This window comes from Stygiolobus sp. CP859M (genome assembly GCF_037389975.1).
Lineage (GTDB): Archaea > Thermoproteota > Thermoprotei_A > Sulfolobales > Sulfolobaceae > Stygiolobus.
Genome location: NZ_JBBHKS010000007.1, coordinates 113,685 through 229,027 on the forward strand (window position 1 = coordinate 113,685; position 115,343 = coordinate 229,027).

125 protein-coding genes, 4 tRNA genes, 1 rRNA gene and 4 pseudogenes (2 of these 134 cut by a window edge) are annotated in these 115,343 nt (G+C 37.3%); 53 read left to right on the forward strand and 81 right to left on the reverse strand.

Annotated features, from left to right (window positions below; all coding sequences use genetic code 11):
- A protein-coding gene (locus WIW72_RS02175; RefSeq protein WP_337701467.1) for a UbiA family prenyltransferase crosses the window boundary here: on the forward strand, positions 1-30 show its final stretch. Its footprint begins 813 nt before the window's first position; only the last 30 of its 843 coding nucleotides appear in the window; the start codon falls outside the window, past its left edge; the stop codon is at positions 28-30.
- Between the two features lie 19 nt (positions 31-49).
- Here WIW72_RS02175 and WIW72_RS02180 read toward each other — a convergent pair whose 3' ends face one another.
- The gene (locus WIW72_RS02180; RefSeq protein ID WP_337701465.1) at positions 50-1,000 is read right to left on the reverse strand and encodes a hypothetical protein; all 951 of its coding nucleotides are present in this window, start codon (positions 998-1,000) and stop codon (positions 50-52) included.
- Between the two features lie 34 nt (positions 1,001-1,034).
- On the opposite strand from WIW72_RS02180, the gene WIW72_RS02185 reads away from it, so the two are divergent.
- The 6 genes from WIW72_RS02185 to hjc all read left to right on the forward strand — a co-directional run bounded on the left by WIW72_RS02185 (position 1,035) and on the right by hjc (position 6,042).
- Positions 1,035-1,841: a GTPase gene (locus WIW72_RS02185; RefSeq protein WP_337701463.1), complete on the forward strand. Its 807-nt coding sequence runs from the start codon at positions 1,035-1,037 to the stop codon at positions 1,839-1,841.
- Entirely contained in the window at positions 1,819-2,352 is a 534-nt protein-coding gene (locus tag WIW72_RS02190) for a magnesium-dependent phosphatase-1 (protein ID WP_337701462.1), read from the forward strand. Before WIW72_RS02185 ends, WIW72_RS02190 begins: the two co-directional genes overlap by 23 nt.
- Positions 2,353-2,517: 165 nt before the next feature.
- Positions 2,518-4,236, forward strand: a complete 1,719-nt coding sequence (locus WIW72_RS02195) for an acetolactate synthase large subunit (protein ID WP_337701461.1) — start codon at positions 2,518-2,520, stop codon at positions 4,234-4,236.
- Positions 4,214-4,609 (forward strand): ACT domain-containing protein, encoded by a 396-nt coding sequence (locus WIW72_RS02200; RefSeq protein ID WP_337701459.1) that lies wholly within the window; start codon positions 4,214-4,216, stop codon positions 4,607-4,609. The genes WIW72_RS02195 and WIW72_RS02200 overlap by 23 nt, the downstream gene beginning before the upstream one ends.
- On the forward strand, positions 4,590-5,588 hold the full coding sequence (gene ilvC / locus WIW72_RS02205) for a ketol-acid reductoisomerase (RefSeq protein ID WP_337701457.1): 999 nt from the start codon (positions 4,590-4,592) through the stop codon (positions 5,586-5,588). Before WIW72_RS02200 ends, ilvC begins: the two co-directional genes overlap by 20 nt.
- A gap of 19 nt (positions 5,589-5,607) precedes the next feature.
- Positions 5,608-6,042, forward strand: a complete 435-nt coding sequence (hjc, locus tag WIW72_RS02210) for a Holliday junction resolvase Hjc (RefSeq protein ID WP_337701455.1) — start codon at positions 5,608-5,610, stop codon at positions 6,040-6,042.
- Here the strand turns inward: hjc and WIW72_RS02215 are convergent, their stop codons facing one another.
- The 12 genes from WIW72_RS02215 to WIW72_RS02270 are packed head-to-tail and all read right to left on the reverse strand — an operon-like array spanning position 6,043 to position 16,285.
- A complete protein-coding gene (locus tag WIW72_RS02215) occupies positions 6,043-7,572 on the reverse strand; it encodes a PINc/VapC family ATPase (RefSeq protein ID WP_337701453.1) in 1,530 nt (509 codons plus the stop codon).
- A gap of 44 nt (positions 7,573-7,616) precedes the next feature.
- A complete protein-coding gene (gene pdxT / locus WIW72_RS02220; protein WP_337701451.1) occupies positions 7,617-8,219 on the reverse strand; it encodes a pyridoxal 5'-phosphate synthase glutaminase subunit PdxT in 603 nt (200 codons plus the stop codon).
- 2 nt (positions 8,220-8,221) lie between these two features.
- A complete protein-coding gene (gene pdxS, locus WIW72_RS02225) occupies positions 8,222-9,232 on the reverse strand; it encodes a pyridoxal 5'-phosphate synthase lyase subunit PdxS (protein ID WP_337701449.1) in 1,011 nt (336 codons plus the stop codon).
- A 57-nt stretch (positions 9,233-9,289) separates the two neighbouring features.
- A complete protein-coding gene (locus WIW72_RS02230) occupies positions 9,290-9,577 on the reverse strand; it encodes a 30S ribosomal protein S26e (protein WP_337701447.1) in 288 nt (95 codons plus the stop codon).
- Between the two features lie 35 nt (positions 9,578-9,612).
- On the reverse strand, positions 9,613-11,064 hold the full coding sequence (gene proS / locus WIW72_RS02235) for a proline--tRNA ligase (RefSeq protein ID WP_337701445.1): 1,452 nt from the start codon (positions 11,062-11,064) through the stop codon (positions 9,613-9,615).
- A 54-nt stretch (positions 11,065-11,118) separates the two neighbouring features.
- Entirely contained in the window at positions 11,119-11,415 is a 297-nt protein-coding gene (locus tag WIW72_RS02240) for a V-type ATP synthase subunit K (RefSeq protein ID WP_337701443.1), read from the reverse strand.
- Positions 11,416-11,434: 19 nt separating this feature from the next.
- Positions 11,435-11,593: an ATPase gene (locus WIW72_RS02245; RefSeq protein ID WP_337701441.1), complete on the reverse strand. Its 159-nt coding sequence runs from the start codon at positions 11,591-11,593 to the stop codon at positions 11,435-11,437.
- Positions 11,586-12,227 (reverse strand): V-type ATP synthase subunit D, encoded by a 642-nt coding sequence (locus tag WIW72_RS02250; RefSeq protein ID WP_156006183.1) that lies wholly within the window; start codon positions 12,225-12,227, stop codon positions 11,586-11,588. Before WIW72_RS02250 ends, WIW72_RS02245 begins: the two co-directional genes overlap by 8 nt.
- A complete protein-coding gene (locus WIW72_RS02255) occupies positions 12,224-13,621 on the reverse strand; it encodes a V-type ATP synthase subunit B (RefSeq protein WP_337701440.1) in 1,398 nt (465 codons plus the stop codon). Before WIW72_RS02255 ends, WIW72_RS02250 begins: the two co-directional genes overlap by 4 nt.
- Positions 13,621-15,402, reverse strand: coding sequence for an ATP synthase subunit A (locus tag WIW72_RS02260; protein ID WP_337701438.1), 1,782 nt, complete (start codon positions 15,400-15,402; stop codon positions 13,621-13,623). The genes WIW72_RS02255 and WIW72_RS02260 overlap by 1 nt, the downstream gene beginning before the upstream one ends.
- Position 15,403: 1 nt before the next feature.
- Positions 15,404-15,976 (reverse strand): V-type ATP synthase subunit E, encoded by a 573-nt coding sequence (locus WIW72_RS02265; protein WP_337701436.1) that lies wholly within the window; start codon positions 15,974-15,976, stop codon positions 15,404-15,406.
- A 6-nt stretch (positions 15,977-15,982) separates the two neighbouring features.
- Positions 15,983-16,285 carry a V-type ATP synthase subunit F gene (locus WIW72_RS02270; protein ID WP_337701434.1) on the reverse strand — a complete coding sequence of 101 codons (303 nt, stop codon included), beginning with the start codon at positions 16,283-16,285 and terminating at the stop codon, positions 15,983-15,985.
- A 69-nt stretch (positions 16,286-16,354) separates the two neighbouring features.
- Here WIW72_RS02270 and WIW72_RS02275 point away from each other — a divergent pair, with 69 nt between their 5' ends.
- On the forward strand, positions 16,355-18,472 hold the full coding sequence (locus WIW72_RS02275) for a V-type ATP synthase subunit I (protein ID WP_337701432.1): 2,118 nt from the start codon (positions 16,355-16,357) through the stop codon (positions 18,470-18,472).
- Here WIW72_RS02275 and metG read toward each other — a convergent pair.
- Positions 18,464-20,200: a methionine--tRNA ligase gene (gene metG, locus WIW72_RS02280; RefSeq protein ID WP_337701430.1), complete on the reverse strand. Its 1,737-nt coding sequence runs from the start codon at positions 20,198-20,200 to the stop codon at positions 18,464-18,466. The genes WIW72_RS02275 and metG overlap by 9 nt on opposite strands.
- 53 nt (positions 20,201-20,253) lie before the next feature.
- Between metG and WIW72_RS02285 the strand changes: the two genes are divergently transcribed.
- Complete coding sequence (locus WIW72_RS02285) at positions 20,254-21,177, forward strand: DNA primase regulatory subunit PriL (RefSeq protein ID WP_337701428.1); 924 nt, start codon at positions 20,254-20,256, stop codon at positions 21,175-21,177.
- Here WIW72_RS02285 and pgsA read toward each other — a convergent pair.
- The gene (gene pgsA / locus WIW72_RS02290) at positions 21,159-21,746 is read right to left on the reverse strand and encodes an archaetidylinositol phosphate synthase (RefSeq protein WP_337701426.1); all 588 of its coding nucleotides are present in this window, start codon (positions 21,744-21,746) and stop codon (positions 21,159-21,161) included. The genes WIW72_RS02285 and pgsA overlap by 19 nt on opposite strands.
- Before the next feature lie 35 nt (positions 21,747-21,781).
- Here pgsA and WIW72_RS02295 point away from each other — a divergent pair, with 35 nt between their 5' ends.
- Genes WIW72_RS02295 through WIW72_RS02305 form a run of 3 tightly spaced genes read left to right on the forward strand, consistent with a single transcriptional unit; the run spans position 21,782 to position 23,031 of the window.
- Positions 21,782-22,093, forward strand: a complete 312-nt coding sequence (locus tag WIW72_RS02295; RefSeq protein ID WP_337701425.1) for a hypothetical protein — start codon at positions 21,782-21,784, stop codon at positions 22,091-22,093.
- A gap of 24 nt (positions 22,094-22,117) precedes the next feature.
- On the forward strand, positions 22,118-22,600 hold the full coding sequence (locus WIW72_RS02300; protein WP_156006165.1) for a protein-lysine N-methyltransferase: 483 nt from the start codon (positions 22,118-22,120) through the stop codon (positions 22,598-22,600).
- Complete coding sequence (locus tag WIW72_RS02305; protein WP_337701423.1) at positions 22,600-23,031, forward strand: DUF2286 domain-containing protein; 432 nt, start codon at positions 22,600-22,602, stop codon at positions 23,029-23,031. Before WIW72_RS02300 ends, WIW72_RS02305 begins: the two co-directional genes overlap by 1 nt.
- Before the next feature lie 38 nt (positions 23,032-23,069).
- Here WIW72_RS02305 and WIW72_RS02310 read toward each other — a convergent pair whose 3' ends face one another.
- Positions 23,070-25,730: a DNA-directed DNA polymerase I gene (locus tag WIW72_RS02310; RefSeq protein ID WP_337701421.1), complete on the reverse strand. Its 2,661-nt coding sequence runs from the start codon at positions 25,728-25,730 to the stop codon at positions 23,070-23,072.
- Between the two features lie 41 nt (positions 25,731-25,771).
- On the opposite strand from WIW72_RS02310, the gene WIW72_RS02315 reads away from it, so the two are divergent.
- A tRNA-Arg gene (locus WIW72_RS02315) sits at positions 25,772-25,858 on the forward strand.
- A gap of 7 nt (positions 25,859-25,865) precedes the next feature.
- Here the strand turns inward: WIW72_RS02315 and WIW72_RS02320 are convergent.
- The 9 genes from WIW72_RS02320 to map form a co-directional block, all read right to left on the reverse strand.
- The gene (locus WIW72_RS02320; RefSeq protein ID WP_337701419.1) at positions 25,866-27,095 is read right to left on the reverse strand and encodes a glycosyltransferase family 4 protein; all 1,230 of its coding nucleotides are present in this window, start codon (positions 27,093-27,095) and stop codon (positions 25,866-25,868) included.
- An 11-nt stretch (positions 27,096-27,106) separates the two neighbouring features.
- Complete coding sequence (gene rpl7ae, locus WIW72_RS02325; protein ID WP_337701417.1) at positions 27,107-27,487, reverse strand: 50S ribosomal protein L7Ae; 381 nt, start codon at positions 27,485-27,487, stop codon at positions 27,107-27,109.
- 61 nt (positions 27,488-27,548) lie between these two features.
- Entirely contained in the window at positions 27,549-29,264 is a 1,716-nt protein-coding gene (locus tag WIW72_RS02330; protein ID WP_337701415.1) for a glutamate--tRNA ligase, read from the reverse strand.
- Complete coding sequence (locus tag WIW72_RS02335) at positions 29,230-29,934, reverse strand: phosphoglycolate phosphatase (RefSeq protein WP_337701412.1); 705 nt, start codon at positions 29,932-29,934, stop codon at positions 29,230-29,232. Before WIW72_RS02335 ends, WIW72_RS02330 begins: the two co-directional genes overlap by 35 nt.
- Positions 29,931-31,118, reverse strand: coding sequence for an HD domain-containing protein (locus WIW72_RS02340; RefSeq protein WP_337701410.1), 1,188 nt, complete (start codon positions 31,116-31,118; stop codon positions 29,931-29,933). The genes WIW72_RS02335 and WIW72_RS02340 overlap by 4 nt, the downstream gene beginning before the upstream one ends.
- A gap of 38 nt (positions 31,119-31,156) precedes the next feature.
- Positions 31,157-31,275: ribosomal RNA gene (rrf, locus tag WIW72_RS02345) — 5S ribosomal RNA — on the reverse strand.
- 53 nt (positions 31,276-31,328) lie between these two features.
- Positions 31,329-31,523, reverse strand: a complete 195-nt coding sequence (locus WIW72_RS02350) for a hypothetical protein (protein ID WP_156006149.1) — start codon at positions 31,521-31,523, stop codon at positions 31,329-31,331.
- Positions 31,520-32,653, reverse strand: coding sequence for a DUF1512 domain-containing protein (locus tag WIW72_RS02355; protein WP_337701703.1), 1,134 nt, complete (start codon positions 32,651-32,653; stop codon positions 31,520-31,522). Before WIW72_RS02355 ends, WIW72_RS02350 begins: the two co-directional genes overlap by 4 nt.
- Before the next feature lie 59 nt (positions 32,654-32,712).
- On the reverse strand, positions 32,713-33,606 hold the full coding sequence (gene map / locus WIW72_RS02360; RefSeq protein ID WP_337701408.1) for a type II methionyl aminopeptidase: 894 nt from the start codon (positions 33,604-33,606) through the stop codon (positions 32,713-32,715).
- A 52-nt stretch (positions 33,607-33,658) separates the two neighbouring features.
- Between map and WIW72_RS02365 the strand changes: the two genes are divergently transcribed.
- From WIW72_RS02365 to WIW72_RS02380, 4 genes are read left to right on the forward strand one after another with little or no spacing between them, the layout of a single operon-like run.
- Complete coding sequence (locus WIW72_RS02365; protein ID WP_337701406.1) at positions 33,659-34,342, forward strand: metal-dependent hydrolase; 684 nt, start codon at positions 33,659-33,661, stop codon at positions 34,340-34,342.
- Entirely contained in the window at positions 34,343-35,737 is a 1,395-nt protein-coding gene (pheS, locus tag WIW72_RS02370; RefSeq protein ID WP_337701404.1) for a phenylalanine--tRNA ligase subunit alpha, read from the forward strand. It begins immediately after the preceding gene.
- Positions 35,738-35,742: 5 nt separating this feature from the next.
- A complete protein-coding gene (gene pheT / locus WIW72_RS02375) occupies positions 35,743-37,374 on the forward strand; it encodes a phenylalanine--tRNA ligase subunit beta (protein ID WP_337701403.1) in 1,632 nt (543 codons plus the stop codon).
- Positions 37,371-38,153 carry an alpha/beta fold hydrolase gene (locus tag WIW72_RS02380; protein WP_337701401.1) on the forward strand — a complete coding sequence of 261 codons (783 nt, stop codon included), beginning with the start codon at positions 37,371-37,373 and terminating at the stop codon, positions 38,151-38,153. Before pheT ends, WIW72_RS02380 begins: the two co-directional genes overlap by 4 nt.
- On the opposite strand, the gene WIW72_RS02385 is transcribed toward WIW72_RS02380, so the two are convergent.
- Positions 38,127-38,918, reverse strand: coding sequence for a nicotinamide mononucleotide deamidase-related protein (locus tag WIW72_RS02385; RefSeq protein ID WP_337701399.1), 792 nt, complete (start codon positions 38,916-38,918; stop codon positions 38,127-38,129). The two genes, WIW72_RS02380 and WIW72_RS02385, sit on opposite strands and share 27 nt — an antisense overlap.
- A gap of 50 nt (positions 38,919-38,968) precedes the next feature.
- On the opposite strand from WIW72_RS02385, the gene WIW72_RS02390 reads away from it, so the two are divergent.
- Positions 38,969-40,168, forward strand: a complete 1,200-nt coding sequence (locus tag WIW72_RS02390) for an aminotransferase-like domain-containing protein (protein ID WP_337701397.1) — start codon at positions 38,969-38,971, stop codon at positions 40,166-40,168.
- On the opposite strand, the gene WIW72_RS02395 is transcribed toward WIW72_RS02390, so the two are convergent.
- Complete coding sequence (locus tag WIW72_RS02395; RefSeq protein ID WP_337701395.1) at positions 40,163-41,029, reverse strand: zinc-binding alcohol dehydrogenase family protein; 867 nt, start codon at positions 41,027-41,029, stop codon at positions 40,163-40,165. The genes WIW72_RS02390 and WIW72_RS02395 overlap by 6 nt on opposite strands.
- Before the next feature lie 54 nt (positions 41,030-41,083).
- Between WIW72_RS02395 and WIW72_RS02400 the strand changes: the two genes are divergently transcribed.
- Entirely contained in the window at positions 41,084-41,410 is a 327-nt protein-coding gene (locus WIW72_RS02400) for a helix-turn-helix domain-containing protein (protein ID WP_337701393.1), read from the forward strand.
- On the opposite strand, the gene WIW72_RS02405 is transcribed toward WIW72_RS02400, so the two are convergent.
- On the reverse strand, positions 41,397-41,789 hold the full coding sequence (locus tag WIW72_RS02405) for a hypothetical protein (protein WP_337701391.1): 393 nt from the start codon (positions 41,787-41,789) through the stop codon (positions 41,397-41,399). The two genes, WIW72_RS02400 and WIW72_RS02405, sit on opposite strands and share 14 nt — an antisense overlap.
- A gap of 53 nt (positions 41,790-41,842) precedes the next feature.
- Here WIW72_RS02405 and WIW72_RS02410 point away from each other — a divergent pair, with 53 nt between their 5' ends.
- The 3 genes from WIW72_RS02410 to WIW72_RS02420 are packed head-to-tail and all read left to right on the forward strand — an operon-like array spanning position 41,843 to position 43,791.
- A complete protein-coding gene (locus tag WIW72_RS02410; RefSeq protein ID WP_337701390.1) occupies positions 41,843-42,529 on the forward strand; it encodes a DUF2192 domain-containing protein in 687 nt (228 codons plus the stop codon).
- Between the two features lie 37 nt (positions 42,530-42,566).
- Complete coding sequence (locus WIW72_RS02415) at positions 42,567-43,469, forward strand: CBS domain-containing protein (RefSeq protein ID WP_337701388.1); 903 nt, start codon at positions 42,567-42,569, stop codon at positions 43,467-43,469.
- Positions 43,462-43,791: a hypothetical protein gene (locus WIW72_RS02420; RefSeq protein ID WP_337701386.1), complete on the forward strand. Its 330-nt coding sequence runs from the start codon at positions 43,462-43,464 to the stop codon at positions 43,789-43,791. Before WIW72_RS02415 ends, WIW72_RS02420 begins: the two co-directional genes overlap by 8 nt.
- On the opposite strand, the gene WIW72_RS02425 is transcribed toward WIW72_RS02420, so the two are convergent.
- The 10 genes from WIW72_RS02425 to WIW72_RS02470 form a co-directional block, all read right to left on the reverse strand.
- The gene (locus WIW72_RS02425; protein ID WP_337701384.1) at positions 43,702-46,326 is read right to left on the reverse strand and encodes an ATP-dependent helicase; all 2,625 of its coding nucleotides are present in this window, start codon (positions 46,324-46,326) and stop codon (positions 43,702-43,704) included. The two genes, WIW72_RS02420 and WIW72_RS02425, sit on opposite strands and share 90 nt — an antisense overlap.
- A gap of 42 nt (positions 46,327-46,368) precedes the next feature.
- Positions 46,369-47,754: a glycosyltransferase gene (locus WIW72_RS02430; RefSeq protein ID WP_337701382.1), complete on the reverse strand. Its 1,386-nt coding sequence runs from the start codon at positions 47,752-47,754 to the stop codon at positions 46,369-46,371.
- The gene (locus WIW72_RS02435) at positions 47,748-48,347 is read right to left on the reverse strand and encodes a ParB N-terminal domain-containing protein (RefSeq protein ID WP_337701380.1); all 600 of its coding nucleotides are present in this window, start codon (positions 48,345-48,347) and stop codon (positions 47,748-47,750) included. The genes WIW72_RS02430 and WIW72_RS02435 overlap by 7 nt, the downstream gene beginning before the upstream one ends.
- Complete coding sequence (locus WIW72_RS02440) at positions 48,298-48,984, reverse strand: endonuclease III domain-containing protein (RefSeq protein ID WP_337701378.1); 687 nt, start codon at positions 48,982-48,984, stop codon at positions 48,298-48,300. Before WIW72_RS02440 ends, WIW72_RS02435 begins: the two co-directional genes overlap by 50 nt.
- Positions 48,985-49,050: 66 nt before the next feature.
- Entirely contained in the window at positions 49,051-49,461 is a 411-nt protein-coding gene (gene upsB / locus WIW72_RS02445) for a pilin subunit UpsB (protein ID WP_337701377.1), read from the reverse strand.
- A gap of 5 nt (positions 49,462-49,466) precedes the next feature.
- Complete coding sequence (gene upsA, locus WIW72_RS02450) at positions 49,467-49,898, reverse strand: pilin subunit UpsA (protein WP_337701375.1); 432 nt, start codon at positions 49,896-49,898, stop codon at positions 49,467-49,469.
- A gap of 29 nt (positions 49,899-49,927) precedes the next feature.
- Positions 49,928-51,403 carry a membrane pilin protein UpsF gene (gene upsF / locus WIW72_RS02455; RefSeq protein WP_337701374.1) on the reverse strand — a complete coding sequence of 492 codons (1,476 nt, stop codon included), beginning with the start codon at positions 51,401-51,403 and terminating at the stop codon, positions 49,928-49,930.
- Positions 51,384-52,796, reverse strand: coding sequence for a type II/IV secretion system ATPase subunit (locus tag WIW72_RS02460; protein WP_337701372.1), 1,413 nt, complete (start codon positions 52,794-52,796; stop codon positions 51,384-51,386). The genes upsF and WIW72_RS02460 overlap by 20 nt, the downstream gene beginning before the upstream one ends.
- Positions 52,797-52,822: 26 nt before the next feature.
- Entirely contained in the window at positions 52,823-54,844 is a 2,022-nt protein-coding gene (gene upsX / locus WIW72_RS02465; RefSeq protein ID WP_337721221.1) for a protein UpsX, read from the reverse strand.
- A 254-nt stretch (positions 54,845-55,098) separates the two neighbouring features.
- The gene (locus WIW72_RS02470; protein WP_337701369.1) at positions 55,099-55,749 is read right to left on the reverse strand and encodes a hypothetical protein; all 651 of its coding nucleotides are present in this window, start codon (positions 55,747-55,749) and stop codon (positions 55,099-55,101) included.
- A gap of 48 nt (positions 55,750-55,797) precedes the next feature.
- On the opposite strand from WIW72_RS02470, the gene WIW72_RS02475 reads away from it, so the two are divergent.
- The 5 genes from WIW72_RS02475 (at position 55,798) to WIW72_RS02495 (ending at position 60,433) form a co-directional block, all read left to right on the forward strand.
- Positions 55,798-56,676: a pyridine nucleotide-disulfide oxidoreductase gene (locus WIW72_RS02475; RefSeq protein ID WP_337701367.1), complete on the forward strand. Its 879-nt coding sequence runs from the start codon at positions 55,798-55,800 to the stop codon at positions 56,674-56,676.
- A gap of 294 nt (positions 56,677-56,970) precedes the next feature.
- A complete protein-coding gene (locus WIW72_RS02480) occupies positions 56,971-57,720 on the forward strand; it encodes a hypothetical protein (RefSeq protein ID WP_337701365.1) in 750 nt (249 codons plus the stop codon).
- Between the two features lie 40 nt (positions 57,721-57,760).
- The gene (locus WIW72_RS02485) at positions 57,761-59,008 is read left to right on the forward strand and encodes a phosphoglycerate kinase (RefSeq protein ID WP_337701364.1); all 1,248 of its coding nucleotides are present in this window, start codon (positions 57,761-57,763) and stop codon (positions 59,006-59,008) included.
- Positions 58,995-60,029 (forward strand): phosphorylating glyceraldehyde-3-phosphate dehydrogenase, encoded by a 1,035-nt coding sequence (locus WIW72_RS02490; RefSeq protein ID WP_337701362.1) that lies wholly within the window; start codon positions 58,995-58,997, stop codon positions 60,027-60,029. The genes WIW72_RS02485 and WIW72_RS02490 overlap by 14 nt, the downstream gene beginning before the upstream one ends.
- A complete protein-coding gene (locus WIW72_RS02495; protein WP_337701360.1) occupies positions 60,026-60,433 on the forward strand; it encodes a universal stress protein in 408 nt (135 codons plus the stop codon). The genes WIW72_RS02490 and WIW72_RS02495 overlap by 4 nt, the downstream gene beginning before the upstream one ends.
- 50 nt (positions 60,434-60,483) lie before the next feature.
- On the opposite strand, the gene glyA is transcribed toward WIW72_RS02495, so the two are convergent.
- From glyA to speD, 6 genes are all read right to left on the reverse strand, one after another.
- Positions 60,484-61,785: a serine hydroxymethyltransferase gene (glyA, locus tag WIW72_RS02500; RefSeq protein WP_337701358.1), complete on the reverse strand. Its 1,302-nt coding sequence runs from the start codon at positions 61,783-61,785 to the stop codon at positions 60,484-60,486.
- Between the two features lie 25 nt (positions 61,786-61,810).
- The gene (hmgA, locus tag WIW72_RS02505) at positions 61,811-63,046 is read right to left on the reverse strand and encodes a hydroxymethylglutaryl-CoA reductase (NADPH) (protein ID WP_337701356.1); all 1,236 of its coding nucleotides are present in this window, start codon (positions 63,044-63,046) and stop codon (positions 61,811-61,813) included.
- Positions 63,030-63,443, reverse strand: coding sequence for a Zn-ribbon domain-containing OB-fold protein (locus WIW72_RS02510; RefSeq protein WP_337701353.1), 414 nt, complete (start codon positions 63,441-63,443; stop codon positions 63,030-63,032). The genes hmgA and WIW72_RS02510 overlap by 17 nt, the downstream gene beginning before the upstream one ends.
- Positions 63,444-63,448: 5 nt before the next feature.
- Entirely contained in the window at positions 63,449-64,546 is a 1,098-nt protein-coding gene (locus tag WIW72_RS02515) for a thiolase family protein (RefSeq protein WP_337701351.1), read from the reverse strand.
- Positions 64,546-65,592 carry a hydroxymethylglutaryl-CoA synthase gene (locus tag WIW72_RS02520; RefSeq protein WP_337701349.1) on the reverse strand — a complete coding sequence of 349 codons (1,047 nt, stop codon included), beginning with the start codon at positions 65,590-65,592 and terminating at the stop codon, positions 64,546-64,548. The genes WIW72_RS02515 and WIW72_RS02520 overlap by 1 nt, the downstream gene beginning before the upstream one ends.
- Before the next feature lie 160 nt (positions 65,593-65,752).
- Entirely contained in the window at positions 65,753-66,142 is a 390-nt protein-coding gene (gene speD, locus WIW72_RS02525; protein WP_156006082.1) for an adenosylmethionine decarboxylase, read from the reverse strand.
- Between the two features lie 113 nt (positions 66,143-66,255).
- Here speD and WIW72_RS02530 point away from each other — a divergent pair, with 113 nt between their 5' ends.
- Together WIW72_RS02530 and WIW72_RS13220 are read left to right on the forward strand one after the other, a co-directional pair.
- Positions 66,256-67,101 (forward strand): hypothetical protein, encoded by an 846-nt coding sequence (locus WIW72_RS02530; RefSeq protein ID WP_337701347.1) that lies wholly within the window; start codon positions 66,256-66,258, stop codon positions 67,099-67,101.
- 173 nt (positions 67,102-67,274) lie between these two features.
- Complete coding sequence (locus tag WIW72_RS13220) at positions 67,275-67,409, forward strand: DUF1953 domain-containing protein (RefSeq protein WP_443294780.1); 135 nt, start codon at positions 67,275-67,277, stop codon at positions 67,407-67,409.
- A 4-nt stretch (positions 67,410-67,413) separates the two neighbouring features.
- On the opposite strand, the gene WIW72_RS02535 is transcribed toward WIW72_RS13220, so the two are convergent.
- The 5 genes from WIW72_RS02535 to cdvA all read right to left on the reverse strand — a co-directional run bounded on the left by WIW72_RS02535 (position 67,414) and on the right by cdvA (position 70,969).
- Positions 67,414-67,508: transfer RNA gene (locus WIW72_RS02535), tRNA-Leu, on the reverse strand.
- Positions 67,509-67,564: 56 nt separating this feature from the next.
- The gene (gene rpiA, locus WIW72_RS02540; protein WP_337701345.1) at positions 67,565-68,239 is read right to left on the reverse strand and encodes a ribose 5-phosphate isomerase A; all 675 of its coding nucleotides are present in this window, start codon (positions 68,237-68,239) and stop codon (positions 67,565-67,567) included.
- Positions 68,240-68,328: 89 nt separating this feature from the next.
- Positions 68,329-69,450, reverse strand: coding sequence for a cell division protein CdvC (gene cdvC / locus WIW72_RS02545; RefSeq protein ID WP_337701343.1), 1,122 nt, complete (start codon positions 69,448-69,450; stop codon positions 68,329-68,331).
- A 4-nt stretch (positions 69,451-69,454) separates the two neighbouring features.
- A complete protein-coding gene (gene cdvB, locus WIW72_RS02550) occupies positions 69,455-70,234 on the reverse strand; it encodes a cell division protein CdvB (protein ID WP_337701341.1) in 780 nt (259 codons plus the stop codon).
- 18 nt (positions 70,235-70,252) lie between these two features.
- Positions 70,253-70,969 carry a cell division protein CdvA gene (cdvA, locus tag WIW72_RS02555; RefSeq protein WP_337701339.1) on the reverse strand — a complete coding sequence of 239 codons (717 nt, stop codon included), beginning with the start codon at positions 70,967-70,969 and terminating at the stop codon, positions 70,253-70,255.
- 169 nt (positions 70,970-71,138) lie between these two features.
- Here cdvA and WIW72_RS02560 point away from each other — a divergent pair, with 169 nt between their 5' ends.
- Entirely contained in the window at positions 71,139-71,387 is a 249-nt protein-coding gene (locus WIW72_RS02560; RefSeq protein WP_337701337.1) for a hypothetical protein, read from the forward strand.
- Positions 71,388-71,391: 4 nt separating this feature from the next.
- On the opposite strand, the gene eno is transcribed toward WIW72_RS02560, so the two are convergent.
- On the reverse strand, positions 71,392-72,636 hold the full coding sequence (eno, locus tag WIW72_RS02565) for a phosphopyruvate hydratase (RefSeq protein WP_337721222.1): 1,245 nt from the start codon (positions 72,634-72,636) through the stop codon (positions 71,392-71,394).
- 348 nt (positions 72,637-72,984) lie between these two features.
- Between eno and WIW72_RS02570 the strand changes: the two genes are divergently transcribed.
- The gene (locus WIW72_RS02570; RefSeq protein ID WP_337701333.1) at positions 72,985-73,314 is read left to right on the forward strand and encodes a chromatin protein Cren7; all 330 of its coding nucleotides are present in this window, start codon (positions 72,985-72,987) and stop codon (positions 73,312-73,314) included.
- Positions 73,295-73,720, forward strand: a complete 426-nt coding sequence (locus WIW72_RS02575; protein ID WP_337701331.1) for a signal peptidase I — start codon at positions 73,295-73,297, stop codon at positions 73,718-73,720. Before WIW72_RS02570 ends, WIW72_RS02575 begins: the two co-directional genes overlap by 20 nt.
- Here the strand turns inward: WIW72_RS02575 and gcvPB are convergent.
- Together gcvPB and gcvPA are read right to left on the reverse strand one after the other, a co-directional pair.
- Positions 73,712-75,226, reverse strand: a complete 1,515-nt coding sequence (gene gcvPB, locus WIW72_RS02580) for an aminomethyl-transferring glycine dehydrogenase subunit GcvPB (RefSeq protein WP_337701701.1) — start codon at positions 75,224-75,226, stop codon at positions 73,712-73,714. The genes WIW72_RS02575 and gcvPB overlap by 9 nt on opposite strands.
- The gene (gcvPA, locus tag WIW72_RS02585) at positions 75,210-76,580 is read right to left on the reverse strand and encodes an aminomethyl-transferring glycine dehydrogenase subunit GcvPA (RefSeq protein ID WP_337701329.1); all 1,371 of its coding nucleotides are present in this window, start codon (positions 76,578-76,580) and stop codon (positions 75,210-75,212) included. The genes gcvPB and gcvPA overlap by 17 nt, the downstream gene beginning before the upstream one ends.
- A gap of 37 nt (positions 76,581-76,617) precedes the next feature.
- Between gcvPA and gcvT the strand changes: the two genes are divergently transcribed.
- The 9 genes from gcvT (at position 76,618) to WIW72_RS02630 (ending at position 83,920) form a co-directional block, all read left to right on the forward strand.
- Positions 76,618-77,661, forward strand: a complete 1,044-nt coding sequence (gcvT, locus tag WIW72_RS02590; RefSeq protein ID WP_337701327.1) for a glycine cleavage system aminomethyltransferase GcvT — start codon at positions 76,618-76,620, stop codon at positions 77,659-77,661.
- Between the two features lie 5 nt (positions 77,662-77,666).
- Entirely contained in the window at positions 77,667-78,089 is a 423-nt protein-coding gene (gene gcvH / locus WIW72_RS02595) for a glycine cleavage system protein GcvH (protein WP_337701325.1), read from the forward strand.
- 1 nt (position 78,090) lies between these two features.
- Positions 78,091-78,831 (forward strand): proteasome assembly chaperone family protein, encoded by a 741-nt coding sequence (locus WIW72_RS02600; protein ID WP_337721223.1) that lies wholly within the window; start codon positions 78,091-78,093, stop codon positions 78,829-78,831.
- 6 nt (positions 78,832-78,837) lie between these two features.
- The gene (locus WIW72_RS02605) at positions 78,838-79,209 is read left to right on the forward strand and encodes an Hsp20/alpha crystallin family protein (protein WP_337701321.1); all 372 of its coding nucleotides are present in this window, start codon (positions 78,838-78,840) and stop codon (positions 79,207-79,209) included.
- A 73-nt stretch (positions 79,210-79,282) separates the two neighbouring features.
- Positions 79,283-80,284 carry an AbrB/MazE/SpoVT family DNA-binding domain-containing protein gene (locus WIW72_RS02610; protein WP_337701319.1) on the forward strand — a complete coding sequence of 334 codons (1,002 nt, stop codon included), beginning with the start codon at positions 79,283-79,285 and terminating at the stop codon, positions 80,282-80,284.
- 25 nt (positions 80,285-80,309) lie between these two features.
- Entirely contained in the window at positions 80,310-81,047 is a 738-nt protein-coding gene (sufC, locus tag WIW72_RS02615; protein WP_337701317.1) for a Fe-S cluster assembly ATPase SufC, read from the forward strand.
- A gap of 75 nt (positions 81,048-81,122) precedes the next feature.
- Positions 81,123-82,562: a Fe-S cluster assembly protein SufB gene (gene sufB / locus WIW72_RS02620; protein WP_337701315.1), complete on the forward strand. Its 1,440-nt coding sequence runs from the start codon at positions 81,123-81,125 to the stop codon at positions 82,560-82,562.
- Positions 82,562-83,704: a SufD family Fe-S cluster assembly protein gene (locus WIW72_RS02625; RefSeq protein WP_337701313.1), complete on the forward strand. Its 1,143-nt coding sequence runs from the start codon at positions 82,562-82,564 to the stop codon at positions 83,702-83,704. The genes sufB and WIW72_RS02625 overlap by 1 nt, the downstream gene beginning before the upstream one ends.
- Before the next feature lie 69 nt (positions 83,705-83,773).
- On the forward strand, positions 83,774-83,920 hold the full coding sequence (locus tag WIW72_RS02630) for a ribbon-helix-helix protein, CopG family (RefSeq protein ID WP_156007956.1): 147 nt from the start codon (positions 83,774-83,776) through the stop codon (positions 83,918-83,920).
- Here the strand turns inward: WIW72_RS02630 and WIW72_RS02635 are convergent.
- A tRNA-Thr gene (locus tag WIW72_RS02635) sits at positions 83,902-83,991 on the reverse strand. The genes WIW72_RS02630 and WIW72_RS02635 overlap by 19 nt on opposite strands.
- A 60-nt stretch (positions 83,992-84,051) precedes the next feature.
- Positions 84,052-85,026, reverse strand: coding sequence for an NAD(P)/FAD-dependent oxidoreductase (locus WIW72_RS02640; RefSeq protein ID WP_337701311.1), 975 nt, complete (start codon positions 85,024-85,026; stop codon positions 84,052-84,054).
- Between the two features lie 261 nt (positions 85,027-85,287).
- On the opposite strand from WIW72_RS02640, the gene WIW72_RS02645 reads away from it, so the two are divergent.
- The 5 genes and pseudogenes from WIW72_RS02645 (at position 85,288) to WIW72_RS02665 (ending at position 87,246) form a co-directional block, all read left to right on the forward strand.
- Positions 85,288-85,530, forward strand: coding sequence for a hypothetical protein (locus WIW72_RS02645; protein WP_337701309.1), 243 nt, complete (start codon positions 85,288-85,290; stop codon positions 85,528-85,530).
- 18 nt (positions 85,531-85,548) lie between these two features.
- Positions 85,549-85,707 (forward strand): hypothetical protein, encoded by a 159-nt coding sequence (locus tag WIW72_RS02650; RefSeq protein ID WP_337721224.1) that lies wholly within the window; start codon positions 85,549-85,551, stop codon positions 85,705-85,707.
- Positions 85,708-85,796: 89 nt separating this feature from the next.
- Positions 85,797-85,934 (forward strand): annotated as a pseudogene (locus WIW72_RS02655) (GNAT family N-acetyltransferase); the annotation flags it as partial.
- Positions 85,935-86,058: 124 nt separating this feature from the next.
- Positions 86,059-86,766, forward strand: a complete 708-nt coding sequence (locus WIW72_RS02660) for an IS6 family transposase (RefSeq protein ID WP_337701307.1) — start codon at positions 86,059-86,061, stop codon at positions 86,764-86,766.
- 392 nt (positions 86,767-87,158) lie between these two features.
- A tRNA-Met gene (locus tag WIW72_RS02665) sits at positions 87,159-87,246 on the forward strand.
- A 392-nt stretch (positions 87,247-87,638) separates the two neighbouring features.
- Here the strand turns inward: WIW72_RS02665 and WIW72_RS02670 are convergent.
- Both WIW72_RS02670 and WIW72_RS02675 read right to left on the reverse strand, forming a co-directional pair.
- A pseudogene (locus WIW72_RS02670) lies at positions 87,639-87,839 on the reverse strand (IS1/IS1595 family N-terminal zinc-binding domain-containing protein); the annotation flags it as partial.
- A 101-nt stretch (positions 87,840-87,940) separates the two neighbouring features.
- Positions 87,941-88,858 (reverse strand): hypothetical protein, encoded by a 918-nt coding sequence (locus WIW72_RS02675; RefSeq protein WP_337701305.1) that lies wholly within the window; start codon positions 88,856-88,858, stop codon positions 87,941-87,943.
- 17 nt (positions 88,859-88,875) lie between these two features.
- On the opposite strand from WIW72_RS02675, the gene WIW72_RS02680 reads away from it, so the two are divergent.
- The gene (locus WIW72_RS02680) at positions 88,876-89,979 is read left to right on the forward strand and encodes a transposase (protein ID WP_337721225.1); all 1,104 of its coding nucleotides are present in this window, start codon (positions 88,876-88,878) and stop codon (positions 89,977-89,979) included.
- On the opposite strand, the gene WIW72_RS02685 is transcribed toward WIW72_RS02680, so the two are convergent.
- From WIW72_RS02685 to WIW72_RS02710, 6 genes and pseudogenes are all read right to left on the reverse strand, one after another.
- Entirely contained in the window at positions 89,966-90,229 is a 264-nt protein-coding gene (locus WIW72_RS02685) for a hypothetical protein (protein ID WP_337700968.1), read from the reverse strand. The genes WIW72_RS02680 and WIW72_RS02685 overlap by 14 nt on opposite strands.
- A gap of 6 nt (positions 90,230-90,235) precedes the next feature.
- Positions 90,236-90,970: a 7-cyano-7-deazaguanine synthase gene (locus WIW72_RS02690; protein WP_337700970.1), complete on the reverse strand. Its 735-nt coding sequence runs from the start codon at positions 90,968-90,970 to the stop codon at positions 90,236-90,238.
- Positions 90,971-90,972: 2 nt separating this feature from the next.
- Positions 90,973-91,812, reverse strand: coding sequence for a hypothetical protein (locus WIW72_RS02695; protein ID WP_337700972.1), 840 nt, complete (start codon positions 91,810-91,812; stop codon positions 90,973-90,975).
- A 160-nt stretch (positions 91,813-91,972) separates the two neighbouring features.
- Positions 91,973-92,140, reverse strand: a pseudogene (locus tag WIW72_RS02700) (IS1 family transposase); the annotation flags it as partial.
- A gap of 139 nt (positions 92,141-92,279) precedes the next feature.
- Entirely contained in the window at positions 92,280-92,822 is a 543-nt protein-coding gene (locus WIW72_RS02705; RefSeq protein ID WP_337701238.1) for a hypothetical protein, read from the reverse strand.
- Positions 92,823-92,879: 57 nt separating this feature from the next.
- Entirely contained in the window at positions 92,880-93,062 is a 183-nt protein-coding gene (locus tag WIW72_RS02710; RefSeq protein ID WP_337700973.1) for a hypothetical protein, read from the reverse strand.
- Between the two features lie 160 nt (positions 93,063-93,222).
- Between WIW72_RS02710 and WIW72_RS02715 the strand changes: the two genes are divergently transcribed.
- Both WIW72_RS02715 and WIW72_RS02720 read left to right on the forward strand, forming a co-directional pair.
- Entirely contained in the window at positions 93,223-93,462 is a 240-nt protein-coding gene (locus WIW72_RS02715; RefSeq protein ID WP_337700975.1) for an AbrB/MazE/SpoVT family DNA-binding domain-containing protein, read from the forward strand.
- Positions 93,452-93,880 carry a PIN domain-containing protein gene (locus tag WIW72_RS02720; protein WP_337700976.1) on the forward strand — a complete coding sequence of 143 codons (429 nt, stop codon included), beginning with the start codon at positions 93,452-93,454 and terminating at the stop codon, positions 93,878-93,880. The genes WIW72_RS02715 and WIW72_RS02720 overlap by 11 nt, the downstream gene beginning before the upstream one ends.
- Positions 93,881-94,122: 242 nt before the next feature.
- Here WIW72_RS02720 and WIW72_RS02725 read toward each other — a convergent pair.
- The 6 genes and pseudogenes from WIW72_RS02725 to WIW72_RS02750 form a co-directional block, all read right to left on the reverse strand.
- A pseudogene (locus WIW72_RS02725) lies at positions 94,123-94,287 on the reverse strand (conjugal transfer protein); the annotation flags it as partial.
- A gap of 186 nt (positions 94,288-94,473) precedes the next feature.
- Positions 94,474-95,115: a hypothetical protein gene (locus WIW72_RS02730; RefSeq protein ID WP_337700978.1), complete on the reverse strand. Its 642-nt coding sequence runs from the start codon at positions 95,113-95,115 to the stop codon at positions 94,474-94,476.
- 20 nt (positions 95,116-95,135) lie between these two features.
- Positions 95,136-95,648: an ArsR/SmtB family transcription factor gene (locus WIW72_RS02735; RefSeq protein ID WP_337721226.1), complete on the reverse strand. Its 513-nt coding sequence runs from the start codon at positions 95,646-95,648 to the stop codon at positions 95,136-95,138.
- A gap of 641 nt (positions 95,649-96,289) precedes the next feature.
- Positions 96,290-97,384, reverse strand: coding sequence for a M28 family peptidase (locus tag WIW72_RS02740; RefSeq protein WP_337700983.1), 1,095 nt, complete (start codon positions 97,382-97,384; stop codon positions 96,290-96,292).
- 108 nt (positions 97,385-97,492) lie between these two features.
- Positions 97,493-97,744 carry a hypothetical protein gene (locus WIW72_RS02745; protein ID WP_337700984.1) on the reverse strand — a complete coding sequence of 84 codons (252 nt, stop codon included), beginning with the start codon at positions 97,742-97,744 and terminating at the stop codon, positions 97,493-97,495.
- A gap of 5 nt (positions 97,745-97,749) precedes the next feature.
- Positions 97,750-98,985: a YeeE/YedE thiosulfate transporter family protein gene (locus tag WIW72_RS02750; RefSeq protein ID WP_337700986.1), complete on the reverse strand. Its 1,236-nt coding sequence runs from the start codon at positions 98,983-98,985 to the stop codon at positions 97,750-97,752.
- 382 nt (positions 98,986-99,367) lie between these two features.
- On the opposite strand from WIW72_RS02750, the gene WIW72_RS02755 reads away from it, so the two are divergent.
- Entirely contained in the window at positions 99,368-100,090 is a 723-nt protein-coding gene (locus WIW72_RS02755; RefSeq protein WP_337700988.1) for a CoA-transferase subunit beta, read from the forward strand.
- On the opposite strand, the gene WIW72_RS02760 is transcribed toward WIW72_RS02755, so the two are convergent.
- The 8 genes from WIW72_RS02760 to WIW72_RS02795 form a co-directional block, all read right to left on the reverse strand.
- The gene (locus WIW72_RS02760; protein ID WP_337700990.1) at positions 100,091-100,846 is read right to left on the reverse strand and encodes a CoA transferase subunit A; all 756 of its coding nucleotides are present in this window, start codon (positions 100,844-100,846) and stop codon (positions 100,091-100,093) included. It lies immediately after the preceding gene.
- On the reverse strand, positions 100,843-102,726 hold the full coding sequence (locus tag WIW72_RS02765) for an AMP-binding protein (protein WP_337700992.1): 1,884 nt from the start codon (positions 102,724-102,726) through the stop codon (positions 100,843-100,845). Before WIW72_RS02765 ends, WIW72_RS02760 begins: the two co-directional genes overlap by 4 nt.
- A 206-nt stretch (positions 102,727-102,932) precedes the next feature.
- Positions 102,933-104,939 carry a DNA topoisomerase I gene (locus WIW72_RS02770; protein ID WP_443294789.1) on the reverse strand — a complete coding sequence of 669 codons (2,007 nt, stop codon included), beginning with the start codon at positions 104,937-104,939 and terminating at the stop codon, positions 102,933-102,935.
- A 2-nt stretch (positions 104,940-104,941) separates the two neighbouring features.
- A complete protein-coding gene (locus WIW72_RS02775) occupies positions 104,942-105,205 on the reverse strand; it encodes a DNA-directed RNA polymerase subunit K (protein WP_337700994.1) in 264 nt (87 codons plus the stop codon).
- A gap of 38 nt (positions 105,206-105,243) precedes the next feature.
- Positions 105,244-106,359 (reverse strand): pyridoxal-phosphate-dependent aminotransferase family protein, encoded by a 1,116-nt coding sequence (locus WIW72_RS02780; protein ID WP_337700996.1) that lies wholly within the window; start codon positions 106,357-106,359, stop codon positions 105,244-105,246.
- The gene (locus WIW72_RS02785) at positions 106,360-107,295 is read right to left on the reverse strand and encodes an NAD(P)-dependent oxidoreductase (protein WP_337700998.1); all 936 of its coding nucleotides are present in this window, start codon (positions 107,293-107,295) and stop codon (positions 106,360-106,362) included.
- Between the two features lie 201 nt (positions 107,296-107,496).
- A complete protein-coding gene (locus tag WIW72_RS02790; protein ID WP_337701000.1) occupies positions 107,497-108,120 on the reverse strand; it encodes an N-glycosylase/DNA lyase in 624 nt (207 codons plus the stop codon).
- Positions 108,062-108,610 (reverse strand): hypothetical protein, encoded by a 549-nt coding sequence (locus tag WIW72_RS02795; RefSeq protein WP_337701002.1) that lies wholly within the window; start codon positions 108,608-108,610, stop codon positions 108,062-108,064. The genes WIW72_RS02790 and WIW72_RS02795 overlap by 59 nt, the downstream gene beginning before the upstream one ends.
- 114 nt (positions 108,611-108,724) lie before the next feature.
- Between WIW72_RS02795 and WIW72_RS02800 the strand changes: the two genes are divergently transcribed.
- Together WIW72_RS02800 and WIW72_RS02805 are read left to right on the forward strand one after the other, a co-directional pair.
- Positions 108,725-108,943: a hypothetical protein gene (locus tag WIW72_RS02800; protein ID WP_156006008.1), complete on the forward strand. Its 219-nt coding sequence runs from the start codon at positions 108,725-108,727 to the stop codon at positions 108,941-108,943.
- Positions 108,927-109,247 (forward strand): hypothetical protein, encoded by a 321-nt coding sequence (locus WIW72_RS02805; RefSeq protein WP_337701004.1) that lies wholly within the window; start codon positions 108,927-108,929, stop codon positions 109,245-109,247. Before WIW72_RS02800 ends, WIW72_RS02805 begins: the two co-directional genes overlap by 17 nt.
- On the opposite strand, the gene WIW72_RS02810 is transcribed toward WIW72_RS02805, so the two are convergent.
- Genes WIW72_RS02810 through WIW72_RS02820 form a run of 3 tightly spaced genes read right to left on the reverse strand, consistent with a single transcriptional unit; the run spans position 109,205 to position 110,886 of the window.
- Positions 109,205-109,519, reverse strand: coding sequence for a hypothetical protein (locus tag WIW72_RS02810; RefSeq protein ID WP_337701006.1), 315 nt, complete (start codon positions 109,517-109,519; stop codon positions 109,205-109,207). The two genes, WIW72_RS02805 and WIW72_RS02810, sit on opposite strands and share 43 nt — an antisense overlap.
- Positions 109,520-109,532: 13 nt before the next feature.
- Positions 109,533-109,928, reverse strand: coding sequence for a hypothetical protein (locus WIW72_RS02815; protein WP_337701008.1), 396 nt, complete (start codon positions 109,926-109,928; stop codon positions 109,533-109,535).
- Positions 109,906-110,886 (reverse strand): NAD(P)/FAD-dependent oxidoreductase, encoded by a 981-nt coding sequence (locus WIW72_RS02820; protein ID WP_337701010.1) that lies wholly within the window; start codon positions 110,884-110,886, stop codon positions 109,906-109,908. Before WIW72_RS02820 ends, WIW72_RS02815 begins: the two co-directional genes overlap by 23 nt.
- A gap of 55 nt (positions 110,887-110,941) precedes the next feature.
- Between WIW72_RS02820 and WIW72_RS02825 the strand changes: the two genes are divergently transcribed.
- The gene (locus tag WIW72_RS02825) at positions 110,942-113,383 is read left to right on the forward strand and encodes a valine--tRNA ligase (protein ID WP_337701012.1); all 2,442 of its coding nucleotides are present in this window, start codon (positions 110,942-110,944) and stop codon (positions 113,381-113,383) included.
- A 140-nt stretch (positions 113,384-113,523) separates the two neighbouring features.
- Here WIW72_RS02825 and WIW72_RS02830 read toward each other — a convergent pair whose 3' ends face one another.
- Together WIW72_RS02830 and trpC are read right to left on the reverse strand one after the other, a co-directional pair.
- Entirely contained in the window at positions 113,524-114,732 is a 1,209-nt protein-coding gene (locus WIW72_RS02830) for a pyridoxal phosphate-dependent aminotransferase (RefSeq protein ID WP_337701014.1), read from the reverse strand.
- Between the two features lie 11 nt (positions 114,733-114,743).
- Positions 114,744-115,343, reverse strand: the 3' portion of a protein-coding gene (trpC, locus tag WIW72_RS02835) for an indole-3-glycerol phosphate synthase TrpC (protein WP_337701016.1). It continues 147 nt past the right edge of the window; only the last 600 of its 747 coding nucleotides appear in the window; the start codon falls outside the window, past its right edge; its stop codon occupies positions 114,744-114,746.

Below are 115,343 nucleotides of genomic sequence, written 5' to 3' on the forward strand. Positions count from 1 at the left end.
ATACTAGGAAGTTTGCCTGTTAGGCTCTAGTTCAACGTGCCAGATTCAATCAAATAGTTAAAGATTTGTCAAAGGTCTTCCTAAAACCACTTTTTATACCTACTGCCCTTATTACCAAATTACCTTTCTTGTTTAGAGGTAAACCTACTTTAATATCTAGCGTGTCTGAAATTTTTACGTCGTTAAACATTTTGTAACTAATAGAAAGCCCGTTGAAGAGAACGTTCACTATAACTTTATCTAGTTCTATCTCGCTTAAGTTAGTAATTATCACATCTAGAGAATCTTTATCTACTTTAGAGTCGACCTCAAGGACTATTCTAGGTATCTTATAGTTAATACTGTAAAAATTGTAAATATAAGCTAGGGATCTTGAGTTACTTTCAGACATATACCTAACGTAAATCTCTCCTTGTTTTCTCATAGTAATCTCTTCAACTTCGTTTTCGCTTGTTATCAGGTAGCTATCTACAAACAATCTAGCGTTCTTACCCACATTCTTAGCTATTAAGTGGCATTCTCCATCACAGTTAAACTTCATTTCCTCCCCGGGCTTCAAGACCAGAATTCCAGCCATCAGATCATATTTAGTTTCAAACTTTTCCGCTCTGTAGAACGTAACGTGACCTATACTATCCAGCGAAATCTCGTGGATACCTTTATACGTGATGAGAAATTCGTTCCTACCTGGTTTAACTAAAGGGGAAATGTCATAGATTATAGACGAAATTTTTCTACTTCCGTTCTCTACTTCTATGTTAGGTCTGAACTCCTTAGTTAATGAAAAATCGTTTAACCAGAGTCTCCACTTTGGCTCTACGTTTTTGTCCCGCTCTATGTTCAAGATTATATAAACCTTCTCTGGTTTGCTGTCGATATTTATAACGTATGTAAATTCTTTCAGGGCTGTGTTAAGTTTCGTAGGTGTAGTAAAGAAGTCATAATCAATAGTCCCGTCAAAGGAGCCCTTATCGAATGTTACCATATTTCCAATTGGCATATTATTAATACCTTAACCACCAAAAATAAAGTGAATGATAGGGAAAGTTCTTGCCCTCATCAATAGGTCCGACGTAGTAGTTGAAGTGTTAGACTCACGTGAACCTGACCTTACTAGATCAAGGAAAATAGAAGATGTATCGAGAAGAAAAGGTAAAAAACTTCTTATAGTTCTCAACAAAGGTGACTTAATTCCGTTAGACGTGTTACAGAAATGGAAAGAGTACATAGAAAGAAAGGATAAAATACCAACAGTTTACATATCCGCAACCGGTCACTTAGGTACTAAAATCCTTAGGGATAAAATCAAGGAACTTTTAGGGGGGAAACGAGAAGGGATCGCTGTACTCGTAGGATATCCTAAAACGGGTAAATCGTCTATGATAAACGCACTAAAAGGGAGACACTCGGCAACAACCTCAAAGTTTCCAATGAGCTATGGTTATACTAAATCCGTTCAACTCTTCCGAGTTGACTCAAGATTATACATATGGGATACGCCAGGTATAATTCCACCAGACGGGAATGAATTAGAGCGAATTATAAGGGGGATTAACGTGGACAAGCTAGAAGACCCGGTAAGAGCTGCGAAGCTTCTCTTTGACAGAATACAGCAATTTGACCCTAATGTGATTAAAAACGTTTACAAACTTGATTATTCCGACTATTACGATTTCTTAAACAAACTAGCACTAAAGCGTGGATGGATATACAAGACCACAAAAGAACCTAATATTGATGAAGCAGCAAAGGTACTTATTAGAGATTATCACGATGGCAAAATAATTTATTATACCTATCCACCAGATGTAAAGACAGATGATAAAAGTAGTAGTGTTTGACGCGGACAAGACCCTCTGGGATCACCCTAATATATCCGACCTTAAACCCCCTCTAAAATTAGTTAACGAGAATAGCTTAGAAGACTCAAGCGGAAGTAAGGTAACTTTATTCCCTGGCGTAAGAGAAACTCTTCAAGAACTAAAAGGCATGGGTTTTTATCTTGCATTAGCAACGTGGAACATTCCTGAAAAGACCGAAATTGTGTTGTCAACACTTAAGCTGAAGAACTATTTCGATCTGATCGTCTCAAGGGAGTATCCTTTCAAATTCATTTACATAAGCCATATAATCTCCTTGCTTAGACAGTCAAAGAAAGTTGAGATCAAGCCTGAGGAGATTTTGTTTGTTGATGATCGCAGAGTTCATTTCGGAAACACTTGGTTATATGTAGGTAATGTAAACTGTTTAGAGATGTGGGGGGATATTAATAATCACAAACAAATCATAGAAAAAATAAAAAGTATTTATAATTCAGAGAAGTTAAGTGAAAAGAATTACAGTAATATTTAAAAATTTAAAACTCATTCACTTCTGTCTGTGAAAAAGATGATAGGTGACTGTACCCTCCAAGTCGACTAAATTTTCTCCTAAATTCTCGATTAAAAGAGAAAATAGGAGAAAGAATGTATTTGAATATTCTATCATACAACCTACTTCTATTAGGGGTGCGTGATTATGCCAAGTGGTGCTAGAATTCTAGTCGATTCTTTAAAAAGAGAAGGTGTAAAGGTAATCTTCGGTATACCAGGGTTATCAAACATGCAAATATATGACGCCTTTGTCGAAGACATACAAAATGGAGAACTTAGACACGTTCTAATGAGACACGAACAAGCTGCAGCTCATGCTGCCGACGGTTACGCAAGAGCCTCCGGAGTACCCGGAGTATGCACAGCGACTTCAGGTCCCGGAGCTACAAACCTTGTAACTGGGTTAATAACTGCCTATTGGGACTCATCACCAGTAATAGCGATAACCGGACAAGTACCCAGATCCTCAATTGGAAAAATGGCATTCCAAGAAGCTGATGCAATGGGTGTATTTGAACACATTACAAAATACGTGGTGGAAGTAAAGAAAATCGAAGAAATTCCGTTATGGGTTAAAAATGCGTTTTATATAGCCACGACCGGAAGACCTGGCCCTGTTGTAGTGGATATTCCAAGAGATATATTCTATGAGAAAATGGACGAGGTTAAGTGGCCGGAGAAGCCTATCGTAAGGGGTTACAAAGAGTTCCCGACAATAATAGACAGACAGAAGCTAAAGAAAGCTGCCGAGATCCTGATAAACGCTGAAAGACCCATAATACTTGTTGGAACTGGAGTAGTCTGGTCTAACGCCACACAAGAAGTTTTGGAACTCGCAGAGCTACTTCATATGCCAATAATCTCAACATTTCCCGGTAAGTCAGCGATACCTCACGATCACCCATTATACTTTGGGCCTATGGGGTACTACGGAAGAGCTGAAGCGTCAATGGCAGCACTGGAATCAGATGCGATGTTAGTAGTAGGAGCCAGATTTAGTGATAGGACAATAACGTCATACGATGAAATGATCGAAACTAGGAAGAAGTTCATTATGATAAACATTGACCCTTCAGATGGAGAGAGGGCTATAAAGGTAGACGTAAACCTAGTGGGGAATGCTAAGATCTTACTGAAGGAACTGGCAAAAGCTGTAATTGAGTTAGGAATGAAGAATGATAATAGTGCGTGGCTAAAGAGATTGAAAGAGTACAAAGAATACTATGCCCAGTTCTACTATCACGATGAGCCGAATAAATTAAAACCTTGGAAAGTTCTAAAGACCATAAGGAATGTAATACCTAGGGATGCAATTGTTACGACCGGTGTGGGACAACATCAAATGTGGGCTGAAGTATTTTGGGAAGTACTAGAGCCAAGGACGTTTTTGTCTTCAACAGGAATGGGAACAATGGGATTCGGACTACCTGCTGCAATGGGCGCAAAACTGGCAAAACCTGATAAAGTGGTAGTAGACCTTGACGGAGACGGCTCATTCCTAATGACTGGAAATAATTTAGCAACGGCTGTTGACGAGCATATCCCAGTAATATCTGTAGTATTTGATAACAGAACATTAGGGCTGGTGAGACAAGTACAAGACTTGTTCTTTAACCGCCGAGTAGTAGGAGTAGACTACGGACCATCACCAGACTTCGTCAAGTTAGCAGAGGCTTTCGGAGCACTGGGTTATAATGCTACAAGTTATGAAGAAATAGAGAAATCGATAAAAGCTGCTATCAGGGAAGATATGCCAGCAGTGATAAGAGTGCCCATAGATAAAGACGAATTAGCCTTACCCACTTTACCTCCAGGTGGAAGACTAAAGCAGGTGATCCTACGTGACCCAAGAAAAGGTAGTTAGAGTAGTTGGTTACTATAGGGATCCAGGTTATATAGAGAGAGTAGCTGGTGCATTCAGAAAACTGCTAATGGATATTAACTGGATCCAGGGTAGGAAAGTTTCAGACGACGGACTATACGAGATTTATCTAGGAGTGCCCTACACTAACAATTTTGATATAGCAATACAAAACTTAAGCAAAACAGTAGACATAGAGAAAGTAGAGGTATTAGAAGATGCTGTAGTCACGACATATGTCATAAAACGAGATGGGTCTGTAGTTAGAGGAGAACCTTTTGAAGCGAAAGAATATGACATAGTAGTTTTTAAACCCTCATTCTCAAAAGTAACTACACTAAGTTGGGGGATTGTAAGTGGTAAAAATATATACTGATAAAGACGCAAGCTTAGAACCTATAAAAGACAAAACAATAGCAGTATTAGGTTACGGAAGCCAAGGTCATGCTTGGGCACTAAACCTTAGAGACTCTGGGCTAAAAGTCTTAGTAGGACTAGAAAGAGAAGGAAAATCATGGGAACAGGCTAAGAAAGATGGATTTAACCCAATGCATACTGAAGATGCTGTAAAGAACGCTGACGTAATAATATTCCTCTTGCCAGATATGGTTCAAAGGACAGTATACCTTGAAAGAGTAAAGCCACACCTAAGAAGCGGGAATGACTTAGTTTTCGCTCACGGATTTAACATACACTATAGGTTGATCGAACCACCTAAGGATGTGGATGTATATATGATAGCACCTAAAGGACCAGGTCCAATAGTAAGAGAATACTTCGTGAAAGGAGGAGGAGTCCCTGCATTAGTGGCAGTTCACCAGAACTATTCTGGTAAAGCGTTAGAGAAAGCATTAGCTATAGCTAAAGCTTTAGGAGCTACTAGAGCTGGTGTTATAGAGACTACCTTTAAAGAAGAGACTGAAACAGACCTCTTCGGTGAACAAGTAGACTTAGTAGGCGGAATAACACAACTAATGAGGTCAGCTTTTCAGGTCCTAGTAGAGGCGGGATACCAGCCTGAAATCGCATATTACGAGACTATAAACGAAATGAAGATGATTGTTGACTTAATCTATGAAAAAGGGTTCAGTGGGATGTTCAAAGCAGTGTCTGACACAGCAAAATACGGAGGTCTAACTGCTGGTAAATATGTCATAGACGAAAGCGTAAAGAAGAGGATGAAAGAGGTTTTAGATAAGATAAGATCTGGTGAGTTTGCTAATCAGTGGATAGAAGAATACGGAAAGGGGGCTCCAACCCTTGTTAAAGGGGTTCAAGAGCTAGAAAACAGCTTAGAAGAGAAAGTTGGAAGAGAAGTAAGGGAAATATCTCTGAGAGGAAAACCTAAATCCTAAATTTTTATTATATTCTTTTGTGGCTTCAAATAAAAGTAGGGGCACTTCTTTAGAGAGGTATATTGTTTCCAAACTTAGGGATAGGGGCTTTGCAGTTATTAGAGCACCTGCAAGCGGAGCTAAGAGAAAAGACCACGTACCTGATATAATAGCCATGAAATCCGGTGTCATAATTCTCATTGAAATGAAGAGTAGAAAAAACGGGAGTAGAATTTACATTGAACGGAAACAAGCTGAAGGAATAAAGGAATTTGCAAGGAAGAGCGGAGGCGAACTGTTCATCGGAGCTAAAATTGATAAAGAACTACGCTTTGTTAAATTCGACAGCCTTAGAAAGACTGAGATTGGCAATTACGTTGTTGATATAGAGACACTAAGCATAGGTCTTACTTTTGACGACTTAGTGAGATATGTAGACGCCAAATTGAGCAAAACCTTGGATTTCTTTATGTGATCATTCTGGGAATCTAATCCTAGTCTTTATACCATATTTCTTTTCATATTTCTTTAACTTAGTAACTACACGTTTATTAAACAGTCCTATTCCTTCCTTCGGTATCGTTATAACGTACTCCCCATTCTCATAGGTGACCGAGGCAGAGGGAATTATGTTGTTAATTAAGTTCTCTAATCTTCTTTGTATAGCATTTCCGGCTTTTGCTGTTATATTAGCCACGGGTACTATCATGGTCTGTTCACCGAACACGTAAATTTCGTACTCAACTCTATCCGTAAGTAAATCTTTGACCTCTACAACGGGTCTGGCTAGGTCAGCCTCCTTTAATCCAGTCGGGACTTTCACAGTCATGTCCAGACTATATACCTTGGCTACATTCCCCGAGTGGATGAAAACTATCGTATCCAGAATATTAGGAATTGTACCTATATCGACTCTATTAATAAACCTGTGAATTGCGTCGATCGGAGAAGTGGCGTGGACAACTCCTATCATCCCTATTCCTGCTAGTCTTAAATCGATGTAGAGTTTAAAGTCCTCATCATTTCTCATCTCGTCATAAACAGTATAATCGGGTCTACTAAGCAATAATATGTCGTGTAACTCACCTACTTCAGCGTAGTTCTTCGAATACTGTGTTATCTCGGGAGGTAAGTGCATATCACGCGGAGATTCTATTGTTTTAACTACTTTATTCATCCTCATGTAAAATTCCGCAAGTGCCTGGGCGAAAGTAGTCTTACCCATACCTGGTGAGCCGGCTATAAGTATCCCTTCAGCTCTATCTCTCAACCTCAATAATAACTTCTCATTAAGGTTGTAATCTTCTAACCTCTTTCTAGCTACAGGTCTGGTAATTGTAACCTCCCACCCATCGCTTAGAGGAGGTCTGATTATCACTATCCTATAATTACCTAACTGGATTATCGTCGAACCTTTTCTCTCAATTTCAATAAAAGAGTCTTTAACGTAATCAACAGCGGAAAGAATTTCATTGACGATCTTTTTGATCTCGTGACCAGAAAGAATATTAGGCGACAGTTCAACGAACTGCCAGTTACCGGGTTTACCCTTTTTGGCTTTTGGGGTTGTCCCCTCTTTTAAATGTACGCTCATAGTGTTTTCGTCAAATAACTTATCAATTGTAAGCGAAGTAACATCTGGGGTAAGTAAGATTACATCAATTCCTAGGCTTTCAGCCAACCTCTGTTGTATCACATCAGCCGTAACGATCGTACAACCTCTTCTTAAGCAATACTCACGTAAACCTTCATTCACAAAAGAGTATCTTCCTTCATCACCTACTATCTCGAAACTTACTAACAACTCTTCACTAAGTTCTTTTAACCTTGAAACTTCTTCTAAGGCTATTTCAGCCGTAACTAAACCTTCCCTTGCGTCTCTTTCTAGCTCGTTAAGTAATATTTTGTGAATTAGGATGTTACCATAAAGCCTCTGTTCCGCTACGTATTTTGATATACCATGAATTAGTGCGGACTTATCAGGTAATAGATCTTTCGGAGGCAACTAATAATACCCTACTTCAAATTAGTAAGTGGAAAAATAATAAATTATCTCTTGACGTGATTGAGAAAGTACTCATGAACGATTGTAGTATTCGATAATTCAGGATGGAAAGTAGTGGCAATCATATTTCTCTCCTCAGCCATTACCGTAACACCTTGTAGTGTTATTAAAGACTTAGCCTCTCCCCACGTCTTCACGATTGCTGGAGCCCTAATGAATACTACCCTACCTTTTCCGCCACCTATAACTGAGAAATCTAAAGTCGCCTCAAAGCTCTCCCTCTGTCTTCCGTAATAATTCCTTATAACTTGAATATTCATTTCCCCTATCAGGGGCTGTGACTTTTTGGAGACCTTTGCGTCTGTGACGTCCTTAGCTAATATTATAGCACCGGCACAAGTCCCTAACACCGGTGTACCTTCAGTGATCTTACTTTTTAAATCGTCTAGGACACCAAGCTTCTGAGCTATAATTCCGATAGTTGTACTCTCGCCGCCTGGTATAATCAATCCGTCAACTTGTTTCAGATCCCCTGCTTTTTTAACTGGAAGTATATCTCCACTAACGTTCAGTTTTGTCATTGCTCTCTTTAACTGTAATGCATGCTCCTCGAAACTACCTTGATAAGCAAGAATTCCTATTTTCATATTTAACTCCCTCTTACTTGCAGCAACTCCTCTGGCTTAAGCGACTTTATATCAATACCCATCATACTCTTGCTTTCGCTTATCATTTTTTGTGCCTCTAACACAATTTCAGGGTCCTCCCAGTTGGCAGTTGCTAAAACTACTGCTTTAGCCCTTATATCTGGGTCTGAACTCTTAAATATTCCAGAGCCTACGAAAACACCGTCAGCACCTAACCACATCATTAGGGCAGCATCAGCAGGTGTAGCTATTCCTCCAGCCGCAAAGTTAACAACCGGTAACCTCTTGAGCTTAACAGTTAGTTCTACTAATTGATAAGGAACTTGTAACTCCCTAGATTTCTTTAATCTGTCCTCTTCATTCATTGACACCAATTGGGCTATCTCATTGTTTATTATTTTCATGTGCTTTACAGCTTCACTTACGTTTCCAGTTCCAGCTTCACCTTTAGTTCTGATCATTGATGCTCCTTCATTAATTCTCCTCAAGGCTTCTCCTAAACTTCTCGCACCGTTGACGAAGGGTACTTTGAATTCCCATTTGTTTATGTGATGTTCCTCGTCAGCAGGTGTAAGGACTTCGCTCTCGTCTATCATATCTACTCCTAGTGCTTCTAGCACCCTAGCTTCATAATAATGTCCTATCCTTACCTTCGCCATAACGGGTATCGTAATAGAGTTCATTACTTCCTCAATAATTTTTGGATCAGCCATTCTCGCTACACCGCCACTTTTCCTCACGTCGTAAGGTAGCTTGTCTAAGACCATCACAGCAGTAGCTCCAGCATCTTCAGCTATTTGAGCCTGTGTGACGTTAGTTACATCCATTACTACTCCACCTTTCTGAAATATAGGAAAAGCGTGCCTTACCATTGATGTACCCTGAACTACATCACCTTTCTCAAGGATTGGAGATACTGTCAATAGATTTTCATCTTTAAGGATATCCCTGAGTTCAGCTAATTTATAGAAAAAACTCTCAATCTCATAAAAACTTAACTCGTAAAGTCTCATAAAAAGAGATGAGCAAAGTAAATTTAAAAAACTTTGTCAAAAGAGTACTTGGGGAGCTCAATAAAGTTTTGCCTTTTGTTTCCTTTCTTCTTCAGCTCTAATCTTTATAATACCTAAGTAAACCGCACAATTAACACAATAACACTTCGTTACCGGATATCTCATTATAATGGCTCCTTTCTTCTCTAGTTCAGCTGCTAAAGCAGGGTCTACTGGACTGTATGGTTTAGTTACACATATTGCTTTATCCTCTGGTACTCTAGCACCACATTGATCGCAAGAAATATAACCTACATGCCCCTTATCGCCTTTCCTTCTACCTCTATTCTCTCTTTTCTTAGGCAAAAATTAACACCCTTAATTTAACCATATCACTCCTTTTAATAAGTTTTTGCTAGCCTAAGGGTATCCTTAGCTGGTTTTTTACAAACCACACACGACTTATTTGAAACATCTCTTGATGAGTCGTATGGAGAACCTAACACCCTACTGTTAGTAAGCTCTTCAAGTTTCAAACCACAGTCGTTCTCCCCGCACCATGGTACTTCTACTATACCAGACCTATTTTCTAACGTCTTTTTAGCTTCATCTAGATCGTCTGTATATATTATTTTACTCTTCATCATTTCCCAAGCATTTTTCTTCAAATCTTCCGAGATCTTCATTAGGAGCTCGGAAACTTTTTTCACTAATTCACTTCTCTGTATCGAAATGCCTTGTAATGTATCTCTCCTTTTAATATATACCGTGTTATTGTTTACCTCTCTTTGCCCTATCTCTATCCTTAAGGGGACACCCTTTAATTCCCAGATATAAAACTTCTCGCCAGGTGTCTTCTCAGGGTTTTTATCAATAACTGCGTTTATTGAATTCTTATTTAATTCCTCCGCAATACCGTCGCAATAATCTGTGATTTTCTTATTAGTTTCATCATCTTTAGCGGGTATAGGAATTATTACTACTTTTATAGGTGCTATTTTAGGATTCAAGACCGGGCCGTGATCGTCTCCGTTAATGGCGATTAACGCAGCGACCACTCTGTCTGAAATCCCATAACTTGTTTGATGAGGATATTCTAATGAACCGTCTTTCTTTTGTATCTTGAAGTCGAACACTTTTGTAAAGTGTTGTCCTAGATGATGTACCGTACCTATTTGCATAACCCTTGAGTCTGGCATTATCGTATCGAACGCAATAGTGTAGACAGCACCTGCAAACTTATCCCAATCTGGCCTCTTCGATATAACATAAGGAATTCCTAGTTCGTCGAAAAACTTTTTGTAGATTTCCACTGCCTCTTTGACTTGTCTTTCGGCGTCTTCATAAGTCTCGTGTAGAGTATGCGCTTCTTTGAAAGTAGTTAGCTCCCTGAGCCTTATCATGGGTCTCGTAGCTTTGGTCTCGTATCGGAAAACACTCACTATTTGGTAATATTTCTTAGGTAGTTGCTTGTAACTACTTATCCACAGAGACTCCATGAAGGTAATTGAAGTCTCACTAGTAGGTCTCAACGCTAATTTAACGTCTAGATCATCCTTACCTCCCTTTGTTACCCAGTATACCTCACCCTCAAAACCCCTTATGTGCTCCGACTCCCTACGCAACAGATCTTCGGGGATAAGCATAGGGAATAGTACTTCCTCATGTCCCGTGGAATCAAGTAAGTTCCTAATTAAGTCAGTTACAGCCCTTCTTATTTTGAAACCGTAGGGTAACCAGACTCCTACTCCTTTGACTGGATATCTCCCATAATCGTAGAATTCGCCTTCTTTTAGTACCCACTCGAACCATTCAGAAAAGTTCGTCTGCCACTTTTCTCTTGTTATTTTCATAGTAAGAGGAAAGAAAACGAGGAACTAAAAAAGCATTTTTGTCTTTTAACACGTTCACACTTTTGCGAACAACATTAATATTGCGAACAGTATACCATATACTGCGATTCCTTCTCCGATAGCCACGAAGATAAGAACTGTACCGAACATGTCTCTCCTTTCCGTTAATACACCTATACCTGCAGCAGCTGCCATTCCAACAGCAACTCCAGCACCAACTGCAGCTAAACCTATTGCGAGACCTGCACCGATGTTAATTCCGGCAACCTCTGTACCTGAGCTAGTTTGAGCTGAAGCTAGCGTAGTTACTAATATTGGTATTAGTAGAGATGCGAGCAGGATTTTCCTCATAGTAGAACACTCCGTTAAACTATTTTTCTACTTCCTTTAAAATATTTCTTTTAATGTTTTCAAAGTCATCCATTCTTTGTTTAACTATCTTTTCAAACTCAGCATTTAATTGCGACATTGTTTCTTTTCTCTTTTCATCGAGTTTAATCTTTAACATATTCACGTATTGTTCAGCCACTTTCCATCCTCCTCCTCTGTAGAACTCTCCTAATCATTTTTAACCTACTAAACTCCTCTCTGGTTCTATCATCTAATACGCTCTTAATGTACTTAGCTGAAGAATTATAATAAGGAAGTATAGAAGTATCTATAGCATTTATAAGCCTTTGTGTCTTTCTCAGCTCAAGAGTAAGTGACCTTATAGCTGATTCCATCTCAACAAGAAGCAGTATTTTTTTGAAAGCCTCTGCAATCTCTTCCCTTGATTTTAGTATATAAGGTGATATTTCTACGTCACCGAAGGGCTGTTTTTGAATTGATTCCTCATTTAGCTCAACTATCGGAATTCTAACACCGAAGAGGAGCTTTGTATTACTCTTAACCTCAAGGCTGGAGGGTACAGAACTCGCAAACTGTTCTATAGTAGCTATACCCTCAGCCGAAACGCCTTTTAAATACGTAGAGTATACATCCGATAAAACTTTGCTGACCTCACCGTAGGTCTTTTCATACTCATCAGCATATTGACGTAAGTACAGTAACAAAACCTCTCTTTTATTTTCCAAAAGTCTCTTAATAGTTCTAGTTAATCTGATTTGTCGCCTAAGGTTTATCAGATTAATCTTTGTAGGTAAAATCTTCCTTGAGCTCATTTCTTACCCCTATAGTTGGGATGATACTTCTTTATGTATTCTTGCTTGATTAGACTTAACTCAGACTCTGGTAACACAGAGAGGACTTCCCATCCAATGTCTAGTGTTTGTTCTATAGTTCTATTCTCATTGAACCCTTGACTTATGAACTTTCTCTCGAACTGTTCTCCGAACAGTAAATACTTCCTATCAACTTCCGAAAGGCTATCCTCACCAATAATTGCAGCTAACCCTCTTACTTCCTGAGCCCTTGCATATGCCGCAAACAGTTGGTTAGATAAGTCCTTATGGTCATCTCTTGTTTTTCCTTCTCCTATACCGTCTCTCATAAGCCTTGAAATGCTCATGAGGACGTTAATCGGTGGATATATTCCTTTATTATATAATGATCTATCAAGGGTTATCTGACCTTCGGTTATGTAACCGGTCAAGTCCGGAATTGGATGTGTAATGTCATCATTAGGCATCGTTAAAATTGGCATCTGAGTAATTGAACCCTTTTTACCAACTACTTTACCTGCTCTCTCATAGATTGTCGCTAGATCAGTGTACATGTATCCAGGGTAGCCTCCTCTACCAGGGACCTCTTCTTTAGAAGCACTTAGTTCTCTAAGTGCTTCACAATAGTTTGTCATATCAATGAGTATTGCTAATACATGCATATCTTTTTCGAAAGCTAAATATTCAGCTAGAGTCAAAGCCGCTCTTGGTGTTAGAATCTTTAACGATGGTGGTTCATTAGCTAGACTGAAGAACATCGCAACCCTGTTTATAGCACCAGTCTCTTCGAAGAACTTCCTGAAGAATAATGCTTCGTCATATCTTATTCCTATTGCACCAAAGACTACAGCGAAATTACTCTCTTCACCTCTAACAGTAGCTTGTTTAGCGATTTGAGCAGCAATCATGTTACCAGGCATACCGCTCCCGCTAAATATAGGGAGCTTTTGTCCTCTCAGTAATGACAACATGCCGTCAATTGCAGATATTCCGGTTTGGATAAACTCTTCTGGATATTCTCTAACTGCTGGATTTAAGGGATCTCCGTTAATGTCCCTCTTCTCGCCTGATATGACTGGTGGACCGTTATCCAAAGGTTCACCTAACGGGTTGAATATACGCCCTAGCATCTCTTCGGAAACTTTTATCTCCAACCCTCTTCCTAAGAACCTTACCTTTGTACTTGTAGGTGAGATACCAGTGGTCCCTTCGAAAACTTGGACAAATGTAACTCCTAATTGCGAATCTACTACTAGCCCCCTTCTCTTGATACCGTCAGCCAATTCAATTTCTACTAACTCGTTATAAGAAGCGTCATTTACTCCTTGTACAGCCACTAGAGGACCTTTAATCATCGAGATGTTCGAATATTCTCTAAGGTTCATGCTTTCCATTATCCTGACACCTCCTTTAGTAATGAGTCATAAGCTGCCTTTAATTTATTCTCTATCTCATCTATTTTCGCTAGTTCATCATTCTTTACTGAGTATTTAATCCTTATAATTTCTGGTTCCAATGACCCAACTTTTTCTAATATCTTCTTCAAAGGTATTCCTTTACTGATTAAATCGTTAGCTTGAGTATAGAACGTATATAACACATGCATCATTTTAGCCTGCTTTTGCGGTGTAGCGAAAGCGTCTATCTCATCAAACGCATTCTGTTGCAAGAATCCTATTCTCACTAATTTTGCAGCCTCTAGAACTAGCTTGTCCTTATCTGACAGTGACTCGGGACCTACTAACCTCACTATTTGTTTGAGTTCATCCTCCCTTAAAAGGACTTTCACCAAAGTATTCCTCATATCATACCAATTCGGATCAACGTTTTTATGCCACCACGAAGCTACTAAATCTACGTAAGCAGAGAACCCTTGGATCCAGTTTATTGCTGGGAAGTGCCTAGCTTGAGCCAACGAGACATCTAAAGGCCAGAACACTCTCACAAATCTTAATGTATTACTGGTAACTGGCTCGGTAAAGTCACCTCCTGGAGGAGATACTGCTGAAGCTATCGTCACTGAGCCAGTCCTCTCTGGGTTCCCTATTGCCCTTACCCTTCCAGCCCTCTCATAATACTCTGCTAACCTTGAAGGTAAGTAACTTGGGAACCCTTCTTCTGCTGGCATCTCCTCCATTCTACCTCCTAAGTCTCTTAATGCTTCCGCCCACCTAGTGGTTGAGTCAGCTACTAATAATACGTCATAACCTTGATCCCTGAAATACTCAGCCATAGTAACTCCTACGTATATGCTTGACTCTCTCGCCGCTACAGGCATGTTGCTAGTGTTTGCAACTAATATTGTTCTCTGAAGTAATGGTTTTCCAGTCCATGGGTCCTTTAGCTTAGGGAACTGTCTTAGCTCGTCTGTCATTTCGTTACCCCTTTCTCCACATCCCACATAAATTACAATCTTAGCTGCCGACCATTTGGCTAAACTTTGTAATGTTACCGTCTTACCGCTTCCAAATGGACCTGGTATAGCTGCCGTTCCTCCTTTTGCCATAGGGAATATAGTATCAATTACTCTGGTACCCGTCAATAGAGGTTCTGTAGGCTCTAACTTTTCTTTGAAAGGTCTCGGAACTCTTACGGGCCATTTATGATACATTTTGAGCTCTTTCGTATCGCCGTTAACATCTAAAGTAGCTATAACATCCTCTACTGTGTAATCACCTTCAGTCACAACTTCTTTTACAACACCATGAACGTTAGGGGGGGCTAATATTTTATGTTGAATAAGCTCTGTCTCTTGGACTACACCGATTATATCCCCGCCTGACACCTTGTCTCCTTTCTTTATGGTAGGAGTGAAGTGCCATTTCTTGTTCTTGTCTAGTGCCGGTATCTTTACTCCTCTTTTAACGTAGGGTGATTTAGTGACATTTGCAATGTAGTCCAGTGGTCTCTGTAGACCATCAAATATCCTTCCTAGTAGTCCGGGACCTAATTCAACTGATAAGGGAGCGCCAGTTCTGTATACTTTGTCTCCGGGCTTAATGCCGTCAGTAGTCTCGTAAACCTGGATGAATGCCTTATCGCCCTCAATTCTGGTAATTTCTCCTATTAATCTGGGTTCTCCTACTTCTACTACTTCATACATTTGCGCTGATCTCATTCCGTCCGCTACTACTAGAGGTCCATTAACACGAATAACACGACCTTCTCCTGCCATCTTACTCACCGAAGAGAACTTTAGCTATTTCGTCTCTTAAATCATCGAACATCTGATTTAAAATTGTTTCAAGCGTAAAGTCTCTCACCAAACTTTGATCGGGATAGAAAATTTTAATCCCAGCCCTTATGTTCTTATCCTCCTCGACCTTAGCGTTTATCTTCTTAGATGATAGAATAGTTTTAACAGTTCCTAGATCACGTGAAGAACAATAAATCACGGAGCCGTTCTTAGCCTCTCTTGCTATTATACTTTCAAGCCCTTGCTTGTATCTAGTATCAGACACTAAGTCCGGTATTTTCTCCATTACCTTATAGTACACTTGGGAGATCCAATAGTCTTTCTCCTTACTGATAAGCCTTTTATTTTCTACTTCTAGTTTCGCTTGCTCGCCTTTTACCCTATCTTCATTCTTCCTGATATAATCCGTGATCTTTTGTGTATACTCCGAAAGAATAGCGTTGTATCTCTCATCTACAATCGTATTAGCTTCAACCATAGCTTTTTTTAGTTCTTCTTGGTTCTTCTTTTTCACGTCCTCTAATGATGAATTTAATAATTCCTCAAATTTCATCTATTCTCACCCAAATCCTAAAGCTCTAAGTATTAAGCCTTTCACATCGAGGGGCTGACCTTGACTAAAGGGAGTTGGAATAACAGTAATTAGTGGTTTTTTCTGGTCTATTACCAATGATTCAATTTTTTCCTTTACTGGATTATATAGGTCATTTGCGACCAATATTAAGTCTATGTCTTCTCTCTTTTTTAACTTAACCAATGTGTCCTCAAGATTGAGTGGATCATCAAGCACTAAGCCCTCAGTACCTATCATCCTGAAAAGGTTAACAGTATATCTGTCCCCTACTACTACTACTTTACCCATCGTTAATTATCATTTTAAAAGGAGATTAAATATTTTTAAGACATACCTGATTTATCATAGTGAATCACTGTGATTCTTCCTGAGACGATGGTTAGGGTTGAAATACTTACAGACAAACGAAACGTTAATAATGTGGTAACTAAGTTGCTGAATTTAAATGCATTTGAAGTTGACGACTCTAAAGCACCAATATCCCAATATAAATATGAGGAGGCTAGGAGGAATCTAGGAGAAACCAGTGAAAATATCAACAAAATAAAGATAATAATGGAACTTGGAGGAATTGAAATAGAACCTAAGGGTAAATTAAAGGTCTCCGACTGGTTTGAGACCGCGACCGAGGTTAACAAAGAATATTCCAAAATTGAAGAGAAATACAAGGAATTACTGGAAGAAATAGGGAAACTCAGGGCTGAGTTAGAATCCCTTAATACTCAGTTAAGTGAAATAGAGCCCTTCAAGGACATAGGAATAAGTCTAGATCTACTATACAAAACTGAATATTTTGAAGTAGCACTCGTTATATTATCTAACGAGCAGAGAAACAACTTAGAGAAAACCGAGAGAATTGCAGTATATTGTAATCCTTTTGCAGAGAATAAAAACGCCTGTATTATAACTGGACCGAAGGGGATAAACTTAGAGACTAAATTAAAGGAAATAGGTGTCAGAAGATTCGAGACTCCAGACATGATTTCACCTCAAGAGGCTTACAATAACGTTCAGGAAAAAATTAAGTACCTTCAGTCTATTCTTGGAGAAAGGAGGAAGGAACTAATTAGTAAGGTAGAACAAGATAGAGAATGGATAGCAGAGACCTATGGTAGGCTACTAACCGTAAGAGATGCGATGACAATTCTCTCCAAGGCTAGAGTGTCAGAATACTACGTACAAATAGAAGGTTTCCTCCGTGAAAAGAAACTTAAGAACCTCTTGGACGAACTAGGAGACTTAGCGTTTATCACATATGAATACCCTAAGAGATATGCAGAAAATGAAGGAGAGACTCCACCTACTTATGTTGAACTTCCAAAATCCATTAAACCTTTAGAATCGGTAATCGAACTTTATGGTGTTCCATCCTACTGGGAAATATCTCCTACAGTATTCTTAATAATTACCTTCCCGTTCCTCTTTGGTCTCATGTTCCCAGATTTTGGTAACGCTCTAGTTATTTTCATTTTCTCGCTGTGGTTCTACAACTACGGTAAAAAGAAGGGGAGTAATAACATTAAACAACTCTCTTTAGTTTTAATCTACGGCAGCATAATCGCAATGATCACTGGGATTTTGGCTCGAGAATTCTTCGGTCCGTTGGCCGTAGGAGGGCTCAGAGAGTTATTAAATAATCCGGCGTATCCAAATGGTCCACTTTATAACATATGGCCAGTTCCTCAGTCCGTTTACGAACAGATAAAATACATATTACCTACTGGTGGAGCTGAACAAGGTATAGTTAACTCAATAATACTGTCCTTATTGTTAGGTTCCATACTCTTGTTCGTGAGCTCCTTACTAGGAGTAATTAATGCAATAAAGAAGAAAGATCCTGAGTTCTTAGTGCTAGATAGATTGCCTATCTTATTAATCTACACAGTACCATTTATAATATTTACCTACGGTCTTACGAACTTATCGAATTATATAGGACAAGTTGAAACTTTGCTCGGAGGAATTGGTTACTTCTTGTTTAAGACCGGTTCACCAGCAGCTGGATCTACACAAACTCTTGCCGATATATTGGTGATCTGGGTAGAACTAGCGTTAATTTATAACTGGGCTGGAAAAGTTATAATTCTACGTAAACATGAGAAGATGTCTGCTGTAGGAGCTATAGTCTTCGGTTTCATAGAAGGAGGATTTGAAGCCGGCATTCTGTTACTGTCTAACACTATTTCCTTCATACGAGTGTTAGTATTTGCCGTAGCCCACTATTACATACTCTATGCATTCTCTTATATGGGGTATCTAGCAGCTGGACAACCATCGACGGTTATCGCGTTAATAACAAACCCCATAGCGTTGGTGATTATAATAATCGGAAACTTACTGGCGATAGCATTAGAAGGTTTAATAGTTTTTATACAAGACATGAGGCTTCACTTCTACGAAATGTTTAGCAAGTTCTATGAAGGAAAAGGAAGAAAGTTCGAACCGCAAGTAATTTACGTAGAAATTTTATCTTAATAATTCAGGTCTATTTTTTTCTACTTTCTTTCTTATTTCTTCTAATTTTCTATGAATTTCTTCATGAAGCCTGAATTCGTCCTCTATAGGTAAGTCTAATTTTTTAAACAATGGCTCTATATTCCCTATTTTTTGTCCGGGTTTGATGGTAAAGTCTCCAGCGTTATCCCACTTCTCGTTCTCAATTCCTGATAACCCTATTTGCGAGTACAGTTTAGATGCGTGATCGGGCATCAATGGGTATATCATAATGGCAATAGTTCTCAGCGAATTTGTAGCTATATATAACACGTTTGCCGCTTGCTGCTTGTCTGTTTTAATTAAATTCCACGGAGCCCTTAAGTTTAGGTAAGAATTTCCGTCTCTAGCGAGTTTTAACAGTTCTTCAGTACCAGCCTTTAGTTTACCTAACTCCATCATCTCTCCCATTTTTTTGGGTGCTTCTTTTATTTCACTGACAAACTTTCTATCATCATCATTATAAACGCTCTCGTCGTGAGTAGGTACCTCTCCTCCGAAGTACCTCTTGACCATAGACAAAACTCTGTTAGCATAATTCCCTATATCGTCGTTGAGCTCGGTGTTCACAATTCTTACCGCTTCTCTCCAAGTGAAATTAGTATCTCTTTCTTCTGGTCTAAGCCTTATTAAAACGAACCTCCAATATTCGATATCCATTAACTCCTTGGCTTCATCGATCCATATTCCTATCTTCCTACTTTTACTGAACTTCTGTCCCTCGTAAAGTAAATACTCGGTAGAGGCAATTACTGTAGGAAGAACGTAACCTTCCCCAGAAGCCATTAGCATTGCAGGTAATATAACCGCATGAAAGGGAATATTATCTTTACCTATAAAGTAGTAGCTCTTGACATCATTTCCGAACCAGAATTCCTTCCATTTTTCTTCATTACCTTCTTTCCTGAAATATTCAATAGTAGCAGATATATAACCTAACAAAGCCTCAAACCATACATACACAGTTTTGTTCTCAGCTCCTTCATACGGAGCGGGAATACCCCAAGCATTATCTCTGGTAATACTCCTTGGCTTTAACCCCTCTTTAACCCAACCTAAAGCTACTGATTTAACGTTGTCTGGCATGTAAGGAGATGAAGATATCCAATCCCTTATCTTATCGTTAAACTCAGATAAATCAAAGAACCAGTGTTTAGTCAGTTTAAGGACGGGTTTACTACCACATAAGGCACATTTCGGGTTAATCAGTAGCTTAGGAGTCAATAGCCTACCACAATTATCACATTGGTCACCCCTAGCATCTTCAAATCCACAGTAAGGACAAGTTCCCTTGATAAATCTATCTGGTAAGAAGAGCTTATCATGTTCACAATAAGGTATCTCGTCTTCCTCCACTTTTACGTACTTTCTCAGATTCAACAGGAAACTTCTAACGAATTCCTTATGAACTTCAGATTCTGTCCTAGTGTAATTGTTAAATGTTATCTTCCACGTTTCCAGAAACAATTTTTTATCGTATTCATGGGCTTGATCAGTTAGTAATTTCGGGTGAACTCCCCTTTTCTTAGCCTCAATTTCTATCGGAGTCCCATGTTCGTCGCTTCCGCTCACGAACACTACGTTTTCCTTACCGTACTTCATTCTAGCGTATCTAGCAAAGACGTCGGCTGACAAAATCGAACCTATTAAATTGCCTAAATGTGGAACCGAATTAACATAGGGCCAGGCTGAAGCTACGAATATTTTCATATATCACACTTTGCTCACGCGTGGAATATAAGTTTATAAAATTTCTTAATCAGATGAGTTTTGAATTGGCACTAATAGACTACTCTAAATACCCTTTCCTCAAAAGCCTCGAAGATGAACTCAAAAAGTACGGCAGTTCAATAACTATAAAAGACTTATTAATTACTAGTAAAGAAAAACTTGATGAAGCAAGGAGTAGAATAGAGAACGTTATGAAAGAAAAATTAAATGTACCATACTCACAGCTCCACGGCGACACGGTCTTAACCTTTTATTTATCCTTACTTATTTTGTCCGCGTTAGGAAGTAAAATCCTTACAGAGAAGTTCGTTGAGAATGAGGTAAATGTTTTTAAATCGCAATTAATGATGGAAAAACCAGACGTAGTAGTTGAAATAGCAAAAATATTAGGAATTAATGTTAACACTGATGAAATAGAATTACGTGAGTATCAGGGTAAAAAAATAAGGTCAATAAGACTCCCTTTTGCTATTAATTTTGTTGAGTACTTAAAGTATTCGAAAGAGTTAAGGAAAAGAGACGAAAAATTCTCATTACGTAAACACGTCTTACAAAAGGGTAATGTATATTTAGACAAGAATGAACTAGTCGACCTAATAACTGACAAAATCAGAGAGAGGATAATGAACATAATTAAACAGATCCAACTTACTGACATTCCAGAAGAAATAAAGAAATTAGCTGATGAAATTAAAGGAAGAAAAACTCCACCCTGCATTATGGAGTTAATGAAGAAAAAAGAAAATCTTACCCAAGAGGAAAAGAAGATACTCTTGACATATATTATCGACATAGGAGCTGATACCAGGGGCTTTGCTCCAGAGGAGATAGTGAAGGAAACTAAGAAGACTAGAGTTATAGTTTACTCTTGTGAAAGGCTAAAAGAGTTAGGTTTGTGTGTAAATGATTGCGGAGTCAAAAACCCATTACAATTGTATTATGGTAAGCTTCTGTAGACGTAATAGAATCTTTGCACTACAGTTACTGCGGATAAAAGACAGAAAATTGCTAGAATGAACGAAGCTACTTTAAACGAAAAGAAAGATACGAATAGGACGATTATCGTAAATATAATCCTTTCCCCTCTTTCTATTATACCCCTACCTTCGATCTTGGTTAAGCCTAAAGATTCTCCCTTAGCTCTAAGATAGGGGATAACTAATGACAGCCCTATAAGGAGAGATGTCAGGAATGACGAAAAACCAAGGATCACTAAACCTAGGAGGTAATTAACATCCTCAATTCTGTCCAAGCTACTATCAATGAAGCTGCCTTTTACTCCCGCAGCATTAGCCAACCTCGCTATTTCACCATCAAGTGCATCCATAAAAGCTGATATTGCTATAAGTAAAACCCCCAGAAGTGGATTTTTGAATATATACATAATTAGTAAGTACACAAAGGACAAGACTAGACCCAGTAGAGTTACAGTATTTGCAGTGAGACCCATTTTGATTAAACCTTTAGCAATAGGTTGAAGAATCTTCTTAGATTGATTCCTCACTCTGGTTATCATAACCAACACCGTTATTAACTACTTACCGAACTTTTAATGGGACTATGAAAGCTAAAAAACTGATCTTGGTAACATCCGAATCTCATCCTTCGCATAAAGCATTTTTAAAAGTTACTGAAGATTTGAGTAAGGAGTTAAATATAGAAAAGGAGATAAAAATAGAGGACTACAGCTTCCTAACAGATTACGGCGAGAAGGACGACTTTGGAATGCCATTCCTACCACAATTGCTGATACAAACAGAAGACGGAAAAATAGTACCAGTTCTAACCCAAATGCCATTTAACCAGAAATTACAGCCTGATCCCGAGAAGGGGAAGGAAGAAGCTCTTAACAAAATTAAAAATATTACCTGAATAGTTTTAGTATAAGTGAGAAACGTGAGTTACGTTCCACATGTGCCATATGTACCCACACCAGAGAAGGTAGTAAGAAAGATGCTGGAAATAGCAAAGGCTGGCCCAGAGGACATAGTTTATGACTTAGGATGCGGTGATGGCAGAATAATAGTAACAGCTGCTAAGGAGTTCCATGTTAAGAAAGCTGTCGGAGTAGAAATAAACGACGAAAGAATAAAAGAAGCAATCGAGAATATAAAGAGAAATGGAGTAGAGGGAATAGCCCATGTTGTAAAAGGAAACTTCTTTGAGGTAGATATTTCAGAAGCAACAGTCGTAACTATGTTCCTGCTAACAAATGTAAACGAAATGTTAATGCCTAAGCTCCAGAAAGAGCTGAAACCGGGAACAAGGATAGTATCTCACGAGTTCGAAATGAGAGGATGGAAGCCTAAAGAAGTCGTAAAAGTTGAGGACGGAAATATGACACACCTTGTTTATCTTTACGTAATTGGTGAAACTTAATGAAGGTTTTAATATTAAGAAGTGAGGACGGAAATATAACTAAAAAAGATATAGTCGAGGGAGAGTTTGACAAGGTATTAAGGGAGATAGCTTCTAGTGCCTTAAAGGAATGGAATGAGACCTCCTCAGACTTCACGATAATGAGGGACATGTACGAGGTTAAAATACCCCTGCCCCTAAAACCCAACGTTTACGAAATAATTAAGGGCTATTTAAAATCTAGGACAAAGACTGAAGCTATAGCAGAAATACCAGTATATATAATAAGTTTTGATAACAGATGGATGGACTCAGATTATCGTGATATGAAGGTTTACGTGGTGTCTCCCTATATCGATGAGAACGTAGAAAAGGAATTAACTGACTATGCTATTCAGGCTACTTCACAGAAACCAATGACTACTGAAGAAGAAGAGGAAGAAGAAGAGTAAATTGTTTGTTTGTGTGATTTTTGTCTAGGAGTAAAAAGTTATTTTGTATACTTATTATTGGCGAAGAACGAATCTATGGTTATAGTAGATACAATCTCATCCCAGCTAATGTTGAATGCTCTTAGTATTTGTTCAAACGTGCTTCTTAACGCATCAACATATTTATCCGCATCAATTTCACTTAGCTTCGCTAGCTGTACTGGCTTTACTCCATCTTTGTTCTTTACCTTCACAAACAATATTACATCTCTAGGAAGCACCATTACGCCGTAGGCAGCTAACTGCAATGCTGCTTTTACGTGTTGTGGGGTGTTCTTCTTGTATGCATCTAAAGGTTTTGAAAGCATAATCCTAAATGCTAGCTCGTCGAGATTATAACCTTTATTTTTCAACTTGTTGTATATATCTTTTATCTTGTTTTCTAGTGCTACCTTAATTTTAGGTATATCATCTGGGGAATTCATAGATGCTATTAGTGTCTTGACTTCATTGAACTCTTTCTTAATAAACTCCGGTGTGTTACGTTTCTTTGCTAACATTCCCTTAATGTCGGTCTTACCATCTGGGTATACGCCAAGATAATTCTTCTTAAGTCCCGAAAACGCTACAAACTTATAAACTTTATCGACTTCTAAGTCTAGACCGAACTTTTCTTTTACGAATTTAATTATCTCCTCTAGCTTATCCTTAGGAGGGTTATATATGAATAAAGAGTCTGTATCACCATATAACACTTGTAAACCCATAGACCTTGTAGTCTGTGAGGTCATAGTTATAACATATCTACCTATGGCAGTGACGCTTTCTGCTACTGCAGGTGCGTATAGAGGGAACGTTTCTGCACCGAATACCCCATAAGTAGCGTTGATGAATACTTTCATAGCTCTTTGAACTACATCATAAAGTGACCTTTGCTCCTCTGAAACGTCCTTCTGTTTAGCCTTCTTCTTATAAATTTTAACTCTGAAGTCCCTAAGTAATCCAGTTATAACTGCAGTTATACCCGGACGATCCATGCAAACAAAGTGTAGCTTTTGTCCTTGTTCATCTACTATCCATTCTTTTTTCTTACAATCCATGTTGTCTACCGTTTCATAACTTATGTTCCAGTTTCTGATTATTGAAGGATACAGTGAAGCAAAATCAAGAACTACAACATTGAAATAAACGCCAGCAGGTGGATCGATTACTACTGCACCCTTGTATCTTTTACCTTTAATTGTAGCTGCGGTCTTAATTTCGTTAGATCTAGCAAGTATATCCTCCTTTAATGGTATAAGCCAATTTAATTGCCTATGTTCCCAATAGTATAAGTTCTTTACCCACGTAGATACTTCAGTTCTCGTCAGTTCTTCTAAACCTAGTTTAGATATTCTAGCAAGTAATATTATTAATTTCCAAACTAGATTATTGCTATATGTAGTCAACTTTAACGTAATTTCCGCGTCTCTGAAGTTATACTCAACCAACTTGCTCAGGTCGAGAAAGCTGATAAATGTGTCAAGTTTAACCTTAGACATACCGAGTAAAGCACTTGCAACTGCATCTAAGTTATACTCACTATATTTACCTTCAAATGCATAATTTCTTACGGCTTTGTTAAAGAAGAACTTGTAGAGATCGATATGCAATCCTGGTAGGAATTTTCCTTCGTCATTAACGATATCGAAAGGTATCTCATCTTCCTTAAAATTAAGCCTTAAAGCCCTATAATATATGTAGGGAATATCGAATTCGTCTCCGTTAAAAGTTAGAATTAACGGATACTCAGCGACTATCTCAAAAAACCTTGCCAATAACTCCTTCTCTGTCTGGAAAGTTTCGACGCTAAAGTCCTTAGCAGTAATTTCAGTATTTACATCATGCCTTATTAAGACGAGTACCTTCTTCAAGCCATCGTTCCCAGCAAGCCCGATGCTTATAATCGGAAACTCGGCTCTTTCTGGAGAAGGTATTCTACCTTTAGAAGGTGTATAAACCTCTATATCTATTGCAACTCGCTTTACGTCTGGTACCTCGCTTTCAAATATTGGTATCCACTCCTCTACAGTCCTCTTTGTCATTTCATCTGAGTCAGCAAATGCTCTCTTTATCTCCTCAACCTCTTCTCCTTTCAGCTCGGGCTTAAGCGGTTCTAATTTACCTTTTCTCACTAAGTAAGGCAAACCTGGTATCAGACCTAAGTCATAAACGTAATTATTGAAGTACTTAATATGTGCCTCAAAAGCCTTAGGCACTGAATTCCTCATCCTCCTTACCGCTAGAGGATCCTTGGTTACAACCTTAGTGAGCTTAATGTATTTACCCGTATAAGGATCTATCTTCTGAACTAACTCTATGTGGTCAAAGGAAGGATCCCTGACTATCTTAGGGATCTTACTAACCTTATCTGGTTCAATATCGGTCAGAAAATAAGGCTTATGATTAGTGTTATCATATAAAGTGTAAATCTTACCCGTGATCTTATCGTAAAGTTTACAAACAGCTTTCCCCTTTTTGCCGTCATAATCCACCTGAAGTAAGAAATAGGTTTTACCCTCTTCCGCTTCAGATAACCATGACCCCCTCTTTTTTAAGGATTCTTTTCTAGGCTGTGTATAGGATATTTGTTCTTCTTTCTTAGGTTCCTCTCTAGGATTTTTCTCGTCTTCCTTCTTATTGTTGACGGTAAAATCAAAAAGCGTTACTTGTTTAGCCATATACAAATTTATTATTGTGTGGAATACGTTATAAGTTTGGAGGACCCGTAGCTCAGCCAGGATAGAGCGCCGGCCTTCGGAGATACGAGGAAAGCCGGCGGTCCCGGGTTCAAATCCCGGCGGGTCCGCTATACCTCATTTAACAAAACTTGAAAGAAAAATCTCAGTCTCCTTAGCAACATTCTCCCACTTTGAATGAAGGTCGAGAAATTGGCTTACCTTCTCGTCATTGTGTTCATCCTCGTAATCTTGTTCGTTCATTTCCTTAACCTTGTTAGCAACTGCAGCCATTCCTTTAACGTCGTACTCCCTTACAATCTTAACTGGCTTCAATCCTCCATAAACAAATCTTATCGCGGGAATATCATAAGCGACTACTGTAGTTCCTAAAGCCAGAGCGTCAAGAACTACAAGTGAAAAACCGTCCTGATGGGAGGGGTAGATGAGCACTTTAGCATTAGCCACAGTCCTATATAGCTCATCGTAGGGTAAATAGCCCTTATACTCAATACCTTTAACTTCAAGAAACTTCTTATCACTTTCGTTATATAACTTTCCACACACAACGAGTTTAGTACTTAGTTCACGAGCTATCTTAGGTAATTCATAAAGACCTTTTTGAGGAACAAGTCTTGCAAAAAACACTGCGAAATCGCTTTTGTTTCTGGTCTTTCTGTATTTAAAGAGAGTATCTTTATCGAATGCATTCCCAGGTTTGTATACTTTTGTCTTTACTCCGTATTTTCCAGAGACCTTATCTAAGCCTGAATAGTAAAATGCTGAAGGAGACACACTTGCAATCCCCCTCAAAACTCCGTCTCTCATTGCCCTTAAAAAAGCCCATTTATCAGCCTTATAAAAGAAATACATCATACTGTCATATACCCATCCTTTGAGGCCGAGGAAGTGTCTATACCCCCTTCCGAAGGAATTCCTAAAAGGTTCGTCATGTAATAACTTAACTAACGGCTTACCCAACTTCTTGGCAATATGATACGAAAGTCTTAGCGTAATCGCATCTTCATGCATATCATAGACTATATCTACTTTACTAGGTAGTTCGTCTAGTATTTTTTTGTCAAAGCCTAAATTACCCCAATTGAAATATACCATATGAGAATTAATAAAATACCGAAAAGTGCGAATTTGAGTGGTAACTCCGTTCTCTAAATAGAAGTAAACTAAGGGGTGAATCTCAACTCCTTTTAACTCTTCTACGACCTTCTTTCTTGAAGAATCTACGAGAAAAGAGGGAGTGTAGAGAGTTACCGAATGACCTAATTTAACAAGTTCTTCAGTCACGTTCTTAATGTGCGTATAAACTCCAGAAGTATTAAATATATTCCCTATAACAAAAATGTTCATTGTAAAAAATTTTAACTTGATTGTCCTTTTAATCCTTCTACTCTCTTTATTATCTCATCAACTAGTTCCTTTGCTTCACCTGGGTCTACTATAGCAGCTGAAGCAGCAGCTACTTGAAGGTTACAAGCCTCGCCTAGAGCTTTCTTTGAGGGAACGTAGACATACGGTATCTTCTTTTCCTCGCACAAAAGTGGTAAGTGTGCTACTATTTCTTCTGGCTGTACGTCTTCAGCTATTACCACAAGTTTTGCCTGACCTCTTTCGACAGCTTTAGTTGTCTCGTTAGTACCTTTCTTTACCTTTCCAGTCTCTCTAGCCTTCTTAACAGCTTCTAATACCTTATCGGCTAAATCTTGTGGAACTTCAAATTTTACATAAGACGGCTTAGACATGCGTTCATCCTCCTCCTAGCTCGTCACGCAATAACATATCACTTCTTGGAGATTAAAAAACTTACTCATGTGAAAATATAGCATGAATAACCACACTGTTATTCTTTACTTCCTTTTTATCAATTCTCACAAATCCGAACCTCACGAACTGGACTATATCGTCCTCTTTTAAATTACCAATCTCCTTCTCACCTACGCCGTGGATTTCACCAACTCCTGCGTTAGGGTCTGCAACATATACTATTACCGGTACGGCTTCGTCTTTCTTTACCCATTGAACGATTTTAGCGTTAATTTTTCTTGCTTCCTCGACACCTTTACTATGGTAGATTAACTTTCCTCCCTCAATCGTTACGTTACACAACTCCATTAATCTAAGGACTTTCTCTTTTGCATCGTTTTCGTCAATAAATATAGAGGAACCTGGTTTCACCATAATCTCACGATAATTTGATGGATTTGAAGGGTGATAAGGAATTCTCGCAATTATATCCTCTGGTATATCAATTACGTACTCCCTTGGATTCGGAATGAACATTAGCCTCTTAGCAATCTGGTCAAGTTTTTTTCTATTTACAGAAGCAATATTGTCAAAACTAATTGTCGCATCGGACACTTTAAGACCAACAGTAATTATGATCTCTCTGATAGTATCGGGAAGAATGCCTCTTCTTCTCAGCCCTGCTAATGTAGGAAGTCTCGGATCGTCAATACCGGCTCCTCTGTCAAGGGCTGTTCTGATCTTGGATTTGCTCATCATAAAACCTTCCAGTTTAAGCCTACCAAACTCATGGACTTCTGGATAAGACCATCCCATGTAATTATATATCCACTTCTGTTTCTCCGCATTCACTGCATGTTCTTTCCCCCTGAATATGTGTGTAACTGTTAAGTCATGATCATCCATAGCACTCGCGAAATTGTAAGTAGGCCATACCCAGTACTTGTCGCCCTCTAAAGGATGCGGATTAGCCTTTACGTCTATAATTCTCAGTAAAACCCAATCCCGTTGTGATGGATCTGGAAGATTCAGATCAGTCTTTAATCTAAGTACAGCCTCTCCTTCTTTAAATCCCCCATTCAACATTTTTTCGAATAGGTCGAGATTAAAAGAGGGTTCCTTATTCCTATTAGGGCAAGGCATCCCTTTATCTCTTTTCTCCTTGAATTCCTCTTCGCTGCAAGTATCTACATATGCATAACCTTTTTCAATGAGCACCTTTGCGTATTTATAGTACAGACACAAACGTGCTGAGGCCCTAACTTCTAAGTCCCACTTTATCCCCAACCATTTTAAGTCTTCTCTTATCCAATCGTAAGCTTCCTTAATCGGTTTTTTAACTTTAGGATCTGTGTCATCAAATCTCAGGATGAATTTTCCTTTATACATTGAGGCATATTCGTAAGAGATAATTGCTGCTCTCGCATTCCCTAAATGCAACGGACCGTCAGGATTAGGGGCAAAACGTGTAATGAGAGATCCCTTAACGGATATAGCAGGTAATGTTTTTTTACCACTCTCCTCCTTTTTCCTCTCTTCTAACATTTCTGGATATTTATCCTTAAGTTCCTTCATTTGATCTTCAACGCTCATAGAGTTTACTTTTTCTACGACTTTCTTAGCAAGGTCTACGATCTCCTTCGCCTTTGACCTTAAGTCAGGTCTATCCGAGAATATTTTGCTCACAACCGCATTTACGTTAGCTTTCCCGTTATGTTTAACAGCGTTTTGTAAAGCGTATTTATAAATCAGCTCCTCTATTTCTTCCATGTACATCACCTCTATTTGTGATTAGCATGTTTACAAATTCTGCTACTCCTTTTCCACTTTTCTCCTTAGTTATATAGTTTCCCAATTTCTTTACCTTCTCTTCACCGTTGCCTACTACTACTTTAAATCCCACTTCCTCTAAAAACTCTACGTCAGTGTCTGAATCACCTATGCCTATCACGTCATTCTTGCTTACTCCTAATAACGATAGGAGAAACCTAACTCCGTCAGCTTTCCCTTTTTTAGACTTCGAGATGTGAATAGCGTAACCACTAGTTTTAATGTATAATCCTTTTTCTCTAGCCCACTTAACCATTTCCTCTGTTAATTTTGGTGGGGTGAATGTTAAGTCACAACATTTGAAGGGATTTTGCCAACTACCCCTTACGCTGAACAGTTTCTCGAACTCAGTAATTAGACCTTTATCGATCTTCTCACAAACTTCATAGAGCCCTTCGTAATAGACTACGCACCCGTTCTCCGCTACTATTCCTCCATTAAGGCCTAAATACGTATATAGTGCTCTCAAAACTGGGTATGAATTTCCGCTTACAATACCTACTTTAAAGTCAAGTTTTTGGACTTCTCTTAAAGCTCTGATTGCGTCTAATTCAAGAATATAAGTATCTCTATTGACAGTTAAAGTCCCGTCAACATCGACTAGTATTAGCTTCAACTCAATATATCTCTTGCCCTATTCACAAATTTATAGTCAACGTAAATTCTCCCAATATTTATATATTCTGGTATTGATTTCAGCAGAGTGCTAGACAAATCTTTTAGAGATTTATATTTTCCCTTTGATAATACCTTAATCTTACTTTTATCGATAATTTTTATCTTTTCTTCAAACGGGAAGATTGCATCTCTAGGGATTCCATATCTCTCTAACTTGCTGACCAGCTCCTCTAAGGAAGTAGTAAGCTTGTCAAAAGTAACCTCTTCAAATACGACCTTTGGACCATTTCTATTTAAGAAATTCTTTATCTGTAGCTTAAGACTATCTGATGTATTATAATCTGATAAAGCCTCATATAATTTAGAAAAAACCCATTCGTCGTCCCAATATACCAAGGAACCTTCATTAACACTCTTCTTAATATAGTTTGTGTTAAACAATTCCGGACAACATGATTCTACCACTTGTTTAAATATGTGACGTAAATATATCTCGTATCCTAAAATGGTTTTATGATAATACACCGCCTGATACATATGCAGTCTGGATATATAAAAATTCTCTAGACTATATAGCCCTTTTTCTAAGACTATTATGTTACCATCTTCTCCGTAACTAATTGTATCTATTAACCTTTCCAGATCCAAGTTTCCTAATTGAACGCCGGTATGTCTAGAATCCCTTATTAAGTAGTCCATTCTGTCTACATCAACATCACTATCTATAATACTCGAGAAAGAGTTATCTCCATTATATATCTGGAGAATTTTCCCCACATCAACTGAATGCTCCTCAAATATTTCTTTAAGTTCAGCGTCATTACGTATAATTTCGTCCCTCAATACTTTATTACTGAGATTTGATTGAAGGTAAAGTGGTTCAATTGCGTGACTAAAAGGAAACTGACCTATATCGTGAAGGAGGGAGGATAAGCGAATAAGATTAAGTTCTTCTGAGGTTATAATACCGCTCTGTTGAAGCTTTTCACCTACTTTCTGCGAAAGATAAAAAGTGCCTAGGGAATGACTAAACCTAGTATGCATCGCGCCAGGGTAAACAAGATAGGCCAAACTGGTTTGTTTTATCCTTCTTAACCTTTGAAAAATGGGAGAATCTATTATCTTTGTTTCAAGATCATTTAAGGTTATGTAACCGTGAATCTCATCAAATACTTTCTTCATTGATATATGACTAAACTAGAAGTATTAAAAATGAATGCCCATCCCAGCTCAGAAGGGCTGCGGGTCCTCGCGGACCCCACGGCCCTTCTAACGTGGGCGGCTTAACTTCCGGGTTCGAGATGAGTCCGGGTGTTACCCGCCCACTATGGCCGGGTGGGCAATCTATTGTAATCTCTCAAAGCTTAAAAAAGTATCTGATTTAATACGCCGTTATTTGTTCTTTTGCTGTTGATTAGATTTAGCATATATACCCCATATAAAAAGAGGTGCACCGTCTTGGGGACAAGTCCCCTCAATCTTCGGAATAAAGTCGCCCTCTCTGAAAGGCCTCTCAGTAGTATATCCGCATTTAAGACATTTCAGTACAGTTACAATAGGTTTTTGCTGCTGTTGACTTTGGCTCATTGAGCTACACCTACTGTATTTCCTACTCCTATCATTAATACAGTATCGCCAGGTTTAGTTCTTTCTAGTATCAGCTTCTTAACTAATTCAACAACTTTGTCGGCAGCTTCATACACTTCTTGAGGCATGGATGTAATTGCCTCCTCCATACTCATCTTTACTATCACAGCATCTATTGGTATGTTATACTTTACAGCAACCCTTTCGATCGCAATCTTCTCTGGACCCGGATCTCCCATAGCAACTCCAGTTCCTTCAGCAATCTCACCTGTAGTTTCCCCTTCTAACTTTGCTGCTGCGTCAACTGTTATTATTCTTGCTACTTTTCCGTTTTCTTTCTCTACAATTTTCTCTACCGCCTCACCAGGAGTTCCAACTGTAGCCATAGGACCTTCAGCTTTAACTACTATAAGCTTTCTGCCTTCGAATAATGTTTCCCCAGCTATCACTTCTCTACTTGGAGACCATTTTTCTGGAATCGACATTAGAAATCTAGAGGCAACTAATGGACCTAGAGAGTCACCTACTGGAATACCTTGGATAAATGTATCTTGAGCCTTCTCATAGGCTTCAGCCATTTTTACCAGAATTGGAACTACACTCTGCAATTGCAACAGAATGAAATAACTGTTCAGTTTTTTACCCAATAAGAGATAATGTCTGATGACCTTGTGAAGGGTATTTAATGCATTTATAATCTCAGCGGAAACTTCTATCTTACTTCTAGTTACTGGGTCAACATTAGGTAATGTAGTCATTATTATACCTTTAATCCTGTCTTCACTTGTCCTAATTAGTAGCCTCATCCTACTAATTATATCCGTAGGCTCTACACTAACTGGGTCTATAGTAAACATATCTGCAAATCTCTTAGTTAGCTCTTCTGGATTCGGTGCACCTTGTTTTTCTAATAATTGTTTGGTTTTACTTTTAGCAGTATTCAAAGACTTCTCTATCTTAGCCAGACCATTTTCTATTTCCCTAGAAGCAAAGTAAATATACATCCTCTGTTGAAAACCAGGTAGCGACATCAAAGCAATGAGAGCGAAGAATACAATATATGCAAGGAAATAGTAAGCACCATTTAATTGATTAGCCGCACCTGATTGAGCTAAGGCTATTATATCTATTACGCCTAACATTCCTCCATCACATTTATATTATAAACACAAGAGATAATAATTTTTTATTAAGTTATTACTTCCACTTCATCCTTAGTAACTAAGACCGTATGTTCGAACTGTGACACAAAACCCTTCTTAACTTCCAACAGGATAGGATAACCTCTAAGGGCACCTTTCCTCATGAGGGTTCGTATCATCTGTTTTACGTATTCCGCCTCTCCCAGGTTAGCAAACCAACGTTCGCTGAAGGGATTCTTATTTACTTTTTCATAGATCTTCATGAGAAAGCCTTTTTCCTCATCTGTTAACCCCTTAACATCAGTAGACCTTACTGCAAAAATCGTAGTCTCCTTTCCCTCTACCACTTTTCCTCCACCGTCCGTAGCGAAGGGTTCGATAGCGTAAGTATTATCCTCGATTATCCTTCCCATTCCTCTCTCGTAAACGTTTGGAATAAATATCCCTGCATGAAGTTCATAACGCCTAATCAAGTGACCGCCGAGGTTCGCTATGGGTTTATATCCGTAGCTCTTAATAGTCCTCTCAATCGCCTTTCCGATTTCTCCGATATCTACTCCTGCCCTTATAGTCTCTACAGCCTTATCTAGGGCTTCCTTTGATGCCTCAGCTAATTTTTCATATTTAGGATCTAAGACTACTGTTACGGCAGTGTCCGTTATATAACCATCAATGTGAGCACCTAAATCTAATTTAACAACCGCATTTTCAGGGATCACTTTAGTGTCGTTGATCACGGGACTGTAATGAGCAGCTTCATTATTTATAGACAGATTGCATGGAAACGCAGGAAAGGCTCCACTCTCGATTATTATTTTCTCAACGGTTTCACAAATGCCTATAACCTTTACCCCAGGCTTAATTAACTTCGCCCCTTCTTCTCTCGCCTTAGCCGCAATTTTTCCAGCTTTTCTTAGTATTTCTATAACCTCTTCATTCATGAGGGTATATAAAGAAAGGAAGTTTTAATTTTTAGCTTAGAAATATTCTATTATGCCACAACTACGTTGGTTAGGTCATGCGGCTGTCGAACTTTATATAAACGGTAAACATATTATTATAGACCCATTAATAAAAGATAACCCCTTATCCCCCGTAAAGTTAAACTATTTTGAGAATAACCTAGACCTAATTGTAGTAACTCATGACCATTACGACCACTTAGGAGACACAGTTGAACTGATTAAGATGAACCCTAAAGCAAAGGTCTTCGCTACTTACGATTTAGAAGCCTATCTAGCTAATGAGTACAAGATTGATTGGGACAAATTCATACCGGCTAACGTAGGAGGATACGTAGATTTCAACGGTATCAAACTTGCGTTGACAAAAGCTGTTCATTCTAGTGAGCATAGTGATCCCACTGGTGTAACAATTAACGGAGACGGAATAACAATATATCATGCTGGGGACACGGGGATCTTTGAAGACATGAGGTTAATAGGTGAGTTGTTTAAGCCTGATTACACTCTATTACCTATTGGCGGAAGGTTCACTATGGATCCTCAACAAGCGGCTATAGCGGTAGAGATGTTAAAGCCTAGAAAATATGCAATACCAATTCATTATAATACTTGGGATTTAATCAAAGTAGATCCTAATGAGTTCGTAAGAGAAGTGAATAAAAGAGGTTACAAGGCATTATTACTTCAGCCTGGACAGAGCGTGGAACTCTAAATGTTAAGCGAGAACGAGATTAAAATAGTTGAATATTTGAAGACGAAACCAGACAGAACTGCATCAGCTGAGGAGATTAGCAAAGCTTTATCAATCCCGATTTCCTCTATCTATAGCCTCGCCCAACTATTAAAGGAAAAGGGATACGTAAGGACTGAAGAGAAAAAAGTAACTAAATATGAGCTAACAGAGGAGGGTAAACTAAGGCTTCAGAATGGAATGCCCGAAGAGAGGCTGATCAAGATCCTTAACGGGCAAAATAAAAAAATAAGCGAGCTCAGAGAGGTCTTAGGCGAGGAATTAGAAATCGCTTTAGGTTGGGCGAGAAGGAAAAACCTTATAAAAATAGATAAAGACACGATCACCCCTCTTGTTAACGACTATCATTCCCCAGAACTTGACCTATTGAGAGACCCTTCTAAGATAGACAATGAGAATTCAAAACAGTTAATTTCGAGGAAGCTAATAACTGCTAAACAAGAGACGTTTCTTCTATTAACCCTAGTACAAGACGTAGTGGAAACTACCAAAGCTATAACTTATATTACACCTGAAATCCTGAGGAGTGGTGAATGGAAAAAATCCCCGATTAAGGAGTACAACGTTGAAGTGGAACCACCTTTCTATCCGTTAGCTAAGAAACACTTTTTCAAGGAGTTCTTGGAAAGACTAAGGGACGTAATGATAGAACTCGGATTTACTGAAGTTAATGGAAATTACGTTGAACTTGAATTTTATAATTTTGACTTACTGTTCCAAGCACAAGATCACCCCGCAAGAGAAATACATGATAGCTTTATGATCGAAGGTAAGGGAGAAGTTAGAGACGAGGAGTTGATTGAAAGAGTTAAGGAAATGCACAAGAAGGGCTGGAAATACGAATGGGATGAAAACGTTGCCCTGAGACTGGTTCTAAGAAGCCAGACCACCGCAGTAACGTCAAGAGTTTTAAGTTCTAAACCTAAACCACCGATAAGGACTTTCACTATCGGTAAAGTCTTTAGACCAGACTCAATTGATGCGACCCATTTAATTGAGTTCCATCAGCTAGACGGTCTTGTAATAGAGGATGGTTTTACATTTAGAGATCTGCTAGGCGTTTTAAAGGAGATATTTTACCAGATAGGGATAAAGGAAATTAAATTCAAGCCAGCTTACTTCCCGTTCACCGAACCAAGTGTGGAAGTCTACGGAAAGATTGAGGGTCTCGGCTGGGTAGAAATGTCAGGAGCGGGACTATTAAGACCCGAGATTCTTCAGGCAGTAGGAATAAATAGTGACGCAGGAGCATGGGGAATAGGAATAGACAGACTTGCAATGCTTCTTTTCGGCTTGAAAGATATTAGATTATTATATGCTAATAGTATAGAGTTTCTCAGAACATTTACGGGTTGAGACTCATGGTAACTATAGTAGTCTATAAATGGGATATAATTAATCAACTGAAGATAAAGGAAAGCGAACTAGAAGAGCTACTTTTTAACTTAAAGTCCGAAGTTAAACCAGTTGATCAAGATCATGTCGAAATAGAGATTAATAACGATAGGCCAGATCTTCTATCCTCCTCTGGAATAATAAGAGCAATTAAGGGATTAAAGAAGTTAGAACTGGGAGAAGCCAAGTATGAGGTAAAGAAAAGCGAATACACATTAAGCGTGGAAAACGTTGATACAAGACCCTATGCAATAGCAGGAATAATAAGAGGAGTAAGATTTGATGAGGACACACTGAAGGAATTGATACAATTTCAAGAAAAACTTCATATAACTATAGGAAGAAAGAGGAAAAAGGTTGCAATAGGCATCCACGACTTAGATAAGATTACGTCTAAAAATATTGTATATAAAGAGATCCCACTAAATTACAAATTTATACCACTTAACGGGAATAAAGAAATAACCGTCAAAGAAGTTTTAGAGTCTACAGACCAAGGAAAACAATATGGAAATATATCAGTGAAGAACGGGAAAACTCCAGCGATAATGGAAGATGACGGAAGCATACTGAGCATACCGCCCGTTATAAATTCAGAAAAAACTAGGATGGAGCTAACTACCAAAAATCTTTTCATAGATGTGACCGGTACGTCTTTAGATGCCGTGATCTCTACCTTAGACCTATTAACTACTAACCTCGCTGAGATAGGCGGGAAGATAGAGCAAGTAAAAGTTTTAAGTGCACAACAAGACTTCTGGTCTCCACTGCTAAAGCACACGACGATGAGAATCTACTCGGATTATGTAAATAAAAAATTAGGAGTAAACTTGCCAACCAGTCAGATAGTAGAGTACTTAAGAATGGCCAGATTTGACGCTGATAGTATGAGTAAAAATGAGATAGAAGTTATTATCCCCCCTTATAGGGTAGATATAATTTCACAGATTGACTTGGTCGAAGATATAGCTATGATGATAGGATATCAGAACCTTGAACCTTCGACATATAAACTTTCGAAAATCGGGAATGCGTCTGAAAAGACTTTAATCAGCAGAAAATTGAGGGACTTAAGCGTAGGGGCTGGTTTCACGGAGATATTTACTTTCGTTCTAACTAACGATAGAGAAATTCAGAGCGATTACGTGAAAATCCTAAATCCAGTAACTGTGGACTATACTGTTATTAGAAACTCCTTAATTCCTACAACACTATACTTCTTGAAACAAAACCAGCACTCAAGAATGCCTATACTTGTGTTTGAAATAGGCGACGTCGTAATTAGGGGAAATACAGATACGGGCTATAAAAACTCAACCAGAGCAGTTTACGCAATAATGGACAGTAAGGTTAGCTTTGAGGAGCTTCAAGCTAGAATTCACCAGATCCTTTATAATTTGAAAATAAACTTCAGCTACAGAAAAAGTGAACACCATCTCCTAATTAAGGGTAGGACTGCTGAAATAATCAGAGATAACTCTGAGGTTATAGGAATAATAGGAGAAGTCCATCCAGAGGTTTTAGAAAAACTGGGGATCGAATATCCAATAGTTATAAGTGAAATATACGTAGATAAACTCAGTGGCGATAACGAATGATAACACTACTAAGTAGCGGAGTAAGGATATACTACGAAATGAAGTCCCAACCTGGTTTGACGAGTACTGTAGTCCTAATACACCATCTGGCAGGAAGTGTTAAAAGTTGGAAACATGTTTATCCTATCCTAGCGTCAAAATTCAATGTGTTAATTTACGATTTACGAGGACATGGTAGATCATCAATACCCTCCTCTCCCTACTCGATCGAAGAACATTCATCTGACTTGAGAGAACTTCTTGAAGTAGAAAATATCAAAGACCCAATTATTATTGGTCATTCACTGGGTACTCTAATTGCCATAGATTACGCATTAAAGTACAGCATCAAAAAACTGGTTTTGATAGGGGCATTATATAAAGCCCCCGCCAGAGAACCTTATGAGAAGATGATTTCTATAGCACTCTCTCTCGGTATGGAAGCTCTAGCAGAATATAGGAGAAAGGCAAATGACTTCTCACCTACTTTATATATGAACCCTAGAGCATGGAACGACCTCCTTGAAGTATATCGCGAAAACACACCTCTTGGCTATAAATACGCTGTAGAAGGTTTGCTTAACGCTAAGGATTACTCAAATGACCTAGAAAAGATAGATGAAGATACTTTAGTTGTGTACGGGAGTGAGGATAAGCTAGTACAAAACTTGCAAGTATTCCAACAAAAAATTCGAAAATTGAAAAGTAAGGTATTTCAGGGATATGGTCACTTCCTTAACTTTGAATACCCAGAAGAACTTGCTAATGAAATCTTAGCCTTCTTGAATACTTCCGCCTAATTGTTTGCCTATTTCCATAAGCTCCTTCTTACAATTTTTAACTTTTTTCTTTATTTCTTCTTCGTTCTCAGAACTACCGGCAATTTGGACTTCCAGTAGAGGATTATCGAGTTCTTTTCCTTTGGGATGTGTCTTTATATAAAGATTGTATTTCTTAACTAATTGTTTCACGTACGGGGCTAACGCTGACTCCATCACACCTTTAATGATGAAGTTTTCCTCATAATATTTCTTATTAGGTCTGTTACTCAAGTAACGGGATAGAAAGTTTTCCAAGACGTTTTCCATCTCTCTCGGAACTCCTGGAGCGGCGAGTATTTCTATTCCTTGATAATTTATGTAAATTCCCGGAGCTATCCCAGCTTCGTTCTCGACCGGTATACTACCTTGTGGCATCAAAGCCATTTTTCTCCTTTCTTCTGTAAGTTGTATTCCTAATCTAGAGTACTTTTCAATTAACATTTGAAGAGCTCTTTGGTTTAGCTCAAGTGGTCTATTAATTGCGAGAGATAAGCCTTCACTTGTCTTATCATCATAAGTAGGGCCTAGACCCCCAGTAGAAACTATTAATTTAGGTTTTCTACTTAGCGATTCTATAAAGGCTTGTTTTATTTCATCGAGTTCGTCCATAACTACCGTTATTCTCCTTATAGTAAAACCTATTGAAACCAATCTTCTAGCTATATGGGAGGCATTTGTGTTAACAGTTCTACCGCTCAGTATTTCATTTCCTACGGTTATAATTTCAGCGTAACACTCACACACAAAAATAGATAAAAGGGCGAAGATTAATTATTTTGTGCGTGAACTGTTAAATGTTTGAACGTTACCTATCTAAAGACACTGAGATGCTAAGGAGCTCCGAAATAAGAGATCTGCTTAAATTAACTGAAGGAAAAAAAGTCATCAGCTTAGCCGGTGGTTTACCAGACCCTTCTACTTTTCCCGCTGAAGAAATAGAAAAGATTACATCAGATATACTTAAGAAGAGTCCTGAGAGAGCACTACAGTATTCTACTACTTCCGGAATAGTTGATTTCAGAAAGGAATTAGTAAACCTATCTGCGAGAAGGGGGATTACTGGGATAAATGAGAACAATATATTTGTTACCGTAGGAAGTCAAGAAGCTTTATTTATGATCTTTAATTTACTCGTTGATCCAAGGGATACGGTAATCGTAGAAATGCCAACCTATTTAGCTGCACTAAATATTCTAAGGGCAAGGAAGCCCAATTTCATAGGAGTTAAGGTTACGGAGAAAGGTCCTGACATCGACGAACTGGAGAGGAAGGTTAAGGAGAGTATATCTAACGGTAAGAAGCCAAAGTTGATGTACGTAATTCCAACAGCCCAAAATCCTGCTGGAACTACGATGAGTTTAGAGGACAGAAAAAGGTTGTTGGAAATAGCTGAGAAATACGACTTCCTAGTAGTGGAAGATGATGCCTATGGATTCTTAGTCTTTGAAGGAGAAAGTCCTGCACCTATTAAAGCTTTAGACAAATCGGGTAGAGTTATTTACACTGGCACTTTCAGCAAAATCTTAGCACCGGGATTAAGGCTGGGATGGATAGTGGCGTCTGAAGAATTTACTCATGAGTTGGAGTTATATAAGCAAAATGTGGATCTTCACACTCCTACTTTCACCCAAATGATAGCGATGGAAGCTATTAGGAGAGGAGTTATAGACAGACAAATACCCAAGATAAAGGAGACTTATCGTAAGAAAAGGGATGTAATGTTAAGTGCTATAGAAAAGTATTTCCCTAAGACAGCTAGATGGAGTAGACCGGTAGGAGGGATGTTCGTATTTACATGGCTTCCCGAGAAGATAGACACGGTTAAAATGCTCGATGAGGCTATGAAAAGAGGAGTTGCTTACGTACCTGGTTCTAGCTTTTATTATGACTATAGCGGAAGAAATACCATGAGACTAAACTTCAGCTATCCAAGCCCTGAAGAATTAGAACAAGGGATAAAGATCTTAGGACAAACTATTTCTTCTTATTTATGACATGAAAATTTTTTCTGCGTTAAGTATAACCCCAGGTTTTGGTGTAGGTATCGAAGCCTCAAGAGAATCAGATGAAACTATTAACTCATTGAACAATTTATCACTTATCTCATCTTCGATATAGTCGAAGACCCCGTCCATTTTTATTGGTTCAATAAATTTCACATTTAGCCTTGTAGGTATTATCGATGGCCAACTGTTAAGGAATCTCGGAAGGGCTAAGATATCACCTTCCTTAGAACCAAGTTGTAAAAGTATTCTTATCCAGCTCCTCATACTACCAGCGAATACTATATCCCAGTTACCACCATCTTTAACCTCCTCTACCCCGTATAGTCTGACTTTATATCCCTCGTCGTTATATAGATATATTCTATTTGCATAACCTACTAACGTTAATGCTGATATATATGAAACGAGACCACCACCTATTATTAACACGTTAAACCCTCTCACTATCTTTCTCAGTTGTAAACCTATACTTACAAATGGATATAGAATATACTTAACGTCATAATCGTTCGGCAAGATTACTAAACTATCGCTGGGTACTACAGCGTTCTCAGCTAAGATTCCATCTATTTCTGTTCCGATACCTCCATACTTTTTAGAGTAAGGGAGAACTATGGCTTTTTTACCCTCAATGTTTTTATCGACCTCAATCCCTGCATTTCTTACTTTAACTATGCCGGTACTACCCAGAATTCTCTTTGGTTCTACCCAAAGAAAGCCCGTGTATACAGCATTCTCTATTCCTGTTAGTAGCACTAGAGAAGGTGATACCATTACATAATCCTTATTTATAGGTCTTTCTACAACGTCTTTCATCGTAATACCTAAATCGAATACTATTGCCTTCATTCGTAACAAATAATGTATTTCACTTATTAAATTTTCGACTGATAATGGGTTTAAATGCGCATAATCCATAATCTCAGCAAAGAGGCTAGGACTAGGATTATTGAACTTCTACTACAGAAAAGAAGCAAAAAGGAGCTAGCTGAAGAACTGGGTTTATCTCCAGCAGCAATAACGAAGTTTTTGAACAATACGACCCACCCTAGCGATGAAACCATTGAGAAGGCTTTTAAGATAGCTACTGAACGAGAGAAGAGAGAGATCATAGATATCATTCTCGACGACTTATTGGAGAGTTTAGAGGAGTTTGTAGAGGAGACTAATGTAATGGGTAGAAAAATACTTAAGATCAAAAAGATCATAAACTCAGCTATGTTCTCTTAGGCTCATATAGAGGACATGTTATACAAATGTCGGAAAACTTTGCCACCACAACTTTTTTACTACCATTCTCTAGAACCACTATTGCATCTTGAGGAATCCCTAATTTTTCAGGTTCACTTATGCTCCATGCGTTACAAGTATCATTAAAAACATGTCTGCAAGTTTTCGCTTTCCACAGACCTTGAGACCTGGCTATATTTAACCAGCTAGTAATTGTAAAGAGTCTATCCAACTGTGACTTGACGTTATTAAACTCTTGACTAGTAGAATCGTTTAAGTTCTTTATTTTTTCCCTTAACTCCTTTATCTCCTCTTCAAGATCTGATGCAGAAATTAATACTACGTTATTTTTTAAAGTATCTTCATTTGTTATGCTCATGTTTAGATCCTCTACTTGATACCTTTTTAAGGGAAATTGCCAAATACAATTCCATGGTTAAGGAATTATACAAAGAGAGGGTCAAGGTTCTGACCGATATTTGGGGAAAAATACTGGAGAACACTAACGTTACAAGAGAACAAGTTCTCAAAATACTTGAAAAGTCTTATGAGGAAAAACACATAAAACCGATCAGAGGTTTCAAAGCCGATGAATTATACGAGAAAGAGCTAATCAGCCTTTACGTAGTGGGAAAGGACGGATTGGGTTTACTTAATGAATATCGAGAATTATTCGATAGGGTCTTTCCCTCAGAAATAAAGTTCGATAATGCAGCACAGCTTATTATAGAGAATAAACCTTTAGAAGCCTACGAGATGCTGGATAAGGATAAATCAAGCCTTGCTAAAACCTTAAGGCTTATTTTTATAGAAGGTATATTCTCCTTCAAACCCGAGCAGGCACTATATGATGCATTACGTATTCTAAGCTCAGTTAACGTTGATGAAATCCAGCACACAGCGATCAGTTTTGCAAGATTTTATACGGCATTTAAGATAGCCGAGGGAATAGCAACTAGGAGCATTAGAGACAAGTTGAGTCTAGAAGCCCAAAAGAGAGCTATAGCTATAAACATAGGTATAAAGTACCCTCTTCCAAAGCCAGAATATATAGCAATGATAGCAGAAAAAGTGTTTACTGTTAGTCCTAAAACTATAAAGAAAATTATCGGCTCATGAAATGATTTTTAAATTTATAATTAGATTATAATTATTGATGCAAAATTTATCATCTACGCAAAGGGAGATACTTCTAGCTCTAGTAGACTTATACAATAAGAATAAAAGAATGATAAAAAGTAAGGAAGTAGCAGACGTTATAGGAAAGGATGAAGGGACCGTAAGAAACATAATACTTAGCTTAAAAGTTCTCGGATTAATTGAATCGAAGCCCGGGCCTAATGGTGGATATGTACCAACACTCAAGGCTTATGAAACAATAAAGAACCCTATAATAACACCTATTCTGGATCAGTTAAGTCTATACAAAGATGGTTTTGAAACTGATATAAAGATAAGTAATATAGAGATTCTTGATATTACTAATCCTTCTGGGAATAAAGTTCTATTAAGGGTTAGCGGTGAACTAAAGAAGATAAAGGTAGGTGATACCGTAAAAGTAGGTCCGGTACCTTATAGCAGGCTCGTAATAGAGGGTGTTGTAATACATATTGATGATTCAAGGAAGGAATTGATCCTAGATGTTACAAGAATGATTAGTATTCCGAAGGTTCAAGTCAAGAATATAATTTCTAGAAAATTAATCGCTCTAAAACCTAGCATGACTCTCAAGGAGGCATCACAAATACTTTATAAAGAAGGAATAAGAGGGGCTCCGGTTTTAGATGAGAACGAAAAAACCTTAGGGATACTTACTACAGCAGACATAATAAAGGCGTTCTTTGAAGGAAACTATGAGGCGAAAGTTAGTGATTATATGAAGACTAACGTGATTAGTATAGGGGATGAGGACGACATAATGACAGCCATAAGAAAAATGCTAATATATAACGTGGGTAGGCTTCTAGTACTATCTAGAAATCAAAAGGTAGTAGGAATAGTAACTAGAACAGATATTCTTAAGACTATTGCTGGATTGGAAGAGTTAGTAAATGCATGAAAGAATTGCAATCGTTACAAGGAATAATAAGCTAATAGAGCTGAAGAATATAGCCGAAGGAGATGATAGGTTTCAAGTAGATCCTGAGGAGTTCTATAAATACACAAATGAGATAAAAGCAATAGTTCATACGCACAAAGACTCTTGTGAACCTTCCTTATCTGACTTACAATACATGAGCTTATGGGAAGTGCCATGGATTATTTGTAGCAAAAAATGTGTAAAAGCATACTTATTCACTGCTCTCGGTATACTGGAGATTGACGTCAATTCCCTTATTCCTAAGGAACTCCACAACCTTCTCATGAAGCTTCTTCAATAATTCTCTCTTATCTTCTGCTAATACTACATCAGAGTACTCTTTCAGCAATATATTATGAGCGAATGGACTCGGAATATTGAACGGGCCTACTACTTTAACCATAATTTCACCACTTCTTACTTTGCTTACTATCTCTATCGCTCTTTTTATATCCATGTAATCCTCTAAAATTTCCCTTATGGTCTCCTTGAGGACAGGAAAATCTTCCAACTCTTTTACAACTCCAAGCAGAACCTCCGAGTTTAATTGCCTACGATCAATATTCGTCTCCCTACCTTTATAGCGCTTTAGTAACATAAACGATCTTTCAGCACAATGTCTAAACCTACGCTTCAGCATCTCAGTCCTCATTATTACTCTACTTAGTATATCATACATTTCATCAGGGTTAAGCCTAGCTAAGACTGAACCTATATCATAGTCAACTATGTTCGGTAGCGTAATTATAAATCCGTTATCTGTAACTGCTATTCTTAAGTCAGTTTTTAGGTCGTTACTCATAACGTAAGCTACAGCTCTAGATAAAGCATCTAAGGTTCTCCTTCCATAGAGGGCATGAAAGATAAAGTTCCTTCTTCCCTCTTCATCATCATAAATTTCTATCACAATTAGCTTATCCGTCGGTACAACACCAGCGAACATATATTGCTCGTATATATACGTGTAAATAGACTTAGCTCCGGATTTCGATAACTCATATTCTTTTGCAATCTTTTCTATAACATCTCTCGCGTTAGCGCCATGAGAGATATACTCGGCAACCATACCTCTGAACTTTCCTATTTCAAGTGCTGAGTCATAAGCTAATGGTAACATCTCCGAAAACCAACTAGGAACAGTGGGTCTTTGTCCCTCTGCATCCCTCACGATAATTACGTTATTCTCACTTCTAATAAATTCGTACGTCTTTCCGGCAAGGACGAATATATCTCCGGGAGTAAGAATTTCTACGAACTCTTCTTCGAGGTTTCCTACGTATTTTCCTTCTTCTGTCTTGACCGGAATCATAGCCTCATCGGGGATTGTACCGCTATTGAGGAAGAATATCATTCTAGCTCCGCTTTTAGGGTAAATTACATTATCTTTTAGCCTGATTTTCGCATAAACTCTTTTATCTTCCAGTTCGTAACCACCAGCTAAATAATTAACTACGCTCAAGAACTGCTTCTTTGAAAGGTTAGAATAGTTATAAGAGTTAGTGATGATCTCAAATAGTTTATCAATTGAAACAGGGGAAATTAAGGACGATGCTACTATTAATTGGGCTAAAACGTCTAAAGGTGAGGATGGTATGTGAATACTGTCTATTTTTCTCTGCCTTGCTAGTTGTGCCAAAATCGTGCATTCTACTAGATCATCCCTATCTACAACAACTATTCTTCCCCTGCTCACATTTCTGATATGATGACCCGCTCTCCCTATCCTTTGCAATAATCGGCTTACACTCTTAGGGCTGCTTAAGAGTATGACTAGATCAATGTATCCGATATCTATACCGAGTTCTAGACTGGTGGAAGAAACTACGACTTTTAACTTTCCTTCTTTAAGCTTCTCCTCCACATCAAGCCTCACATCTCTACTCAAACTACTATGATGAGCAGCTACTAAGTCAGAGTCAAATATCTTCTCCTCCTCAAATAATTTTCTAAGCTTGTAAGAGACTCTTTCGGCAGCACTTCTAGTGTTTGTAAATACTAAAGTTGTCTTATATTTCTTAATTTCGGAGATCAAGAAATCATAAATCCCCTTACTAACCTCCTCTTCCGACGCGTGAACTAAGTCCCTTACTGGCGAAACAACTTTGATGTCTATTGGCTTAACAAATCTAGCATCGATTATTTCAAAGCTTCTGTTACGTCCTACCAGAAATTTTGCTACTTCTTCCAATGGAGATACAGTAGCACTTAATCCGATCCTAACTATCTCGTTTTTAGCTACCAAATTCTGATATAGTTCTAAAAGTCCAGATAAATACGCTCCTCTTTTACTGTTAGCGAGCTCATGAATCTCGTCAATTATTACCCACCTTACATTAGCGAGTTTATCTCTGAATTTAGGGGAAACTAAAGATATCCCGAAAGATTCGGGGGTAGTTATCAGTATGTGGGGAGGGTCCCTAAGCATCTTTTGCTTTTGGTACGACGTAGTGTCGCTCGTTCTAATACTCACTTTTATCTTAGGTAAGTCTGGATATAGAGAGCTGAGTTCCGACAAAGGTTCAAGTAGGTTTCTCTGCATATCATTATTTAACGCTCTTAACGGGGAAATGTAAATGGCGTAAATCATATTCTCTAGATTACCTTCATAACCCATTTTGATCAAGGTATCTAAAATACCGAGAAAAGCTGCCAAGGTTTTTCCGCTACCAGTCGGACTAGAGACAAGCACATTTTTACCGGCTTTTATTAAGGGAATTGCTCCCCTCTGTGGTGGTGTAAAAGTCTTATACTTTTCCTTAAACCATTTTGCTACTTGAGGAGTAAGGAGTTTATATATCTCTTCATCAGAAATAAAGTTAAAAGCTTGAACTTCCATGTTAATGTATTAAGTAACATCAGTTTAAAAGAGATTGTTGTATTATTTATTGTAACCAAACACCGTATATAAGTAACCTGAGGAGTAGTACAATAACCAAAGACCAGTAATGATATAAGAGTGAAGGAAGTATATTATCGAAGCTGTAAAATACATCAGCCCAAAGACCGCAATTACGGCGTTTATTCTTCTAACCTTAGATTCGAAAGAAACTTTCACATTGCCTTTAGGGGTAACTACGTAAACTTTATCTTTAGATAGAATACCTTTGAAAAAGCTTATAGTAATGAAGGGAGATATTGCTACTGTAAGTGCAGAGAGGGCTCCAATAGCCATTAAACTATTCTTGAACCCCAACCCCAACCTTAATGCCAATATAAAGAGGGTTATCGCATACAGAACCAAAATTGCCATCCAGAGCAAGAACAGAGGAGTCCTCAAAATATCTCCGAACTTAAAAGGAGCGAGAACAGCGACCAGTGTCGCTAAAATGAAAGTAATTATTATTGGAGTATATTGTAAAAGGTGAAATACCATGTCCATCTTTTGAGATAAACTATAGGGTGAGCTTAAGATGTATTTTACCCTGTTTCTCAATACCTCACCTGTACCTAATGCCCATCTGGTTTGTTGGACATAAAACCCGTATAAGTTATCAGGAACCTCTATATATATCGGCACTCCAGAAGAGCATACTCTTTTCCCTATGTGTGCCATTCTAGCACCTATTTCAAGATCGTCTTGTATTAGACTGTAATCCCATCCGTGAAGTTTTTCTAACACTTCTCTTTTAAATATAGTTCCGCTCCCTACTGGGAATGGTCTTAAACCTATGCTCTCTTTACCTCTGAACAAAGCTCTGCTTGCTAATACTGTTGTAGCGACTAATCCTTTAGCTAAGTTAGAATACATATTATTTGTATATCCATTCCATTCAAAAACGACAGCATCGCAATTACTCTCAATCATTTTAGCGTAAGCCTTAATTAAGGCGTCACGAGGAAGTCTTGAGTCTACGTCTATGGTCAGAATTAGGTTTCCTCTCGCCATTTCAAACCCATAAGATAGTGCACCGCTCTTGAAACCCAGTCTTTTTTCCCTCCTGAACAACCTAACGTTAAGGTATTTAGGGATTTTTAAGGTGCCCTTAAGGGTAGAAAAGTATTGTTCATCATCATCTGAAACTATGATTACCTCAAGCTTTTGCTTGTCCCATATTAATGTATTTATGTTATCTATTAACCCTTGAATCACGTCTAATGACTCGCCTTTAGTAGGGACGATTATAGAAAGGAAGGGTAAATTTGTCTCTTTTAAATCTGGACTTAAAACGAGAACTTTCTTAGAGCGATAATAAAGTATTAGTTGATACAATACGAAGAGTGAAGGATAGAGGAACAATAAGAGTTGTAATACTAGTATTAGCATTTTAGAGATAGTTCTTCTCTCGGTATAAAAAATTTATAGACATGCCTAGTGGATTTAGGGGGGAACCTAAGGCCCATAGAAGCTAACTTAATAACCGTCTCTTTATCTATAGGTGGTAATGCAATCCCATCAGGTTCAGTTACTTTAACGGCTTTTAATCCTAACTTTTCAAATTTTTGCTTTAAGTATTCAATTTTCCAATAAAGGCGAAATATACTCTCATCACATATAATCCTAACACCTTTTATTGTTGCACAATATCTTTTTCTCTGATCGAAAGAAGCCAGTAGATAGGAGTTAACGAAAAGATTAAACGTGTTTTCATTCTCTACTCTAAGATACCAGTTTTCTATTTTTATATCTTCGCTACGATAATCTACAAGAACTACTGGTATTTTATCTAAGCCTAGTATAACAGCCGCTTGATGTCTATGATGCCCGTCTAATATCGTAAGAGAGCTTCTATCTACCACTATAGGAACAACTTTACAAAATCTCTTTAACATATTTATATTCTCAATGACTATACTTTCTATCACATCCTCATGTGGCTTGAGGTCTAGAGGGTTTAGCCATTCCAGTGTAAAACTCACAACAATTTTTCAATACACATGAGTTGCATAAAGGTTTTCTTGCTTTGCAAGTCCTTCTACCGTGGTGAATTAATAAATGATGTAAATTAAGAAGATCTTCTGATTCTAAGAAACCCAAGAAGTAATTCGATATATCTTTATAACTTGGTGACTTGCCTAAAATTCCCAACCTGGTAATCACTCTTTTTATATGAGTATCAACCGGGAACGCTTTGCACTTAAGACATGTAACCATTACGACATCTGCAGTCTTATAACCAATTCCCTCTATACTAAGTAAAAAGTTTCTAAAAGTATTACAGTCCTTAAACTCGAGTTTATACTCTAGAAATGCCTTAGCTGCGTTTCTTATATATCTTGCCTTAGAGTTAGAAAGACCGCATATTCTTATAGCACTTATTATATCTTCCATCTTTGCGTTTAGCAATAATTTCGGCTCTATACCTATTTTTTCTTCTAAGTTTTTGTACGCAATCATAGCTGACTTATCAGTAGAGTTCTGAGATAGAATTGTAGCTATTAGAGTTTTAAAAATATCACCAGATCTTTTACAAACATAGTAAGCTATGAATTCTTCCTCATTCAACTCCTTATATGCTTTTCTTAGCAGTTCATAAATTTGAGCAACCGTACACATCCTAATAGGACTTATTTTACTCTACATTAATAAATTATGTAAAAAAGATTAGAAGTTAACGTAAAATTAAGTAAAGTAGTAATAATTCCCGTTAGCTAGTAACACTATAGTAGTGTCTTTAGAAACTACTATGTTCACATGATAACCGCTCGCATTTAATATGTTATATATTGATACAATTTGTAGTGGCTTCACCACGAAATTGTTAATATTATATGTTACATTATATATAATTATCTCGCTTATTGTAATATTATACTGACCGTAATTATAAACGAAAATCCCAGACAAATTATTTGAGACTCTGATCAAAGTTATCTGAGTATCTATGGCGTTTTGTAGAGCATTATACGACGAGCTAACTTGACTCTGCGTATTGTTATAAAGATTACTAAAATATACAAACAGAGGGACTGCTAGAGAGATGGTGATTAATGTAACTATTAGAGAAGAAAAAATAGAGGATATCGCCTTCATATATATCACGTAGTTTCAGATGCCAGAACATTTAGTGCTACACTAAATTGTTTCCCTACACCAGTAGTTCCGTATATTATTACGGTGTAGTATTGCCCAGCATTGTATACTCCTTTAAGAAGGTAGACGTGCTGGTAAGTCTGTCCTGGCAATATGCTGGTAAGATTGAAGTTAGACACAGGTTGACCGTTAACATATACTGAAGTTATATTTACGTTAACATTACCGTCATTAACCAATGTTAATTGTAAATAGGCTTGAGATGTAGACGGATTTATTATTATTTGTGCTTGAGCGTTCACGTTAACGTTTTGGGTCAAATTACCGAACATGCCTTGACTATATGCATACAGTAGAGCACCTAATGCTATAGTTATAGCAAGTACTATTACTGTACCTAATATGGATGAAATACCTTTTTTACTCTTATGTTGCATCTTCTAATCCCTCATAAAATATCTATCTTTTAAATACCATGAGGGAAAGCCGAAAGTATTGTTGCTATTACTAGCGGAGTAATAACTGCCGGTAAGTAAAATGTAACAAATCTAGAGATTTTTGAGAATATTAGACCGTTAGCTAAACTGTAGAAGAATATCACTAGATCTTGTAATTCCACGTTCTTACTGTTACTAAATACATTCCCTAGCATGGAAAATGTCAACCACAACATAATAGGTGTTAAGAATAACATAGCATCAAATAACCTTAATTGTCTCAGCATACTATTTCTCATTATAATTATATCGTTAACCAAATCCGAAAGTTCTTCCAGACCTACACTGGTCAAACCAGATTTACTCAATATCTTCAACGTATTCATCACGTTATTAAACAGCTTAGATGACGTACTCACTTCGGGAATCTCGTTATCTACAGAAACCTTTCTAATTATATCCTCAAGAATTTTATAACCGAGGCCTTTTTTAGCTCTTACCTTGGTCAACGAAGTAACAACACTGTAACCGATTTTCATGTAATCCGAAACTTGATTTAAAATATCTGGTAGTTGAGAGAGTAGGTAGTTTGCAACAAGGATTTGCCGATAAATGTATAACAGAGGAATCGACAAGATAGTTATAATTGCAACGAATTTTATAATCAAATTCAAAGGCGTTAAAGTAATTAAAATCAGGGCTGGCAGAGGCAAAATATATTTATAGCTAGCCTTAATTTGATAGTCTCCTACAGGCTGTATTGCTGATGTGAGAAATATGAACGCAGGTGTAAATATCAATGGGAATAGTAATTGTAAGATATTTACCTTGAAAGCAAATTGAAAGCCTACTAGAACAATTGGCAGTAATAAATAAACTGCAAATATCATTTCAGAGAGCTCCGCCGATCTCTCTACATAATTCTTGTACTCTTCTCTATATGACTGCAAAATTTCTCTCATAGACTCCCTCATTCTGTCCTTTATAGATATACCGAGGTCAGCTGCAATTAGAAACTTAGAATATATTTTTCCTAGTAAATCATCTTTGTGTAAAATAGCTCTCCTCTCAATCGCCTTGTAACTTGACTCATTTAACACTTCTTTACTCTTTTTAATCATCTGGTACTCTACCGAGGGAACCTTTAGGCCCCTTACATTTAGTAATTCTTCGATAGTCTGAAGGACATTTTTATCAATTAATGAATTTACATATGCAATTATAGATATAAGAGGAGCCTCTTGGTTTACTTCCTTTTTATACTCCTCCTTTTTAGACCAGCTGTACAGTAAGGGATAGAAGTAGACAACTAAAAATACACCGATTTCACTAAACACTACTAATCTTACTGTAAGAAATGACACGATAGTTATTGCCACTAAGAGAATAGGTAAAATTCTTATCAATTTCTTATATTCTAAACACGCTTGCTCGAAGTCTCCTCCAACATACTCTAAGTCTTTCTTAATTCTCTCCTCGAATATTTCACATGCTAGCCATCTCAACCTTACCACCCGTATCATAGAATTCCAAAACCTTTTGACTAACTTCTTCAAAGCCTATGACTTTAGAGTTCTGTAAATCTTGTAAAAACTTTACACGTCTATTCAATTCACTTTGCAGATCCACGTTATAAGTTTCCTTTAGTTTTCTCAATAAAGAAGATTTCTTAATTAGCTCTTCTACAGTAGTAGGAGTAAACCTTGTTTTCATATAAGACCATTCTATCACCCTCTTAAATCCAACTTTTGACTTAGAAGTAACTACTTCGTAGATAGAGAGCACTGATCTTCTACTATTACCTCCCTCTTTTACATTTCCGACTACTACAAAAGCCCACACTGTCTGAAGAAACAGCTTGGCTAGGTCATTTGACAACAAGTCCGTGATTCTCATTACTGCATCGGTAGGTCTAGAGCCGTGAAATGTAGTGATAGAACCGTGACCAGACGCTGATGCATGGACTAACGCCTCAATTTCTTTACCTCTAACCTCTCCAATAACCAAGTAATCAGGTCTATATCTCAGCGATAACTTTGCTAAATCCATCATAGTAATATCGAAATTACCGGAGAGTGTAGCCCTTGAGACAAATCTCACCCAATTTTGATTCTTAATGTTTATTTCCGGAGTATCTTCAATAGTGAGAATCTTATAATTTGGATTAATTAAATTCAATAAGGCGTTTAGTAGCGTGGTCTTACCAGATCCAGTAGCTCCAAGGATAATGATAAAGGGTTTATACTCTATGAGTAACCACAAATACGAAGCCGTTAGTTCGTTAATCATTCCAGACTTTATGATCTCTACTATGCTTAGTGGTTTTAGAGGGAACTTTCTAATATCAAAAGTTGAGCCAGGTAGTGAAATCTCCTTTGAAATTGTTGCAGCTACTCTATGTCCCTCTGGAAGGGAAAATTCTAGGAAGGGTTTAGCTATATTTATGCTCTTGTTAGCCTTATTTGCCAACCTTTCTATAGTTTTTATTGCCTCTTCCTCAGTTTGAATATGTATATTAGTATATAGCCGAATACACTCTGAATGATCTCTATGAATTACTGTTAATGGGTATAAATATCCCTTGTATTCGATTTCCTCTACCTTAGGGTCAAGCATTAAAATAGTAAGTTCTCCGTAAAGCAAGGATTTCTTTATGTGGTAAAGAACCTTTTCAATTGATTCGTCAGGAAACTTAAAGCTTTGTAATCTTTTTACTATCTCTTCTTCAATATTATCCACTTTAGTGTAGTATAATTCTGAAAGAATCTTGTCCTTAGCCTTCTCTTCAAAAGATGATAATTTAGGCTCTTCTACAATGTATAAACATTGACTCGACTTCTTTACAATGTTTACCTTCACGGGACCTACATAATATTCTTCGAGAACTTGTTCGCTCATATAACAAAAAAAACTTAAAAATGGCCTCAGAGTACTCCGAAATTTTCGATCTCTTCTTTTAACATTAGAGATTCTTTAACTGCTTTGAACAAAACTTTCTTAAATAAATCAAGTAGCTTATACTCCTCATTCCATTGTATTCCTCCCAAATTAACTAGAAGAGACACCGTATCATATGTAGGTTCTAACTTAAACGTTAATTTTTCGGAGTCTGTTACAGTAATTTGTGTACCATACCTACCGACTACTACGACGTTATTCAAGTTTTTCCTCAGATAAATGCAAAGGTTCTCTCCCACTATCTCGGCACTTTCAACCTTAACTGGGTTCTCGAACCCATATATAATGTATTTTCTCTTTATATTAGATTTCTTTATTTCTATTTCCTTCCTGCCTTTTGTAACTTGTACGTTATTTCCCTCAATATTTACGAATTCTCCTGCTTTTCCAATTACTAACACATTGTAAAAGTCTGGATGTTCCTCCCTTTTCTCCCAGATAAAATCTCCATTCACTATTTTCTCAACTCTTATCTTTTTAGAATCTTCTACGTATGTAGAAACGGTTCTTATTCCCTTTTTTTCTACAAACTTCGGCTTTACCGTAAATTCATAAACTTCTTCAACTTTACTTCCCCTATGAATTCTTACCTGCACTACTTCTTCAGAGTCATCTATTTTGTAAAATGGTAGTTCAAAATTTATTTCTCCAGTTAGTTCAGTAAGCTCGTAACTTATCTCTTTATTTCTGACCCTTATACTTACCATCTTACGTAAATTAGTTGGAATATCAAACACTAATGTACCCTTTAATACTGCATTGCTCGATTCATCTTTAACGTACTTCCCATTATGTAGTGCAACATTTAATTTCAGATCCTTAATACTAAGCTTTAGTTTCTCGCTTCGTAGCTTAATAGGATACTCATACTCATAGATTTCATTTACTACCTTAATTATCTCTTCAACTTGACTACCATCCATAAGATAGGGTTCTACGTGGATTACTAGTTTATTATTCTCATAATTTCTTCTTGTCTCTACAACTTTTTGACCTAAAATAACCTCACCTTTTACCACGTCCCTTATTTCAATTTTATAGCCTATTGTATCCCTTTGAACGGTTATAAGGCCTTCATCTTCATTAGGAGATACTATATATATTCTATTAGTTCTTGATAAAGCTACTATCTTATAATCTATTAATTTTAAAGCTCTTATATTCTTAAGTGAATATATTTTCTTTAAATCATATGAATATACGTCAGTAATACCATTCGTTAATACTACTAAGTATTTATTAACATCAGAAGATTGGAGGTTATTGTATATCTGCCCTAAGTAAGACCATCCACCCTTGTAAAAATACTTTACTTTTCCCTCACATGATATAAATATACCGCTATAGGACTCACCTAGAAAATGAACGTCAGAAGAACATACACCTAATAAGTCATAATCAAGAGAATCAGAGATTATTCTGCCGTTTAAAGTTTGATAAATGTCTCCAATCGAAGTACTTGCTAAGAAAACTGCTGGCTTTTTATATTTCTTTATACTTCCATCTCTTCCTATTGTCAATGAGAAATCACTATAAACGACTGATACATAATCATTAAATATTCTGTAATGAATGGGTTTATCCAGCTCTACCTCCTTGCCTTCAGGAGTTATAATTTTTATGATGTCATTTGTAAAGACTTTAAAACCGTATTTAGAAAAATAGGAAGTGTATTTTTCTCCATTAAATACTATCCCTCTTAAACCTTTATATACTGGCATTATCTCTTCATTCATATAAACAACGTCTAAAGGTAATTTTGAGTCATATTCCTTAATAATTTCCCTTCTATTCCCGTCTAATTTTATCACCTTATTATCTTTCCATAAAGTCCAGTCTCCTTTTTCTATAAAGGTAGGATATAACTCAATATAAGGAGACTTGACTGCATCTGAGTGTAGGACTATTTTATCTTCATGTCTGGACATCCACACGTTGATATCCGAAGGTAATGTTAACGATATTGACTGCTCCACTATAGGTATCATAATACACAAGTAAGGTTAAAGTAGGATGAGAGATAGTCGAAAATACTTATGAAAGAACGGTTATCGTAATATTAGGAATTATATTAGCTTACACTTTAATGATTGAAAGCTAAGAGATCTTATGAGAGAGATAAGCTTACTTGTAGGACTATTGGTGGTTAGTTTATTCTTTTATGCTTGGGGATTTTCATATCCTATAGAGGGCATATTCGCACCGTATGCCTTACTAAAAATGGTTAAAATCTCCAGAAAGTTTAGACTAAACGGTAAGAAACAATAGAGCATAAATTTTTCTCTCTACACAATTTAAAGAAACACTCGATTGCACTTCTACCTTTTAATCCTAATTCCTTTGAAAAGATGCTTACTTCATTTTTCTCAACCATTTTGGAAGCTGATTCTCTTATCAGAACTTTTAACTGTAGAATTATTTGTTCATCGAGTCTCTTAGTTGCTAAAACTTTCAGAATCAATGGAGAATTTTGACAGACATTATTCCAAAGATTTAATAAATCTACATCTCCTGCATCGTAAGTTACTTTAGCGTCGTAATCACCGCTTATAACTGGAGTTATTCCACTATTATAGAGCATTTTGACTAGATAGAACTCTGTTGAGTTACTCCCAGGTACTAAAACTCTTTTTGCAGTGCTTGATAATAGTTGAAGCCTCAATCCGGTTGATACATAACTTCCATTACTCAATATACTCAAATTCTGTGCGAAATTTAAAATTGGGAGTGGGATATATGCTAAGTCTACCTTATCTAGATAGAATTTTAATTCGTCTTCCCTATCTACTTTAATCAACTCAAATGTAAAACCTCTGGTATCAATCTCGTTTTTTAACAGAGGAATTAGGGGCTTTAACTCCGCTTCTCTCGCGTAAGCTATTTTGACTATCACAACAATACTATAACTACTTTTTATTTTAATTATTTGAGTTTATCATTAATGATGAAAACAACCATTGTTGGTGCGGGGTATGCGGGTTTAAACACATATTATACTCTTGGAAGAGAAGCAGAAATTATAAGCGATAGAGATTATTTTATCTTCTATACTGCTTATTTAAGAAATCTACTAAATTTGGAAAAAAACAGATATACCTCGAACCTCCGTTTCGTTAGAAAAACAACCATTAAAGACTTTGACCTTAAAGGAAAATGGATTAAGACTAAAGAAGGAACGGAAATAAACGCAGAAAATTTAGTATTAGCTGTAGGTTGTGATAGAAACGAACAGATAAACTTTATAAGAAAATTACTCGAGAAGGAGAAAATCTCTTTGAGCATCGAGAATGAAGAAGAATACTTAGCAATACAATTAGCCTTCTATTTAAGAAAAATAGGCAAAGACGTGAGCTATTGCGGAAATATGCTTTCTAGCCTCGGAGAAAAAGTAAGTAACGCAATAATAGAGAGTATGAATAATAAAAAAATCAAGATCATGGAGAATTGTGAAGATATACTACCACCTTGTAAACCACCACATCCCTTTGAGTTCTTTCCTGTAAATGAGTTTCTGCAATATAAAGGTGTTTATATAATAGGGGATCTAATCAAAGGTTTTCCTAAGGTAGGAGAACTTGCAATGAGAACTGGTATATATGTAGGAAAAAGGATTAGGAAAAACTTAAACTTGCCTTTCAAACCAGTCTTTATTAACATAATTGATACTGGCGATTACGCAATCCATATTAGGAGTGACAAACTATGGGGCGGTAATTATGAAAGTGTAAAAAAGTCGAGATTAAGGGCGTTCATGAAAAGGTTTATTGAAAAATATTATGTCTATAGAAAGGGGAAAATGGGCATACTTTATTATCTGTAAGTGAAGTATCCAGGGACCTATGGGGGGTTCAGGGGGTCATATAGTTAACCTTCATCTATAGGTCCCTGGATACCCTAAACTAATATATAGTAGATGGGGTATAATTAGTTTTCCTCTTATAATGCTTAATAACCCTAATATATTCCCATATCTTTATAAAACTATATAGTAATCCGTACTAAATATATATCGTATATCCGCTAAAAATCTTAATTATACCTGATTTACGATTAGAGAATATTATTTAACGTTTAAATCTCAGTGTGTCAATTATGGTAAAAGAGGTTTGAAAATGTGATAACGAAGTTTTTCAAAAAGAGAGACGATGATAATAAGATGAACGTTACAGATGAGTTCGGAGAATGGCTAATCATACGTAAAAACGCTTACGCATTAACTGTGAAAAAAGCCGTAGATAAGACCTTTAAAAAATTAAAGATTAAAAACGGTAATTTTAACTTTATTTCAATTTCAGAAGACGAGAAAGTAAAGGGACTAATTGGAATAAAAGGAATGGCGTATTTTACTGAACAAATTAGAGATGCTGATTTTTACAAGGCATTCAAAGATGTTTCTGATGAATACTTTACTTTAGGTGAGATGAGGTTAAGTAGAATTAGAGTTTGTAATCTGACTTTTCTATTCTTTAGTATAAACATGCTTGTGAGAAAAACAGAGGAAGAGAATGATAATGTAAAATTGCTTTTCCCACCTAAAGGGGTTTACGCTGACGAAATCCCCTATGTTATGAAGGATTTATTTCTGAAAATGGTTGAGCGAAATTCAAATACTGTGTGTAACTCCATTTCATATAATCTAAACAACGGTACTTTTGAAGGAGTGTTTTCTTGTAGGCTTGTGCATGGAATTGATTTACACTTACTATATGACTCTTTCTCTTACTTCGGTATTGAAGCACCTAAAATTTCTCTTAAAGCGTCGAATAATATCGTTGAAATTTCCATATCATTACAGAAATTTAAAACTAAATACTTGATTCCATTATTATGGGGAAATATAATAGCTTCTAATATTGTATGCTAAAATCATATTAACTAGATAGTGTCAATATTAATCGAGATTTATGATTAAAGTATCGGATCTAAGCATACCCACACTAGATGATGTAAATGCATTTAACAAGAAAATTCTATTGCGAATTGATATAAACTCACCAGTAGATAAAAAAACTGGTAAGTTATTAGACGACTCGCGTATAAAAGCTCATGCTTATACTGTGAAAAATTTACTAGAAAGAGATAACGCGATAGTTATATTATCCCATCAAGGTAGGCCCGGTGACGATGACTTTATATCACTACAACAACACGCGGAATTACTATCTAAATATATTGGTACTAACGTTGAGTTCATAGAAGACATCATAGGACCGTATGCGATAGAGAAGGTCAAGAAGATAGAAAAAGGACAGATTTATTTACTAGAAAATGTAAGATTAGTCTCTGAGGAACTAATCGAAGCTCCTCCTGCACAACATGCCAAAACATTCTTGGTTAGAAAATTATCACCTCTATTTGATATTTATGTAAATGACGCATTTGCTGCAGCTCACAGAAGCCAACCAAGTCTAGTAGGATTCCCAATAGTTTTGCCATCAGCTGCGGGCAAAGTAATGGAAAAAGAAGTTTCAGCATTAGCTAAGATATTTAACCCTGAAGACTCACCAAAAATATTCGTCCTAGGAGGAGGAAAAGTCAGTGACACACTAAAAATAATTGAACATTTAGCAAAGAACAGAGTTGCTGATAGAATTCTAACAGGTGGGTTGGTAGCTGAATTATTCGCTGCAGCTAAAGGAATAAACCTTGGAAAAGCTAACATGCAAGTGCTAGAAAGTAAAGGATTGTTGAGCCTAATTCCAAGGGCTAGAAAACTGCTTCTCAGCGGAGCCCCAATAGAAATACCTGTTGACTTCGTCACAGAGAAACAAAATGGCGAGACCTCTGAGGAACCTGCTAATAACATAAACGGAACTATTAAAGATATAGGCTCAACTACTATAGAAATTTATTCATCCTTTATTAAGGAGGCAAAAGTAATCACCATGAGGGGACCAATGGGAATCATAGAGGATGAGAGATTTAGGAACGGAACTAAAAGCCTTCTGAAGTCAGCATTTGAAAGCCCCGGTTTTGTAATAATAGGGGGAGGTCATATGATAAGCATGGTGGAAAAAGGAATAGAAATTAATGAGAATAAAGTTCATATATCCACTGGTGGAGGAGCATTACTTTTATTTCTAGCTGGAGACAAATTACCGGCATTAGAAGCACTTCACCTCTCATGGGTGTCTAAAGGTGGCAAGAGTTAAAGTAGCTGTTAATGGTTACGGAACAATTGGAAAAAGAGTAGCAGATGCAATAAAATTACAACCAGATATGGAACTAGTGGGAGTAGCGAAAACCTCACCTAACTATGAAGCATTTACCGCCGTGAAGAAAGGTTACAAGCTTTATGTACCAAAAGAAAATGCAGCCAAATTTGAGAAAGCAGGGATACAGGTTAGTGGATACATTGAAGACATGATTAATGAAGCCGACATAATAGTAGATACAACTCCTAATGGAATTGGAGCAAGTTACAAACCATTGTACCAGAAGTTCGGGAAGAAAGCTATATTCCAAGGAGGAGAAAAAGCGGATGTTGCAGAAGTCTCTTTTTCAGCCTTATGTAACTATAACGAGGCTGTTAACAAGAACTACATTAGAGTTGTATCTTGTAACACAACCGGAATATTAAGAACTTTATGCACTATTAACAGTAAGGTAAGTAAAATAGAAAAAGTAAGAGTAACTGTGGTAAGAAGGGCATCTGACCCAAAAGAGGTAAAGAAAGGTCCAATTAACTCAATAGTACCAGATCCAGCCTCAGTTCCAAGCCACCATGCAAAAGATGTTTTAACCGTGATGAAGGGGATAGACATAATATCTATGGCAGTAGTAGCTCCTACAACACTAATGCATATGCACCTGATGAACATAACAATGAAGGAACCCGTTAGAAGAGAAGACGTGATTTCTGCATTAAAGGATACTGAAAGAATAGTTCTCATAAATTCCTCTAGAACTGGTATAGGTTCTACTGCTGAAATCATAGAAGTATCTAGGGATATAGGCAGATACAGAAACGACATACCCGAGGTCGTAGTATTTGAGGACTCAGTATACTCTCAAAATAATGAACTGTTCCTAATGTACGGAGTTCATCAAGAATCAATAGTAGTGCCTGAAAATATTGACGCTATTAGAGCTGCGATGAATCTTGCTAATAAGAACGAGTCAATTAAAATAACTAACGATACATTAGGGTTAATGAAAGGTTATCTAATATGACAGAACCAACATACACTGTAAGTTTTTGGTTAAGAAAAATAGCTGTATTAGTAGACGGATCAGAAAATAGCTTTAGGGCATTAGAATTAGCATTAGATTTTGCTATGAGATACGGTTCACAGATAACAGTTATTCATGCTTGTGACACTTGTAATGAGACAGAAATTAGTGAGAAAATTAAGAGAAGAGTTAATGACAGGGCAGAGTATGAATTAAAGATTCTTAAATATTCAAGTAAAGAAAGTAGCACAGCAAACGAAATATTAAAGTATTTAAGTGAAAACACGTACGACGCGGTAATCATGGGAGCTAGAGGGTTATCAATAAACAGCGAGTTAAATATAGGTTCTGTAGCTATGTCCGTAGCCCTTAACGCTACCACTACAGTTATTCTAGTTAGATAAAATTAGTTTAAATAATTTTTTAAAAAAAAGAAATAAAGAAAGGAAAAAAATTAGATTAACAGAGGAATAGCTTTACCATTTGAGAATTGTCCTAAATCTAAATCAAATGTGTACTTAACGGTAAGGAATCTCTTTCTGAACTCTATCACCTTTTTCTTTACTTCTGAGACATCCTTTTTGTCTATTGCTACCTCTCTCATAAACTTGGCAATTTCAGCCATATCTTCTTCCTTAACACCGTATCTAGTCATTTCTTGTACTCCTAGCCTAATACCACTTGGATCCTTTACAGCACTAGGTGGGTCGTAAGGCAATAAGTTTTTGTTAGTAATTATGTTTGCATCTTCAAACATTTTTGCAACCTTAGCTCCTCCTCCCAGATTCCTTACGTCTATCGCAACTTGATGACTTTTCGTATACCCTAAATGCTCTCCAACAACCTTAAATCCTTCAGCTGCCAATGCCTCAGCAAACGCTTTAGCATTTCTCACAATTTGCTTTGCATAATCCTCTCCGAAGTATTTCATTTCAAGTGCGGTAACCGCTACACTAGGTAGTCTATGCAAATGATGATTACTTACAAACCATGGAAATATCGTATCACTTACTTTTTTGTATAGCTCATCGTCATTGATAAATATTGCGCCACCTTGGGGACCTGGAAAAGTCTTATGTGTCGATGAAGTCATGATGTCTGCTCCTTCTAATAGCGGATTATGCCATGCTTTTCCAGTGATTAAACCGTAAACGTGAGCAGCATCGTAAATAAGCCTGGAATTTACAGCATGAACATGAGGTGCCAGTTCTTTAGAAGGATGTGGGAATAAGTATAAGCTACCACCCAACACTACAAATTTAGGTTTAACTTGCTCGATCATTTTAATTGCCTTATCAACATCTACATTCATATTCTCAGGATCGTAAGGTAGTTCTATTTGCTCTATGCCTAGAGCGCCTAGTGTACCAAATCTAGTATGACTTACATGCGCACCAGCCTGAACTGGAGCTATAAGAGCTTTATCTCCAGGGTTAGCCAAGACCTTGAATACTTCCGCATTAGCTAAGGTACCGCTTATTGGCCTTAAATCACAGTGAACAGAATTAGTTATTTCATTCATTAATTTCATAGCTAGAGTTTCTATTTCATCTACGTATTTAGTACCTTGGTAGAACCTCTTATATGGCTTACCTTCAGCATATCTTGACATAAAATCGCTCATATAAACCGTTTCAGCTAAAGGGCTCATCACGTTTTCTGATGGAATTAAGTTTAACGTTTCTAGTCTTCGCCACCTATTCTGTTCTCTGGTTATTTCTATGATTTTTTGAAGTTCTTCGGGAACTTGAGGCATTAGGTAAAAATAGGTTATAAAAATTTTAAACTTTCGCAGCCCTACCTAGCTTAAGATGCGCCTTCCCCAATTCTTTATTGGCTAGTGCTGATAACAAGTTAAGCTCACCAGCCAACACTGTAGAAGCTATTATTTCAGCGAATTTTTTAGCATTGCTACCAGGCGGGTTACCACTACCGTAAACGCCCATTATAGAAAGTGCTTCTCTCTGTGTAGGTAATCTAGTACCTCCTCCTACGGTCCCTACTTCAAGAGAAGTTAGAGTTACAGATATGTAAATTCCGTTTTCTCTGACTTCAGTCCACGTGTAACCGCTGCTACTTTCAACTACTTGAGCCATATCTTGACCAGTTGCCAAGAAAATGGCCGCAATTATATTTGCAAAGTGAGCGTTATATTGAAAGAACGTTCCTGCCCTAGCTCCACCAGCCCAATTCTTTCTCAAATTGACCTCATGAATTAAGTTCTTATCTGATTTCAAAACCTTTGTGATAATATCGTTAGGGATTAAAGCCTCAGCTACTACGGTTTTCCCTCTACCGTGAAGACTATTTACTATTGATTGCTTCTTATCACTACACATGTTACCGCTAACTGCTAAACACCTAGCCCTTCCAAAGTTCTCCTCAATATATTCACACACTTTCTCTGTAGCAATAGTAGCCATATTCATACCCATCGCGTCACCAGTATCATAAATAAACCTCAACCACACATTATTACCTAAAACGTAAGGCTCTACGGAAATTAATTTTCCATGAGAAGTTGTAGACTCTGCTATATGTTTCAAATCTTCATAATGTTTCTTTACCCAATCTATAAAATCTACAACATCAATTATACTATCCAATTTGAAAACCGGAGCCCTTGTCATTCCGTCAAAAATTATCTTAACTCTTGTACCTCCACTTAAGGTTACGGCCTTTACACCACGGTTAACGCTGGCTATCAAGGCTCCCTCTGTTGTAGCTAAAGGTACATAGAATTCTCCCCTAGCATAATCACCATTAACTCTTAAAGGACCTATAACACCCATAGGTACTTGAACAGCTCCTATTACATTCTCTGCATTTCTATTCTTAATTTCAGCATAATCTAAAATTGTAGAACCTATCGAAGGTAAGTTTGAGTTAGTTAATCTTTCTATAGCTAGTCTTCTAGCTACCATCGCAGCATTTGCTTCTAAAAAATTATCTATTTCATGAAGTTGGATCTCGCCCTTTATTACTTTCTCAACAATATTATTAATTGTTTCCTGCATTATCTATCACTCTAAATTTTATCCCGTACTGTATTAAGCCATTAGTGGAATCAGACCTCAGCCTTCTTAACACAGCCTCAACTCTAACACCCTCTTTTAATTCATTGGCTTCTACGTCTGTCAAGGGGGCAACTATATCTAAACCCTCATCTAACCTAATGAGACCTACTATTATAGGGACTTGCTTTTCGAACCCCTCCCTTGTTTGATAAAGGACTGTGTATTCGAGTAAAGTACCTGTCCCCTTAGCCTTAACCTTTTCTACGTCTACAGAGCCACAATTTCCACATATACTTTGATACGGATAGAACACGTTCCCACATTTCTTGCATATTCCTAGAGTTAGAGAGTATAACGTATTTTTTAGTCTCCAACTTTGAGATGGACTTATTTTCATATATTTCACCTCATCAGAGCAACTAGATGAGAAGAATTACCAAGATCGTCTGTAGACAATAAAAATCCTCTTTCTGCATCTATTTTACCTCTTGGATGTTCTCCAATTAAATGTAAATATAACTCAGCTAACTGATATATCGCAGCAGCCGAGCCCGGATAGCCTCTTGCTTTAAGACCACCACCTAGATTTACGTTTACATTATCTAGATTGTCCAATCCGTTACCGTCCTTAGCAAGACCTAAGGACTCTAGCTCTAACGTAGCTAAGATACTATAAGAATCGTGGATCTCGTAAATATCATTACTACTCATTTTAGCCGTGAGCTTCTTTGCAACATCTCTCACAGAGTTTATTCTCACACTAGCAAGATCTAAAGGTAAATTACTGCTCACGATGTTTTCTATCTTTACAGTTGTATCAGTGAATTTCCTTGACAATTCATCAGATGTTATCAGAACTACTGAAGCACCATCAGCCCTTGCAGCTACATCAAACAAACGCAAGGGTTCAGCAACTATCTGCGAATCCATTATTACCTTTTTATCTACTTTAAATCTAAGATACGCATAAGGGTTCTCCACAGCGTTTTCGTGCATCTTTAAAGGCCATTTTGTAAAGTAATCATAGTCTTTACTGAACTTTTTCATATACCTCTTCATTAGTAAGGCAGCATGTGCATGAGGAGTTAATCCTACTTGATATTGGTATTCATTACCCAAATTATAAGAGATGACATCATTAACGTACTTTGACGGAAAATCCGAAAACTTATCCACACCTATTAGCAGAACACTATTAGCAATACCAGATTTGATTAACGAATATGCTGCTAATACTGCCGAACCACCGTTATCCCCATTTTCAACTCTAAACGATATAGAGGTTTTAATGCCTAACTTGTTGGAAAGTTTAAAGGCTAACATAAGATTCTTAGATAAGGTATCACTATACGTGCTGGCTAAAATTAAAGCATCAATTGATGAAGGCATTTCCTTTACTTTTAATATTAAATTCTTGTAAGCTTCAATGACTAGATCCGTTTCAGAAAATTCATAGTACCTATCAATTTTTATGAGACCACTACCTACTATTGAGACCATTATTCATACACCTTGAACTTATTGGTCGTTTTTGCATATAACGAATAAGGAATAACCTTTTTCCTATTCATATAATATTCTACACTCGGGGCTAGCTTTTGCCTCTCAGAGATTTTATCCGTTACTAATATGCTGAAGGCATCACTTCCTGCACCGCTTCCAAAGGGAGCTGTTAATATTCTTTCACCAGGTTTCGCAATATCAAGCACTTTTGCCAGACCTAACAAAGCAGAAGCGTTATAGGGATTACCAATATATGGAGATACTAATCCGGCCTTTACTTTTTCTAACGGAACATTCAATTTCTTTGCAACTTGTATAGGAAACTTACCATTAGGCTGGTGAAATACAAAGTAATCAAAGTCAGAAATTTTGTACCCATTCTCATCGAGAAGGTTCTTCACCGCAGACATTATATGATAAAAGTAAGCAGGTTCACCGGTAAATCCTTCGCCATGAAGTGGATACGGCATACCATCTCTCCTCCAGAAATCCGGAGTATCGGTAGAGAAGGAGGTAGAAGCTTCGATAACTGCTGCGGATTCGTTGTCTCTTCCAACTACATAGGCTACTGCAGCCGAGGCTGAACTAAGTTCTAGAACGTCGCCAGGATTTGATTGTGCAGTATCACTACCAATTACTAAGCCGTACTTAATCTTACCCGCTTCAACCATACTAGAAGCAAGTCTTAAACCGGCTGAAGCTGCTCTGCAAGCAAATTCTAAATCGGCACTTAGAGTCTTATGAGAGATACCTAATGAATCTAATAAAATAGTAGCAGTAGGCTTAACGGCATAAACTTTAGATTCAGAGCCGAACAATACAAGGTTAATCTCTGAGGGATCAATTCTAGCTCTAGCTAAGGCATTTCTAGAGGCTTCCCATGCCATTGTAGTAGAATCCTCATCTGCTGAAGGAACAGCCTTTTCTGACAATCCGAGGCTTTTTACAACCTCCTTTTCAATGCCCCATAGCTCAGCTATTTCCTCAGACCTAATTCTATATCTAGGAATATAACTACCCCATCCTATTATTCCACTTTTCATTGATAAATGGAATGTAAGAGCTTTAATTATAAGATTTTCGACAAATGACTATAACCTAATCGACAAATGTCGAAAAAGTAATATATAGGGTATGACTTGGATTTAATTGAAAATTATTGGTGATGAGTAAAAAACACGGGGACTTTATGACCGGCTCAGCTCACGCTGATGATCTGTCAGCATAAAACATCTGGTAGCGTCTAGGCTTTAATTGTGCCACAATGTAATTAAAAGCAGCTTGCGGATCACTCTGTTCACCACAAGTGTACACATCCAATGTAGCATATTTGTATTCATTCCATGTATGAAGTGCTATATGACTTTCCTCTACTAGAGCTATGACTGAAACTCCGCCTTTCTTGCCTCCGAATTTCCACGCTTTAATTTCTACTAAATTCATTTTAGCTATATTCACTGCTTCAAGAACTATCTTTTCTAGCAGGTCTTTATCCGTAAGAAGTTCTTCATCGAGATCGTATAGATTGCCAAAAACGTGCTTACCTATTATTTTATCTTCAGAGGAGGTTTGGAAATAGGTTTGTTGTTCCATCTTTTTTCCTAGGGCCCTCCGTCTCATTATCTTCTATATGGGGGATAATAAAGTAAACTGGTCTATCTAGTCTTCGAAATAAACTAATATATCACCCTATAGTATTAACCGCAATGAAACGAATTTACCTGCTTGGCATCATACTCATATTATTTATAAGCCTAGGTGCAGTATTTTACGTAGAAGCTAATAATTTCCACGTTTATGCGTATATAGTTAAGGAATCAATAACCCAATCTGGTTACCAAGTTTATTCAATCTGTGTCGTTAGTTCAAATAAAGGTCCTCTACCAATGTCAGCTAATGTAATAGTGGCAATTTCCGCGGGAACGCAATCTGGTATATTCGCCCACACAAAGAACTATATCAACGATACAAGTATTAGCGTTGCTCCTTTCAGCTCTAAGAAGTTATTAGTTAATATATCAATTCCAGCTGTACAACAAGTCTATAATGTTTATATCGAGGGGTCTGGTAATTACAATTGGCAATTGAAACCACAGAACAACATAACTTTAAATCAACAAATATATCAATTAAACACTATTGCACATTTCTACCCTATAAGAGCCGTTGTGTCCTCAAAGTATCTTACATTCTACACTAACGCTTCGATCATTTTCACAAACTCACATGCCTATCCTTATTACGTACAGTCAGCTCCGATATCACTAACCGCTTATCCCAATGGAAGTATAATTTACTCAATCGCCTTCGTTCTTAATACTCAGTACATAAAACTCTCAAGTGGTTCTTACACGGCTAAGCTCTATGTAAACGGAAGTTTAGTCGATACTTCAAGTATAACTATTTCTCAAGGACAGCAAGTAGTGATATACGGTAACCTCCCACCGTCAAACATAATATCTGTACAAAATTACGATACGACATATAATATAACAATGTTCTTAAACGGACAACAATTAATATACTATTTCGGCGAAATTATTTCAATATGATAGGGGCAAATCTTGACGTTAATAAGTTAACGTTTTCAATCTACGTTCCTTATATAGAAAAAACTTGAGATTAGCATTTCCAGCATGGGAAAATATGAGCTTGAAAAAGATGATTTGGGATATTTCAGGGGAGCCGTAGATAACGTAAGAGAAGGTATGGAATATATGTTATAGTGAAAACGTTACAAAGCTTGATTGAACAAAATGTAAAAATAGATGGAGAATATACAGATGTTCTAACCGGTGAATACTTTAGAGATTCAGTAAACGTCAAAGACCTACTACGAGTCTTAGTAAAGCAAAATTAAGGTATGCGGGGGGTGGGCTTCGAACCCACGCAGGCCTACGCCAGCGGATATCCCTAGGGCCTTGAGTCCGCCCCCTTTGACCAGCTCGGGCACCCCCGCCTACCTATCTACATATTCCTCATTAATTTTAAGTTTTTCACCTATTGAATTATAGCTTAACTTAAAATCTCGATACGACCCTCTTCGTTCCCTAAAATCACCTCATAATCTTTAACACCCTTTTTACCGCAAAAAACACCACTCTCTACTACACCAGGTATCTCCTTTACTTTCTTTTCAAAAGCACATAATTCGCTTGTATTTACATCAACATCTATGATTATATTACCATTATCACTGATTACTCCTCCGATTTTTCCGTTAGTTTCCCTAATCCTCGCTTTGTATCCCAGCGAAGTAAGCTCCGACAAAACGTAAGATATGGCAGCTTGAGTGACTTCTACTGGGACGGGTAACTGATTTGAGCTTGAAAGTTTACTATACTCTCCAATGAATACTGACCTTTGAGAAAAATAGTATAATAATTTCTCTCTAAGTAATGCTGCACCTCCTCCTTTGATCATAACTTTGTCCTTAGTTACGAAATCGAAACTATCCACATAAATCTCTGGTTTCATGCCTGAACTCAATGATAAGACAACACCTCCCCTTTTAGATAAGTCTATTTCCGTGTCGATAGAACTTGATACAAAAACTTTACCCTTTATCATGTTTTTCTCTTCCATAACTTCAATTAGCCTCTTTACTGTTCTACCAGTACCCATTCCGATCAATTTGTAATCGGCTAGTAAAGGGGCTACGAACTCGGCTACAGCTCTTTTAGCATCCATAGAAGCATAATCTCCAATTAAGTTATAGGTTTTACCGTTGAATAAGAAGAGGTTAACTTAATTGTAAATAGTTAAAAAATAATTTTAAATTACAAGGCCTTGAACTTTTCGTGCCACACTTCGTAAGCTTTAACCATTTCTTCATTTACACTGGGTTTTCTAACCTTTAGAACTTCCATGAAGTCGTTAGTTGCTACTGGTCTAGGTTCCGATAAGTTCTTTTCAAACATCTCCTTTACTACCTTAATCTGAGCAGCTTGAACAATATCCTTAATATCGCTCGCTGTATACCCTTCAGTTAGTTCTGCGAGTTGATTCAAATTAACACTACTGTCCAAATTGATCTTAGATGTGTAGTACTTTAATAACGCCAGCCTTTGATTAAAATCGGGAAGTCTGACGTAGATTCTCTTCTGGAATCTCCTTAGGAATGGTTCATCTAATCTCCATGGCTTATTCGTTGCACCTATAACGTAAACTTTGAACGTCTCAGACTTATCTTGTAATCCGTCCATTTCTTTTAAAAATTGGTTTCTAACTCTTACCTCTCCGCCGTTTTCGCTATTATACACACCAAGTAACGCATCTATCTCGTCAATAAATATTATAACCGGTTTATTCTCCTTTTTAGAGAGTTCCCTCGCGTTGTTGAATATTTTAGCTACGTTCTTCTCTGCTTCACCTAGCCACTTAGACATAATCGAAGCAGCGTCGACCTGAATAAAATATGAGTCAATTTCACTAGCCACTGCTGCTGCTATCATAGTTTTGCCACAACCTGGAGGACCGTATAAAAGAATGCCTCTAGGCCATCCGAGAGGGAATAAGTCAGGTCTTTTTGTTGGATATACTATAGACTCTTTTAACGCCTCCTTCACATCATCAAGTCCTACTATGTCATTAAAAGAGACCTTAGGTTTTTCCTTTACTATGAGATCCTCTATACTAACAGATGTTGTCTTAGCTTGTTCTTCCCCATTAGCAGGAACTACTTCTTTTAGTACCTCTATTCTTTTTTTATACTCATTAATCATCTGTTCGTAGACTTTAACAGCATTAGAATCATGATACAACGCTATCAATTGAGATAAAACTTCTATAGCTTTTTTATAGTTATTTATAGCCTCCTCTACATTTCCTTCCTTATCAGCTTTTACAGCTGCAACAGCATATTTTCTTGCCATTTCTTCTAACATTGACTGAGCCGACATCTACTCATCCCTCCAATGCTATCAGACCCTTCTGTTCCAATCTCTTTAATAGATTGAGAACTTCTACCTTATCTACCCCATAGTTCTTTGAAATATATTCTAGATCAAGGAATCCTCCCGTACTTCTAATGTAATCCAAGAGTATATCTTCTGTTAATTGGCGCTTTATTTGTATTGCCTGAGCTCTAGGTTTAGGTAATTCTGTCGGAGGATGAGGTAATTCTGGCAAGATTTCTCTAACTTTTACTTCTGCCATCTTTTGAGCCTCATCTAATATCTGCTTAGCTTGTTCGTCAACCATTGCCGGAACTACAGATCTCTCACTTATGGCACCTGTTTCTATAGCAATACTGTTAACACTGCTTGTTATGGAGTCTAACGCTAAAGCCACTTCAGGAGCTACTCCCTTTATCTGATCCTTAAGCTCTCCTAATATTTTCATAACTGGAAATAGGACTAGGGATACACCTTGCAATTCCTGAACAGTATCGAGCTTTAGTCTGACCTTTTCTATTGCCAAATAAGCGGTGTAAATTATTTTGATCATTTTCCTAATGTCAGAGATCTCTTGCGCATAGATAGTAGCCCTAGCAACATCACCCTCAATTTGGGCTCTAACTACTTTTTCGAAGAGCTCCTTGTCCCTCTCCTTTAACCTCCTTATTGCCTCGTCAAGTCTGTCTTGCTGTTCCTTTAGCTTCAATGATATTTCCGTAATCATCTTCCCTAATTGTACTTTTCGCTTCTTATCATTGTTAAAAATTGATGATAACTTATCAAACATCCTAAGTTACTAGATTAGTTACAAAGTATTTATTACCCTTACTGGTATTGGCAAAGGCACTTCACTCTTATTACTTTCCGTCTTTGTAGATTGTTCAGTCTGCGTGGGTAATGAGGGAGAAGGCTTTAAATCCAAACTCTCTTTATCAAGCCCATCTAGCTTATCTAACGTTTTTCTTATATCATCCCTTTCCACTGTATAACTCTCTTTAGATTGCCTAAGGATCTCTATCGAATTCTTATACGCAGTTTCTGGTAACTCTCCCGAGATATAACTCATTTTAAGTGCTATTGTAGCCCTATCGATCTGAGATAACTGGTCCTCAATTTTGTTTAGCCTATCCTTAAGTTTCCCCTTGAGTTTACTTTGTTCATCTCTGACCTTTAACATTTCGGCGTCCAACTTTCTCTTCATATCATCATACATACTCTTTGGGATCTCGTTCTTAGAGTATAACTCCTCTAACGCTTTCTGTCTTCTTCTTATTTTTTCCATATATCCTAAAATCTTGTAAGCCTCGCTCCTCCACTCTGGAATTAATACTAATGAATCCCCATCTAATTTCAGACTGTCAGGAGCGTAACTCTTTATCTCATCTCCTTTAGAAATCTCTACGCCAGTTACTGTTCCGTCGATTTCAGTATAAACGTGAAGTAGAATCCCTACATCTCTACCGTAAATGTCCTTTATCTTTTGTCCTATGAACTTCGTTAATACTTCAACTGAAACCGGCATGGTATTACTCCTCAAAATTATCAGCTGAGTATGATTTATTTAAAAGGATTTGGGCTCCTCAGCAGGTAGAGGCTCATCACGGATAAGTGCTTTTAACCCTCATCATCGGCTAGGTAATATTATGATAGATTATTTAAAAAAGGATTCCTAACGCAAATTATAATTTACAATGAGCTTACAAACACTGGAGAATATAACGGGACAATTTTCACAGCTCTTACATGTAAACACAACACCTCTAGCTTCAGCGTTCATTATCATAGGATTGTCAATACTAATAATCCTTCTTCTCGGAGGCATCGCTTACGGAGTAGTACAGGCTTTTAAAACCTTGCCTAATATGCCGTTTAGAGGTTTCGTTATCTTAATGTTAGTTATAGCCACGTTCCTATTAATTATAGGAATATTAATACCCTAAAATACTATAACTTTTTCCCGTAATACTCTAAGCCATAATCCCTTTCTATTTCTATGATTCTATTATATTTACTAGTCCTTTCACCTCTAGCAGGAGCACCAGTTTTGATAAAGTCACTTTGAACTCCCACTGCTAGGTCGGCAATAAAGGAATCCTCAGTCTCGCCACTTCTATGGCTAACTATAACCTTTATGGAATTCTTTTTAGCCAGCTCTACATAGTCGAAAGTTTCGCTTAAAGTACCAATTTGATTAGGTTTAACTATAGTTCCAATGGTCGACTTCTTCTCAATTCCTTTTTTAAGATACTCCACATTAGTAGTATATAGATCATCACCTGTTACTATAGTCTTCTTAAGCTTTGACTGTAGAATAGAAAACCTTTCGAAATCATTTTCATTGAATGGATCCTCTAAATATAGAATAGGATACTCATTTGCTAAGCTAACGTAATAATCTATCATTTCGTCCGGAGAGTATTTCCTACCGTCTATCTCGTAGACACCATCTTTGAAAAAGTCTGAAGACGCTGCGTCCATACCTAGATAAACTTGACCGTCGTACCCAGTGTGTTTTACCGCCGTATATACGAGATCCAAAGCATCCCTAGTCTTCTCGAGAGGTGGAGCGACTCCACCTTCATCTCCTAAGGCGGTGTAGAGTTTACCATATCTCTCTGTTATCAGTTCTTTTAGCCTCTTATAGATTGAAGTCGAGGCGATTAAAGCCTCTGAAAATGTATCAAACTCCTTGGGTATGATAATGAACTCTTGGATTTTAAGCATGTTACCCGCATGAAGCCCACCATTTAATATATTAAGTAAGGGTATAGGAACATACCTAACCCTAGGACCTCCAATATATTTGAAATATTCTAGCCCTAGAAATTTAGAGGCAGTTTTGAGAACTGCTATAGAAGTGGCTATTGTAGTGTTCCCTCCAATTCTACTCTTGTTCGGAGTTCCATCAAGCTTAATAAGAGCTTGGTCTATTGCTAACTGATCCAGAACACTAAAGCCATGGAGTGAATCATTAATTACTGAATTAATTATTCGAACAGCTTCTGTAACTCCGCCATCCTTATCCCTAAGTTCTACAGCTTCCCTAGTTCCCTTTGATGCGCCTGCAGGAGCGTCTCCGAAGTCAGAAATCCCGCCGTAAGTCTCAACCCTTACTCTAACTGTCCTGTTACTTCTAGAATCGAGAATTTGATAACCCTTTACCTTTCTTATTCTGAACGAATCGCTCATTTTAAATCCTTGATTAATATTCAAATAGAGAAGATTAATATATGTTACCTATTTGTTACAGCTCAATACCTTTGATCATATACGGGGTATTAACGCCAGTTTACGCTCGAATCCTAAGGGGAAAGATAAGTAACGAAAAAGCATTTTATATCACTTGGGTCACAGCACCGTTTTTGGTAGCGTATTTTTACCTTCAAACCATAATAACTTTACCAATCTTAATATTTTTCAATATTATAGGATATGTAATAGCTTTGAATAAAAAATACAAATTCATATCCCCTTTACTTCTGACGGCGTCAATATTATGCCAATTAATTTATAGTTTATTTGTATTACATATTACTCATGCCTAGGAAAAAACAGAGCGAGCCAGACGTATGCCCTAATTGTGGAACAAAAGTTGATAAACCGACAAAGACTTGGCAACTAGTATCTCCTCTACCAGATGCATATGGAAGAATAACCATAACAGTTATGGGCTCTTATGAATGTCCTAAGTGTGGACATAAATGGAAAGCAGTAGTTTCAAAAATAAAGGCTGGAGGGAGCTCCGTAGAGGTAGAGGGTAAGAAAGGAGTTAAGAAGATAGGAGAAGAGCAAGAGAAGGAGGAGGAAAACAGAGCCGAAGTAATAGAACTTGATTTGAGTGACCTTGATGAAGATGAAGAAGAGTGACATCATACTTTTAATACTTATTTTAATGATCTATATAGGAGTATTTTCAGGAGTAGTACAGACAGCTAGCGTAGAAGGAGTTTCAATGTATCCGGAATTTCAAAATGGCTTCCTAACTTTCTATGCTTCTCCAAAAAACATTAGTGTAGGAAATATAATTATATATAAATCAACTCTAGGAACTTATGTAATTCATAGAGTTATTCAAATTAACCCTCAATATAATAGTTATATAACACAAGGTGTAGATCCAATAACCAATCCCATTCCTGATAATAGAATAGGTTTAGAACAACCTTACGGTGTTCCTCACCAATTCGTTATAGGAAAAGTGTTAGAGATTCATGGAATAATATTTTCAATACCTTACCTCGGATATATTTCTATATTATTCTCATTACTTTAAGATAGATATTTTTCCCTCACTTCTCAGTCTGTACACCCTATACGTAGGAGTCACTGAAGAGGGGTGATTTGCAGTAACTTGATCAATCCTACCGACAGAGGTATTTGATGGAGAGTTTAACAGTAATTGCGGATTCTTGTAAGCCTCTTCAACTATCTGCCTAATTGCATCTGCATATTTATCAAGAACCTCTTTCGGTTCGGTTTCAGTAGGTTCTATCATTAAAGCCTCTTCTACGTTAGGCGGGAAATAAATTGTAGGAGCGTAAAAGCCCCTATCGATCAGTGCTTTAGCGATATCATTAGCCGAAATCCCGGTCTCGTTAAACAATTGTTTCGCCGAGAATACAACCTCGTGTTTTCTGGGTCTATCTGAATAAGGTAATGAGAGACCTCTTACTCCCTTGAGTTTACTTATTAGGTAGTTAGTAGCTAGACTACTCAACTTTCCTACCATAGAAATGCCTTCAGAACCTAAACCTAAAATGTATGAATACGCTCTTACAACATTAGCAATATTGCCATAAAAGGTAGCTATCTTACCAATACTTTTAGGCGGAACATAATTTAGTGTAAACTTTCCATCCTTTTTCTGAACTAAGGGATAGGGCAAATAGTCTACTATTTCACCTTTGGCGCATATAGCTCCAGCACCTGGCCCTCCTCCACCATGAGGGACTCCAAAGGTCTTATGGAGATTGAGATGAACAACATCGAATCCCATGTCTCCCGGTCTGACTATTCCCAGTATCCCATTTAGGTTTGCACCATCATAATAGAGTTTAGCATCAACCCTATGAAGAATCTTAGATACCTCTAGAATATCACTCTCAAAAAGTCCTAGTGTATTAGGATTAGTGAGCATGAACCCGGCTGTCTTTTCGCTTGTAACTTCCTTTAATATGTCTATATCTATTAGCCCATCCTTGTTTGTCCTTATGTAGATTACCTTATATCCTGCCATAGCTGCACTTGCTGGATTAGTACCATGAGCAGAATCCGCTATTAACATTTCATCACGATTTCTTCTATTCTTATCTTCATGATATTTCTTTATCATTAAGACACCTGCTAATTCTCCAGCCGCACCTGCTGGAACTTGAAGACTACATTGATCCATACCAGTGATCTCAGCTAACATATTTTGCATCTCGTAAATCATTTCCAGAATTCCCTGAACAGTGTCAAAATCTTGTAACGGGTGATATTCAGAAACTAGCTCTGAAGTTTTTTCTTCCACTTTAGGATTATATTTCATAGTGCATGAGCCTAAAGGCATAAATCCAGTATCCACTCCGAAGCTCATTTGAGAGAGCCTTACGAAGTGCCTAACTACTTCTAGTTCTGATAGCTCTGGTATTTCAGGCTCTTTACTTCTCTTAAGTTTTTCAGGTATTCTTAATTGGATTTCTATTTCCTTCTCGTGTGGAACCAGAGTTCCTATCCTACTATTATTTCCCTTATATTCCGTTATTAGTGGTTCGTCCCACTTAGCTTGTCTCCACATTTTCAATAACCTCCTTCACCTCACTTACTAAAGTGTCGATCATTTGCTTTGTGTGAACCTCAGTAACACAAAACAATGCCTCATTTCTATCAATTTTGATACCACCGTGAATTTTCTTCTCTAGCAAACGAGAATGAATTAAGGAGTAATCAATAGGAAATTTGAGCAAGAACTCTTCAAAGAAGTCCCCTTTAAAGGGCGAGATAACACCGTCTATCCTTTCGAACCGTTCTTTAGCATAATGACTCCTCCTATATATCTCCTCAGCTAACTCCTTTAGCCCTTTCCTCCCTAGTAAAGATAAATATACTGCATTTGCGATCGCCATCAAAGCCTCATTAGTAGTAATATTCGAAGTTGCTTTCTCCCTCCTAGCAAATTGCTCCCTAGTTTGTAAAATTAATGTAAAAGCTCTGTTCCCGTCAGAGTCCCTAGTAAGACCTACTATTCTCCCAGGCATTTGTCTGATAAGTTGCCCGTCCCACCTAACTGCCATAATTCCAACTAAAGGACCTCCGTAATTTAAAGGCAAGCCTAGTTCCTGCCCGTCACTGATAGCAATATCAACCCCGTATTCACCCGGAGGTTTTATAAGACCGAGAGATAGGGGATTAACACCCATAATAGTTATGATATTGTTCCTTTTAGCATATTCTACTATCTCTTCGAGATTCTCTTCAAAGATACCGTAATAGTTAGGCTGTTGTATATATATTGCGGTTATATCTTTAGAAGACGATATTATCTCTTTTGCCTTTTCATACTCTAATTGACCAGAGTTCTTGCTATAAGGGATCTCAACAATTTTTATTTCCTTACCGTATACCCACGTTTTTAATTCCTCCTTATGATAAGGGTTCATGTTTTCTGGGATTAATATTGTAGATCTCTTGTTGATTCTGTTTGCCATCATCACAGCTTCAGCTAAAGCAGAACCCCAATCATATAGAGATGCATTAACTACTTCCATCTCTAATAGTTCCGCAATCAGACTCTGATACTCGAAAAGTGCCTGAAGTAAACCCTGAGTTATCTCTGGTTGATATGGAGTATAAGAAGTATAGAATTCTGAACGACTAATGATAAATTTTACAGCCTCAGGAACGTAATGAGGGCAAACACCCCCACCCATAAATGGGGGCATGAGTAATTTCATGTTTTTATTTTTTAATTCATTAAGCCTTAACGTAATTTCGTACTCCGATAATGGTTCTTTATAAGGTAAGTCAAGCTCTCTCCTCAATAGGATCTCGTTAGGTACATCGGAGAAGAGATCATAAATATCGTGTACTCCTATTGCTTGAAGCATTTCCTTAATGTGAGCTAGGTTAGGTAGCCACGGATGCATGTCCATATAAATATCAAACAGTTATACTTGATCACGGTTAATAATGTTTAGTTCACCCCTTTTGGATATTGAAATAAAGCTAAATGCGGATATAGGAGAATTCGCAGGCTGGCAAATGCCGATGAAATACACAAGTTATCAAGACGAACACATGGCTGTGAGAACATCATGTGCATTTTTCGACCTTTCACACATGGGAAGACTCAGAATTAAGGGAAAAAATGACGAGTTGGACAAACTGGTCGCCAAGGATATAAACAAGGAAAAAGAAGGAAAAATGGTAGGACCTACAGCATTCCTCAATGATAGGGGTGGTTTTGAAGACGACGTAATGTTATATAAGGTCAAAGAGGATGAGTTTCTCGTTGTTACTAATGCTATAAACAGAGAGAAAATAATCAGTTGGATAAAGAAAAATTCCTCACTAAATGTTCAAGACTTGACATTCGATCTAGCTATGATTGCAATCCAGGGGAGAAATGTGTGGAACTTCGTTGAAAAAGTAGATCTTCAACCTTTAGAATTTAGGTTGAACACAAAATTCATGAGCGAGGATGTATTTTTATTAAGTAGGTCAGGGTGGACGGGAGAGGACGGCGTAGAATTATGGGGATCTCCCGAAACACTCTCAAGGTTGATCACCAAGCTTGTTAATTTGGGTGTGAAGCCAGCAGGTCTAATTACTAGGGACAGTCTGAGGCAAGAAATGGGTTTTGTACTTTATGGGGAGGACATCGATTCAGCTACTACACCTATAGAAGCCAGATATTGGGTTTTCTCTCTAGAGAAAGAGTTTATAGGAAGGGACAAGATTTTAGAACAGTTAAAAAATGGAGTAGACAAGATAAGAATCGGATTTAAAGGAAAAAAGAACGAGAGGATCTTACCCAGAAGGGACAATCCGTTTAAAGTTTTAGGTACTCAAGTAGGATATGTTACGAGTAGTACTTACAGCCCTTACTTAAGCAGGGTTATAGGGATGGGCTACATTAAATCGAGTCACCTTTACTTAGGATTTAACTTAAACATTGACGTAAGGGGAAAATTAATAGATGTAAAAATATCAGACTTCCCATTAGTTAAGTGATAAAGATGAGCAACGAAATCGTTGTAGAAGGAAAATATAAGGTCTTAAAAGACAGATATTATACTGAGACCGACGAGTGGATAACTATAGAAAATAATGTGGCTAAGGTAGGGATAACAGATTACGCTCAGAAGAAGCTGAGAGACATTGTAGGAGTTGACTTACCTCAACCAGGTAGGGAAGTCAAAGCAGGAGAACAAGTCGCCACTGTAGAATCAGTGAAAGCTGCTGCCGATATATATTCCCCACTTTCCGGAAAGATAACAGAAGCCAATGAAGAATTAGTTACCTCGCCCGAATTAATAAATAAAGAACCTTATGGTGCAGGATGGATTTTCAAACTAGAAATTTCAGATCCAAAAGAAATCGAAAAACTGTTAAACTACGAGCAGTACATAAATACAATTAAAAAGAGGGAGGGACTGTAAAATGTCAATAGAGGTATTAGAAGGATACATGCCCGTTTTTCCAAAGCCATCTTACATGGTTGTAGGAATTCCCGACGCTGGACTCGTAGGAGTCATAGCCACCGAATACCTAATAGAAAAACTCGGTCTGAAGGAATTCGCCACATTATATGCCCCAGGTTTGCTACCTCCTATCTCCCACGTAAAAGGCGGGATAGCTAAATCACCCATAAAACTTTACCATGGAAATAACATACTCGTCTTCCATTCGTGGATAGCAATTCCCTCAGAAGCATTATATCCGATCTCACGAGAGATAGTAAAAATAGCTAAGAAATATGGTATATCAACGATCATCTCAATAACAGGTCTTCCGATAGAAGACAGATTAAATGCTACTACAATAAACGCGTATTGGATAGGTAATAGTGAAGAGATCGCTCAAGAAATGGAAAAATTTGGCTTAATGAAGAAATTCGGTGACGGGTATATCACAGGTCCCTATGCTCCGTTACTAATTGAAGCTAAAAAAGAGAACATTAATAACTTCACCATAGTAGTGGAATCGTTCTTAGACCTACCTGATCCCGAAGCATCTGCACTAGCACTTTCAATTCTTTCCAAATATATCGGTTTTAACATATCTGTAGACGAACTGATGCAAGAGGCAGAAGAGATAAGAGAGAAGATCAAAGGCTTAATGGCTCAAACAAAAGCCGAACTTCCAAGATACGCATCTGGCAAACCTATGACCTACGCGTGATGAAAAATGCCAGTTTTTAAAGATCTGGATGACTTAATCAGATACTTAATATCTAAACAAGAGGAGGAATTTAAGCAGATAGAGCAAGAAATTAAGAGAGAGTTTGCAGAAGTCGAGAACTTCATTAAGTCAAGATCTCCCTTATACTCCGTTGAGGAACTACAAGATTGTTACAAATATGTAATAGACATGCCGAAAGCCGATACATCAAGCCTTAAAATCACAACAAGTGAAAACACTATAAGAGTTTATTGCAAGACAAAAAGCGGTAATACATATTATCTTAAATTCACAATTCCACCAGATGCAGATCCTAATTCTGTTGAAGTAACAAGACACAAATGGTTGATCGTAATTACGGTTAAAAAGAAGCACTAATTTTTTTAAAAGCTTAGAATAAGTTAGAAATGTTTATATAAACGCCGTTTAAGTTTAATAATAGGGAATTATTTTGGCAGAGGAAACTAATAAAACACCAAAAGACGTGGAGACTAGAAAAGTTCAAAGATTAGGTTCATCCTCCCTTTTCATCACATTACCCAAGAAGTGGATTAACAAGTGGGGAATAAAACCAGGAGATAAAATTATTATGGAGATCTCTGAAGATGGGACACTAAGGTTAGTAGCGGAAAAAGTAAAGATAAACTACAACAGGAGGAATGTAAAGATAGATATAGATAGCTATAAACAACCCATGACTACAGCAATACCATGTTTGTACATCTTAGGATACGACGAGATCGTATTTACTTCAAAAAAGAACATAGATCCTAAAGAATTTGAAGACGTAATAAATTACTCAAAGCACTTGGTAGGAATTGAAGTAGCAGAAACTAGTGAAAACAGTATAAAGCTGGACTGCTTGCTCGATACTGAAAAAATAGGCTCCGAGTCCCTTCTCAGACGTATTCTGAACATTGCATCAAGAAAAGTTGATGAAATTCTAGGATACTTAAAAGGACAACCCTTGGCAGAAGTGCAGCCTAGCTTAGAGGACTTGAAGAGAGTACAATTGATGTTATTGAGAAGGAGTATGGGAGGCAGATACACGTCTGAAAGAGACACATTAAGAAACTTCATAATAGCTATTAACTCGATTATTATTCTCCGTGTATACAACATTATGACTAAATTAAGCAACACGATAAAGAACACTAAACCGATCCTCACTCAAGAACAAGTAAAGATCTTGACGGAAATGTTCCAGAAAATAAATGACTTATTTGATGAGATCATAATGACAATATTATTCCCGAGCGTTAAAAGGATCTCTAACGGCTATAATATAATCTCCCAGTTGAAACAAGGACTAGAACAGCTTAACATACAAGAACCGTTAATCAAAAATTATCTAGAGGAGTTAGTTCAAAGTTTAGAGGAGGCGTTAACAAACTCCTCTTGCTCAATATTTTTGGAAGAATTACCGTGGATCGAGAGAAATTTTAATGCGTGAACAAAAATAGATATGGAGAAAAGTAATGACCACACTAAAAATAAAAAACCTTCACGTGCAAGTTGAAGGAAGAGAGATACTTAAGGGAGTAGAGCTTGAAATTAACTCAAGAGAAATTCACGTACTTATGGGACCTAACGGAAGCGGTAAAACCTCTTTATCATTAGCTATAATGGGACACCCTAAATATAAAATCACGGAAGGTAAAATCCTTCTTGACGGAGAAGATATCACAAACCTGGAGACTTACGAGAAAGTGAGAAAAGGTCTTTTCTTAGCTTTCCAAAATCCTATAGAGATTAGTGGAGTTAAACTTTCTACGCTTCTTGTAGCAGAATATAACAGAATTTACGGCTCCTCAACACAACCCTTACAAGTGATATCACAAGTTAAAGAGCTAAGCAAAACTGTAGGCGTTTCAGACTCACTTTTAAACAGAGGGATTTTCGAAGGATTTAGTGGAGGAGAGAAGAAAAGAACAGAAATCCTTCAAATGCTCCTCATGAAACCTAAAATAGCAATCCTAGACGAGCCAGACTCAGGAGTAGACGTGGATGGATTAAAAGCGATTTCAAATTCTATACTAAAGCTCAGAGAGGAAAACAATACTGGGTATTTGATAATTACTCATTATAGAAGGATCTTAGAACATATCAACGCCGACAGAGTACACGTACTATATAAAGGAAAGATCGTTGCTAGCGGAGGTATGGAGTTAGCTAAACTAATAGATGAAAAAGGTTACGAAGGAATAGTCAAATGATAGACTCTTTTTACAAATTATTCATAAGCAAGTTTAAATTAGATCTTTAACACAGTTAATGTGAGGTAATCCCAATTGCCAGAAGAGAAAATATCCGTTGATCTAAACGAATTAATAAACGCTACAATAGAAGCTAAAAATCACTCGCTCACACAGCAAGAATTCCATAAGAGACTGGTGGAATCTGGACTTAGCAAAGACGTGATAACCGAAATTTCTAAGATAAAGAAGGAACCTGAATGGATGCTAAGGTTGAGGCTAAGAAGCCTCGAGTTATTTGAAAAACTCCCCACACCTAATTGGCTTCCTGACTTCCTATCAGAGCTAGACGTTTCCAAAATGGAAATTTACATTAAACCAGACGTAGAGAGAACTTCTAACTGGGATCAAATACCACCAGAAATAAGAAAATATTACGAACAGTTAGGAATACCACAATCAGAACAACAATACCTAGGAGGTTTAGTAGCAACTTTTGAATCAGAACCGATATATAGTAACGTAAAAGCGGAACTTCAAAAGAAAGGGGTAATTATGATGCCCCCAGAAGAAGCAGTCCAGAAGTATCCAGATATAGTCAAAGAATACTTCACAAAAATATTCCCAGTCTCAGACCACAAATTCGCAGCCCTACACGGAGCATTATGGAGTGGAGGAGTATTCGTATACGTCCCTAAAGGAGTAAAAATAACAATGCCCGTTGAAGGGTTTTTCATAATAGGTACAGAAATGGAAGGACAGTTTGAACACACACTCCTAATTGCTGATGAGGGGTCTTATATTCACTTTATAGAAGGATGTAGTGCCCCACAGTTTAAGAAGTTCTCCTTCCACGACGGAATGGTCGAACTTTACGCTAAGAAGAACGCATACATTAAATTCACTACAGTTCAGAACTGGAGCAAGAACATAATTAACTTTAATAATAAAAGAGCGTGGGCTGATGAAAATGCAACAGTAGAATGGGTAGAAGGCTCTTTAGGATCAAAATATAGCTTTGTTTACCCCTCCACTATCCTAAGAGGTAAAAATGCAACCTCAACCAGCTTAGTAGTAACATTAGCAAGTGGAGAAGGAGAATGGAAAGATAGTGGTTCAAAAATGATACATGCTGCACCTAATACTAAAAGTAAAGTCGTAAGTAAAAACATCGGATTCAATGGAGGAGTTAATATATACAGAGGACTAATAAGAGTTAACAAAGGTGCAGTGGGATCTAAAGCATTTGTAAAGTGTGATTCGTTAATGTTAGATGAAAAAACTAAAGCCTATACATTCCCCCATAATCAAGTGTTTGAGGAAGATGCAGATGTAGCTCATGAGGCTCACACATTCAGAATGAACGAAGACCAGTTATTCTATCTAGAGAACAGAGGAATAGACGAGAAAGAAGCTGTGTCAATGCTAGTACTAGGATTTATAGACGAGATAATGAAAGAGTTACCATTCGAATACGCTACAATGTTAAACAAGGTTATTAAATTAGAACTCGACAAGCTAGGTGCAGTCGCATAATGTCCATAATAGATTTTTCCTCAGCTCAACAGTATATTTCAAAGTTTAGTAATAAAAGTGAAAGAGAAAGACTTTTATCATTATATTTATCCCTCCCTTATCAGAGGATTAACGATTCCCCTACTCTAAAACACTACACAGACTGGAGCAGATTTGAAAAATTGAACCTACAAGTTAATGATTTCTTGCCCTCGAAGGAAGGAAGAAAGATAGATGGTTATACTGAAATTACTTATCCATCTGAGATCGAAACAAAGGATGAACCCACTAACTCACTTATAAAAGCCGAGGAACATAAGCTAGTAAGCTTAACACTCGCATTATCAAATAAGATCACCATATCTTCATCAAATTTAAAGTCAAAGAAGATCCTATTTTACCACACGTCTTCTGAAGGAGTATTTTATCCCCTAAATTTAGAGGTTAAAGTAGAAGACGGAGACACGATGGACTTCGTTTATATGAGCGATAGTCCGAAGGATGGAATGACCTCATCTGTTATATCCTTTGAAGTAGGAAGAGATGCACAGCTAAATCTTACTATAATAGGGCTTTCCTCTAACCTATTCATTTATTCCAAGGCATTAGTAAAAGGAGAGCTTAACACCAACATTTTCACCTCAAGGTCGTTTATCTCACATGTAAGTTACTCAATCGAATTAATGGAAAACGCAATATCTACATTTTCAGCAAAGACCATAGGATTAAATGATGATAATATAAATGTAAGAGTAAGTGCAATTCATAAAGGTAAAAGGAGTAAAAGCGATGGCATGCTGAAGGCTATATCCACAGATTCCGCATTGTCCGTAATAGGAGGAGATGCAACAGTATCAGAAGAGGCGTTAGATTCTTCAACATCTATAATAGGTAGAGCGTATAACATCGGTAAGGACTCTAAAGCTGTAGTTGCTCCAATGTTAGAGGTCAAGACTGGGAGGGTTCAGCTAGCAAAGCACTCAGCTTCAATTTCGAGAGTACCAGATGAGCTTATCTTTTATCTGGAGACTAGAGGATTCAGCAGAAAAGAAGCAGAGTCCATGATAATTAAAGGTTTCATAATAGATGAAAATGATCCTCCGTTCTTAGAGAAAATAATCGATGAAATACTTACGGAGGCAAAAGTATTAGTTTCAGTCTAGTCTCTCTATTCTGACTTAAGCGAAAAATCCCTTATTTATAATCTACGTAAAAGGTAATACTGAGGGAGCATGAGAGTAATCACGTTCAAGGTCGAAGAAGAGTTGTTACAAGAGCTTGACCTCTATGCAGTTAATTCTAGAAACACCAGAAGTGAGATAATAAGAGAGGCCCTCATAAAATATCTGAGAGAAAAGAAAGCCGCCGCGGGGACTTGAACCCCGGACCACCGGCTATCTCGAGATAGACCTTACAAGGCCGGCGCTCTACCAGTCTGAGCTACGGCGGCAAGTTATTATTTTACCCATTAATTTTAAAGTTTTATCCCGTTAATACCGTCAAAACGTTTTTACGATATTACGAGTCTAATAGCTCTAAATATACCCACTTTTTCCGCTAATTCAGCTAGCTCACCTTTCACAAATTTACCATAAAAATCACCAAAATAAATTCCCCCTATCCTGACTATTATGGCTAGTTGGTTAAACCTAAACTTTTCATCCTCCCCTAATGCATTCAACATCGCTCTTCTTCCCGATTGGACTGCTACTTGAGCTGACATTGGTATGAATTTCGTCGTCGTTGCACAATCTCCGGCTCCATATACGTCATCGTAGTCAACCGACTTAAGATAATCATCTACTATCATCCTACCGTTTATATTGGTTAGTCCAATCTCACTGATCATCGGGGAGCCCTTAAATCCTACAGATGAAATTATGAGATCAGCTCTAATCTCATGATCGTTAGTTACTACTAGATTCTTCTCTATTTTTTCTACTTTATTCTTAAGTAATACCTTTACTCCCAATCCAGTAAGTAATTCATAAGCATATGTTGAAGACTCAGTATTCATAAAAGGTAAAAGCCTATCTTGTGCTTCTATTAGGTAAACTTCCTTCAAAGGATCCATTTCTTTTATAATCCCTGCTAATTCAACACCTAAATTACCTCCGCCTAATATTACAACAGACTTAGCCTTCAACAATTTATCTCTTAAATTTAGAGAATCTTGTATGTCTTCGACTTTCTCTGTGTTCGGAAATATTTTCTGAGAATACCCTAGTGCTATTATCAATTTATCATATTGGAACTCGCCCTTGTCAGTGATAACTACCTTTTTCCTAAAATCCACGTTCCTCACTCTAGCAACCAATACTTTATGGTAAGGGATCTTAGCTAACTTCGGATCTCCAGTCTTTATTACGTCCACTAGCCTATGGGTGAGAGTAAAATAACTTTTCTGATCTATAAGTAAAGCGTCAGGATTTGTTTTTAAAGCAGATAAACCTGCAAATCCTCCACCTAAAATTATAGTCTTCATAAGTATATATCAACTTTCAACTTTTTAAAGCTAGTTTCGTAATATTTAAAATTTTCACTTTTTTCCCAGTTCACCTCAAGTACTGAAGGCACATCGTGAAATGCTTATAGAATATAGACTAAATACCACTTACTGTCAAACTCATAAGAGTAAGGAGAAATTATCTAAAGTGGTTTCGCAGAACAGAAAATTAAAATTCGGCTAAAAAATTCTAGTTAAGAAGTAAAGGACTTGATCGAGAGACTAAAGAGTTTGTTTTTAATGAATCCTGTCAAGTTTGCATTTGAAATCTATGACTCAGAGGTCGATAACGAGTATGCAGATCTTACGGTAATTAATGAGGGTTATTTAATGTTTTACAGAAAATTTAAGCCAATTACGATACTGCTTTACGCGGAGAAGGAAGAGACAGCTAAAAAGTTACTGAGTTCAATAAGGGAAGACAAATTCGTACTGTTTGTGGAACCTAGATGGAGATCTTTGTTAAACTTTCCAAACAGTTAGATTTATCCAGAGCTCTTGATGGTGTGTAGATCTCCTATAGTCTTTAAGAGAGAGGATGTTAGGGAGTTGAATATGAAGGACTCTAATGAAATACTAAAAATCTATGGGAAAGAGAGGGGTAACACGTTACTACAGATGATAAAGAAAACAGAACTACTGCATACGGATTGTTTTTAAACGATCACCTAGTCTCAGCGGCTTATACATTGATTGAACTAGAGAAAGTTGCTGTAATAGGGGAAGTCCTAACTTAGGAAGAATTTAGGAATAGAGGTTTTGCAACTTCAGTTGTATCAATGTTGACTGAAGGCCTTATTAAAAGAGGTAAAGTTGCCTCATTGTACGTGAGAGAAGATAACAGCCATGCAATTCACGTTTATATGAAGATAGGATTTATAGAATGAGTGTGGTCAACAATTTTGTTAATTTAATATAATTTTATTCAACAATCTTTTCTCGTTCTGTAAAAACTTGTTTTCGCGTAATACTATTTAAGGGTGAGCACGGGGTTTTTATCTTGGTGAGCACATGGGAACCAAGTGGAAAGTCCCCGTGCTCACCCAAATTGTATTATTGTTATTTGAGTATATTAATGTTAAGCCAAGGTTTTACACTAGAGAGCAAGTAGCCCAAGCGTTGGCAGAATACTTGTGTGGTTTGTCCTCTTGGAGGGCTGTTTTACCCCATTCCACTCTGCTTTACTATCATAGGAGGTTGAGTTATGTGAGGTATGCTGTGCCATTGAGTGGTGTTTACGCTATTGATGAGACTAAGGTGAGGCTAATTAATGGTCAGTACTATTACGTGTGGATTGTTAGGGATGTAAAAACTAAGGGAATATCCTTCTTCATGGTTACTAGCGTTAGGAGTGGAGTACACGTCTTGGTAGTTCTTGTGAACATGAGTAGGGCTGAGGAAATAGCAATGAGGGTATTTAGGAGAAGGATTGATAAGGTAATTTACTTACACGATGGGGCAACTGCATACAACGCCTTCTCATGGTTAAACGTAGAACACGAGAAGGTAACGTTCAACGAGAGGGATTACGCAGAACAAGGGTTCAGAAGCCTAAAACATAGGCTTGCATCAATGGACTTCCACTTCCCTTGGAATTCTAACAAGTTCACAATAACTAGGTGGTTATCAACATTCTTCCTAATATATAACACCCTTTACACCCCAACGTACTTGTTAGATAAGGGGGTGATAATAAATGTAAATATTTCAAATGAATGAAATTGTTGTCCACACTCTATAGAATGTTGGAAAAGGTTATGGATATCTGCAAATACTGATACGAAACCTCTGTAAATATAATAGATGTGTATCTATGCCTTTTTGAATTTTTCTCTTTAACATGAACGCTTTTCGTCCTTCGATAAATTAAATAGATATTAATAATAGAGTATACCAAGATATTTTAACTAAATTTAAAAGATGATTCATACTCTATTTCATGCTAAACTATCATTATTTTAATAATAACGTTACATAACATTCCATTAAACTATTATTCAGTTAATTATCACTTTTTCGTCTCCCAACTAAGCCTAGAGAATCTTCTACCATATGCCCCTGAACTTCTGAATATAAACTTTATAACCGAATTAACACTTAAAAAATATAGTGCCGCCGTAGCTCAGCCTGGTTAGAGCGCCGGACTCATACGGCGCAGGGGACATCCGGTTGTCCGGGGTTCAAATCCCCGCGGCGGCATCTCCCTAATCTTTATCATAAATTGAAAGAGATTTACGTTCTTATGAGGGAGTATGATTGGAAACGTCTGAGGAAGAAACTGGAAACGCATAATATCAATTAGGTCTCTGACGTATTTATTAGAAGAGGGGTAGGAATAATAGACATTTTCGGGCTGACGGAGTATCAGAAGATCAAAATCTTAGAGAGGACACTGGAGAAGAGCTTATCAGACAAAGAAGGATAAACGAGGTAACTATAGTCTGGAAGGAATTCCATTCTTTCTATTGACTTCAGAGGACTGCAATATGAAAATGAAAGATATCATTATTGTTAAGTCAAGCAGAGAAGAGTTATATTAATATCTCACGAAAGCCTGAGGTCTATGAATTTGAATGGACTAAATTCCCTATTATTAGCTCTTCTTTCAATTTAATTACAGAGAAAGAATTAGACCTAGAGCGATGATAATAAGAAGCATTACCGAGGAAATACCTACCGCAGTACCTACACAAATACCTCTGCCTACCCAAAGGCCTACCACACTTGACAACATGATGACTACTACAAGAAGGACGTGCTAGGTCTTGTCTGATTGCAAGCTTTCTGCTCATAAATAATTCTGGTTATACAAAATATACATAGCTTAATGACTGCACTATGCTCACACTGACTCAAAAAGTAATTCAAGATATATTAAACACTACATTATTTACTATTTCCTTTCTACTATAACCTTGTATACAAACAAAGACGGCAAGATTGAAGATAACCCTGCTATTATAAAAATTCCATAAAACAAACCCAGTTTTACGATAAATGCAAGTAAGATTGACGCTAACGCTGAGAAGATAGTATCCATCAAGTGGTAAAATGAAGAAATTTTTGTGCTAAAATTTGACAATTTGACTACTGTTTCTTCAACGACTGGTGCCCTTAAGGATGAGGATATGTTGGCTAAGAGTATTAGGGATAAGAAGAGAAATATCGATTCTCGGTAAAACATAGAAAGTGATAAGAAAAGAATTAATTCTGCTATACACAATATTAGGAAAACTTTCTCACTTATTTTATGGCCTATATAAAAGAAAATAATTAGAGGAACTTGAATTATCATGAGGTATAAACTTATTTCCTGCGGGGTATATGTATAAAATACTGTAAGCAGAATTAAAGGTATATAACTTGTGATTGCAACTCTTCTTAAACTTGCAAAGAAGCCAAAGAATAAAACTAACTTCCCGACGTTTTTTAACCAAGAGTAGAGTTCCGATAAACTCTCTTTATTCTCTTCATATCTAAGCATTGATGATAATACTAGGTTTGCAAACAATAGAGGAATAAATAATATGAGGAGAATTTTTATCCCTATTATTCTACTCAAGTAGAATATTCCTAATCCTGCTAAGCTGAGGGTGTAAGTTAAGGTCATCATAATTGAATAATCCTTTCTCGTAAATCCTTTTTGAAGCATTATAACTGAGGAATTTATAGAGTTGGAGATACCCATAAAAATTGCAGAGAGGGTGAAAGTAAGGAAGGATCTTTGGATAATTAAGATTACAGCAGTTATGGGAATCTTAGGGAGGTAATACCAAGAAGTCGGTATTAGCGAGAAGTTTTTATTTTTCAACGTTGTTCTACTGAAAGATGTTGAAGGGACAAGTAGAGTACGCTAAGGAGAGGTTGGTCAAGGCAGTCAACCAAGTTTTGGGCATAGTGAGAAGGAACGGGAGGAGCAGGAGGGTAGGACTAGCACTAGTCCTCATGACCCTGCTAGGTGGTAGGGCCAGCGTGAAGAACGCTGCTGAGACGTTCGGGTTGGACTACGCGAACCTGCTGGAGGCGTTGGGGGAACTCGAAGACGCGTGGAAGGACTACTTGAAGGTCCTGTCGGGGCTGGTGAAGGGTGAGGTGGCCGTAATCATAGACAACACCGTGGACCACAAGGAGTACTCCAGAGGGAAGGACGTGAGCCCCCACGGAAACTACTGGATCTACTGCCACGCCCACCGGAGGTTTGAGAGGGGTGTGCAGCTCCTCACGGTCGCCATAGTGGACCTCTCCACGGGCAGGGCGTTCATGGTGGGGGCTTTCCCCTACGCCGTGAGGAAGATGTTGGATTTGGGGATGGTCAACGAGTTCAAGACCAAGATCGACTTGGCCAAGGAGATGTTGGACGTGCTCAAGGGGTACTTCCGCGTGTCCAAGGTAGTCTTCGACTCGTGGTACTGGTCGGAGAAGCTCGTGACGGACAACGTGGTGTCTGAGCTCAAGTCCAACCGGAGGCTCCTCAGGGTCGAGTCGGCCCGGGGGACCCTCGAGGAGGTGGAGGGACACCTCCGAGTGGGGGACCTACCCCCCGGAGTCTACTACGCCGACCTGACCCTGAGAGACCGAGTGATTACAGTAAAATTGCTAGTCCAAGAATATAAAGGTGACTCCGGGACACACGTCAGGTATCTCTACACGACCGATCTCTCGCTCAGCGAGGAGGAGATCGAGGAGGCATGGAGGATGAGGTGGGAGATCGAGAAGCTCCACAGGGATGTCAAGGCCCTTGGACTGGAGGACTCCTCGTTCTGGAGGAGAGAGAGGCTTCAGGGGTACCTCACGATCTTCACCATCATGGTCAACGTTGTCAGGGAGCTGATAGGGGAGCTGAACCTGAGGAGTGTGGAGGCGTTCCTCAGGTTCGTTGAACGTTATTTAGGCGGACCGCCTGGGCTGATGAAAATCTTTAAGTTACGTTAAAGTCCCATAACTGCTGTAAGATTATTAGTACAAGAAGTTCTAATGCCGCTGAGACCAAGAGATTCCTCTTTATCGAGAAAGACACCAGAATAATGTATGTGATAAATTGAGATATTGATATAGTACTTAATATTAACCCTATTTGAAAGTCATTTAAGCCTGATATTTTCATTAAAGCTATGAACGCAAAACTCATGAAACCTATGAAAAATGAGATAATTGACTTATATGCTAAGTAATAATTCTTCATTTAGATTCATCCGTTATATTTTTTCAAAATGTTGGCTAAGTTATCCACGAAGTCTTTAGGATATTCTCCAGTGTACTTCAAGAATGGCTTAAAATACCTCTCTACTAACTCTTCCAGGCTTAGTTCTCTTGATAACTTATCTATCTCAGTAAGGGGCAAATTAAAGTAGTAGATGGTGGGATCTTTAACTTTTGCCTCTTCAAAAGCTCTTCTTCTAGATCTACACGGCATACATATGCCGCAATGCATTTTTCCAGATACAATGCAACTATGAGTTTTTGTAAAATCTACGCCTAATTCATTACCCAACTTAATAACTTCACTTTTTACCATTGTGTGAAAAGGTGCCATAACCTTAAAACCCGTAAGAGATTCAATACCTTTTAAGATACTCATTTTATTACTCCACTCATCCTTAAGCCAGCCCACAAACATGGTATTTAGATTCGGATAAGCTGAAAAAGATGCTAGGATTTCTATCACAAACTGATACTTAATTATATATTGTATAGAACCTATTGGAGGGAGATCGAAAGACTTAATATAAGAGGAAAAATCAATAATCTTTAGAGGGGTATCGAGCTTTTTAGATAATTCTTTGACTAACTCTAATTCTCTTATCTGGGGAGGATAGCCGTAATATATGAAAGTTCCATGCAACACATATTTATCTTTAAGATAATACGCTAACACTGTGGAATCTATTCCTCCAGTAAGTTGAATAATAGCTTCATCAACCATGATTATTTCCCGTAAGGGTCTTTTGCCGGCATATAATATGCTATATGTGACATTGAATCTATTCTTTTATTATTCTTTATCTGATTGAAATTAGCATCTTTGTATTTAAATATCATAACCTCATCAAATGGTAATTTTCTGCCACTATATATTTTATATTCTCTAATGGCGGCCTCGTAATACATTCTACCCATGGAGTCTACTTGTATCTGATTATAAACTCCAGATATTATATTGTCATTTTTCTGTGTCAGATATACTGTATAACCCGGCGAAGTATTCAACCGGAATTTTTCATCAATAAACCCAACTAATTTAACTTTACCAACTCGTACCCCGTTAATAGTCTTAACTATACCTTTCTGATATCCTTGGAATACTATCTCACCCTCGTCGTTTAGAGTTAAATATGTAACATTTGCTTCTAATGGAAAACCCTCTAATGTTCCCGCGACAGAACTTATGTTAACCGCACCTTGATAAGCTTTTGAATAAGTAGAATAATCCCAGCAAATTATGGAGCCACCACTAGCAGCTTGCACTTCATATTTAGTTAATGATTCCCACTCGAAATAGAGAGACGAGATATTATTAGTCTTTGTATCGTATGAACCAATGCCAAGTCCTCTATAAGTTTCATCATTTAAATTAACTTCAATAATAAAAATGGTATCTATCTTGGAACTATCATAAAAGTTATAATACGATTTTAGAAAATCTTTGAATTGTTTATCTTCTAACTCACTATTTTCAATTTTTATCTCGATATTAGAAACAATGAACTTTATTTTAGGTATTAAGTTTTTCCCTATTATGTATTCAACTTTAGAACTGATTTCCATCTTTACCTGGATAGATTATTTCGTTTATGTTAGATAAAGATACTGTATTTAGAATATAGAGGAATATGTAGAAAATGTATATTATATTAAGTTTTTTCCGATCTTACTCTATATAATATATTTTTGCCGAAGTTACAACAGTCTGGAGATAGTGTCGTAATTAACCTACAAATTCTGGAATTAACATTCTCTCCCACAAGACTAGGACTATGTAGTACATCATGGTACTAATGCTCCTATTTACTGTCTTAGTAGTCCTCTTAAAACGTACGAGCCTATCCCTCAATCAAGAGTGCAGCGATTCGTTAGGATTAACGGGTGAGATAACCGGCTGTCCGGGGTTCAAATCCCCGCGGCGGCACCTTAACTACATTTGCTAATAATTTCGGACAGTTTTCTCGATAAGACGACTGCCAAAAGAGTAAGATTTGGTAACAATAATTAAAACAATCTGTACGTTTAAGCCTTTATCTTTCTCCGAAACGATACTTATACGTCTCAATCTTACTCCTCAAATTGTCAACCAACATTCTAGTCTCAAAGCTTACACTCTTCCCCTCCATAGCCTCCTCAGCCCTTGCCAGATACTCCTTAGCCCTCAAGTACAAATCCTTGTTATCATAAGCTACAGCATTTTGCAAATACATCATGCCGAGCATGACCAACTGCTTGATATATTCCTCACCCTTAATAAGCTTGAGATTAACCTCAAAGCTCCTTATGTATTTTTCATCAATAGGCTGCCCACTATCTGGTGAGATTGTAATCGTTCTCTTTTTCATGAAGGGACTGATAAGATTGCGACTCTGAAGATATTTACTAAAGTATGTTACTGAGATTACAAATACTACTAATGGAATTATTGTACTAAGGGTATTAGTTAGAGTTACATTGTGTAATAAATAGTAAGGAATCGAAAACGACACTACAGTAGCTATTGCTGTAGGGAAACCTATAAACAGCAATGCTAAACCAAGCCATTTCGAAAAAGATAACTTCTCTCCTTCCATAACTCTTCCCTTAGTTAAATTCATTATATAAAGTATAAAATTTTATTATATTAGCAACTAAACCGGCTTTCTGGCATTTCCTTCTTCACTCTTTTGTTGCAAAGGGTAAGGTTGGTATAGCTTGTCTGGTATTAGCACTTCCCTATTCTCTATCCTCTTAGTCTTGGTTCCGCATCCAGACATGCCTTCCTTAATCAAAATTCTGTGCTTATAAGCTACACTGTTTTGTGAATACACCATAGCAACTATATCTAATTGAAATTGTTAGACGTACTCCTATCAATATCTTCTTCAGAATCTGCTTCAGCAACAATCCTCATAATTCTTTAAACTATTCGTAGTGCTATACTCCTCTCGGTTAATGGTTAAACTCTTTAGACATTAGTTTAACTTATATTATATGGTTTATCAAATAAAGTTAAGGAAGAAAGGTGTAATTATCTTACCAAAAGATGTTAGGGAAAAACTCGGGATAAAAGAAAACGATATATTGTTAGGTGAGATGAAAGGTGAGGAGTTAGTTTTACGTCCCTTAAAACCTAAAATTGTAAGGGTTGATCCCAAAATGGTAGAAGAGATCCTTAAGGAAGAAGGTGAGGCTGAAAGGAGGAAAGAGGAGGAAATATTTAATGATAGTTGATACGGGAGTTCTAATAGAGTACATTAATGAGGCTGGTACATACCATGAAAAGGTTAAGAAGCTAATTGAGAGCTACACACCACTTTATGTCACACCAATCACTTTGAGTGAAGTATTATACGTAAGTTATAGGGTTTATATAACAGCTGGGTTAAGTAACGCCAACAATTACGCAAAGGAATTTGTAGAGTGGCTATCAGCTAAACTGAAACTCACGGAGATTAACCACGAAATAGTAATAAAAGCAGGGGAAATAAAGAAAAAATACGGGATAGCTTTGCCAGACTGTTATGTAATAGCTACTGCAGACTATTTAAAAGATAAGGCTCTCTTTAAAAGAGAGAAGGAAATAGTTCAAGTCTTGGACGAAATTAGAAAAGAATTCGGAGATATTATTAGTTTTATTGATGAAATATAATAAAATAATAAAAAACTTAAATTTTATAAATTCTGAATATATTAACAGAAGTATTTACTTAAACATCTCAGGATTATTACTATACTGGAGTTAAAGAGGATAAAACTAGTTCAAATACCGTAGCCGTTCCAATAAATTACTTAAGGATAATCGTGGTGCGAAAAATTTTCACGTAAGAAGATGGGGTAAAAAGCTCTCTATACATTTAAGAAAATTTTCAATATTCTTAATATATAGTTAAGTTAAAGACTATCAGCCTTAATAATTAATCTTATGTCCCTGTCAAAGCATATCATCGTTCTTGAAAAGAAATCTTCCCTACCTAAAATAAGGCTTGGAAAAACTCCTTCATAAACGCCTAAATCGGCTATTGCAACTGGTATTTCAAAATTTTCATTTAGCTCTACGGGTAGCTAGAGATAGAGGAGTTTGGAAAAGAGGATTTTAATGTGGGGCTTTAAAGAGTAGCTGAAGGACAAGTTAAGTTAATACGGAAATCCGATGTTAATTCTAGAAGTTACTGAAAGATATAAGATTATGTTAAAGCTCAAGCTAGAAAATCCTGAGGGTTTATTTAAATATGGCTCTTCACTTTAACTATATAAAAATTTTCTAGCGACAATAAAGCTGAGCAGCGACAATGTAAAATCTGGAATACTAAATAATATAAACATAGACCTGAGGCTGAGGTGGTTAAGATCGGCATAAGTGGCAATAGAGTCAACAAAACCGAAAGGCGCAGTGACTATTATATATTTTATATTATTCTTCCTATGGCTTAAGCAAGCCGTAACACCCCAGGAATAATGCAATAATAGTGAAGACGTTCTATCAATAATTTTCACGATAATAACCTGAAGTAACGTAGTCAGAACTACTGTATAATTAAGGATAAATGCGTCCGGTAACAAAAGGAGCCCTTCTAACACTGCATTTTCCCAAAAAGCTAAGGCTACTCCATACACTTGAGAGTCTCCTTTAACTAACCTTGCGAACACGTATGCGAAACCAGGTTCTGTAGCAGCCGTTAAAGCTCCATAAGCTAGGTATGTAGGTATCTGAGGCTTTTCGAAGAAGCTTAAAAAAGAGTACTGGATTACAACCTTTACGATTATAGCTGTAAAATACGCAGCTGCTGCAACCGCGAGGGCTTGTATGTCCCTCTTTACGAAAAAGAGAGGCAGAACACCAACTAAAATGGAAATAACACTACCTATAAGTATATACAAGTCCATGGGTTAAAGTAAGGAAATAACTATTTAACGTTCCTTTTCAAAAATGAAAAGAAGTAATTTCTAGCTTCTTCCATGAGCTCCTTTAGCTCACCCTCGTTATCGAAAAGTATCCCATAATTCATAATGATATCCATTAATACAGCATAATCTATAGGATCTACGTCATCTGGTATTTCATTAGGATACGCTTGGAGAGCTCTATTCCTTAAACTTAATAATTTTTCATAAAGGAACTTAACCTTAATGTCTCTAGGATGGATTTGGAGAAAATTCGGCAAAGCATAGTACAAGGCTTTAGCCCGATAATATTTTACCTTAAACTTTCCCACCTTCTCCACCTTCACTACCTCTATTAACCCTCCCTTCTCGAGCCTCTTTAGCCTTCTCCAAACTATCGGTATCGGCTCATTTAGCCTCTCAGAAATCTGAGTGACATTTAGAGGTTCTCTTATTATTTCTTTGATGATCATGACATTTAATTTGTCGAAAAGAAGATCAACTTGCTCCTTATTTACTACCATAAATCTTAGCATAAGATAATAGAAGGGATTAAGGATAAATTTTGTTAACGGTGTTTTCTCATCAATTCGCTATTATCACCTTTTAAGTTTGTGTAAGACTTTACAGGGGGTCTGTTTGGTTTGATTACCTTTCCCATCAGATAAATTCTTTTTAAACCAAATAATCGTTTTGTAAAGAAGAGGGTTAGGAGAAGGAAATCTCCGAAAAGGGATTAACAGCCCCATATAGAAATGTTTATAAACGTTACTTTTTCTAAATTTCCTTAAATAACTAGGAGAGATAAAGCAATCAGAGATATTCTTTTTATAAAAATCGCCTATCCAACCTCTTACTAGTCCTTGTAACTAACTACTCAAAAGCACTCCGTCATGCATTATAGAGATTAAGAGGATTGTTATGACAACACCTTCCTGATATACAAGGGATGGTATAATAATTCGAAAAGAGAATGTTTCCCTTAGACGTGAAAAAAGATTGAAGAAATTGGTTATCATTAGTTTTAGTGTACTTGCAATTAGGAGAAAGACCGTGACGTTATTAGGGTGGTGAACTTAAATGGGAGGGGTTTCTGAGCCTCTCGATTGACCACTGAAGGAAGAATGTGATTCCAAATCGATGAGAGGAACCCACGCTTCTTAGAGCGGAAGGGAAATCATCTCTCGCCCCTCAACTTTGAAGTAAGACCGTAAGGAATTATACTGCCTTTTCTTTCTAGAAGTTTTATTCCTTTGCTTTCGGCATACTTAAAGAACTTCTCATTTAACTCCTCCTCTCTCATCTTATCTAACTCGATTAGGAATCTGATCAGTGATTTTCTTAACTCCTCTGCAAAAGCTTTATCTGACTCTATCGGTAAATCTCGATCCGAATGATAAAAAGGAATTAAATCGTCGTTATAGAGAACCATAGCGGGATAACCTTCCATTATATAAGGAAAGTGATCGGAATAAGGTGTGGGCATCTCCACCCTTTTCACGTTAAAAAATCGCGATAAATCCCATAGATCAGGAGTAGCCGAAAAGACTACTTTGTCGGGGTATAAAGCGTCGAGAGATATCATAGCAAACACGTCATCTTTGGGTTGTTGAATAGAGCCGTTGCAACATCTGGGACCCTCTTCAGACGAAAAGAAAACGATTTTGAGACCGTGTTTAAACTTTGGAAATTCTATAGTAGAAAGAAATTCTACAGCGAAAATATTATCATGATATCCTGATAGCCAGTGATCTACATGAGCTCCAATAACGATATATTTTTCACCTTCTTGAACAGTAAACTCTAGGTTATGAGATATCGTATCAACGAGTCTGCTCTTAGATTCTATATCTACTACATCACCTGGCTTTAAAGGTATTGAACTGAAAACAGCCGGTTTTTCATCCTTTACACTAATCCTCCTTAATTTCCCCTTGTCATAAAATACTGAAGCTGAATATTTCCTTTTTAAATTCTCCTCATGTATCGAAGGTACGAGAAATGGGTGCTCTGGCATTACGTTAAAGGCTATATCCTTTCCTACTTCCCCTTTCAGGTATCCGCAAGTATACGGTAATAAACTGGCTTTTACTTCTTTTCCGTTAACTACAAAACGGAATTCGTCTATCACCCATTCCTTAGTCTTTACCAAGTATTCACGATATGTAGAATAATTACCTGAGAGTCTTTCCTTTAGGATACTAAGGATCTCTTTCTCTTTGTTAGAACCATGAATAGCCTCACCGAGCTTGGAAAGCTCTTCTCCCAGCACAATGAGATAATTAATTCAAGGCTTAAATAAATAAGATAAACGTGAAAAGAAGATAAGGGAAACAAAAAAAGCAAATTTAACTTATTAAAAATAAAAAATATTATGCTTTCATTGCGAGCCTTCTATAGGCTTACCTAACACTGACGGCGGGAATTGACTATATATGACCCCTGCTATTATTAACAACACGATTACTATATACCCTACCGTAGCCACCTGAGAGGCTGTTGGTGAAAACCCTTGATATCCGGTAGTTTCAGCAATTGCAACTGCAAAAATCACTATTAGTCCTATTATGAATATTACTTTGAAAGTCTTATCCAATTGTTCTAATCTTTTTTCATCCCTAATTACTGCCATTTCTCTCACCTCTCACCATATACTATCCTTGCAGTGACCAACATTCCGATCATCACCGCGATTAAGAATTCCCAACCGCTTAAGGACATCTGCAACAACCCGCTTAATATATGACCAGAAGCACATCCGTTAGCCATTCTGGCACCGAACATCATTAGCGCAGTACCACCGAATGACCCCAGAGCCCTTATTGTCTCATTATCACCAAACCTCTTCTGCCAGCTTGGAGGAATATTCTTCCTAAAGGCAGTGAACCTTCTGGTCAAGAATATCGCTGCGAAGAACGAACCTAACAATGTTCCTATATCGCTGAAGGGTTCCCAACCAATACCTTTAAACACTATCTGACTGTACTTGAAATCTGGAAGAAATATATGACCCGCCATCCATGAGTATGTAGTGGACTCTCCGAAGATCTGGTGCATGAACATCTCGGCAACTACGGTGAGACCCACTAATCCGCCTATGCTTACCATGTAGAATTTAGTTACGTTGCTCTCTACAGCCCAATATTCGTTTAATTTCTTAGCAATTGACTTATCGTCATATGGTAGACCACCGTAAGTTAAGTACATCGCCGTATCAAGCCTTTTTGCTCTTTCAAAGTCGCTCAGTCCTTGTCCTCTGAGTGTAGACCTTAAACAGCTGTGCTGACCACCTTTATATCTAGGTAAGAAATATGCTATAGTGAACAGTATTGCAGCGTAAACTAATGAAATTCCGAATAGATCAATAGGCGTTAGACCGCTCCAAGGTACTAAGTATTCTTTACCGGCTGGGTGACTAGCACCTATAACCTGACTACCGAAATTCAGGGTGCTAACGAGCCATTGCCCTGCTGGAGTCTGGAAGAGAGCTGTCCATGCAGCAGCTCCTACAAGCCCACCAAATATTGCATATATTGCATCTCTTCTTCCCTCACCTAATGCCATCCATGTTGAACCAGGGAAATAACCCGAAATTGCAAGCCCTACACCGAATAAGAGACCACCGAGGCCTACTCCGATTAGATATAATGCTTTAGCAGACCAATGAAATCCCACTCCCGCAGCATATAACCCGTACATTATTGGAGTGGCAATTGCAACTCCCAGCAAAATACAATCTACAAAGAGTCTATCTTCCCACTTAGAAAGCCTAATTAATGTTTCTGGATTCCCTATGCCCCATGCTTCTGCTGCAGCTCCTATTATGAATCCTACTAGAATTCCAACCCAGAGAGGAGCTGTAAATGTTATCATTTTTCTTTCATCTCCAAAATTAATACTTGCTCTTGAAAAATATAAGTAGAGTTTTTAAAATATTGTAGATAATTAATTAACCGAGTTAAAAACTGATATTTCATTAAAAGTTGATATAAAAATAATACAAAAAATGATAAAGATGAGATAAAAGACTCCATGTCTAATAGCATTCTTTTTAATTATTAAACGTAAATAAATAAATACTAATTAGTTTACTCATGTAGTTATATGATTTTCTTTTTTCAAAAAGGTTATGGATATCAAATTATTTTTAGGAAACCTTTCGGATATTTCACAGTAAACTTGAGTCATCTGATAAATTTTACGAATTGTTAACGTTGAGTGAATTAATTAGCATCTACATAATAATAGTTTAATAATGAGTCAAGTAGACTACGCTATAAAGGCTATTGCTGAACAAGTTGAAGATAATGAGTTAGTTTACATAGGGTTAAACTCAATTCCAAGTCTCATCGCCTCATTCATGGCAAGAGATCTTTACGGCAAGAAAATAAGGATAATAGGAGTTGCTGAGGCTGATAACCCTAAGTCCGTAGAAATAAGTCCCTCAACTGGTAATCCCTTTATGGTCTCCAACACTCCAGTATTTATAACAGCTGACGCTTTTGATTTAGCTCAGAAGGGGAGACTGGATGTTATGTTTTTAGGACCCGTCCAAATCGACAAAGAGACTAACGTAAATCTCTCCGTTATAGGGGACTACCATAATCCAAAAGTAAGGCTTACCGGAGGGGCTGCAACTGCCTTCATCCTCCCCCTAGTTAGAAAAGCTATATTGTGGAATTTAAAACACTCAAAAAGATCTCTAGTAGAAAAAGTTGACTTTGTAACGGGTACAGCAAAATATTCTAGTAATAAAGTGATAGTGGTTACTAACTTAGGGGTTCTAAAATATGACAGAGAGAAGAAAACCTGGTTCATAACTGCTATTTATGAAAACACGTCAGTTGAAGATATCTTAAATAATACAGCGTTTGAAGTAGTTGTGTCACCTACTCTACGAATTATTACGCTCAGAAACGACGAAAGAGAATTCATAAAAAGGATGGATCCTTATAACTTACGCTCTGCACTTGCATAATTAGATAGGTTGTAATTCTTCCACAACTCTTTTCCAATCTACATCGTAGAGCCCGAACATACTTGTGGGTTCAGCGCCCCTCGGAGCATGAACTACGGCGGTTATATATTCACCATTTATTGTAGGTCTTTTTCCGTAGAAATAACTCTTGTCAACAATTTCCTCGGCTGTTATAATTGTTATTTTGGATGCCTTAGCCTTATACTCATCCTCGTATAAAGGTCCTAATATTTCACTATTACCCTCTTCATCTGCCTTATGGACATGAATAACTGCTACATCGGGGACTATAGCTTTAACTAGGAGGATATTCTCACCGGAAAAGGGATCTTTAACAACTTTCCAGTTCTCTAACTTTTCATGTATTTTAACGAGATCCGAACCTATTACCCCCTTAACAGGCATGAAAGGTAGTCCGAACGCACCAGCCCTGATACCGGCGATAAAAGCTCCACATGTGTCTTCTATGAACTCTACGTCTTTATTTTCTACCATCTTCCTAAAATTCGGAGGAATCCCAAACCACTCGAGAGTAGCCATAGCAGCCCTTATCTTTTTAACCGCGCCGTGTTTGAGGAGAACCTCTAATCCAAAACCTGGCTCCCGGTCGATAAAATATAACCCCTTTTTACCACTCTTGATTAATTCATAGATAAACGCCATAGGATTTCTATGAAATGACATACCGCTGATGGTAATTGAATCTCCGTCCTTCACTAGGTCGACAGCGTCTTTAATACTTATTAATTTACTCAAACTCTATCCACCACTTTAATATCGGCTAACGCTTTTTTAGCTTCTTCTACGCTTGTCTCGTCCTCCAGTGTTGAAACATCACCTACATCTTTTCCAGTTGCTAACGCCCTTAAAACCCTCCTCATGATCTTGCCGGTTCTCGTATGCGGTAATTTATTAACGAAAATTACTTCCTTGACAACAGCTATTGCCCCGAAATTCTTTTTTACATTTTCAATGATCTTTTGCTTTACTTGGGACAAGTCTTTAACTCCTTCTTTAGGTACCGCGAATATCACAATTACCTCTCCCCTAATCTCGTCAGGAACTCCTACTACTGCAACCTCAGCAACTTCTTTAATGTAAGCTGCATTCTCGATCTCAGCCACTCCTAGCCTATGACCTGCGACTTTTAGTATATCGTCGCTCCTGCCTAGAATATACAAATATCCCTCTTCGTCCATATAACCGTAATCTCCGGTCTCATAATAACCGAACCTGACGTAGTAGTTTTTATACCTTTCATCATTCCACAGACCGATCATAAAAGCAGGGGACGGTGAGGTAACTATGATATTTCCAGCTTTCCCCCTAGGTAGTTCAGTACCGTTATCATCAACTATTTTAATATTTATAGACGGTAACGGGACACCAACACTACCATCCTTGATCTTGAGGAAGCCGAAGTAAGAACCGCCTGGAGATGCTATGTAGCCGGAATTCTCGGTCTGTCCCCATACCTCAAAAATCTTTTTTGCTTTAACGTTCCTACGCAACCAATTCATAGCTTCAACTCCCAGACTCTCACCAGCTGTGACAAAGACTTCTAAACTTGAGGTGTCGAATTTCCTCACGTGCTCTTCTCCATACTTCATTAACATCTTAACTAATGTAGGTGCAGTCCACACATTTTCAACTTTATATCTCTCTATTATTTCCCACATAACTCCAGGGTGAGGATAGTCCAAGACACCCTCATACCAGATCGTTGTACCGTAGTTAAGTAAAGGTCCATAAAGGCTATATGAGTGACCGTTAATCCATCCTAGGTCGGCAGTCGTTAACAGTTTCCTCTCGTTAGAGAAATCAAATAACCATTTAACGTGAGCATAATCCCAGACGGTATAAGACCCCATTGAGTGGACTATACCTTTAGGCTTACCAGTAGTTCCTGAGGTATAGAGTATGAACAATGGATCTTCAGAATTCGTCTCTACTACCCCCATTCTAGTATTAAGCTTAATAACGTCATTAAAGTCTATATCCCTATTCTCTTTAAAACTAGCCTTGTCCTCTCTATTTAAAACTACAACTTTGTTTACATTAATTCCGCTTTCCTTTATCGCTTCATCAACGACACTCTTCAACTCTATAACTTTTCCTCTTCTGTATGTAACATCAGCCGTGAAAATTATTTTCGGCTTAGCGCTCTTTATTCTCTCTGCTAATGCTTTAACACCGAACCCCGAGAACACTACGGTATGAATTGTACCTGATCTCGCTGAGGCTAACATTGTTGCTCCTGCTTCGACAACCATAGGCATGTATAACAGTATTGTATCGGATTTCGACGAATACTGAGTGATAAATGAAGATATTTTGCACGATAATTCGTATAGGTCTTTGTAAGTATATCTCTTCTCTCTTCCTTCTTCATTTAACCAGATTATAGCTGTTTTGTCCCCCTTACCTTGAGAAATCCATCTGTCCAATGCATTATATGTAATATTAATCTTTCCGCCTACAAACCAACGGTAATTATCCGGTGATTTATAGTCTAGAATCTTTTCGTAACGCCGAAACCAAATCAGTTCCTTAGCTATCTTATCCCAAAACTCTTGGGGGTTACTTATACTTTGTTTCCAGATATCGAGATAATCGCTTAAACCTACCTCTTTCATTGAAAAAATAAACTATGAATTAATAAATAGATTTAGCGGAAACGCGGAAACTAGACAATAAGACAAAAGGGAGTGTACTCAATTTTCTTATCCTCTCATTAAGTTTAATAACTCACTTAGATAGAACTCTTTTTAGATGATGTGAGTCATGCCAAAGCGATTGGTGAGTTAAACCCTGAGGTAACTGATTTCCTTTCACTAGATCCCTAAATTAGTTTCTTCTCTATTACCTCCTTAACGTATTTTCCAGTAGAAGATGAAGTCAATAGTTTCTTGATTATTTGCGGCTCACCCATACCGCTTCTTTCCTTCCATACTAGCAGAGATTCCCTAAGTTTCCTCAGCGCTTCATTATGATACTTGCATAATCCGTTTACCGAAATAGCTTCAAGTTTACATATTTTACAAGGCTTATAACTTACGAGACCCAATACTCCTCCTAATTTCTCTCCAATATGCTTTTTAACCTCCTGATATTTACTCATGTAGCTTTCTAAGATTTTGACGGTCTCGTCTACAACTTCTTGCTCATTAGCTTTACCGTCAATAATTGCGTTAAGTTTCTCTTCCATTTTCTTTGTTAGAGAGACGTCTGTTAATTCCTTAAAATACTGATCTAAGACTTCAGCCACTGTTATCCCAAGGTCAGTTGGTACTAGATAACTTCCTTTTTTTACCAGATATCTTCTGTCAAATAAAGTCTCTATAATTCTCCCTCTAGTTGCCTCAGTACCTAGATTAGTGCTCTCCATCCACTTCAATAGGTCGATTTTCGTAAGCCTACTTAGCGATGGTTTAGTAACTTTCATCGAAACGGAGACCTTTGCTATTTCCCCTACATCTCCCTTTTTCAAGTCTAGGAGTTCCTCATCAGGTACGTTACGATAAGGATACAATAATAACCAGCCCTTGAAAATTACCTTCTGAAAAGTCAGCCTTATGTCTAACTTCGTTTCTTTAAACATTAAGTCTACCTTTTGTTCTTTAACCTTGGCATCAGAGGATATGCTAGCTAAGAACCTTCTCGTTATTAACTCGAACAGTTTGTATGTTTTAAGTTTTAAGCCCTTAGCTTTTTCTCCAGTAGGGTAGATAGCTGGGTGTGCTGGATCTTCCTTCTCTCCTTGCCTAACTTGAAACCCATTCTCTCTTTTAGTTATATTCTTCACTAACCTCACTAAATTTGGGAAGTTGTTCCGCTCTATATCTTGGACTATCTTATCAACATTAACAGTAGGAGGTATCTTTTGGCTATTAGTCCTCGGGTAACTAATAAGTCCGTCTAAATATAACTCTTCAGCTAATCTCTCTGTATAATAAGGTGAGAGACCTAAAATTCTTCCGGCTTCTACCTGAAGATCTCCTAGGTTGAACGGTGGGGGTCTAAGCAAATTTCTTTCTTCATATTCTACTTCTCTGACTATTAGCTTATCGTTCTTTATTTTTTCTGCAAACTTTTGGGCATCTTCTTTCCTTTCGAACACTTTATTAACTGTGAACTTCACTTTCCTTTTTCCAATTACTGCTTCTACGCTCACTGTATAATACGGAAGAGGGACGTAAGTTTCCCTCTCCATTGTATTATTTATCACGTGGATTAACGTGGGGCTTTGTACCCTTCCGGCACTTAACACTATTCTCTTCCTAGATATCTCGCGTACAGCATTCATTAATGCCCTACTGACGTTTATTCCCCATAACCAGTCTACTTTATGTCTCGCTATTCCGGCATTGATCATGTTATAATCTAAAGGTTCTAGATGAGTAATTGCTTTCCTAATATCTTCTTTAGTGAGAGCTGAAAACCTCATCCTCTTAGCTTTTCTCTCATCCCCAAAGAACTTTATTATTATGTAACCTATTACAGAACCTTCAATATCATAATCACAAGCATTAATAAAATCTAAAGCCTTTTCCGAAAGAAATCTAAATAACTCATAATATTTCTTAGTATATCTAGCAGAATCATCTATTGTCCAAAGGGGTTTCCATTCCATATGAAATACTGGAAACCCAGAATTCCCGTACAGATTGAAAAGGTGTCCAGCAGCAGGAGCAATTACTAAAGTTCTTTTATCGTAATTTAAAACCCAATAATTCACTGAAAACTGTTTACATAGTTGAGGTTTAGTAGATAATGCTTCGGCTATCTTTTTAGCCGCTTTGCTTTTCTCTGCAACCACTAATGTATAATTACTTGGCTTACAGACCATGTTTATTCGATCTTTCTTATAGACACTAACTCTACTTTACCATTAGGATATACACGTCTTATAGTAATAGGTAAAACCCCTCTTTTCAATTCGTCTTCTGCTATGCTTATAACGTCATCAAAAGACAAATTAGACGTATCAATGAGAGGTTGAGCACCCATTGCAAGCTGTAAAGCTCTTGCACTGACAATTCGTGCTATCTCGTATTTTGTTAGCTTACCTTTCCAACTCTCCTGAAAAATCTCATTAATTTTACTAATTGTCATCAGTACTCACACCCAATAAGTAGGAAAAAAATCTAACTCTAATCCCAGTCTATCTCTTTTGCGAGAAATTCCGGCAACTTACATTCTGGAGGAGGAGTAAACGGTATCTCTGAATTGAATATAGTTCCCAGTACTTTAGCTAACTTACCTACTGCCCTATCATCTACGATTCCAAGTAATCCAAATCTCACTATTTTCTCCTTCAACTCTCCTATACCTGGCGATATTTCGATCTTAAATTCCTTCAACTTGCTTCTTAGATCCTTTATAGGTGGTTCAGCTGCAACTACAGTATTGGAGAAGTTACTTTCATTGCCAAATAATGAAAACCCAAGATAATTCGTGATATTCCTTACAAAACGTGCACAAGCTTCATGCCTTCTCCATCTATTTTCAATTCCCTCCATTTTCATCAGCTCAGCTGCTCTCAATGTAGCATTAAATACTCCTACCGCAGGAGTAAACGGTGTCTCAAATTTGTCTTGGAATTTGAGGTAAAGCGATATATCTAAATAAGCAGGGACTTCATCTTTTACGAGCTCGTTTACTCCTTCTTGAGATAGTGCAACGAAACCTAAACCAGGTACTGACGCTAAAGCTTTTTGACTTCCAGTAGCCACAGCATCTATTTTCCATTCGTTAACTAGAAGTTTATACGCAGCGAATCCCGATACAGAGTCAACAAGTAATTTTAAACCTCTGCTTTTAACTACATGAGATACATCTTCCATATTTCTGAACGCAATACCAGTACTGGTTTCGTTGTGAACCAGAGCAACTGCCGTTGCATCTTTATTGTTATCTAACGCTTCCTTGATCTCCTCCAAGGTAAAACCTTGACCTAGTGGTTTTTCATAGCTCACTACATTAGCTCCTCTCCTTTTTAGTGAGTCTAAAAGCCTATTGCCGAATTCACCGTATGGGAATGTTACAACTTTTTCGCCTCTTTTTACAAGAGAGTAAACCATTGCTTCTACAGCCAAGGTGCCTGAGCCTGTTAATAATGCTACTCTAGTAGAACTGAAATGCTCATTCATTAATCTCTCTAGGTTTTTAACTATCTCTCTAAACTTATCACTTCTATGGTTGATTACTAGCGTAGATGCTTCCTTTACGCTTTTTGGGACTTCTACCGGACCGGGTATTAACAACATTTAGATCATCCCCAACTCTTTCATAGTAGCGAGTAAGTTCTGTAGTGTTATTTCGGCTACTCTTTGTTGTGCTTCTTTGGTTTGAGCACCTATATGAGGAGTAACAATAACTCTCTCATGCTTTAATAACTCCAGTTCCCACTCCTCCTTTGGAGGCTCATTCCAAAATACATCCGTAGCATAGGCTAAAATCTTACCAGACTTTATATATTCTAGTAAAGCTTTACCGTCCACCGATACTGCTCTACTGGTGTTAACAATTATTACATTATTCTTCATTTTTTCAAATTTATCTCTATCTAAAATCGGCTTAGCATTTTTACCTACTGTTACGTGAAGACTTATAACATCTGACTCCTTCACCAACTCATCTAGAGTTACGGCTTTTGCATTGAGTTTCTCTGCTTTCTCTCTAATATCTACAACGTCATATGCTAAGACTCTCATCCCCATAGCATTTGCTATTATACCTACCTTAGTGCCTATTCTCCCATAACCTATTATCCCTATGGTTTTTCCAGCTAACTCTACTCCTTCTAACTTCTTAAATATACCAGATTTCGCTAGGTTCATTGCTGTGTGCATTTTTCTAGCTGCAGCTATCATTAGTCCTATTGTTAGTTCTACTGCAGAATCCGTAGAAGCACCCGGAGCATAAACTACCTTGATTCCTCTTTTATCAGTCTCGTCTGTATCGATATTATCTAGACCTATACCGGCTCTTGCAACTATTTTTAAGTTTTTACCTCTCTCGATTACGTCTTTATCTACCCTAGTTCTACTTCTGACCACTAAGACTTGATAGTTTTCTATTATATCTAACAATTCTTTTCTTTCAATTTCAGGTCTATAATCTACTTCTGCTCCCTTCTCTTTTAGCGTTTTAATTAGGATTTCGTTGATAGGATCTGTAATTAATACTTTTACGGAAGGCATAGCACTCACCGTAAGAAGAATTTATAGAATTAGACGTTTAACATGATGAAAGTGATGAAGAAAAAGCCCAAGACGTAGTATAAGACAAGTAAAGTTGTATGCCTTTAGGCACATTCAAGGGATTTGTAGTTGTTTGCATTTTTACCCTCACTTTATACGTTAAATTCCTACTTTTATATTTTTCTTTTATATTTTTTTATTTTATTTTACGAGAGTTTGGGTTTGCTTAAAAAATATAAAAAGATCAAGCAACCCCACTTGCATATTCAAAGCTGAAGCTATAGCTCTAAGTAAACCTTCAACTAATAAATATCTATGTTTGTTATCTACTTTTTTAACGCTTACATACAAATTAATATTAACATACCGTAAAATGTGTCTATCAATAATAGCCAGCTCAAAATATCCCAGATTACGGAGGAAGTGGCTAGCTTCTTTATAACCTAAACCTTTAATGTTATTTACCAGAAATTCTCTAGCTTCAAATTGGTCAATGTCAGCTATAGGTTTCACTAATGTCTTTATCCTTCCGTAATATTTTTCTATTGCTTCTCTTATATAACGGGATTTAAGATTATAAAATCTATATCCAGAATCTCTTAGAATTACAGAGATCTGCTCTATATCTAATAATTTAATGTCATGAGAGTATAGGTTATTTAAGGCCTTATAAGCAGATATGAAAGAAGAATTAGCGGTAAGTAAACAAAGTATTAATTCCCTAAACCAAATTTCTTCTCCTGCTTTATTATTTAATAAAAATTCCTCAACTCTTTCTAGCACTCTTGCTCTTAGCTTTTTGTCTTGAACCAGCTCTCTTAGCACTCTTCTTTTTCTTATTCTTAGCTTTATTTTTAGACTTTTTAGCTGTTGTCTCCTTAGTTCCCTTAGGCTTAGAGTTTATTTCTCCTTTAGATATTATCTTAGTAAATCCGTTCTCAAAATCTAAGACTACAAAAGGTTTATCAAAGTTCTCATTGATATCCACCCCTATTAGTTTATAATCCTTATCAAAGAACGTAAGATACTCCATTCCCACTGATTCCACATTCTGAAGATCTTTAGGATAACCGATCCTAAGTAACTTCAAGGGTTCAGGCAAAGTGTACCTCATTAAACCTGGAGTATTAACTACTCTAAATTTATTAGCTATAACGAGAGACACATGGGAAGTATCTTGAGAAGTAGTTTTTTCTGCCTCTTCTTCATCTTTAACGTTAACTAATTCTTCCTTCTCTTTAGCAACTTTATAACCGATTAGACCAGGGAGTAACTCTACTGGTTCCAATTTATAATACAAGACTACAGCCTGCACTTTTTATTCCTACTATATTTATAATCTTCTCCTAATAATAGTTACTCTTAGAGGAAAAGGTAACACCTTATCCTTACGATAAATATAAATACATGATAGAAGGTAGTATATCGCATGAGTATTAAAGGCAGAGGAAGCACAGCTTACGGACATATAGGATGGGTTCAAGTTTACTGTAGAATATGTAACAGAAAATTAAAGATGGGAACTGATATAGTATATAAGTGCCCAAAGTGCGAAAAGAAGTATAGGGCCTATTTCTGTGAGGCTGATGCGAGGGGTTTAAAGTATAGATGTCCTTACTGTGGGAGCGAACTTGTCCAAACAGTTTAAGAAAATTCTATTCAATAACAAAGATCTCGTATTAATTGGAAATCTTTTTTATGCGGACACAGATTTAATAGTTAATAATACAGAAAAACTAAAAGTCACTAATAGCATTAACAATGTCATTTATGTGGAATTAAATATTGAGAACGACTCTTACAGAATAGTGAAAGGAGTTTTATGCAAATCGAGGATACACACTTACCTATGTAATATCGTAGCTGAGATGAAAAAGGAAATAACAGACGATGAAGAGATAAAACAAATTTACCTGAAGATGCTGGAGGAAGCAGCTAAAGTCATTACGTAACCTTGTTCTCTAAGTCTGGTAGCTAGCTGGGATAAGATATTAACTAAAGACTGAGAATTATGAGACTGAACCTTTAAACGAACATTAAGCTGTCTCCCTTCATTAAACGAGGTAAATACTAACACCAAAACATCAGCGGAAGGAGCACAGAGTAGCGAAGCTCCCGCTTTTACAACATTACAGATCTCCTTTAACTCCTTCTCAATAAGTTCTAATGCATATGTGCTTCTCAGAACATTAGATGGATCTGAAGGAAGTATAGTGTATTCCACTTCAAAAATAATCTCACCCCTTAGGAAGCTTTATGTTAATTCCTTTAATCGGGATCTTGAGCTCTTCAAATAGGGCTCTAACTTGCTCGGCGTAGGTTGGCTCTCCTTTCACTAGTTTTAACTTTAATTTTCTATAATTGAATTCAGAAACTACATTACCATCTTTATAGACCGTGACCTTTCCCCTTACCTTATTTTTTAGATTTTTTAAGAAAACTAAATGTATGAAAATTCCCTTATCTGGTATTATAACTAACGTTTTATCTCCTATCTTGTAAGTGGGAGGAACTTTACTCTTTACCTTAACGGTTTTATATTCTACTAGTTTACCGTTCTCCAAGGTGTATAGTAAACTCCTTATTGCATGCTTACCGGTCTTACTCTTACTATTTTCTAAGTATACCTCCACTTTTCACAAACCTCGCTGACTCTGTTATACCTTCAGGAGTTAATTTATCTTCTAAATAAGCGTCTATAAGAATTTCGTTCTTAAACAAGAATTTCAGGAGACCCTTCCTTAAAGATAACCCACTTTTTCTGTATAACAAAAGAATTTTATGCTGTAACATAATACTGTCCTCTAAGCTTTTCAAAGCGGAGTCTAATCTCTCTTCAAACCTATTAAAGTCGTACGATAGTACCTCATAAGCCTTTATTGCAGAAATAGCAGAGGGCCTAATTCCCTCACCGCTCAGAGGAAAGACTAACCCTCTAGCTTCACCTATTCTTCCAACCTTATTATGGACTGGGGAAATGGAAATAGGAGCACCTCTCATGTCTAACAATTCGAAATTACCGTATCTCTCTTTCATATACTTAAGTAAGAGCTCCTTTGAGTTTTTATACTCTATGAAACCAGCCCCTATGTTAAGTAACCCTTCTTCAGCTGGGAATATCCAATAAAAACCCGTGTATTTAGTATCGAACTCGAAAATAGCTTCATCAGTAAATTTATCAGTCTTTATAATAGCCCTTGTAGTGTACACTACATCCCTATCCATATCATATGGACCCTTAGCGTCTATGACTAGATCAAAGTCCTCTTTTCTAAATTCACTTACGTGGTTAAAACCTAAATTTTTACGCATGTCGTTAATCCATTTCCATTTGTCTATTACTAACCACTTCGTATGCCTATATTCTACGTCGTAAACTCTCTCCCCATCTATATAAAAAGCGAACCTCTTAATCCCGAACTTGACTTCCCAAGGATACGGAGTAGAAAAAACGTTAGGTACTATATCTCCGCAAGGTTTAACATACTTGTTTATTACATCGAATAACTTTACCTCATGATTTGTCTTAGCCTTTAACAAGTAACCTAGTAGTGATCCTGATACTCCACCACCAATAACTGCAATCTTCATTTCCAACAATTTTTAACCTCATACCTTATAAAATAGTGGTAAAATAGGTGAAACAATGCTAACACAGGAGGAGATTAATAAAAAGATGGAAGAATGGCCTAAGCATTATGATCCTAAGTCGATTGAGTTAAAGTGGCAAAAAATCTGGTTAAGCCAAGAGTTTTGGGAGAAAGTCTTCAGGTTTAAGGATGAGGATACGCAATCGCCCACCTTCGTTATAGATACTCCTCCGCCTTTCACGAGCGGAGAACTTCACATGGGTCACGCATATTGGGTTTCCATTGCTGATACTATAGCGAGACTTAAGAGACTCCAAGGATATAATGTGCTTTTACCTCAGGGATGGGACACACAAGGGTTACCTACCGAGCTGAAAGTCCAGTACAAGCTCGGTATTCCTAAGGATAACAGGGAATTGTTCCTCAAAAAATGCATTGAGTGGACAGAGGATATGATTAAGAGAATGAAAGAAGCTATGATTAGACTTGGCTACAGACCAGAGTGGGAAAGATTTGAGTACAGAACTTACGAAGAAAAGTATAGAAGAGTAATACAGAAAAGCTTACTGCAGATGTATGAGAACGGACTAATAGAAATGAAGGAGGGCCCAGTATACTGGTGTCCTAAGTGCGAGACTGCATTAGCTCAAAGTGAAGTAGGATACCTTGAGAAAGAAGGAATTCTAGCTTATATTAGATTCCCTCTCAAGGATGGTGGAGATATAATAATAGCAACAACCAGACCTGAATTATTGGGAGCAACACAAGCTGTAGCAGTACATCCGGAAGACGAACGATACAAGAACTTGATAGGAAAAACGGTTATAGTTCCCGTGTTTAATAAAGAGGTAAAAATAATTGCCGATAAGTCTGTGGAAAAAGAATTCGGAACTGGTGCAGTAATGATAAGCACTTACGGAGACCCTCAAGACATAAAGTGGCAATTAATGTACAACTTACCTGTAGCAGAACTGCTAGACGAGAAAGGCAGAATGAAAAACACTAACGGGTTGTTGGACGGGTTGAAGGTCACCGAAGCCAGAAAGAAGATGGTGGAAATACTAAAACAACAAGGTTACTTAGTGAAAGTAGAGAATATCAAGCACAACGTTTTATCTCATACTGAGAGAAGCGACTGTCTGTCTCCCATAGAGTTCCTTACAAAGAAACAAATATACATAAGAACTCTGCCGTTTAAATCACAATTGCTAGAAGAATATAAAAAAATGAAATTCATTCCTTCCAGGATGTCTCATTATCTTGAAGACTGGATCAATAGCTTGGAATGGGATTGGAACATAAGCAGACAAAGAGTCTATGGAACACCCTTACCGTTCTGGTATTGTGACAACGGGCATCTAGTCCCCGCTAAAGAAGAACAACTCCCAATAGATCCTACGAAAATCTCTCCCCCTGTAGATAAATGTCCTAAATGCGGTCTTCCTTTAAAGCCAATAACCGATGTAGCTGATGTATGGATCGATTCCAGCGTTACAGTGATTTACCTAACTGGTTTTTACACCGACAAGAATAGATTTTCGAGGACTTTCCCTGCATCAATAAGGTTACAAGGGACGGATATCATAAGAACGTGGTTATTTTACACTTTTTTCAGAACTCTCATGCTAACTGGGAATATACCGTTTAAAGAGGTACTAATTAATGGGCAGGTGTTAGGACCCGACGGAACTAGAATGAGTAAAAGTAAAGGGAACGTGGTTAATCCACTGGATAGGATAGACGAATTTGGTGCCGATGCAATAAGGCTTACATTATTAGATGCAAGAATAGGAGACGACTTTCCATTCAAATGGGAAACCGTAAAGGCGAAGAAACTGCTACTTCAAAAGTTGTGGAACGCTGGAAGACTTTCATATCCCTTCATAGGAAAGAAGAAGTTCGAAAAACCTCTAACCTTAAACTCTATTGACCAATGGATCTTAGCTGAGCACAAGAGATTTATAGAAAAAGTCATTAGTGCATACGATAATTATGACTTTTACACAGTTGTGGAGTCTTTGTACTCGTACTTCTGGGAGACAATAGCTGATGAGTACCTAGAACTGATCAAACACAGACTCTTCGAGGAAGATCAGTCAGCACTTTACACTTTACAAAGGATATTCAGGGATCTTCTGATAATATTACACCCGCTAGCACCCCACATAACAGAAGAGATGTATAGTAAACTTTTCGGAGATAAAATAAGTATCTTGTTAGAGAGAATTCCGGATGTAAGTGACATTGAAGAAGACCCCGAGATTCTGAAGCTGGGCGAGTACATAAAGAAAACTACTTCAACAATTAGAACATTGAAAATAAAGAACCAATTATCAATTGTATCTATGATTAATGTTAAATTAGTAGGCCCTAAAGAGTTCATTGAGAAGATAAGAAGTATAGAAAGTGACATAAAGAAAACACTGAAAATCGAGAGTATAGAGTATCAAGAGGGCGACGAGATTAAGGCTGAATTATTATCAATAGTGAAAAAATAAATTAGGGATATTTTTCCAACGTGCTTTTCAAAGCCTTCTTTATTTGTTTTGAAGAACTGAATTAGAGGTGAAAAACAGAAAATAAACATTATTTAATCACTGATAGTCAGCCCATGGGAGTTTTGCTCACCGTTCACTCGTTACTCTTTCATCAACCTTGTTACGAATTCATTAATCCTTCTGACTCCTTCTCTTATATCATTTTCGTCTACAGCAAAACTTAATCTGAGAAAGTTCCTTCCAACCTCTAACGGGAAGACCTCTCCTGGTATGGTAGTCACCCCAGCTTCTTCTATCATCTTTACTGAAAAGTCTTTAACCTGCATTTTCGTCTTAGCTAGAATGTCTCCTACATACGGAAACATGTAGAATGCCCCTTGACTCTTGTAAACCCTTATCCACTTATTTTTCTTCAATTCTTCATACATTGCATCCCTTCTTCTTCTGAATAATGAAATCATATCCTTTACATCATCCAATGAATCAAAAGCAGCTAATGCTCCTTTCTGAGCAAAACTTGTCGGACATGTATATATATTAGCTGCAAGCTCTGCCATTTTCCTCACAACTCTATCTTTAGCTACTATATAACCCAGCCTCCAACCAGTCATCGAAAACGTCTTACTGAAACCGTTAACATAAATTACATACTCACGCCAATCTGGATCTTCTAAAACACTTTTCATCTTTCCATCATAAACAAAATAATCATATATCTCGTCTGATAACAAGATAACTTTTCTCTCCTTTGCTATTTCCATTACTTTCTCTATTTCTCTTGGATCAAATACCATTCCAGTAGGATTATGAGGATTGTTAAGAACTATCATTTTAGTCTTAGATGTTATCTTCTCTTTTAGCTCATTAACATTGAGCGAGAAACCGTTCTCTTCAGTCCACCCCATCTTGATGTAAACAGGTTTCCCGCCTAACATCTTTACTACTTCCGCATAGGAGTAGAAAGACGGGTCGAAAATTATAACCTCGTCACCGGGGTTAACGTAAAGGAGAAAAGCGAGATATAATGCAGTTTTCGCGCCAGGCGTAACTATTACTTCCTCCTTCTTTATTGGTCTCTCACTAGGATACCTCGAATTTAAATGCGAGGCGATCTTTTCACGTAATTCATCTATACCGTAGGCTGAGGTATAACCGGTAAAGCCCTCGTCGAGTGCCTTTATTGCTGCATTTCTAATTTTTCTAAACGTAGGTAAATCTGGCTGTCCTATTCCGAAGTTTATTACTCTTATACCTTTCTCCTTCTGTACTTTTCTCGCCACTTCTTGATAAACTAATGTCGATTCACCGGTTATACTTGTTGACGCAGTAGAAAAATTATCTACTGACATAAATTATACACCTAAATTAATTCCTTTATTTTATTCGGATCTTGCATTAATGTGGTACCTATTAAAAATGCGTCAGCTCCCGCATTTTTAAGACGATGAATATCGTCCCTAGACCTTATCCCGCTTTCAGCAATTTTTATCCTATCTGAAGGGATAAGTTTAAGTAACCTTTCAGTCTTTTCTAGACTTAAGTCAAGTGAAGAAAGATCCCTGGAGTTTACGCCTATTATATCAAAATTATTCCTTAAAGCTATTTCTACCTCTTCCTCATTTGTTACCTCCACAATAACGTCTAACTTATAACTCTTTGCATATTTGTACAAACTAATTAACTCCCTCTCTGTGAGAACCCTTACTATCAATAAAATGACGTCAGCACCTAAACTATAGGCTGTATTTATTTGTTTCTCAGTGACCACAAAATCTTTTATTAATACTGGGACACTAACATTTTCAGCAACTCTCTCAAGGTCTGTGTAACTGCCTCCGAAAAATTTCTCCTCGGTTAAAACAGATATACCGGCAACATCATTAGCCTCCATAAATTTTACATACTCTATTATGTCCCTATTCACGTTAAGCCCGGAGGGAGATTTCCTTTTAAACTCAGC

Excerpts from the sequence above, each read along its gene's own strand:
- WIW72_RS02395 (WP_337701395.1), bottom strand. The coding sequence starts at position 41,029 with ATGAAGGCAATAGTATTCGATTTAGGTATTACGATGAAAGACGTTGTA.
- WIW72_RS02460 (WP_337701372.1), bottom strand. The coding sequence starts at position 52,796 with ATGAGCGAACAAGTTCTCGAAGAATATTATGTAGGTCCCGTGAAGGTA.
- pheS (WP_337701404.1), top strand. The coding sequence starts at position 34,343 with ATGTTAAGCGAGAACGAGATTAAAATAGTTGAATATTTGAAGACGAAA.
- WIW72_RS02440 (WP_337701378.1), bottom strand. The coding sequence starts at position 48,984 with ATGTGTACGGTTGCTCAAATTTATGAACTGCTAAGAAAAGCATATAAG.
- WIW72_RS02560 (WP_337701337.1), top strand. The coding sequence starts at position 71,139 with ATGAGCTTACAAACACTGGAGAATATAACGGGACAATTTTCACAGCTC.
- WIW72_RS02685 (WP_337700968.1), bottom strand. The coding sequence starts at position 90,229 with ATGAAGAATTATTACTTAGCATATAAGTCAATTATCTCATTTTTCATA.
- WIW72_RS02285 (WP_337701428.1), top strand. The coding sequence starts at position 20,254 with ATGAGTTTTGAATTGGCACTAATAGACTACTCTAAATACCCTTTCCTC.
- WIW72_RS02255 (WP_337701440.1), bottom strand. The coding sequence starts at position 13,621 with ATGGAAAGCATGAACCTTAGAGAATATTCGAACATCTCGATGATTAAA.
- WIW72_RS02530 (WP_337701347.1), top strand. The coding sequence starts at position 66,256 with ATGAAACGAATTTACCTGCTTGGCATCATACTCATATTATTTATAAGC.
- WIW72_RS02630 (WP_156007956.1), top strand. The coding sequence starts at position 83,774 with ATGAGAGTAATCACGTTCAAGGTCGAAGAAGAGTTGTTACAAGAGCTT.
- cdvA (WP_337701339.1), bottom strand. The coding sequence starts at position 70,969 with ATGCCGGTTTCAGTTGAAGTATTAACGAAGTTCATAGGACAAAAGATA.
- gcvH (WP_337701325.1), top strand. The coding sequence starts at position 77,667 with ATGAGCAACGAAATCGTTGTAGAAGGAAAATATAAGGTCTTAAAAGAC.
- WIW72_RS02745 (WP_337700984.1), bottom strand. The coding sequence starts at position 97,744 with ATGGCAGTAATTAGGGATGAAAAAAGATTAGAACAATTGGATAAGACT.
- WIW72_RS02695 (WP_337700972.1), bottom strand. The coding sequence starts at position 91,812 with ATGGAAATCAGTTCTAAAGTTGAATACATAATAGGGAAAAACTTAATA.
- WIW72_RS02365 (WP_337701406.1), top strand. The coding sequence starts at position 33,659 with ATGCCACAACTACGTTGGTTAGGTCATGCGGCTGTCGAACTTTATATA.
- WIW72_RS02415 (WP_337701388.1), top strand. The coding sequence starts at position 42,567 with ATGCAAAATTTATCATCTACGCAAAGGGAGATACTTCTAGCTCTAGTA.
- WIW72_RS02260 (WP_337701438.1), bottom strand. The coding sequence starts at position 15,402 with ATGGCAGGAGAAGGTCGTGTTATTCGTGTTAATGGACCTCTAGTAGTA.
- upsB (WP_337701377.1), bottom strand. The coding sequence starts at position 49,461 with ATGAAGGCGATATCCTCTATTTTTTCTTCTCTAATAGTTACATTAATC.
- WIW72_RS02270 (WP_337701434.1), bottom strand. The coding sequence starts at position 16,285 with ATGGGTAAAGTAGTAGTAGTAGGGGACAGATATACTGTTAACCTTTTC.
- WIW72_RS02755 (WP_337700988.1), top strand. The coding sequence starts at position 99,368 with ATGAGTCAAGTAGACTACGCTATAAAGGCTATTGCTGAACAAGTTGAA.
- WIW72_RS02400 (WP_337701393.1), top strand. The coding sequence starts at position 41,084 with ATGCGCATAATCCATAATCTCAGCAAAGAGGCTAGGACTAGGATTATT.
- WIW72_RS02330 (WP_337701415.1), bottom strand. The coding sequence starts at position 29,264 with ATGTACATGGAAGAAATAGAGGAGCTGATTTATAAATACGCTTTACAA.
- WIW72_RS02625 (WP_337701313.1), top strand. The coding sequence starts at position 82,562 with ATGTCCATAATAGATTTTTCCTCAGCTCAACAGTATATTTCAAAGTTT.
- WIW72_RS02495 (WP_337701360.1), top strand. The coding sequence starts at position 60,026 with ATGACAGAACCAACATACACTGTAAGTTTTTGGTTAAGAAAAATAGCT.
- gcvPA (WP_337701329.1), bottom strand. The coding sequence starts at position 76,580 with ATGGACATGCATCCGTGGCTACCTAACCTAGCTCACATTAAGGAAATG.
- WIW72_RS02640 (WP_337701311.1), bottom strand. The coding sequence starts at position 85,026 with ATGAAGACTATAATTTTAGGTGGAGGATTTGCAGGTTTATCTGCTTTA.
- WIW72_RS02765 (WP_337700992.1), bottom strand. The coding sequence starts at position 102,726 with ATGAAAGAGGTAGGTTTAAGCGATTATCTCGATATCTGGAAACAAAGT.
- WIW72_RS02475 (WP_337701367.1), top strand. The coding sequence starts at position 55,798 with ATGATGAAAACAACCATTGTTGGTGCGGGGTATGCGGGTTTAAACACA.
- WIW72_RS02710 (WP_337700973.1), bottom strand. The coding sequence starts at position 93,062 with ATGGTGTATTCACAAAACAGTGTAGCTTATAAGCACAGAATTTTGATT.
- WIW72_RS02410 (WP_337701390.1), top strand. The coding sequence starts at position 41,843 with ATGGTTAAGGAATTATACAAAGAGAGGGTCAAGGTTCTGACCGATATT.
- WIW72_RS02340 (WP_337701410.1), bottom strand. The coding sequence starts at position 31,118 with ATGAAGAAAGTATTTGATGAGATTCACGGTTACATAACCTTAAATGAT.
- WIW72_RS02575 (WP_337701331.1), top strand. The coding sequence starts at position 73,295 with ATGAAGATGAAGAAGAGTGACATCATACTTTTAATACTTATTTTAATG.
- gcvPB (WP_337701701.1), bottom strand. The coding sequence starts at position 75,226 with ATGTGGAGACAAGCTAAGTGGGACGAACCACTAATAACGGAATATAAG.
- WIW72_RS02390 (WP_337701397.1), top strand. The coding sequence starts at position 38,969 with ATGTTTGAACGTTACCTATCTAAAGACACTGAGATGCTAAGGAGCTCC.
- pdxS (WP_337701449.1), bottom strand. The coding sequence starts at position 9,232 with ATGAGACTTTACGAGTTAAGTTTTTATGAGATTGAGAGTTTTTTCTAT.
- WIW72_RS02240 (WP_337701443.1), bottom strand. The coding sequence starts at position 11,415 with ATGAGGAAAATCCTGCTCGCATCTCTACTAATACCAATATTAGTAACT.
- WIW72_RS02780 (WP_337700996.1), bottom strand. The coding sequence starts at position 106,359 with ATGTTGTTAATACCCGGTCCGGTAGAAGTCCCAAAAAGCGTAAAGGAA.
- WIW72_RS02770 (WP_443294789.1), bottom strand. The coding sequence starts at position 104,939 with ATGGTCTGTAAGCCAAGTAATTATACATTAGTGGTTGCAGAGAAAAGC.
- WIW72_RS02600 (WP_337721223.1), top strand. The coding sequence starts at position 78,091 with ATGTCAATAGAGGTATTAGAAGGATACATGCCCGTTTTTCCAAAGCCA.
- WIW72_RS02265 (WP_337701436.1), bottom strand. The coding sequence starts at position 15,976 with ATGAAATTTGAGGAATTATTAAATTCATCATTAGAGGACGTGAAAAAG.
- WIW72_RS02660 (WP_337701307.1), top strand. The coding sequence starts at position 86,059 with ATGGGAACCAAGTGGAAAGTCCCCGTGCTCACCCAAATTGTATTATTG.
- WIW72_RS02690 (WP_337700970.1), bottom strand. The coding sequence starts at position 90,970 with ATGGTTGATGAAGCTATTATTCAACTTACTGGAGGAATAGATTCCACA.
- WIW72_RS02180 (WP_337701465.1), bottom strand. The coding sequence starts at position 1,000 with ATGCCAATTGGAAATATGGTAACATTCGATAAGGGCTCCTTTGACGGG.
- gcvT (WP_337701327.1), top strand. The coding sequence starts at position 76,618 with ATGTTTAGTTCACCCCTTTTGGATATTGAAATAAAGCTAAATGCGGAT.
- WIW72_RS02820 (WP_337701010.1), bottom strand. The coding sequence starts at position 110,886 with ATGAAGATTGCAGTTATTGGTGGTGGAGTATCAGGATCACTACTAGGT.
- WIW72_RS02190 (WP_337701462.1), top strand. The coding sequence starts at position 1,819 with ATGATAAAAGTAGTAGTGTTTGACGCGGACAAGACCCTCTGGGATCAC.
- sufC (WP_337701317.1), top strand. The coding sequence starts at position 80,310 with ATGACCACACTAAAAATAAAAAACCTTCACGTGCAAGTTGAAGGAAGA.
- WIW72_RS02420 (WP_337701386.1), top strand. The coding sequence starts at position 43,462 with ATGCATGAAAGAATTGCAATCGTTACAAGGAATAATAAGCTAATAGAG.
- WIW72_RS02715 (WP_337700975.1), top strand. The coding sequence starts at position 93,223 with ATGGTTTATCAAATAAAGTTAAGGAAGAAAGGTGTAATTATCTTACCA.
- WIW72_RS02295 (WP_337701425.1), top strand. The coding sequence starts at position 21,782 with ATGAAAGCTAAAAAACTGATCTTGGTAACATCCGAATCTCATCCTTCG.
- rpl7ae (WP_337701417.1), bottom strand. The coding sequence starts at position 27,487 with ATGTCTAAGCCGTCTTATGTAAAATTTGAAGTTCCACAAGATTTAGCC.
- WIW72_RS02605 (WP_337701321.1), top strand. The coding sequence starts at position 78,838 with ATGCCAGTTTTTAAAGATCTGGATGACTTAATCAGATACTTAATATCT.
- WIW72_RS02825 (WP_337701012.1), top strand. The coding sequence starts at position 110,942 with ATGCTAACACAGGAGGAGATTAATAAAAAGATGGAAGAATGGCCTAAG.
- cdvC (WP_337701343.1), bottom strand. The coding sequence starts at position 69,450 with ATGTCGGCTCAGTCAATGTTAGAAGAAATGGCAAGAAAATATGCTGTT.
- pheT (WP_337701403.1), top strand. The coding sequence starts at position 35,743 with ATGGTAACTATAGTAGTCTATAAATGGGATATAATTAATCAACTGAAG.
- WIW72_RS02405 (WP_337701391.1), bottom strand. The coding sequence starts at position 41,789 with ATGAGCATAACAAATGAAGATACTTTAAAAAATAACGTAGTATTAATT.
- WIW72_RS02350 (WP_156006149.1), bottom strand. The coding sequence starts at position 31,523 with ATGAGCCAAAGTCAACAGCAGCAAAAACCTATTGTAACTGTACTGAAA.
- WIW72_RS02250 (WP_156006183.1), bottom strand. The coding sequence starts at position 12,227 with ATGAGCTCAAGGAAGATTTTACCTACAAAGATTAATCTGATAAACCTT.
- map (WP_337701408.1), bottom strand. The coding sequence starts at position 33,606 with ATGAATGAAGAGGTTATAGAAATACTAAGAAAAGCTGGAAAAATTGCG.
- WIW72_RS02720 (WP_337700976.1), top strand. The coding sequence starts at position 93,452 with ATGATAGTTGATACGGGAGTTCTAATAGAGTACATTAATGAGGCTGGT.
- WIW72_RS02750 (WP_337700986.1), bottom strand. The coding sequence starts at position 98,985 with ATGATAACATTTACAGCTCCTCTCTGGGTTGGAATTCTAGTAGGATTC.
- WIW72_RS02775 (WP_337700994.1), bottom strand. The coding sequence starts at position 105,205 with ATGACAATTAGTAAAATTAATGAGATTTTTCAGGAGAGTTGGAAAGGT.
- WIW72_RS02430 (WP_337701382.1), bottom strand. The coding sequence starts at position 47,754 with ATGCTAATACTAGTATTACAACTCTTATTGTTCCTCTATCCTTCACTC.
- WIW72_RS02185 (WP_337701463.1), top strand. The coding sequence starts at position 1,035 with ATGATAGGGAAAGTTCTTGCCCTCATCAATAGGTCCGACGTAGTAGTT.
- WIW72_RS02730 (WP_337700978.1), bottom strand. The coding sequence starts at position 95,115 with ATGGACTTGTATATACTTATAGGTAGTGTTATTTCCATTTTAGTTGGT.
- WIW72_RS02380 (WP_337701401.1), top strand. The coding sequence starts at position 37,371 with ATGATAACACTACTAAGTAGCGGAGTAAGGATATACTACGAAATGAAG.
- WIW72_RS02320 (WP_337701419.1), bottom strand. The coding sequence starts at position 27,095 with ATGAACATTTTTGTTATAGGGAATATATTTAATACTTCTGGAGTTTAT.
- WIW72_RS02305 (WP_337701423.1), top strand. The coding sequence starts at position 22,600 with ATGAAGGTTTTAATATTAAGAAGTGAGGACGGAAATATAACTAAAAAA.
- pdxT (WP_337701451.1), bottom strand. The coding sequence starts at position 8,219 with ATGAAAATAGGAATTCTTGCTTATCAAGGTAGTTTCGAGGAGCATGCA.
- WIW72_RS02570 (WP_337701333.1), top strand. The coding sequence starts at position 72,985 with ATGCCTAGGAAAAAACAGAGCGAGCCAGACGTATGCCCTAATTGTGGA.
- upsA (WP_337701375.1), bottom strand. The coding sequence starts at position 49,898 with ATGCAACATAAGAGTAAAAAAGGTATTTCATCCATATTAGGTACAGTA.
- cdvB (WP_337701341.1), bottom strand. The coding sequence starts at position 70,234 with ATGTTTGATAAGTTATCATCAATTTTTAACAATGATAAGAAGCGAAAA.
- WIW72_RS02735 (WP_337721226.1), bottom strand. The coding sequence starts at position 95,648 with ATGCTAAGATTTATGGTAGTAAATAAGGAGCAAGTTGATCTTCTTTTC.
- WIW72_RS02195 (WP_337701461.1), top strand. The coding sequence starts at position 2,518 with ATGCCAAGTGGTGCTAGAATTCTAGTCGATTCTTTAAAAAGAGAAGGT.
- WIW72_RS02830 (WP_337701014.1), bottom strand. The coding sequence starts at position 114,732 with ATGTCAGTAGATAATTTTTCTACTGCGTCAACAAGTATAACCGGTGAA.
- WIW72_RS02485 (WP_337701364.1), top strand. The coding sequence starts at position 57,761 with ATGATTAAAGTATCGGATCTAAGCATACCCACACTAGATGATGTAAAT.
- WIW72_RS02680 (WP_337721225.1), top strand. The coding sequence starts at position 88,876 with ATGTTGAAGGGACAAGTAGAGTACGCTAAGGAGAGGTTGGTCAAGGCA.
- WIW72_RS02645 (WP_337701309.1), top strand. The coding sequence starts at position 85,288 with ATGAATCCTGTCAAGTTTGCATTTGAAATCTATGACTCAGAGGTCGAT.
- speD (WP_156006082.1), bottom strand. The coding sequence starts at position 66,142 with ATGGAACAACAAACCTATTTCCAAACCTCCTCTGAAGATAAAATAATA.
- WIW72_RS02785 (WP_337700998.1), bottom strand. The coding sequence starts at position 107,295 with ATGCCTTCCGTAAAAGTATTAATTACAGATCCTATCAACGAAATCCTA.
- WIW72_RS02800 (WP_156006008.1), top strand. The coding sequence starts at position 108,725 with ATGAGTATTAAAGGCAGAGGAAGCACAGCTTACGGACATATAGGATGG.
- eno (WP_337721222.1), bottom strand. The coding sequence starts at position 72,636 with ATGAGCGATTCGTTCAGAATAAGAAAGGTAAAGGGTTATCAAATTCTC.
- WIW72_RS02520 (WP_337701349.1), bottom strand. The coding sequence starts at position 65,592 with ATGAAAAGTGGAATAATAGGATGGGGTAGTTATATTCCTAGATATAGA.
- WIW72_RS02650 (WP_337721224.1), top strand. The coding sequence starts at position 85,549 with ATGGTGTGTAGATCTCCTATAGTCTTTAAGAGAGAGGATGTTAGGGAG.
- metG (WP_337701430.1), bottom strand. The coding sequence starts at position 20,200 with ATGAAAATATTCGTAGCTTCAGCCTGGCCCTATGTTAATTCGGTTCCA.
- glyA (WP_337701358.1), bottom strand. The coding sequence starts at position 61,785 with ATGCCTCAAGTTCCCGAAGAACTTCAAAAAATCATAGAAATAACCAGA.
- proS (WP_337701445.1), bottom strand. The coding sequence starts at position 11,064 with ATGAAAATAACAAGAGAAAAGTGGCAGACGAACTTTTCTGAATGGTTC.
- upsX (WP_337721221.1), bottom strand. The coding sequence starts at position 54,844 with ATGATACCTATAGTGGAGCAGTCAATATCGTTAACATTACCTTCGGAT.
- WIW72_RS02705 (WP_337701238.1), bottom strand. The coding sequence starts at position 92,822 with ATGGAAGGAGAGAAGTTATCTTTTTCGAAATGGCTTGGTTTAGCATTG.
- WIW72_RS02515 (WP_337701351.1), bottom strand. The coding sequence starts at position 64,546 with ATGGTCTCAATAGTAGGTAGTGGTCTCATAAAAATTGATAGGTACTAT.
- WIW72_RS02310 (WP_337701421.1), bottom strand. The coding sequence starts at position 25,730 with ATGGCTAAACAAGTAACGCTTTTTGATTTTACCGTCAACAATAAGAAG.
- WIW72_RS02510 (WP_337701353.1), bottom strand. The coding sequence starts at position 63,443 with ATGAAAATAAGTCCATCTCAAAGTTGGAGACTAAAAAATACGTTATAC.
- hmgA (WP_337701356.1), bottom strand. The coding sequence starts at position 63,046 with ATGCAGGAAACAATTAATAATATTGTTGAGAAAGTAATAAAGGGCGAG.
- rpiA (WP_337701345.1), bottom strand. The coding sequence starts at position 68,239 with ATGGATGCTAAAAGAGCTGTAGCCGAGTTCGTAGCCCCTTTACTAGCC.
- WIW72_RS02425 (WP_337701384.1), bottom strand. The coding sequence starts at position 46,326 with ATGGAAGTTCAAGCTTTTAACTTTATTTCTGATGAAGAGATATATAAA.